Source organism: Caballeronia sp. LjRoot34 (genome assembly GCF_964253815.1).
GTDB lineage: Bacteria > Pseudomonadota > Gammaproteobacteria > Burkholderiales > Burkholderiaceae > Caballeronia.
On the sequence record NZ_CAXUSB020000001.1, the window covers coordinates 634,388 to 749,730 of the forward strand.

Genomic DNA, 115,343 nt, shown 5'->3' on the forward strand with positions numbered 1-115,343 from the left:
AGCCGCAGTTAGGGCCGCTTGGTAAGCAGTATCGATGTGTTGCGCCTAGTCTCTCGCATTATTGGCCTTCGGGGGTGTTGGGGTTTGGTGCGATGGCAGGTGGATCAAGGCAGTTTAGTTCATCTCCTTATACACAACTCGACACCTGCGGCAACGATGACGGAGTAACAAAGTTGTCAGAAGGGGGTTGTTAACAATGCGGATTTGGCGTTTACTCTCAGATTTTCGGCATGAAGATCCGAGACGACGCAGGAGCATGGGTGGACGAGGAATTTGAAACGCTGGATTTGGGTGATCCACGGCGAGACCGGCGCGCGAAGGAGCTGGTCAAACGGTTCGCCAGCCGGCCCACGGCCAGCATTCCGGGCGCGTGCGAAGGCTGGGCCGAGACGATCGCGGCATATCGCTTTCTGGGCAATGAGCACATCGACTGGCGCGACATGATGCAGCCGCATTGGGACCGTACCACGGCACGCATGGGGCAGTTGCCGGTGGTGCTGTGCATAGCCGATACGACAGAGTTGAACTTTAACGGTCAGGATATCGAAGGGGCCGGCCCGCTCTGTTATGAAGCACAGGTGGGCATGTATCTTCACGCGACCTATGCGGTGACACCGGATCGGGAGCCGCTGGGTGTGATGAATGCATGGATGTGGGCGCGCGAGCCGCGCGATGCAAACGGCAGGCGTGGCGGTGTCAAGGAAAGTGTGCGGTGGATCGAAAGCTATGAGATCGTGGCCGAACAGGCACGGGCTGTGCCTGACACGCGACTGGTGTATGTGGCCGATCGTGAAGGCGATATCGCCGCGCTCATGCAGCGTGCGCAGGAACTGGGTGAACCGGCGGACTGGCTGATTCGCTCGCAGCACAATCGCGCGCTCAAGGGCGAAGCAAGTTTGTGGGAAACAGTGCACGCCAGTAAGGTGCTCGGCCACATCAGTTTCGTGCTGCCCGGGCGCAGCGGCCAGAAGGCGCGTGAAGTAAGGCAGGAACTGCGTAGCCAGCGCGTCACGCTGCCCGGGCGTGCCGGTGTCACGCTCACCTGCGTCGAGGCGTATGAAGTGGATGCGCCAGCGGGTGTGAAGCCCGTCATCTGGCGTCTTGTGACCAACCGCGAAGCGGGCGATGCGCATGCCCTCATCGAACTCGTTGACTGGTACCGTGCGAGGTGGGAAATAGAAATGTTCTTCAACGTCCTGAAGAACGCCTGCCGGGTCGAGGCGCTGCAACTCTCACAGATGGAGCGGGTGGAGAAGGCGCTCGTGCTGTACATGGTCGTATCGTGGCGTATTGCGCGGCTCATACGTGTTGGCAGAACCTGTCCGGAGTTGGATGCGTCGCTGTTCTTCGCCGCTGACGAGATACACGGCGCTCACGTGCTCTGTAAGAAGGCGCGTCCGAAAAAACCACCGACGCTCAACCAGATGATACGGATGGTCGGCTCGCTGGGCGGATTTCTTGGGCGCAAGAGCGACGGCGAACCGGGCGCGAAAACGCTGTGGATTGGCATGCAGCGAGTCATGGACGCTGTGATCACCATCCAGATCTTGCGCGACGGCTATGACACTTCTGTATAACGAGATGAGTTTAGTTGGGACGCGCATGTTGATGAGTTGGGAAGGTTTATCGAGCGGCTGGGCGTCGGGGCGGTCCATGTTGTTGGGCACTCGCGGGGTGGGTGTGTTGCGTTTCATCTGGCCGTCAGGTATCCGGAGTTGGTGAAGTCGCTGGTGCTTGCTGATCCGGGTGGGGCGGTGGCTAGGCCCGGTGATGAAGGGAGAGCGCGGACGGTGTTGCCTGCGCCGATTAATGCGCTGCGGGCTAAGGCGGCGGAGTTGATTGGGAGCGGGGATGTGGATGCGGGGTTGGAGCTTTTTGTCGATTCCGTGAGTCGGCCAGGGTTCTGGGCGAGGAGTCCGAAAGAGTTCAAGGCGATGGCGATGGATAACGCAAATACGTTGGCGCTGCAGTTTAGAGATCCGTTGCCTGCCTACGATGCGCATGCTGCGAGGAGGGTGCAATGCCCTACGCTGCTGATTGATGGAGAGAAGAGTCCGAGGATGTTTCGGGATGCGGTGGGGGCGCTGGAAGGCTGGATCGACGGGGCGCAGAGAATGACGATTGAAGGCGCTTCACATGGGATGAATGTTACCCATGCTGGTGCGTTTAATCAGGTGGTCATCCGCCCGTTAGGTATCCAGTGAAACTCTCCGATAATGCAAAAAAAGTGACTACTTCAACTTCGTAAAAATTTGCGGCCCCTTTAAACGGTTTATGTCGGACGCGTCCCAGGAGTCATTTATCCAAGCCCTACGCTCGGCCGTCGACGCTGCCCATGCATCTCCTGAACTGGTTAGATATTCCGCTGCGCGGATCTGAGCGTACTAAAGGTGCTTGTCCGTTAGCGAGCGATCCGTGCGGCGTCGTCGGTTATGAGGCAAGCATTGGCGTTTTCTCCTTCTAGGGAAGGTCTGAACAACTCATTTTGAGCCTGACTGTTCGCCACATTCGAAATTTGGTAGGTCTCGAAAGTCGTTTTAGCGTTGGGAACTGCATGAATACGGACCAAAAATTGAGCTCGATGTTTGTGGATCGCCGCTTTTGCGGCGTCTACCGCTCACATTTTCAGCAGTTTGCGACGCGCCATCCAGAGATTGGACAGCGCGAACAGCGTTGTCAGTCGAGCGGTGTTTTTCTTCAGGCCTCGGTAGCGTGCCTTCGCGAAGCCAAACTGCAGTTTGATCACCCGAAACGGATGTTCTACCTTGGCTCGCACGCTTGCTTTAAGGTATTCGATTTCATTGACGATGCGATCAAGCGCGTCATTCTTGTCCAGCGCCGCGCGCTTGCCAGGGCACATCGCGACCATCCACTCCACTGCCTTTGCGCTCGTACGTTTTTGTATCCCACGATAGCCCGAATCACCGTACACAACAGTCTCCTCGCCGTGCAGCAACGCGTCCGCTTTGACAATGTCGTGCACGTTCGCGGCCGTCCCTGCAACCGTGTGTACCAGCCCGGATTCGGCATCCACGCCGATATGCGCTTTCATCCCGAAGTACCACTGATTACCTTTCTTGGTCGAGATGGGCGCTGGGATCAGCGTAGCGTCGACGACCGTACCCGCTTTGAGCAGCAGCCCTTTGCTGCCAAGCACCACATTGACCGCTGCGAGCATCTGGGCCGCAAGCTCATGCTTCTCAAGCAGATGCCTGAATCGCAAGATCGTGCTCTCGTCAGGCAGACGCGTGTTCCAGTTATCCAGTGCAGCAAACTCTCGAAACAGCGGCACGTCGTGCAACGCTTCCTCCATTGCAGGATCGCTCAAGGTGAACCACTGCTGCATGAAATGGATCCGCAACATCGTCTCCACTGGAAACGGCGGCCGCCCTCGCTTACCTTCGGGTGCGTGCGGCGATATCAGCGCCACCAGTTTGCCCCACGGAACCACACGGTTCATCTCGTCGAGGAACTCCCGCTTACGCGTTCGCTTGGTCGTCAAATCCAATCCCAGATTAGCTTGTCTTATGCCCAAATCGTCGCAGTCGTCGCGCTATTTGGCAACTCAAATATGCTCGATTTGTGCAGACTTTCCCTAGCGGAAGACAACAGCAAAAAAAATGCGACGACGTGAGAAATACGATCGATTTGGTGCCGAGGCGCATAGTCATACGTCGGAAAAGGTCATATCGTTCCATATGGAGACCTTCGGTGCTAAGTGTCCCAAAATTTACCCCATTTTTGTGCCAATTGATAATCCGCAGACACGGCATGTAATTCGAGAGTGCCGCGTCAGGTAGAATCGTAATAATCGTAATTGGACCAGCCGAAGCGGCATTAGAAATCATTGGCACCGTCCAATCGTCCGGACGCTAATGACGGTTCGTCAACTTCGGCAACGCCTAGTTTTATAGCATCGCTTGGCCGTCGAGAATCAATCCCAGTGGACCCGCTGGTGCAAATTTTTCATCGGAGCTACGTCCGATGCCTAGCATTGTCGAGGGGCATCACAGTGTTGAAAAGCGGTTTGGTCAACTGCGAATGCGCTCAAGTGGGCAGGCAATCAAACAAACGCGCGAAAGTGGATCTGCGTAATGTTCGAAACAGTCGTCTAAGCGGCGAAAAAAGAGTCATCTGAGAGAGACGAAGATATGACGTCGTTTTGTGTTGTCAAAGGGTCTGAGTCTGACGGCCTTGCCAAGGTCATTCGTCGATCCGGCAGTGTTTGCACGGTGCAATATTTCGACTCGCCGCGCAGCGTTGGCCGAGTTGAACGCGAGACTAAGATAAGCTCTATAAGCCCCAAAAAATTGGGCAGAAATAGTCGGGTGTACGTGTATAGCCCAAGAGAGGATCTTTGGCGAGTGGGGCGTGTGCTAGAAGATGATGGTGAGGGGATTCTTGTCCGCTTGGCACATAAGCAGGACGTCTACTTGGAATACGAACACGTATTCGTCCGATGGAAACGGGGAATCGATGACCCGAGCGATTTTCTCGGATGCCAGATAACGGAAACCCCGCAATATGCAGAAGCACGCTCCCGGTTTCTGGAAAGTTATATTTCACAGCGCGGCGCGGCGAAAGGGATCTCGGCGCTGCTCTCTTCAGCAGTTGAATTGGAACCTCACCAGATCGACGTCGTGGGTCGTGTACTCAATGATCCGTCGCAACGGTATTTGCTCGCCGATGAGGTTGGCTTAGGCAAGACAATCGAGGCTGGCATCATTATTCGGCAGGCCGTGCTAGATGACTCGGCAAATCATCGGGTAGCAGTGGTCGTCCCCGTTGCGCTTGTTCCACAGTGGCGAAGAGAACTTCTGCTTCGGTTTGGCTTACAGGCCTTCCTTGATATTTCAGTGTTCGTCGTTGCACAAGAGGAGGACGATGACCTGGTAGAGGCGCTCGACGGTGCAACTCTCATAGTTGTTGACGAGGCACACCACGTCGCTGCGGTGGACGCCGATCAAGGTATGTTGCGGCTTTACGAGTTGATTCGACAGGCTGCGCTACGAGCACCTAGATTGCTTCTCCTGTCAGCGACCCCGATTCTTCGCAATGAAGATGGCTTTCTGCGCATGCTTCACCTTTTGGAGCCTGCGGTTTATCCGCTTGATGAACGCGAGTCATTTCGGACAAAGATCAAGCATCGGCAATCGCTCGCAGAAACCGTCGCAATGCTGGAACCATCGCATGCATTGTTTCTTGACGGCGTGCTCGACGATCTACTTGCAAAACTTCCGAATGACATTCGCTTGAGTGACTTGGCGATCGATCTCAGAGCCCAATTGGTAGGCGATCCCGACGAACGCGATCCCGGTTTGGTCGATGCACTGAGAAATCTCCGCGCTCACGTATCCGAAACTTATAGATTGAATCGACGGATCTTGCGAAACCGCCGGCGGCACGTGTCTGGACTGACGCCCGAGCGGAAAGGCCTCGAATCTTGGGTGATTGGCGGATCATCGATTCGAGCGCTGGAGTCATCCATTGAAGCGTGGCGCATCGCCGCGAACGCGTCGCTATCCAAGCCCTTGGATTCAAAGAAAATTTCTGGCTTTCGTAACTTCTATGAAGGTTTGGTAGATGGTGTTCTTGAGGATTTGAGTGTTGCCCGCCAGTGGTGCATTCGTCGGCGGGAACTGCTTCGCAAAGCCGGGAATGTCGCCGAAACAACCTTCGAAGGTGAACCTCAGTACCTGGACGATATCCTCGCAGTTTGCGACGACCGCGAGTGGATGAATTTACGGCTAGTCGCTCTAGCTGAAAATCTTAGGCGTCTCCCAGCAAGCGTTAAAGCGATCGTTTTTTGCTCAAGTAAGCGAGTCGCTGATGAGGTCTTCGAACACCTTCGGCGAGAAAATCTTGGCGCCCTGCGTCATCAGATAGGCTATGAGGGAGATGACGAGTCCGACCTGGACCAAGATCCGGATTGGCGCCGATTCATGACCAGCGACACGGTTGGCGTTTTGATCTGTGATCGCGATGCCGAGGAGGGCATCAATTTGCAGGGCGGTAACAAAGTGATTGTTCACTTCGATCTGCCACTACAGCCAAACCGCATCGAGCAACGCATCGGCCGCGTTGACCGCTATGGGTCAGGGATGCCGGTACGCTCCTACGCTTTGGTCGACGTCGCTTCCACGTTTCAGAGCGAGTGGGTCGAAACCCTCAGAGAGGGTTGGGGTGTGTTCGATCAGTCGCTATCAAGTCTCCAATACGTCGTCGAGGGTGAGAACTCACGCCTACTGGAATCCCTTTTACTCGAGGGAGTTGAGGCAATCTCCGACCTTCTTGGGCGCCTTCGTGGTCCAAACGGTATCGTAAATAGCGAACTGAAGCTTATCGATCAGCAAGACGCGCTAGATGAACTTTCCCCGATGCGCGAGGAAGAGGTGGAAGCCCTGCTGGACTGCGATAGCGAATGGAGATCGATTCGTGACGCCATGCACTGTTGGATCAAGGAGACCCTGCTTTTCTCGGTCGTACCTGAGGAAACAAAGAAGCCGTTGGTCGAGGCGCCGATCCGGTTTCAATATTGTCCTCCTGAAAAGGGCGGCCAAGCGACTTTGATTCCATTGTCAGGCTTTCTTGACGAATTTCTTGGAGCAATCGACTATGAAGCCCCTGGTGGAACCTCGTCGCGTCCACGTTCGTACCCGCACGCGGCGCATCGGGGGACCGCTGTTAAAAGTGGTATCCGGCCGCTTCGCTACGGTGATGAGTTTGTCGACGCAATCAAATCCTTTTCGGATTTTGACGATCGCGGCCGGAGCTTCGCAATGTGGCGGCAGATCTATACGGGCCTCCCGGGACGACGTCTGCAAATGTTCTTTCGGTTTGATTTTCTGATCGAAGCCCGAGTTGACGAAGCGGAAAGCATTCTGGCACAGCAAAAGACCGTTCCGACCTCGTTGTCCGATCAAGCAGTGTTGCGACGAAGGGGCGATGCGTTGTTTCAGCCCTTTACTCTCAGAGTCTGGGTTGATGAAGAGGGCGAGACGCCGTCGCCAGAGTTCACGATTACGTATCTCGAAATGCCATATGCGAAGAACGGAGCCGACGATTACATCGACAAGAACATCGAACCGAACCATTTCGATGCTCTAAGGATTTCGAGGCCTGACTCGTTCGACAACTGGTCACAACGGTGCTCGCGAGTGCGCGACCACGCTTTCGAAATTGTTAAAAGTAGTGCTCGGCTGTTTGATCGCAAACGATTAGCGTTGGAGACGGCAAAGCACGAAGACAGTGGCCGCTACGCACAACTCGCGACCCGAATAAACGCTTTGACCGGTGTTGAGTCTCTCGCAGAGCAGGCTCGTCTAACGTTGGAACAACGTTTGAATGACGCGCTCTATGCAGGTATCGCAACGCCCACCATCAAGGTCGACGTTGCCGGTGTTGTCTTCTTAAGTGGCGAGTCGGTATCGGTTATTGAACATGCTTAATACACCGCTTATAAACTTCAATGTCGGGGAGCTCCAAGAGTTCTTGAGTGCCTGGCCTGTGATCGATTTGCCGAAAAGCAGCGTTCGCGATCCCCTTCTCGACCGCATCTGTCAAGTTCTAAGCGGGGCGATGACGGTACTACCGTCGAGCCTGTGGCACGCAACCTTTCAGCCGTTGATTCGGCATTGTCTCTTGCGAGAATCTGCGCGACGAGAGCAAGATTTCCAACTGCGCGTTCCTCGCGGTGAAGGATGGCCGTCTAAAGTCGATTGGGAAACTCACGGTGTTCGCGCTTTGTCGATCGGCGATAGTGCTCATTACCTTTTGAGTGCTGGAGCATGGTCTCCGGACTGGCTTGATAGCACGGAGGAGGGCGCGTTCCACGATGCGTTTGGAGACCGAGTCGTTCGCTCGCAGAGCGAATGCGCAGCGGACCCTTTCATCCGAGACGCAACAGGATTTAAGAACTATTCGTCCCCAGGTCAGCGCGAGGCAATTCGTGCGTCGTTCCTGATGCCCAGAGGCGAAACGTTAATTGTCAATCTACCGACCGGATCAGGAAAAAGCCTCGTCGGGCAAGTAGGTGCGCTGATAAACAGGGAAGAAGGATATCTAACCGTATTTGTCGTACCGACGGTTGCACTTGCAATTGATCAAGCACGTGCGATGGAAGTGTACTTTCAGAAAGCTGATCCGCTTCACAAGTCGTGGCCTCTTGCCTGGTGGAGTGGATTGTCGAAGGAAGGGCGGGCGGAGATTCGACAGAGACTTCGAAATGGGACACAGCGCATTCTTTTCACTTCACCGGAGGCCCTCAGCACGTCGCTGATCTCGGTGATTACCGACGTCGCCAAAGAAGGCATGCTGAGTTACTTGGTCATCGACGAAGCACATCTTGTGACCCAATGGGGAGACGAGTTTCGTCCAAGCTTCCAGGCGTTGGCCGGCTTGCGAAACAATCTTTTATCGAAATCACCTAACGGATTTCGTACTTTGTTGTTAAGTGCGACGTTGACCGAAGATACTGTTGCGACGTTGGCCCAACTGTTTGGGCCAAAAGATCGTGTTCAAATGATCGCAGCCGTGCATTTACGGCCAGAGCCACAGTATTGGGTTTATAAGGCAGCATCAAAGAAAGAGAAGGAAGAACGCATTCTCGAAGCACTGCGTCATGCACCGCGCCCCTTCATCCTTTACGTAACGAAGCGCGAGGATGTCGAGATGTGGAACTCCACATTGCGGACAAAAGCTGGCTTAGGCCGAATCGCTTGCTTCGATGGCGGCACGCCAGACCAAGAGCGACTGGAAATCATATCTAAGTGGGCATCGAATAAACTTGACGGGATGATTGCTACGTCGGCTTTCGGTGTCGGCATTGACAAGTCAGATGTGAGAACGATCATTCACGCGGCGATTCCCGAGACACTCGACAGGTTTTACCAAGAGGTAGGTCGAGGTGGGCGAGACGGTCACCCATCCGTGAGTCTCTTAGTTTGGACCGATGGTGACTGGGATCTACCCTCCCTTATGGCCCAACCAAAAATCGTCACAGAGGAAATGGGCTTCAACCGGTGGAAGGCAATGTACCAAACTAGACTGTCAACCGACGAGGAAGACCTATACAACATCGATATCGATGCAGTCCGAGACGGCCTCTTGGGTGGTAACGAGCACAACGCCGGTTGGAACATGCGTACGCTGATTTTAATGGCTCGCGCGAACATGATCACACTGGACTTGGAGCCGTCTGTTGCAACGGAATCGGAGTCGGAAGAAGAGGAAAACTCGTCTGTACTAGCAAAGTTCACCAAAGTTCGTGTTCGGATTCTAGACGATGGGCATCACTTGTCTACGGTCTGGGAGAACAGGGTCGCGACATCAAGGGATAAGACGAAAAATGCAGCCCTGAACAATCTGAGATTGATGCGACGCATCGTTGAACAAGAGGATGAGGTTGGTCAGTCGCTCGCTGAACTCTATCGAATTCGATCTCCAGAATGGGAGGCGGGAGTAACGCATGTATGCGGCGGGTGCAGCAAGGACCGATTTTTGAGCGATTTGGCAAGACGCTACCTGGTGCCGGTACCAGTCCCGATTTCACAAGTTGACACGCATCAAATGACGGCTTGGAAACAACGGTTTCCATGGATCGACCCTACCTTTGTGTATGTGTTCTACGACGAAGCGAGTCCTCAACTTTCTAGAACCCTCGTAAAGTTGGCGGATTGGCTCGTGCATGAGTGCTTTGTCCAAGAGATTTTCTTGGATGAGACGCTCGAAATCAAATCGCCACTCGACTGGCACCGACTATATCGACGGTCAGAGACCGGCGTGCTGTTGCACCGAAATATCGATGAAATGGACGGGGAACCTTACACACCCATAGCTCGCTTGACGATCCTCGGTCACGACATTGAACCGACGCTCTTTGATCAAATTCAGTCTCTGCAACGACCCTACCATTTCGTGTTATTGCCCGAAAATTTTTTAGATCCATCGAACACACAACGTCGTCTTATAGACGTCACCCGTTACGGTATCCCTCTTCAAAGTTTGCTTACATCTATTAGCCAATGACCATTCTTAACCAAGCGAGCGATGGCCTACATTCGCAATTGATTGCGCTCGCCCGAGCAGCAGCCAAGAATGGCCCGACACCAAAAGATGAATTGCTGGCAATGTGTGCACTGCCGACTACGGAAGAGGGATCCGACGTTGTGATATCGAGACTCCGTACGACCCTGAATCGGTGGACGCAATTGGGGTTATTTGTTGATGAGGATTCCGGAGTAAAACTTACACTCGAGACCCGTCGTGGTGAGTCAAGCGATGACTTTTCTGACAGGTTGCCGGCTGTATGCAGATCCCTCGTTTTAAGGGCCGAAAACTGCATGCCGACGTGGGCCCCTAGCGATGAAAAAACCGAAGATGGTGCGGGAAGGTCGGCAGACTTTGTGAGAGGGATCGCTTGGTCATTGATGCAAGATATTTATACGCTGCCAAGTGCCACCGACGAGATTGAGGCCTTGGAGGCGTCACAGATCGAAAGCCCTAAATTTGTCTTTTTTAATAAGACTAGGTGGCCAGGCTTCCGCTTTTGGGGCAGATTTTTGGGCTTCGCCACGGGCAATGAAGATACATTTTTGTTAGATCCTACCGAGGCGGTTCGTACGGAACTGATGGAAATCCTAGACGAAAAACAACCTATGCCCGCTGATCTTTTCGTCGACGCACTCGCCAAGCGGTTACCCGTTATCGATCGTGGTGAATATCGACGACAAGTTGAAGGTGCGTTGCGCGCAAGTGCATTACGACGCCTGCCGGACAATCACCTGTCGATGTCTCTATCGTTCGCACTACGACGACTATCATTGGATGGCGTGATCGCGCTCGAAAACAAAGCAGACGCCGGAGCGTCCCTGGCGCTCACTGGACGTGACTATCGTACTTGGGATCGATTTACGCATGTTCGATTGGTTGGAGAATCTCAATGAGTTTGCTGAAATATTGGCCTACAGCCGACGAGGTTGACCGTTGCATTAAGCCAGAGGCCGAATCTGCGCATGAGTCGGTGCTATTGGCAGTGCACCAGCCATCGCCATTGTCCTACAGACTGTTGCCTGAGGGCAGCAAGGTTCCAGCAACTGAGGAAGATCTCTTCGATTATCTTATGAACACCGACGTGCCAACTGGCGCGCACGTGGTTCCAATCACTGGTGCATCGGGAGTTGGTAAATCTCACCTCGTTCGAATATTGGCAGCACGATTAAACAGTTCAAGCAGCGCTAGCCGTTACGTCGTGATTCGCATCCCGAAAAGTGCGAGCTTGCGGGAAGTGGTGCAGTTGATTCTTAAGCCCCTGCCTGATGGACCTTATGCCTCTGTGAAGGCTGACTTTAAGAAAGCTCTCTCTGAAGTCAACCTAGAGGCCGCAGTAATAAATTTTCAGGCACATCTCGAGATTGCGTTGGGCGATTTTTCTAAGCATCTACAGGGACAATTGCAGGGCGATCCGCAAAGTCCGACGATCAAGGAACAATTAGCACATGCTCGGGCATTGCCAAAATTTCTGACGGATGCGGCGGTGGTTGACCATATGCGAACGATGGTTTTCCGCAAGATAGTGCAGCGTGCTATGGCGGGAAACGGAAATGGAAGATTAGATGTACAAGCGGACGATTTCACGGCGGATGATTTTAATCTCCCGGACTCAATCGATCTTGAGAAGGCGTCTTTAGCAGCGAAGCAATATTATCGGTTGCAACTGCTAACACGGAACCGCCAGGGAATGAAAGTGGCCGCTAGTGTGTTGAACGGGCGTGTTGTTGATCAGGCGATCCGCGAGCTGTTTCAATTGCATGAAGCAATCGGCGGGATGACTTTGCAGGACGTCATCCTAGAGATTCGGCGTTTGCTTCTTGCTGATAATCGCGAACTGATCATTCTTGTAGAGGACTTTAAGGCTCTGACCGGTATTCAGGAAACCTTGCTGAATGTTCTGATCCAAGAGGGTGTACGCGACGGGGTCAGGCAACTGGCAACGATGCGTTCAGTGATTGCGGTCACCGAAGGATACCTCGCCGGGAAAGATACGATCGCAACGAGAGCAAAGCGGGAGTGGATGGTTGAGAGTCACCTTAGTAACCCTGAGGAAGTCATTCGACGCACCAAAAGCCTCGTCGCAACTTACCTAAATGCAGCGCGCTTGGGCGAGACTGTGTTGATCGCTTCTTATGAGTCACGGGATCGAGACTCAAAGGACAGACGCTCATGGCTTCCCATCTATAGCGATCAGGACGACGGATCCGCCGCCAACCTAGCCGCTTTCGGATCAGTGCAGGAGATTCCTCTCTTCCCCTTTACCGAGTCCGCGATCGCATGCCTTGCAAAGACGACGTTGACGGAGGGTGATGCGCTCGTTTTTACACCCCGATTCATCATCGATCGCATTCTCCGCGATACGCTGTTATCGGGTCGGCAGGCATTTAAGGATAAGAGATTTCCGCCCACAAGCATATTGGCCCCGGCGTCGACCGCAGACATAGCGCAATGGGTGACTGGGCTGCAACTGTCTTCCGACGAACGAGGTAGGTACGAGCGACTGGTGAATATTTGGGGAGACAATCCGAAAACAAGAAGCGACGTTGGGCAGATTGAACCTGTCATATTCGACACATTTCACCTGCCGAGGCCGGACATTGTCCGCACAGGGACGATGAAGCCAACCGAGTCGTCGATTTCGGTGGAACCAAAGACACCGATCTCACGGCCCGCCGATCCACCTACTACTGAAGAATTGCGGTTGGCGCAAATCCTGGAGAATTGGGTCCAGAAAAATGAGCGCCTACCGCAGGACGTATCGGCAAGCATCCGGAAACACTGTGCTGCGGCGGTTAACGAACGCATAGATTGGGTCGCCGAGCGGTGCATCAAGGTGCCTATTACTGCGGCACAAGTGTCTATACCGAATGCGCAGGGCGAAGGCGGGGTGGCATCACTCAATATCAGCGTATCGAACGACAACCGCGACCCTAACGGGAAATTGCGCGGAGAACTCTTAGCCCTTTTACGTTTATACGCGCTTAATGTCGGTCGTCTAGACTATCCTATGGTCGACGACGACTTAGCTCGCGTCGCAAACTTAGTTACACGATTGTATCCGCAGGTTCTAAGTGTCATTCGCGCAGAAATATCGCGGCGGCTGCGGACGTCGACGAGAATCCTGATGACGAATAGTAGGCTGCTCGGTGTCACTGAAAAGGCCCGGACGGTGAATGGTCTGCCTAAGTTTTTGTTTGGCGAAGCTCAGTTGAAAGCTAAGCCAACAGAGAGTGCTTCCGCTGCTTTCCAAGAATGGCGAACGCTACAAGACGAGGCTCTTTCTATTAGGCACCAGTTATTTGACCTAGTCCTGGCGAATTGTGGCTGTTACCAGGGGGTAGGAAGGACGCCTTATGGAATTGACGTTATTCGACTTGTCGAGCACGTAGGCAAGGATGACGATGCCCTGGAAAACGATCTAATCCCGCAGGAAATACGAGCGAAGATATCCGCGATGAGTGAGACGCGGTTGGCAGTGCGAGCAAAACGGGTCGCCGATGAAGCAAGTCGAATAGCGACATACGTCAAAAGCGAGCTTGGAGAAAACTTTGTGAAGCAAGAGCTTTCTGATGCGATGAAAGACCTTGCCGAAAGGATGAAGAAGATAGGTGTTTGGAATCAAGAGGATATGGGAACGACGAATGTTTTCAATCGAATCTGCGAGGATTTTCGGGCGACCGCTCTTAAAGAGGCGCTTGCGACTCTCGATGCGACACCTTCAGAAGGGCCTCAACTCGATGGGAAGTTAATTAGTCGATCTGCGCAGCTAGATATAAACCCGATCCTCCTCGCGCAAAATTTCGTACTTGCATCGCAGAAGGTACTCGCCAATGCACGGAAGGAGGCGTCCTTTCTGGAGACGAAGACGAAGGGGCTTGATTCTGCGGTCGAGGTCACCAAGATCGCCGGTGCCTTTGATGTGCTTGTTGCGGACATTGAAACGCTTGAATCGGAAGGGAGGATGTAATGCTGTTGCAAGATGCTAAAGAGGTCGCAGAGCGGCTTACTCGAGTACATGAAATGCAAAGTAATGTTGACGAGGCGATCGTTCTTGCCGACTTGCACCGCGAGATTGACGATCGGGTAAAGAGCGTCCAAAAGGCCGTTGGGCGCGTAACCATGTTTCGCGAGCAAGGTATCGGAGTGTCAGTTCCCGACGAGTTGACTGCTACAAAGGAATCTGTTCGAAGGCTCGCAGATCGTTTCAACGAGGCGCCGAAGAGTGTTACGTTAAAGCAAGCGACTCGATGGACCAAACTCACAAATGGACTGGACTCGCTTGTTACCAGTCTTGATACGCTGCAACAGCAAGATTGGAAGCGCTACTTTAGTGACTCGTTATTTGCGGGTCTCTCAGCCGATCGGCGCCGATCGACGCTCAATCAGAATCTCCCTGGCAACAAGGCATCAATGGATCGGTACAGCGTGCTCTACGCGCGCTTCAACAAGTATCGCAACACCATTCCCCCGACTGCAGAACTGATGCAGGAAGTGCATGAATGCTCTGAACAGCTTTCAAAAGTCACGTTTGTCGAAGTTGAGGATATGCCTGCGTCCGTTCGAAGGTTTTTTGACGCCTCGGCCACGAGCGGCGGGGCGAGTTTGTCGCTGATTACAGACGAGGTGAAAACGTGGTTGCAAGACCACGACCTCATTGGAAGCTACGTAGTACGTGCGAAGGCCTAGTGACCAACTATGGAAAATGCTCGAAACACCTTTCTACAGGGCGTCCTTGACGCTGTCGAAGCACGGGAAGCGAAGCTTCTGGGTTGGGGGATCGTTGACGGACATTTCCGTCAAGACGAATTCGTCGATCTGATCGACATGCATATTGAGGCGTCTTTGACGACCGGATTTGATGAGTTTTTGAGCGCTGACGATGTCATCGAGGCCATGTTGCATCTTCAGTGGATAACCGCGGTGGAACTTGACGATGGCACCGTTAACTATCGTTCTCGCATGGCCGAAACAGTGCGGTTGCTATCAAGGCTCCGACAACTATTTCCCAAGCATGCCGGAGATTTTGGTTGGCAACAAGCACCGACATTGGTCGCAGACTTCCGCTTTCTGCGGCGTCAGAGGCAGTATCCACGTCGAGATATTTCCGTTGAAGATGCGCTTGACGTACTGCAGTCAAGCACGGCAAGCGCTACTCTGTTGAAAGCGGCGAGAGTCCTTATAGCCTCGAATCATTCTAAGTTTCAGTTGTCTGGTTTTCAGGTGCGTGCAGCCGAGCGAATTATTCGGGGAATTGAGACTGGAAAGCCACTCGCGACCATCGTTTGTGCGGGTACCGGTAGTGGTAAGACGCTTGCCTTTTATCTTCCTGCACTTGCTTCGATTGCACGGCACTTATTGGCCGAGCAATCGCCGAAACCGTGGGTTAAGACAATAGCTCTTTATCCGAGGGTCGAGTTGCTCAAGGACCAATTACGCGAAGTACTCAAGCGATCGCTGGCGCTCAGCCAGGAATTGACGCTCGAAAGGGGTGTGCCTATCCGTGTGGGTGCCTATTTTGGCGATACCCCGAATTCTGCGCGCGAATGTTATTGGCCCAAAGTGGGCGACGATTACATCTGTACTTCGCTTAGTTGCTTGAATTGCGGCAGCAGTCTCCGCTGGAAGGAGCAAGATCGCAAGGTCGGGCGCGAACACTTAAGCTGTTCGACCTGTGATTTCGAAATTGATGGCGACACATTTCCGCTCACTCGAGACGCGATCGAGAAGCGGCCACCAGATGTCCTGTTTACGACAACGGAGATGTTGAACCAACGGCTTTCCGACAACGCAGCATGTCATCTGTTCGGGGTAGGCCCTAGTGCCCTACATCCCCCGGAGTTAGTGCTTGTTGACGAGGTCCATGCCTATGAAGGTCGGCACGGCGCGCAAGTTTCATATTTGATGCGTCGATGGCAACGCCTTCTAGATCAACGCTTGCGATTTGTCGGACTGTCTGCAACGCTACGTGAAGCGTCATCCTTTTTTGTCTCTTTGACCGGCTGTCAACCGAATTTAATCGAAGAGGTGTCCCCTCTGCCGAAAGAAATTGAATTCGAGGGCGCCGAGTATCTCATTGCCCTCCGCGGTGACCCGGTCTCCCGGGCGGCACTGCTGTCGACGACTATTCAGACGACAATGCTTTTGCAACGATGTCTGGATCCGAAGGCCGCGAGCGCTGCGTTGTCTACCAGCGCAGGGGTATTTGGACAGAAGACGTTTGTGTTCACAGACAATTTGGATGTGATCAATCGTTTGTACTTCGATTTGCTGAGCGCGGAAGGACGCAATAGTGCAGGTAATCCTGATATGAGTCGTTCACCAAACGGCGGTCTGGCTCACTTGCGAAAGCGAGGAACGTCGAACTATCGCTTTGTGAACGGACAAGATTGGCGGGTATGCGAATCGCTCCACGGAGATTTGAAACGAAGATTAGATGTGAAAAGGGTAAGTTCGCAAGATCGTGGCGTCAGTTCCAGCGCGGACGTTATTGTGGCGACGGCTGTCTTGGAAGTCGGATTCGACGACCCAAGTGTTGGGGCGATGGTGCAGCACAAAGCGCCACGTAGCATTGCCAGTTTTTTGCAGAGAAAAGGGCGGGCCGGACGAAGTCGCGGTATGCGACCGTGGACGGCGATTGTTCTGTCGGACTATGGGCGTGACCGTACGGCATATCAATCGTACGATCTGCTCTTTGACCCCGAACTTCCCGTACGTACCCTCCCGGTCGCCAATAGATATCTGATGCGTATGCAAGCTGTTTTTGCAACAATCGACTATCTGGGAACTCGGTTGCAAGACGCACCGTCCGGTAGTGTTTGGCTAGAACTGAGCGGGAAGGCTGGCAATCCGAGTCGGCGTAAGCGCTTGCAACGGGAAATCCAGAGTATTCTGGAATCGGACTCAGGGACTAGACGACTTGCTACGTATTTGGAGCAGGCGCTCAAAGTATCGAGCGACGATGTGTCGGCGTTGCTATGGGAGTTCCCGCGCCCTCTCATGACAACTGTGTTGCCTACTGCGTTGCGGAGATTGAACACGCAATGGACAGCGAACGGCAAGATCGGGGAAGACTACGTCGTTTCCAACAACCCACTTCCTGACTTCATTCCTGCGTCGCTCTTCGCGGATCTCAATCTTGCCGAAGTGGTTATTGATCTCCCAGATGCGAATCTAAAGAACACTTTTGACCGGCCAACGATGTCGATCTTCGCGGCACTTAGGGAATTTGCACCAGGCCGCGTTACCCGTCGTTACGGCATCCGACATAAATCCGAGCGGCATTGGATCGCGCCTTCCTTGGATTTCGAAGGGGACGTCCATATGGGGGGAGCAATCGACTCAGACTTAGACATAACGTCGTTTGGGACACATATCCTTCTAGGACGATATCAGATCCGGAGGAGTGAAAAAGATGAAACCATTGCTGTCTATCGCCCGACGTCGCTCCAACCCAAAGCACCTCCAAAAAATGTAAAGGATTCATCCAACGCGTCTATGCATTGGCATACGCAACTGGTGCCAAATGCAGATCCTGTTTGGATGAGTCCTCCGACAGGCGGCGTATGGCGCGACTTGATTGGGAAGGTGGGTTTTTTTACGCACGCCCAACATGCGCCTGTGGAAGTGAGGCGATTCGCAACCAGTGTCTCCGCAGAGATCGGAGTCGATAAAGACAAGGTTCGCGCTGACGCAAGGTTCACACTAAACGATGATGCGGTGGGAGTTGGGGCAAGCTATGGCGCGGACGGAATCGTATTTCAACTTCGAATTCCAGAAAACTTGGCCGGTCGAAATGGTAACCAGAGCGACGTGAAATGGAGGGCGCTACGGTCAGCACGTTTTACGGATAACGCGTGGCGTGGACATACGTTGCGAATGGTCGATAATCCATTTGCGAGAGAGTGGCTCGTTCAGATTTACCTGTCAGCTGTCACGTATGTAGCCATCAATGAAGGTAAAAGCCTTGAGGAAGCCGACCGGGCCCTGTCGCTCGGCACATCGTCTATCACGCTTGTACAGGTGCTAGACATGCTTTTTCAGTCACAAGTTGTCGAGACCCAAGACGATTCGCACAGTCAAGCGCCGCAGGACAAATTACGCCTGGAACTCGATGCCTATCTCCATCAGACAGCCGTCCTGACCGAGTTACACAGCGGTGCTCGTGTGCTTTGGGAGCCTATCGATGAAGGTTGGGAGCCATGGCTTCGAGGCGTCTATCAAAGCACCGTCGCGGCAGCCATTTTGCGCAGCGTCACCGATTTGTGTCCAACGATTGACCCGAACGATATGAATGTCGATCTAAGTCGGGGTCCCGAAGATGGCGCGAGCGACTACGCCCCCGACAACGAATCAAGCGAAATTTGGCTGACGGAAAAGACACCCGGCGGAAGTGGTCTAGTCGAGCAGATAATGCGCCAATATTCTGAAGACCCCCGTCGGTTTTTCTCGGTGGTTCGCGCCAACCTTCAGATGAGCGAATTTGAGACTATCGATTACCAAATGGTGAATTTATTAACCTTGCTTACCCAAGGTAATGATTCACCGGTAGTCGAACTGATCCGAGAATTTAGGGCGACGACGAGTCATAGCGGAATGACCCGGATCGTCGCGAAACTTCGCCATGCGCTGGTAAACGAAGGATTCTCCCCATTCCACGGTTTTATGGTGTCGATGGGCAATCGAATCTTGCGACAAGGTGCAGGGCCCGCGACTGATCGATATCTCGCTAGTGTACTTGCTAGGTGGAGAGATGAGGAGGGACGTCTGGGCATCGAGATAGATCTGCGTGTTATCAGCCATTTTCTGAGCCAATCCGACGAAATCGACCAAATCGTGCCGGAGGCTGGTGGGGCAATAGGCACTGACCGTGGAGCTTGGCGTACGAGTGCTATCTACGGGCTTCTTTGGGCAAGGGGGAAAGCTGTGCGGCAAACGTCGCTCGAATTGCGCAACCCATTTGCTGAACTACCGTCGATAGAGCGACTGCTGGTAGTTGAAACTATCGCGGACGATCGCATCCACGTATCCGTTGCGACGGAGGACTGGCTCATTATCGCCGCAGAACATTTATCGGCCGGTCGACTTGTGACGTTGACATGCGGGGAATCGCAAAAATCGTTGTTGGGAGATGCGCTTAATACCCTGGTTACAAACCCGATCGACTCTGGATACTTGCGTCCCTACGCGCGCTTGCAGGGCATAAGGCAGTCTGCCGGCAGGCTAGAGGTGGACGTAGAACTCATTGAGGCCCTGCAATGACCTATCTTCACCGGCGAATTTTCAAATCGCAGACGACGGGCGCAATCACTATTCAAGAGTTGCTGCAAACAATGTTTGTGGGTGAAATGCTAAGGGGAGACGGTGACATATGGATCGTGTCTCCATGGATCAGCAACGTTGTCCTGATCGACAATAGATCGGGGAATTTTGATTCAGTGAACCCGGAATGGGGACGACGCGAAGTGCGCCTCGCGGACGTACTGATTGCTCTGATGGCGCGTGGGACGTCAGTGACGGTCGTTACGAGAAGTGACGAGATCAACCGCAACTTTCTGACGAAATTGAATGAGTTGGTCGAACAACAGGCGCTCGAGGATTGTGTCGAATTGCATGTGCGCAAGCAACTGCATACGAAGGGAATTCTGCTGACGAGCAGCTTGTTAATGGGATCGATGAACCTCACATATAACGGCATGGTGATCAATGATGAATGGGTTGAGTTTTCGCTAGACAGCCAAGACCTGGCACGAACAAAGCTCGAATTCATGCAATACATGGAGGTTCGCTGATGCAAGCTATCCCTCCGGTTGAGCATGCTTGGCTCGAAACGTTCTTTTCGGCGCCGAACACCATAGATTGGAATGATGTCAGCCGAGACGAACTCGCTTCGCCCTGGCTCGAGCAAATTCAGCCGTGGATAGGCAATTTCGTAGAAAAGGACGGGGACGCGCCGATCGTTCTTCCAGTTCTCCGCGGTGATGGTGAAACATTCTGGTATGCGGCAGCTTTGAACGATAGCGACGCAGTGGCGCTTTCTGCCGAGCTCCAGGCGGCTGTCGGCGCCAGTTACAGCAATTTCGTCGCGCAGCCATTGGAGATTGACCGCTCCGACCCAATTGAGTCCGCTCTGTACGACCGTTTCGGTAGACGCGTCTTTCGATTTGCAGCAACCTCGCGGGACCGTCAGCCCCAAATATTGATCGCACTTTCTCAATACTTGGGCGCGCTTCGCCGCCGACCGCCAATTCCGGATAGAAATCGCCAACCATTTGGCCAACTACGTGGGGACTTTGACCGCGCATTACTTGCCGGCAACGAAGCAACGGCGACGGTCTTGTTGGAGGCGATGTGCGCGACCGGTCGCGTAAACGCTGAGCAGCGTCAGTTCCTAGAGATACGCTTGCTATCGGGTCTAGGGCGACAAGAAGAAATCGCACGCAATTTTACGCTGCTGCGAGCTATCGCCGAGTTGCCGCTTCCGCCGCAGACGATTGTCGATATCGTAGACGCTCTTTACCGAACTCACATTACCGACATTGAAGATGACGACCCCACTTCAGTGGTTTCAGCATTCAAAGAGCGCATCGCGGATGCGTTTGGGCCGCTTTTCAAGGAGAGAAAAGGGATAAGACATCCCAACGTTCTCAAGGCATTTTTGCTTTTTGAGTTGTGTTCGATGAAGCCAAATGCCGCGCGGTGTGAAGGCATTTTGGTGGCGTATCCGACCTCATCACCGGGAAGTCCACTGCTGCAGCGCTGGTGGCAGCATTTCGCCGCACCCTCGACGCCCCAAACGTCATCCGGCGATACGTTGGAGGCTGCCAGACAGGCTATGGCAGATGAAGATTACGAGGTAGGAATCAAACTGTGCATGCAAGCGCTCCCGAATCCGTGGGCATATAGCGCGCTGCTGCGTTGTGCCGCTGAGTTGGGCGATCCTACAGTTGGTTCCGAGATTTTGACGCTGATCAATGCGGCGGATGAGCAGGTTCGTTCGTTGTTCACCGACCGAGATCGGTCGCGGATTGAGAACCTTAAAAATTTAAAGCCGTCGGAAGCGGTTTCTGCAGGTCAATCCTGGCTTTTCTGGGCAAGAAACGTCTCTTCTGGAGCGTACGAGTCATCCCCGATAGCACTTTTAAAAGACTGCGTTGTTAGGTGGAACATCGAAGACTATTTGTCCGATCTTGCGACGTGTAAGGGGCTCGCTGAAGTTATTAGTAATGCGCCCATTGCGGCCGAGCATATTTTTCGAGATGCGTACCCATATCTCGTGGAGTTTTTCGTCTCTCGGGTCGAGCGCCCAGTCCGAGGGCTCGTTCCACTTTACAGCATCTTGATTAAGCTGATCGCTTGGAATGGCGCTGCCTCTGCAGACGAACTTGCACTGACAGCGGACGTGCTCGAAGCGTTTGTATCTCTTGGCCCGACTCGTGAAGATTATGTCGAAACGGTCTCCGATCTCGGAGAAATATTGCAAGCGAATCGGGCTGCGATGCATGTTGACTGGGCTTTAAATTCCGCCGAAATCCTTGCACTGCAGTCGTCACCGGAAGAGGAGGTGCGATTGCGGTTTTTCACGAGTGTTATCGACCTTGTGCGGGCTAACGTTCATCGGGTCACGGAAGCGCAGCGGCTAGTCCTTCGCATGTTGGCGCAGGATTACGCGTGCTTAGCGGTTTTAGACACCCTTCCGGTACGGGAGGAAGTCGTTGACGGCGAGAACGACTGCAGTAAGTTCGCGGGACTGGTTGGAATATATACGCTGACCGAATCGGCTGGTCAACGTGCCAAGCAGGTGCTCGAGAAGGTATTGCCTCTGGCGCGGATTGAATTAAACGCTGACCACGCCGCGACGGATCGATTGCGCCATCTTGCCGCGAATTCCGACATATTTGTGTTCGCTTGGCGTAGTAGTAAGCATCAGGCCTATTACTGCGCGAAGGAAGCGAGAGGGCAACGCGATATGCAATTGCCGCCCGGCAAGGGTTGCGCAAGCATTTTAGACAGCGTTTTTAAAGAGTTAGCGCACCGACAAAAACGCGGATCACCGGGAGCACAACGTTGAGCGACGTGTGCGTTCCGGGTGTGCGTGCTATTAAGAGCAACGATAAGATACGTTAGAGATGGTTGTCATCGAGCTTTCAATCGGCAGTCACTTCACACCGGTCACCACTTGCTTGACGCTCCACGCGAACCCGCGAGACGTTCGGAAAGATTGGAAAAATCGCCTGATAGATGTAAGCGCACAGCCCTTCGAGAGTGGCAGCGCCAAGACCCGGTACCTCATCGAGGAAGCGGTGGTCTAACTGATCTTTAATTCGCTGAATTTCTTGGTTGAAAAAACCTAAGTCAACGATCATTCCTGTTGTCGCATCAGGCTTGCCACGAAGAAAAATCTGCGCATGATAAGTGTGTCCATGAATTCGTCGACTACCTTCCTGCCCGATTTCCCGGTGAAGGGTATGAGCTGCTTCGAAATAAAAGCGTTGGCTTAGTTCGAATTTCATCGGATACCCAAGGCTTTGTGGGTTTGAAAACTTAGTGACCACCGAGGGTGTGCTTTGCAATAGTCGATTGCTTTTGCGATATTCCGGGCGTGATCAGGCCCATCCATCGGCTGCAAATAGAATCGCTCGAACGCAAGCTGCTCAAAACCCGTCGGGTCGAACGCGATTTGCGGGAACACTAACTTCAGTTCGTTGCCGGCCTTAATTCGAATTTGTGTACCTGCTTTAGGGCTGACACAAATCCAGTCGAGACCAGGAGGCGGGGATACCGTTCCATTGGTTTCGACCGCGATGAAAAATCCTTCCTCGGCCAGCGCCGTGGTTAACGCGCTGTCGACTTGCAGCAAGGGTTCACCACCGGTCAACACAACGAAACGGTGAGCATGGTCTGCTGTAGGCCATTGGCTCGCGATCGCATTTGCCAGATCTCGGGCGTCTTTAAATTTTCCGCCGCCCGTGCCGTCAGTTCCAACAAAATCGGTGTCGCAAAATGAACACTGCGCCGTCGAACGGTCCTCTTCGCGTCCGCTCCACAAGTTGCATCCGGAGAACCGACAGAAGACCGCCGGTCGTCCAGCATTTGCACCTTCACCCTGAAGCGTATAGAAAATCTCTTTGACGCTATATGTCATGGCCGTGCCGTAGCAACGTAAGATTTGTACCCAGTCGCTCGAAGTTCGCACGCGGGGCATTTGCCGCATCCGTATCCCCAATCATGCAAGGCGGATCGGTCACCCAGATAACAAGTGTGGGTCTCGCTGCGAATGAGTTCGACGAACTCCTCCCCTCCAAGCTCATTCGCCATCTGCCAGGTTTGGCGTTTGTTGATCCACATCAATGGTGTTTCGATGATCAAGGGTGCATCCATCCCGAGGCTGATCGCGACTTGGAGTGCTTTAAGTGTGTTGTCCCGACAGTCGGGATAGCCGGAGAAATCTGTTTCACACATTCCTCCGACGAGCGCGTGCAACCCTCTGCGGTAAGCGACGGCAGCAGCTAGAGTAAAGAAGAGCAAGTTGCGGCCCGGGACAAAGGTATTTGGAAGGCCATTCGATTCCATCTCGACAGCTTTGTCCTGCGTAAGCGCGGTGTCGCTAATCTCTCCAAGTACGGAAAGATCTAGCATGTGGTCGTCGCCCAGTTTCGCTGCCCACGTTGGAAACTGCTCCCTCAGTCGTGCCAATACGGAGACCCGACATGTCAATTCAACGGCATGGCGCTGACCGTAGTCGAAGCCGATTGTCTCGACGTACTCATAGCGACTCAGCGCCCATGCCAAGCAAGTGGCGGAGTCTTGGCCACCAGAAAATAAGACTAGCGCGCGTGTTTTCATAGCGACAATCTCCAGATTTAAGCGTTAGCTACTTTTCGGGGCCGACGAAGGGCTTTCTTCAGCGAGCGCACAAGATAGTTGGCGAGCAGATCGATGTCACTGGGCGTGTTTTGAATGCCGTTCCAAGAACGTTCGTCATATTCTGAAAAGCGCCACTGACCGCTTGTCCACGCCGTATAGGGCTTGAGCAACTCCAAACCCGGCTCAAATTCGGCGCGAGTCGTTGCCCCTTCGCTCGAGTACAGCAATTCCATTACGAACCCCATTGCTACCAATCCTGCGCCGTGTCTGAGTCGCGATGTTTTGGGGTTCATTCCGACCCATTCGCTTCCGAATACGTTGGTTATGGCCTGAAAGAACTCATTGACGAATTCATATGCGAGATCCTCAAAGTTTTCTTCTTTGATGAATTCTCGGATAGCACCGTCCGACGCCGAATTCATAATCAGCTTTTGCATGGCGGTGTCGCTGATCACGCCTTGCGGATTGGTATGTTGCCGGATCTCGCCGCGTAGCGATGATTTGCGCGTGAAATTGAGCCGATCGACGATGCGTGCCGAAAATTTTCGAGCGGTGAATCGCGCGGGTAGACCCTCAACGTTAGGCAGCAACTCGTAGATCAGCGTCTTCGGCAGCGGCCGAGTGTTGTTGATCAAAACGAATTGCTGCCGCAGTTCGTTGTAGTCTTTGCAGATTAAAGCAGAGACGAAGACTTGGAAGCCTGGCTTCTTTATTCCGGAAAGGGCTGACAGTCGTTGCTGGCCGTCGACAACGAACCCGGGCTTGCCCTTGGTCGTTGAAATGCTCACCTCGACAATGCCATCACCCAGTTCTTTGAGCTTAACGCTGCCGATGAACGCCACGATGACCGCGTTCGGAAGGAGCGCGTCGTCACGACTCATGTAGTCACGAATTTCTTTGATATGCGACGCGATCTGATGTCGCTGGAACCCCCTTAATTGACCATCTTCTTCGCGGCCGACACGCTCGATTTCAGCGAAACCTAAGATCTGCTCTGGTGTCGCCGCAAAGGAAAATACGTCGTGTTCAGCGGCCTGAGAGGCGCGAATGGCTTTAAATCGGTAGTTGCTCACCGCTGTTTCTCCAGGGTTCTTTGTAAGTGTTGGTGATAGACACCGAGATTATGAAAGCCGCGTCGCTTGTTTCGATTACTCGACCGAAAGATGATGACTTCGACGCCGACGGATTTGCATATCTCACATTGGCAACGCTTCCATGGAGCGTCTTCGAGTGTTCGCTCCACAAGCCCGCGCATTTTCAACAGGTCTTTCTCGTGCTTCTCGATAGGGCTACCATCACCGAGCGTCAGGAACCGTTGATAGTCCATCACGGCATCAAGTGCGGCCCTGACCTTTCCGCCGTTCGTGTCAAGCGCGCGAAGAGCAGCCAACGCCTTAGTCTCACGTCGTTGCAGGTCCTCTGAGCTGAATATTCCACGCTTGATCCCCTGCATCAGGCGGGAGTTCTCAATCGCTTGGGGGATCCGCACGGCCGCATAGTAATCGAGACCACCCTTCGGCGACGGCATGTAGTAATTCGATTTGGCGTCCTTGAACGCGCGGATTAGCGGAGACGTCGAGTCAAAACTCGTGATGCCGTAACCGGTGAATTCGTGAATATCGTCTGCCTTTGCGAAGCCCAAAAGATGGATCTTCGTTTCCGGCTTAATTGCAGCACGAAGCGCGCGAAGGACAAGGTGGATAATTTCGACCTTCAACGGAACAAGTCCCCCAATCGCGAGGTATCGATACCCCATAGCCTCAAGTTGGACTGCAGCCTGAGCGATACTTTTCGGCGACCATCCTTGTACCGCGCCCACTGGTTCGAACGTTTCGCCTTCCTCGCGCGTCAGTTTTAGAAACTCCTCGGCGTTAGCTTGCGTGATCTCAAATCGCGCCGTTACGGCTTCGGGCATCTCACTCGCAGGAGGGTTTGTAATATCGCAATCAAAGATAATGTGGTCGGGAGAGATACCATGCGTAAAGCCTGCATCCGAATAAAATTCGACCACCTCTTGTGGAGCATAAGCGGGCTTCTCATGCTCTACGTACGCAAACGCTCCGCAGTCGCCCAGTAGCATGGCATTCTTATGTTTCGGACCCGTATAGCGTAAGAATTTACGAACACCGTCACGAAGCATGCGATGCTCTTCAGCGGTCGAATAGCGGACTTTTGATTTCGCGACACCGGCGGCTTGGCGCACCGCGCTCATCGAGACTAGCAGCCCGTCATACGGTGCCGGTTTCATCATCTCGTGCGCATAGGTGTCATCCCAGTAACGACGACGTCCCGGTGCATTGCGGTCGGCCATGAAGTCATAGAACGGGTCGACGTAGTCCTGTGTGTCTGAATATAGAAATTTCATGGTCGTACGCTGCTTGTATAAGCGCGCACTAGCGCGTCTTGGAGTCTTTTAATATCCCGCGGAGTGCTTTGAATTTCGTTCCAAGCAACGCCAAGCGTGTCCCATGTACCTTCAGTCCATCGACAAGCGGGCGCCACCTTCTCAAGTTCTTTGCGGACCGTCTTGTAGTCTTCGCCGTGTCCAGAAAGCCGCGCGTAAATTCGATCCATGAGCACACCCATGGATTCGATGCCCGCGGAGTGCATTAAACGACTGTTTCGAGGATCGATGCCCCAGGCGTTCGGGAAAACGTCCCTAACTGCGGTCCAAAAAGTAATCAAAATTCGATACATCGTTTCGACGTCTGCCCCTTCGCGCCCGGTCGATTTGTACGGCGACAATGCACCCAACGGATTGTTCATGCTGTTTCGGATCATCGAAATGATCGCGGTGTCTGTGATAACAGCAGTCGTGGTATTTTTTTCGGAGATACGTTTGATGAGTTTGTAGAACGGGGAGTCGGTATCGCGATTTAAGAGGCCGCAGATTTCGGAAGGAACTTTTCGTGCGCTCAATTCGCGTGGCAACAGAATGCCTCGGGTTTCAGGTAGCAACTCATTAATCAAGCGCGTAGGTAGCGGCTTAGCCTTATTCACCAAGATGAACTGTTCGCGTTGCACTTCAAGGCTGTCCGAAACAAACCCAACGACTGGGACGGATAGAGTCTTGCCGGATACCTGCGCCAAGGCGAGCGATCTTTGCTGACCGTCGACAATCCAAGCGACCCGCTGACCTTCGTCATATACCGGGATAGTCAATGTGCCGGCGATAGCCATGCCGTCGTCGTCGGTGGGTTTTGGTCCACGCGAACCTGAAAAGCGAACGGCCGGCGACATAGCCAAAATTATTGCGTTCGGGAACAAAACGTTGCCTTGGTTCAAATAGTCGGCAATGCCCTTCACGTGGGACCGAATCTCCGGGCGCTGGAAGCCTTTGAGTCCATCTGAGTCGTCTCTCTCGATACGCGAAATATCAGCGACTCTTACGATGTCAGCGCCTTTGATAAAAAACGCGTACACGTCGATGCCATCACCCTGTGTTGACCGCAGAGCCCGAACGACTATTTCTTTCTTCGCGTTTGCCAATTTACTTCCCAATTACCTGATGCTGGCCAACCGTGAGCCATAAATTTCTAAATCGCGATTGTTCGCAAGCGACCAACGCATCGTCACGTAGATAGCGCAGAAGGCGGGCGGAAGACCCGTCGAACTTGCCCCATTTCAGCGTCAACAACTTCATTATTTCTTCGTCCGTCTTTCTTGCGCGGATTGGCACTTGTCTCGGACTCATCGCTGTTAACGCGGTCAACACAGCGTGTTCGGCGTTCTGAAGTGGTAACCGATGGGCCCCAAGGGTTTCTGTGAAATGCCTCAGTGCGCGTTGAGCAAAATCGTTTCGTGTACCCGGAAATTGAGAACCCTCAAGTCGATCGTCATAGGGTAGGACGACGCTTCTCACCCTATCGGACACGACCGACCTACCTTTAGACGAAGAAAAAATCCGAACTCTCTTGAGTTCACTGTCTGACAGTTCTTCCAAGTCCTCTGCAACCATCTCCAGATAGCTAGCCGGAAGAGCAACAAGCACCAGGCAATGGGGGTGGGTTTCTACTAGCGATCGCACCGATCTCTGATTTCCGAAGGCAGCAAGTAGCGCCGCCCACCAATCACTCGCTTTCATCCCAAGGCTTGAGAGCAGGGGCCGCACAGAATTCGATCCGTCGACAACGGTTAAGTCGTAGTGCGGCACTAGTTCATCGGCAGCAACGATGCCAAGGCCGGCAGACAAAACAAATAGCTCTGCTCCTAGGTTTGCAGAGATGTGCCTTGCTTCGGCGAACGATCGTCCCGAATACGTTTCCTCAGCGGTCCTAGTACGAGGGGCCAAACTTGTCCTAAGCCGCCACGATTCCGCGATCGATGGCAAAGAACCTCGAAGCGAGGTTGGAGGAAGTGTGACTGCTTGATTCCCCGTACGTTTGCGTCCGGTGCAGTTCGTCAAAATCAGGACATCTTTGTACATAATTGACATTGTAGCCAACCGCCTCCTGGATGAATACCGGCATCAGCTAGATGATAGCGTCTCGTAGTTATTTTTATAATGTAAAAAATACCGATGTAGTAATTAGTTTTCATATTGAACGAAAAAAATCAATAGCTATCCAATATTTGCCTATTTTTTGGGCGCGATCGTTGGCGTAGTCGTCCCCGTCGCACAAGGATTGACCAACAGATATAGCCCGCTGTGATGATCGCTTCGCCTTTTCTAAACATGGATTGCCTCGATCAAGCAACATCATTCGCAAGGGATCCAGCAAACCCAACCTTCACGGATAGTCGGTGCAGTTGGACGCTTCGTCCCGTGCATTCTGAGACGGTGCGAACATGAAAGCGGGACTGCGGTCCAATCAGCAATGGCTATCCGGAATCGAAAACGCGGGTCGTGCCCAAACATCGACATACACGGTATCGCTTGCTTTGCCGGAACTTGATCGCTTGGAGTGGGTGGAATCCGGAGGTAGAAGTCGAAACCTGCGGCGGCGACTCGCAGTTTGCCGGACTGCCGAGCGATTGGTCCGACCCATGGCGCACGTGCAGTGAGCGAAGGACGCGATCGTATGGGTACATTCCCAACCCAAGGGCGCTGATGCTCATGCTCACCGAAAAGCTAGACACCAATCACCTTTGCGTATTGGGCCTTCACCGGCACGGCCGCAGCAAATGTGCTGACACCGCTATTGACGAAGGTGAGACGGCGGAGGTGATGTCGCAAATTTTTTCTTGAATGAAAAAAGCCGCTGCACGCTGCATCGTTGCCCTTTAATTGAGGAACTGGCGGCGCGGGAACGGTGGGATACACGGCGGTTGAACGATGTGATGCCGCGGGCCGTTGGATAATCTGCTTCCGAACCTACATCGCTTCTGCGCACGATTGGAGGTGCTACGTGCTCAAGATGCGGCGGATGAACTACTGCGACTGCTCACGTGGCGGGTGGGGAATTTCGATGACAGAAGCGTATGACATAGCCAGTCGGAAAAATAAGCAAGCGCGCCGCCATCCAGACTGGATTCTCCGGCGCACTTAAGCCGCTCGACTCGGGTGCAAGTCGGAATGGATAAGGATGAAAAGGGTCATTTTTTGTTGCAGCAAGTACAGCGCCTCAACGCATCCGATTGAAGTCCGCCCGTTCCTGATCATTCTTGACAAATAAGTTTGTGAACGATGGTTATGCGTGAAAAACGCAGCGCGTAGTTGCAGCATCCATTCACATAGGAGTCTTGAATATATCTGAGAAGAACAACGAAACGACCTACCTTTTTGTAACCATCGGTTCGCGCACTAAGGACGGAGGGCATGTCACTCGGGTATCAACGAAGGCGGAATACAAAGGATTGGCATTGGCTCGCGTCAGCGATATCGTCACATACGACGGCGGCACTGAGGCTTCCATTATTGACGGTGCGGGGTTCGCCGCGGCTTGGGAAGACAAGCCGTTCGCGCTGGTCGGCTCTCGGCTGAGCAGCGGTGACACGATAACGGAAACATTGCAGGATGGATTCGGCATCACGGTTCGCGACGGAAAACCGGTTCCCGGCCTGTTCGATCCCGCCTATACGCTGCCGCCAATTGCCGAAACGAGCGGTGGGACCGTCCATGCGTAGGGCGGCGGTTCGGCATGGCGACCCGACTACGACGGGCGGTTTTGTTATGGCTTACTCATCGACCTTTCACGATGACGGGAAGAAGATTGCTCTCAGCGGCGATGAGGCGACCTGCGGTAACTGCAAGGGCGCATTCAAGATATATGGCACCGGCAAAGGAATATCGGAAAAAGGACGGGACGCTGTTCTCGACGGCGATCCTGTGCTGTGCCCGTGCGAAAAGAACAAGGTAATCGTGGGCAAGAATCCGGGAATTTTTCTCACCACGGACGAAGGATCGGCGGTAGCGAGGACCGCGACGGGAGGCTTCAGCATTGCTTCAACTCTGGCCTCGTCAGCACGAGTTGCCGACGATGAGGATTCGGAAGGAATCTATCCGGCCCCTGTATCCGATGCAAAGGCCAGAACAGACTGCGCCTATCTCGATGGTTCGAAAGCTCGTATTGACGCGCCAGCTGACTTATACAAGCACGTAAACGACGTCACGGTAAGCCCTGGCAAACAGACTACCTTCGCCTTTCCCGGCGGTGGGACAGGTGCTGCAACTCAGTATGACGCGACTGTAAAAGGTCGTCCCGTCAGTATTTACGTGCCCGCGCAGACTCCGGCGCAAGGCTACGGCATACCCGGTCAGAAAGCGATCGCGAAGGCGCTTGAAGCCGTTCCGCCGCAGCAGTACAAAGACTTGGACAGGGTTTCGCTTAATACCTTACCTAACCCTCGGGATGTGCTCTGGCAGAAAGAATACGGCGATTCGTCATTCTCATCAGCCGCGACCGCCGATATTAAACAGGGGGTTGCGTTTTTTCCGTGGAAAGGCTGGTCAACTTTTCCACAGCGATACGTCGATAGCACGATGCTGCATGAAACGGGACATCTGTGGAGCGAAGCTTTATGGAGCGATCCGGCAAAGAAACAGGACTGGCAGGACGCTATGACGAGCGATGGGCAGGCACCATCGCAATACGCGCGGAACAACATGACTGAAGACTTTGCGGAGTCTGCCAACATGTATTGGTCGAGCAAAGGAACGCCGTGCGAGACGGAAGGGCGCAAGCGTTATCGTGCTCGATACGAATACTTCGACAAGATCGCACAGTGACGGTCAATGGCCGCATTTCACTTAGAGACTGTTGCAGAATTACAAAAAGGGGCTGTTAACTTTTTGGCTCTGGTGTTAACTTCTGTCTTGTTTTCCCTGACAGGAAGCCATGGCTAAGGAACTTATAGACGACCAATTATGGGCACTCATCGAACCGCTGCTGCCCAAAGCTGCGCCGCGCAATCGCCGGTATGCAGGACGCAAGCCAATACCTGATCGCGCCGTGCTCACAGGCATCGTGTTCGTGCTGCGCGCAGGCCTCGCGTGGAATTTGCTGCCGCAGGAAATGGGCTGCGGGTCGGGCTCCACTTGCTGGAGGCGCCTGGACCAGTGGCATAAAGCGGGCGTATGGCAACGCATGCACGAAACGATGCTGGCCGAACTGCGCCGTCGAGGCCAACTCGATATGGCCAGAGTACTGGTCGACAGCTCCTCCATTCGCGCGTTGTACGCGGGAAAAAAACAGGCCCAAACCCCACGGACCGGCGCAAACTCGGCAGCAAACACCATATCATCGTCGATGCGCAAGGCATCCCGCTCGGCGTCATCCTGACGGGCGCAAACCGCCATGACGTCACTCAGCTTGACCCACTGGTCGAAGCCATTCCGCCAATTCGAGGCAAGCCAGGACGGCCCTTGCGTAAGCCCAAAATTGTTCAGGGCGACCGAGGCTATAGCTCTGAGCCACATCGGCGACGCTTTCGCAAACGCGGCATCACTCCTGAACTCGCGAAACTGCGCTCACCCCATGGCAGTGGTCTAGGCAAAACACGTTGGCCTGTCGAGCGTACGATCGCTTGGCTGCACTCCTATCGCCGCCTGAAGATGCGCTACGAGAAATATGCGCACATACACGAAGCCTTCCTCACGCTCGCGTGTGCTTTAACTTGCTGGACCCGGCTAAAAAATATGCAAACTTAATTCTGCAACAGTCTCTTAGGGACTGTATCGCCGCCATTGCGTGCGGCTGCATTTCTACGTCTGGAGCGACAGAGATGGCAAAGCAATTTCCACGCGGTGCGCAAGAGCCTTCCGCCCCGCACCCCGGGTCAATCGCATTCAAGTATTCGTGGAATCAAAGCACTGAAATTAAGGGCGCGTCGAAGTATCCGGAAGACTTCATTTTCCGTTGCGCTGATTCGAACGGGGAGCGAACAGATCGCGCGCATGCGGCGTGGTGTATCCCACTGGTTGAAGTTGAAACGGTTTCTGTTGACGAGAACGGAAAACCCGTCGCTCCGAAAGAGGCCGATTCCGTGTCGATATCAGAGTACGGCCCGGAGCATACTTTTATCGAACATACGCAATCGGTTCCACACCTGAAGCGTCAGCGTGAACTGGATAGGCAGCAGCGAACTCCTCCGCCGGAGGACGCTATGCCGGCACTATCTCCTCAGTCATCTACTCCTCGTCAGTCGAGCTACACGTTCGCGGACTATCAACAACCGTTGACGGACGTGCAATTGAGTTGGTGGACAAGAGTTAAAGCGTGGCTCGGGCTTGCGTAGTCCGTCAAGGAAATGATCTGAATGCGTTCGTATCCGTTTGGATAGATATGAGTATGTGCGGTTGGGAATCGACGTCATTGCGCGTACCGTTTGATTCTTGTCTCTGCGAAGCAGGCCATTCGAGTAGTTGACCTCGAATGTCCGTAAATGCGGACCGTCGGCAGACAGCGTCGAACTCCAAGCGTCCATTGAGAGTGGGCGTGTACAGAATGAAATCAAGCGGTTCGACTTACGTGTTGCGTTACACGGTATCTACCGGACGCGCAGTCGTTTCGATATCTAACGGTTACGAAAGCCGCTCAATAGGAGCCGACGTATGGCGCTTCAACAAGTGAAACGGTGGGGCAACAGTCTCGCCGTGAGAATTCCTGCAGAGCTCGCAGAAACTCTTTGCCTGCAAGAAGGCACGGACGTGGAGGTGAGCGTAGAAGATGGCGCCCTGATGATTAAACCAGCGGACGTGAAAAAATTCTCGATGACGCGCTTTCTTGAGGAAGACCCGGCGCGCAGGCGCGAGCGGCAGGCCGATCCGTTGCTGGATGACGAGCCGATGGGTTCAGAGGCCGGCGGCCCGGATGATCTTGCCCGCAATGACGCGTGGTGATATATGGACGACGGCATTGCAAAGGCCAGGTGAGGCGGGCAAAGATTGGCGACACCGCCTTACCAGATGGGAAATCTATGAAGAGAAGAGGGTTCGCGGGCCACTGATCCGGCGCTGGAAATTCACTATCCGCCAGGACCTGTATCCGGATCGTGCCTGGTGAGCAGCCAAACAAAAAGCCGCTACTTCTTTCGAAGCAGCGGCTTTCTTTACAACTTGGTGGCGAATCAGGGATTCGAACCCCGGACCTGCGGATTATGATTCCGTCGCTCTAACCGGCTGAGCTAATTCGCCAAGAGATCGAGATTATGAAGAGGGTTGCGAAACCTGTCAACCCCTTCCAGGCTCATTCCTAGAGACAAAATGATCCAGCGGGCGGCCCCTCAATCCGAGTCATAAACCGCCGTCCCCCTTGTCTCCTTAACAAACAGCATCCCGATCACGAACGCGGCCAACGCGATCACAATCGGATACCACAGCCCCGAGAAAATATTCCCCTTCGCGGCCACGATAGCGAACGCCGTCGCCGGCAGGAACCCGCCGAACCAACCATTGCCGATGTGATAAGGCAGCGACATCGACGTATACCGGATCCGCGCCGGGAACATCTCAACCAGCATCGCGGCGATAGGCCCATACACCATCGTCACGTAGATCATCATGATGGTCAGGACGACAATCGCCATCGGCCAGTTGATCAGCGCCGGGTCAGCCTTCGCCGGATAACCCGCCGACTTCAACGTGCCCGCCAGCGTCTTGTCGAACGCCGCGCCCTGGGCCTTCGCATCGGCGGCCTTGCCGTCAAACGTATCCACCACGGTGTCGCCCACCTTGATCTGCGCGATCGTCCCGGCCGGCGCGGCCACGTTCTCGTAGTTCAAACCGGCCTTCGACAACGCACCCTTGGCAATATCGCAGGAGGTCGTGAACTTCGATGTCCCCACCGGGTTGAACTGGAACGAACACTCATCCGGGTTGGCTATCACGCTGATCGGCGCCTTGGCCGTCGCGGCTTCGAGCGTCGGATTCGTGTAATGAGCCAGCGCGTGAAAGAGCGGAAAGTACGTCAGCGCGGCAAGCAGGCAGCCGGCCATGATGATCGGCTTGCGCCCGATCTTGTCCGACAGCGACCCGAAGAACAGGAAGAACGGCGTGCCGATCAACAACGCCACCGCCACCATGATGTTGGCGCTGGTGCCATCAACCTTGAGCGTCTGCGTCAGGAAAAACAGCGTGTAGAACTGGCCCGTGTACCAAACCACGGCCTGTCCCATCGTCAGCCCGAACAGCGCGAGCAGCACGATCTTCAGGTTCTTCCACTGGGTGAACGCTTCGGTCAGCGGCGCTTTCGACGTCTTGCCTTCTGCCTTGATGCGCTCGAACACCGGCGATTCGTGCAGTTTCAACCGAATCCACACGGACACAGCGAGCAGCAGGATCGACACCAGGAACGGTACACGCCAGCCCCACGCACCAAACGTTTCCTCACCGACGGAACTCCGTACAAGCAAGATCACGATCAGCGAGATGAAAAGCCCAAGCGTCGCCGTGGTCTGGATCCACGCCGTCCACGCGCCGCGCTTGTTGGCTGGCGCATGTTCGGCCACGTAAGTCGCCGCGCCCCCGTATTCCCCGCCGAGCGCGAGCCCTTGCAGCAGCCGCATCGCGATGAAGAGCACAGGCGCGGCTATCCCAATCGTGCCGTATCCAGGCAACAGCCCGACCACGAACGTGGAAAGACCCATGATCACAATGGTCACGAGGAAGGTGTACTTGCGCCCGACCATATCGCCGAGACGCCCGAACACAATCGCGCCGAACGGCCGCACGGCAAAACCCGCCGCAAAGCCGAGCAAGGTGAAGATGAAACCGGCCGTCGGATTGACGCCGGAGAAGAACGTCCGGCTTATATAGATAGCAAGCGAGCCCGCCAGATAAAAGTCATACCACTCGAACACCGTGCCTAGCGATGACGCGAAAATCACGCGCCGTTCTTCGCTCGTCATCGGTGCGTGGGAAATGCGCCCCTCGACCGTTGCCATGAAGTCGTCTCCTGTATTGATCTTTGAATGGCATCCGCGGATAGCAGCGCCGTGCAACGATTATTGGAGGGAAAACTTACGGCGTTCTGACGCGGAGCGGGTGGGCGTTAAGACGCGTCGTTATCTTGTTATTGATCTAACGTCTTCAAATATGCGTTCTTCTACCTCAATAAATTATATAACATCGGTCTAAATTGGATCATGCAAAAATACCGAGAGAGCTGTGATCAGGGTTTGTCCCGGGCAGGATAAACCCGCTTTAAGCCCACTCGGACAAGCGTTCCGGCTTGCTGCGGCGCTTCGCTGTACACGTGATCGTCAATATCGAGCGTGCCGCCGTGCATTGTCGCGATCTCCCGGACGATGGCAAGACCGAGTCCGCTGCCATCGCCTTCACGGCCAAGAATGCGATAGAACCTCTCAACCACACGCGTGCGTTCCGCTTCAGGAATGCCCAACCCCGTGTCCTCCACTTCGAGAAAGACGTGCCGCGTGTCGGACTCGTCGGTGCGCACGCGGACCGTGATTCGCCCTCCGGGCGGGGTATAGCGAATGGCGTTATCGATAAGATTCGACAGCATTTCGCGCAACATCACCGCGTTGCCTTCAACCTCGACCGGATGCGGCGGCTCCTCATAACCAATATCCATCCGCTTGGCCAACGCCGCCTGCACCCAGTCGCGCACGGCGAGCCGCGCGAGATCGGTCAACTCCACGCGCGAAAAAATCTGCCCCGACATCCGGTTCTCCGCCCGAGCCAGCGCGAGCAGTTGTGTCACCAGCCGCGCGGCGTGCTCGGAACTCGTCGCTATCTGTTCAAGCGAACGCTGCACTTCTGCCGATACATCCTGCCGCAACGCCAGCTCTGCCTGCGTCCTCAAGCCGGCGAGCGGTGTTTTCATCTGATGCGCGGCATCGGCTATGAACCGCTTCTGCAACTGCATGTTCTGCTCGAGGCGGTTGAGCAGGTCGTTGAACGACGCCACCAACGGCGCGATTTCCGGCGGCGCGCGGCTGGCTTCTAGCGGTGAGAGATCATCGGGACGCCGGGCGCGAATATTCGCTTGCAGCGCATGCAGCGGCGCGAGTCCGCGCGACAACCCGAACCAGACCAGCACGATAGCGAGCGGCAAGATCACGAACTGCGGCAGGATCACGCCCTTGATGATGTCGTTGGCCAACTGGCTGCGTTTATCGAGCGTCTCGGCCACCTGGACCAGCACCGGATGAGCGAGCGTCGGTGCCTCCACCGTCGTATAAGCGACGCGGATGTCGTTGCCGCGCAGCACGTCGTCACGAAATTCCACGATGCCGGGCTGCGGCCGGTCATCGTCGTGAGGCAAGGGCATATCGGCGTCGCCGCCCACCAGTTCACCGCGCGTCCCCAGGACCTGGAAAAACACGCTGTCCACGTTATCCGCGCGCAGGAAGTCCCGCGTGGCGTTCGGCAGCCGCAATTCCGCGACGCCATTCACCGGCGCGATCTGCCGCGCGAGCACGTAGGCATCCGTCTCAAGCGCGCGGTCGAACGGCCCGTTGGCAATCGACTTGGCAACCAGATACGTGACCGCAATACTCATGGGCCACAAGAGCAGCAGTGGCGCGAGCATCCAGTCCAGAATTTCGCCGAACAGAGAACGCGGCGCGGGTTCGCCGTCGGGCTCGAGCTCGTCGGGCGGCGCGAACGGGTTCGCGTAACGCGCGTCGCGAGAAGCGTCGGGGTCGGCTTCGGGCAAATCGGGCGAAAGGGGTGACAGCTCGCGCAACGCCGGAGCGGCGCGCTCGGGGGATGCTGGCGAGCCCATGGCGTGATTACTCGTGGTTACTTGCTACTTGTACTGCGGGCTGGGCGAGGCAGGCTCGTCGGTATTTGCCGGGGCAGAAGGTACAGAAGCGGCCACCGCGGCAACGGCTTTTTCAAGGCTATAGCCTAACCCGCGAACGGTTATGATCCGCGCGCCGCCGGGCTCGATTTTTTTTCTTAGCCGATGGACATAGACTTCGATCGCGTTGTTGCTGACTTCCTCGCCCCACTCGCAAAGGTGGTTGACGAGTTGTTCCTTCGAGACCAGCCGGCCAACCCGTTGCAACAGGACCTCAAGCACGCCGAGTTCGCGTGCCGATAACTCGATCACCTGGTCGTTGATAGACGCAATGCGCCCCACCTGATCGAATGCGAGCGCGCCATGCTTGACGACGGTGGGTCCGCCGCCCGCGCCTCGGCGGGTAAGGGCGCGCACGCGGGCTTCGAGTTCGTTCAGCGCGAACGGTTTGGCCATGTAGTCGTCGGCGCCGAGGTCGAGGCCCTTGACGCGTTCATCGACACTGTCGGCGGCCGTCAGGATGAGCACGGGCATCTGGGAATTGCGTGCTCTGAGGCGTCTCAGGACCTCCAGGCCGGACATCATCGGCAGGCCCAGATCAAGGATCAAAAGGTCGAAAGTCTGGAGCGAAAGCGCGGTGTCGGCTTCCACGCCGTGCCGCACGTGGTCCACGGCATAGCCCGATTGGCGGAGTGATCGAATGAGACCGTCCGCGAGTATGCTGTCGTCTTCGGCAATGAGGATTCGCATCGTAGTGTGCGCAAAAAGCATTGCCGGCACCGCAATTCGCCCGGCGCGGCGGTCTCCAGGTGTAGTGGTGTCCCGCATGGGCCGAACGTGGCGCTGAAACTACGCGCTCCGATCGGACTTGCAAAAACACCTGTTTTTTTATACAGTGTCTGCAGCAGTGCGCCCAGCAGGGGAAAAACTCCCAAGGGCATGCGCCAGACGCCGTTCATCATAGCAAAGGACGATTCATGGAAGATAGCAAGAAAGGCCCGGGCGGGATGTCTGCGGAGAAGAGCAAGGCGCTGGCCGTCGCGCTCGCGCAGATCGAGAAGCAATTCGGCAAGGGGTCGATCATGCGGCTCGGCGCTGGCGAAGCCATTGAAGACATTCAAGTGGTCTCGACCGGTTCGCTCGGACTGGATATTGCATTGGGCGTCGGCGGTTTGCCGCGTGGACGCGTGGTGGAAATCTACGGTCCGGAATCGTCGGGCAAGACCACGCTGGCGCTGCAAGTGATTGCGGAGATGCAGAAGGTCGGTGGCACGGCAGCGTTTATTGACGCGGAACACGCGCTCGACATCGGTTACGCGCAAAAGCTTGGCGTGAGTCCGTCGGACCTGCTGATCTCGCAGCCGGACACGGGCGAACAAGCGCTGGAAATCTGCGACGCGCTCGTGCGTTCGGGTTCCATCGACATGATCGTGATCGACTCGGTTGCGGCGCTGGTGCCGAAGGCTGAAATCGAAGGCGAAATGGGCGATTCGCTGCCTGGTTTGCAAGCACGTTTGATGTCGCAGGCGCTGCGCAAGCTGACCGGCACGATCAAGCGTACGAACTGCCTGGTGATTTTCATCAACCAGATCCGCATGAAGATTGGCGTGATGTTCGGTAATCCGGAAACCACCACGGGTGGTAACGCGCTGAAGTTCTACGCGTCGGTGCGCCTGGATATTCGCCGTATCGGTTCGATCAAGAAGAATGACGAAGTGATCGGCAACGAAACCCGCGTGAAGGTGGTGAAGAACAAGGTTGCGCCGCCGTTCCGCGAAGCCATCTTCGACATCCTCTATGGCGAAGGTATTTCGCGTCAGGGCGAAATCATCGACTTGGGCGTGCAAGCCAAGCTGGTTGATAAAGCGGGTGCCTGGTACAGCTATAACGGCGAACGGATTGGCCAGGGTAAGGACAACGCACGCGAATTCCTGCGTGAGAATCCTGAAATGGCGCGTGAAATCGAAAATCGAATTCGCGAGTCGCTGGGCGTCAATGCAATGGCCGACGCAATCGCTCCGGGTGTTGCCGAAGTGGCGGATGAAGAAGAATGAGTTTTAGGCGGTAAAAGATGATGCGCAGCAAGAGCCGGTTCGGATCGAAGACCGGTCGCGATTCAAATCGTGACGCGGAGCAGGACGTAAAGGAAGATCCGGATGGCTCGAAGTCCATAAGCGACGAAGACGAAAGTCTCAGCGCCGAGGAAGGAGTCGACCGCTACGAACGAAGCAGCGATCGATACCGCGCAGCAGCAGGCGAACGCGTCGGTGTGGAGGGATCTGCTCCGGCGCGTCGTTCGTTTGGAAACAGCTTCTCGAAGGGTGGTGGAGTTTCCGGCGAGAAGAGCGGAAGCGGTGGGTTTAATAAGGGTGGCGGGTTTTCCAGCGGCAAGAGTGCTGGGAGTAGCAGTAGCGGTAACAGTAGCTTCGCCAGGAAAAGCAGCTTTGGACGGCCGGGAGGCTCAAGCTTGTCGTCTGGCAGCAGCAAGGCTGAGGCGATCGCCGCGAGTCTGCAGGAAGCGGGTGAAACCACACAGCAGGACAGCGAGCCGGTGTTCGAACGGTCGAGTGATCGTGCGTATCCGAAGCGTGGATCGTTCGGTGGTGGTGGGGTGTCGGCGCGGTCATCTTTGAAGAGTGCGTCGGCAGAGGCCCCGGCTGAATACGAGCGATCGAGTGATCGCAACAAATTTGGACGTGGCGGGTTGTCGGGGCGCAAAGCAGCCGGTTCGACTACGCGTGGCAAATCTTCGCCTCAGCCTGTTGACGGCGTGGATGTTTTCGAACGGTCCACCGATCGACAAACCAGTCGTCGTAATTCGCCGAAGTCGGCAAAACTCGCTGATGAGAACAGCGCCAAAATCGCCGATATTGCGGTTGCGCCGCAAGTCGACCAGCAACAATTTGAACCCGCGCAGCCTGATTCGGCAACTGGATTGGACGCGGTCGATGCCGAGGAACGCTTAAAGCGCGCTCGGGCGGTCCTGGAGCAGACACAGTCAGTTGTTCAATCACAGGCCGCTCCGGCAAAAGCTGCCCGGAAATCGCAATCGAAACCCCCGGTTATTTCTCCGGGCGTCGAGCGAGAAACAGGCATCGACGTAGCCGATCCATTCGAGTCCTTCGAACAGTGCGTGCCATCGGCAGCGGATGCAGTTAGCGAAAGCCAAAACGCCGAACCGGTTTATTCGCGCGGCTCTACCGGACGCGGAAAGTCATCGGCAACGGGCGATTTCAAGCGAAAGGGGCCGCAATTATCGTTACGCGGTCGTGCGCTGGGTTATTTATCGCGCCGTGAACATAGCCGCACTGAATTGTCGCGCAAGCTGACGCCGCATCTCGGCGAAGGCGATTCCCTCGATACCTTGCTCGACGCGCTTACAGGGGAAGGGTGGTTGTCGAATGAGCGATTTGTGGAGAGCGTTGTTCATCGGCGGGGCACTCGTCTTGGCACGAGCCGGATCGTTCATGAACTGAAGCGCAACGGTATCGACGAAACGTTGATTCAGGACGCTGGCGCCGAGTTGAAGAAAACCGAACTCACTCGTGCTCGCGAGGTCTGGAGCAAGAAATTCGGCGAACCGCCGACGACGCCGGCCGAACGTGCGAAACAAGCGCGCTTTCTCGCCACGCGGGGATTCAACGGCGGGACGATCGTGAAAGTGCTGAAAGCGGGCGACGACGAATTTATCGACGAATAGGCGCCGGCGTTATTTTGGCGCTACGACCCCAACCCCGGCGCTGAGCGAAATCCCCCACCGCCCGCGGTCGTATCGAAACAAACCCGAAACAAACCGCCGCATAAGCCCGTGCATTTCCCCTCAAGCTTCCCGCGGCAACTCGCTCCGGCTGAAAATGCCCAGTATGGTAAAATTTCGGCGTTTTCCCATTCCGGCCTTCCTCTGCACATGCCGCTTTCTCCGCCCGTTTCCCGACAGTTGCGCCATCGCCGCGCGATTCGATTGGAAGCGTTTGAGCGTGAAGATGGCTTGTGGGATATCGAAGCCTGTCTAACCGATGAAAAGCCGCGCGACGTCAAACTCGCGTCGGGCGTCCGGCCTCAAGGCCTGCCGATCCATGAACTCTGGCTGCGCATCACTATCGACCGCACGTTCACTATCGTCGACGCCGAAGCGGCTTCCGAGTGGTCTCCGTATGCTGGGCTGTGCGCCGCATCGAACCCCGCTTACCGCGCGCTCATCGGCCTCAATCTTGTGCAAAATTTCCGTCGGGAATCCAGCCGTTTGCTGGCCGGAACGACCGGTTGCACGCACATCACTGAACTTTGCGCCGTGTTGCCCACAGCCGCCATCCAGGCATTCGCCGGCGAAGTGTGGAATACCGAAAAAGGCGGCGCGCCCGGCAAAGCATCGGATAGTTCAGCAAGCACAGCAGCAAACAAAGCAGCAGAAACCGACAAACCCCCATTCCAGCTTGGCCGTTGCAACGCGTTGCGTTTCGACGGTGAAGCCGTTCAGCAATATTATCCGCGCTGGTTCGGCCACGCGCCCCGTGGCGCGGCAGACCGGATAGTGGATCAGGACAACTCCAAAAAGGCCGGAAGCGAAGTGGAGCCGGCTCAGCGAAATTAATCGGAATTAGTCGAAACTAATCGAAATTAGCAAGAGCGGGTTCCCAGAACTGGCCGACCAGGAAACATCAGCATGACTCCGGACGCGGATACTTTTGACGCCGGAAGCAACGCTCAACGTAATTCAAGCATTCCAAGCAACCCCTTAATCCACGTAATCGAAGTTCAATCCAACTCTCAGACTGAAGGAATCACGCATGAAGATTCACGAGTACCAGGGAAAGGAAATCCTGCGGAAGTTCGGCGTCGCGGTCCCGCGCGGCAAGCCCGTGTTCTCGGTGGACGATGCGGTCAAGGCCGCTGAAGAGCTGGGCGGCCCGGTATGGGTCGTCAAGGCTCAGATTCACGCTGGCGGTCGCGGTAAGGGCGGCGGCGTGAAGGTTGCAAAAACCCTGGAACAGGTTCGCGAATATTCGAACCAGATCCTCGGCATGCAGCTCGTCACGCACCAGACCGGCCCTGAAGGCCAAAAGGTGAACCGCCTGCTGATCGAAGAAGGCGCGGACATCAAGAAGGAACTGTACATCGGCCTCGTGCTCGACCGTATCACGCAAAAAGTCGTGGTGATGGCATCGAGCGAAGGCGGCATGGACATTGAAGAAGTCGCGGAAAAGACGCCGGAACTGCTGCACAAGTTCGCCGTCGAGCCGTCGACGGGTCTGCTCGACAAAGACGCCGACGACCTCTCGCGCAAGATCGGCATTCCGGAAGGCTCGATCCCGCAAGCTCGCACGATCCTGCAAGGCCTGTACAAGGCATTCTGGGAAACGGACGCATCGCTGGCGGAAATCAACCCGCTGATCGTCACTGGCGACGGCAAGGTGATTGCACTGGACGCCAAGTTCAACTTCGACGCCAACGCGCTGTTCCGTCACCCGGACATCGTCGCGTATCGCGATATCGACGAAGAAGATCCGGCTGAAGTGGAAGCGTCGAAGTTCGATCTGGCCTACATCTCGCTCGATGGCAACATCGGTTGCCTGGTGAACGGCGCCGGTCTGGCAATGGCGACCATGGACACGATCAAGCTGTTCGGCGGCGAGCCGGCCAACTTCCTCGACGTGGGCGGTGGTGCTACAACCGAGAAGGTCACGGAAGCCTTCAAGATCATGTTGAAGAACCCGAACCTCAAGGCAATCCTCGTGAATATCTTCGGCGGCATCATGCGCTGCGATGTGATCGCGGAAGGCGTGATCGAAGCGTCGAAGGCCGTGTCGCTGAAGGTGCCTCTGGTCGTGCGCATGAAGGGCACGAACGAAGATCTCGGCAAGAAGATGCTGGCGGATTCAGGCTTGCCGATCATCGCGGCCGACAGCATGGAAGAAGCCGCGCAGAAGGTTGTCGCAGCCGCCGAGGGCAAGTAATCCGGGCTGTTGGTTGTTAAACCAGACACCGGATTACGAGCGTTCCACCAGATACGAAAGGCGGCGCCTTCCCGCCCGCCGCGCCTTGAAACAAGGTGCGCAGGCGAAAGGCGACGTCGACGAACAGAGGTCACACTATGTCGATTCTGATCAACAAAGACACCAAGGTCATTACCCAGGGTATTACCGGCAAGACCGGCCAGTTCCACACCCGCGCTTGCCGCGAGTATGCGAACGGCCGTGAAGCGTACGTGGCGGGCGTGAACCCGAAGCGCGCCGGCGAAGATTTCGAAGGCATCCCAATCTACGCAAGCGTCGCGGAAGCGAAGGCTGAAACGGGTGCAACCGTTTCGGTGATCTACGTGCCGCCGGCTGGCGCCGCTGCTGCAATCTGGGAAGCGGTCGAAGCTGACCTGGATCTCGCCATTTGCATCACGGAAGGCATTCCCGTGCGCGACATGCTCGAGATCAAGGACCGTATGCGTCGCGAAAATCGCAAGACGCTGCTGCTCGGACCGAATTGCCCGGGCACGATCACGCCGGACGAACTGAAGATCGGCATCATGCCGGGTCATATCCACCGTAAGGGCCGTATCGGCGTGGTGTCGCGTTCGGGCACGCTCACGTACGAAGCAGTCGGTCAATTGACGGCTATTGGCCTTGGCCAGTCGTCGGCAGTGGGTATTGGCGGCGATCCGATCAACGGTCTGAAGCACATCGACGTCATGAAGATGTTCAACGACGATCCCGACACGGACGCCGTGATCATGATCGGCGAGATCGGTGGCCCGGACGAAGCGAACGCGGCTTACTGGATCAAGGACAACATGAAGAAGCCGGTGGTTGGCTTCATCGCGGGCGTCACGGCTCCGGCGGGCAAGCGCATGGGTCACGCGGGCGCGCTGATTTCGGGCGGCGCGGACACGGCCGATGCCAAGCTGGAAATCATGGAAGCATGCGGTATCACCGTCACGAAGAACCCGTCGGAAATGGCGCGTCTGTTGAAGGCGATGCTGTAAGGGTTAAGGAACGGCCGATCGACAGAAAACGCAGGGCTGCGGTATGCTTACGTAAGCATTTCGTAAAGCGTCGGTTCTAAAAGCGGGGAGCTAAGGCTTCCCCGCTTTTTTATTGCGCGTACTTTCTGTCGCTGTCGTTCATCGGTTCCTTCATGCTCGAATTCTTCGCCACGCTCCATTGGGGCGCTGTTCTACAGATTATCGTTATCGATATCCTCCTTGGCGGCGACAACGCCGTCGTCATTGCGCTCGCCTGCAGGAATTTGCCGCCGCAGCAACGCACGCGCGGTGTGCTGCTGGGTACGCTCGGGGCGATCGTGCTGCGGGTAGCGCTGATCTCGTTTGCCGTGTTGCTGCTCGATATCCCGTTCCTCAAGTTCGCTGGCGGCCTGATGTTGCTGTGGATCGGCGTGAAGCTGATGATGCCGGATCACAGCGACCCGAATATCAAGCCGACCGACCAGCTTTGGGCCGCCATCAAGACAATCATCGTGGCCGATGCCGTGATGAGTCTCGACAACGTGATCGCCGTGGCGGGCGCGGCCGAAGCTGCCGATCCGCAGCATCGGCTGGCGCTGGTTATCTTCGGCTTGCTGGTGAGCATTCCGCTGATTGTGTGGGGCAGTACGCTGGTGCTGAAGCTGCTCGACAAATTCCCGATCGTGATTGCGCTCGGCGCGGGTTTGCTCGGGTGGATCGCGGGCGGATTGATGATCGACGACCCGTTCTTCGACCGCTGGCCGGCGTTGAACGTGCTGGGCGCCGAGTACACGGCGCACGTGGCGGGCGCAGTTCTGGTGCTGGCCTTCGGCTGGTATTTTCGGCGGCGCGTGCTCGCGGCGGAATCGAAAGCCGCGCATTGATTTTCGGGTTCGACCGTTGGCCGTCTGGCTGACTGTTGAGACCGGCTAGCGCTCAATAAGATCGAAGCGTCTGGATTGCATCACGCAACCAGGCGCTTCGTCTTTTTGGGAGTTCAGCGATGGCAGCAGCAATAACAGCAGCGGTGTGCAGGGTAGATGAAGCAGGTAGTGACGTGAGTAGCCGCAAAGCGTGGTTTCGAAGGCTGATTACGCGCGGCAAGATAAAGCGTTTCGGGATGGGCTTCACGTTGATCGAGTTGATGATCGTGCTCGCGATTGTCGGCGTGGTCGCGGCATACGCCATTCCGGCTTATCAGGATTATCTGGCGCGCAGCCGGGTGGGCGAGGGCTTGTCCCTGGCATCGTCGGCACGGTTGGCGGTGGCGGAAAATGCCGCGAGCGGCTCTGACCTGGGTGGCGGATATTCGTCGCCGCCGGGGACCCGGAACGTGGAGTCGATTCACGTCGACGATACCAATGGGCAAGTCACCATCGCGTTTTCCACGCGTGTGGCGCCGGCAGGATCGAATACGCTCGTGCTTGTGCCGTCAACCCCGGACAACGCCGAAACGCCAACGGCACGTACCGTTCTGACGAAGGGCTCGGTTCAGGCCGGATCGATCACGTGGGAATGTTTCGCCGCCACGAAAACGGCGTCCTCCTTGCCGGCGCCGGGCGCGGGTCCGTCGCCCTCGGAAGCACCCACGTTACCGCCTAATCTCGCACCGCCGGAATGCCGGACGTAGCGAGTCGAAGGGCACTGAGCGAAGCTGAAAGGCTGTCCGCATGAAACCGTAATCGCGGTGCATCGTCGCCATGACGCGTGTGAGCGAGCACGCGGATTGCGGACAGCCTCGATGTTTCGCCTAAACCACCACGGAATTTTCAGGAATGGCGGTGATTTCGGCGCATTTCATGCCAGGTACCGCACAGCAAGGGTAATTTTTTGTATAGTGCGCCGGTTGCCGACGTTCCCGACCCCACATGCCTTCAAACATCGCGCGCTACCTTTCTCTTGCTGTCCTCTGTCTGGCACTGACGATCCCGTTCTCGGTCGTCAACCACACCTATCCCATTCCGACCTTCTATGCCGAGTTCAGCGCGCTTGCACTGTTCCTGATGCTTGGCGGGGGAATGGCGTTGACCGTGCGTTTGTCCGAACCGCGTGTGCCGTTCGCGACGCCGGTCATCGCGTTGATGCCGCTTGTGCTCGGTTTGCTGCTCGTGGCGCAGACGGTGGTTTTGCCGGTGTCGCAGCCGTCGATGAACTGGCTTGGCGGCGGCTATTTGCTGGCATCGTTTATCGCGGTGCATACGGGTTATGGCTTCGTGCGCGCAGGTCTGGGCGAGAAGGCGTTGCGCTGGGGCGCGGCGGCGTTGATAGTCGGTGGCCTGTTCGCCGTGTTCTGTCAGGTCGTGCAGTTGTTCCATATGGAGGCGAAGTTTTCGCCGTTCGTGGTGGCCTACAACGTTGCGATTGAACGGCGGCCGTTCGGCAACATGGCGCAGGCGAATCACCTTGCCACGTACATTGCGTTCGCGACGGCGGGTGCGCTGTATCTGGTGCAAACCCGACGCCTGCCGGTGATCATATGGCTCATCCTCTCCGCAATATTTTCAGCCGGCCTGGCGTTGACCGTGTCGCGGGGACCATGGTTGCAGATGGGCGTGATCGTGCTCGCGGGATTCTGGATGGCCTTTATTCAGGGCCGTTCGACCGTGGCCGACGACCCGGATGGTCCCGACAGCCGCGCCGCTCGCAGCAAAACGCGCGCATGGCTGATTCCGATCGTGCTGCTCGTATTGTTCTTCGCCGTGAACGCAGCCATTCGCTGGGCGAACTTGCGTTTTCAGCTCGAACTTGGCCAATCGGCGGCGGAACGGATGCAGGACGCGAACCAGATCGCGCCGCGGCTTGCGCTCTGGAAGTACGGCTGGACCATGTTCCTGACGCATCCGTTGCTGGGTGTTGGCTGGGGGGAGTTCCCGCTGCATCAGTTCGAGTTCGTGCGTGAGCTTGGCGGGGTGGAGATCGCGAACAATTCGCACGATATCTTTATCGACGTGCTGGCGAAAACCGGTCTGCTCGGCATGGCGATCGTGTTGTTCAGCGTGGTGTGCTGGCTTGTGCGAGTGCTGCGTGCACCGCATACGCCTGCGCGGATCTTCGCGCTGTCGCTGCTGGGCGTGCTGATGATGCATGCGCTGGTCGAGTATCCGCAGCAGTACATGTTCTATCTGATGCCCGCGATGCTGATTTTTGGCTTGCTGGAGACGCGGCCGTTGCGGTGGGTCTCGCGGTCGTTTTCCTATGGGTTGTATGTTGTGCTGGTGGTGCTCGGGCTCGCTTCGCTGTATCCCATCTTGCGCGACTACAACCGCTCGGAAGTGCTCTATTACGGTTCGCAGCCGGCTGAGCAGTATCGGGCGGATCCGTCGTTTTTGTTTGGCGCCTGGGGTGAGTATGGCGCCGCGACGTTGCTGCCGATGAACAGCCAGGACCTCGCCACCAAGCTCGTGATGCATCGTCAGGCGCTGGCGTTGTTGCCGGGGGAAACTGTATTGCGACGCTATGCGGTGTTGCAGGCACTGGCCGGACAGTCGCAGGACGCGCTCGATACCATCGCACGGTTGAAGATATTCTCCACCGAGCTGCACGACTGGCCGCAACAACTGTCGGATGTTTATCAGTTACTTGACGATCAAGGTAAGCCGCTGGCCGGGTTCAAGGCCGAGTTGATGAAGAAGTATGGCGTGCCTACGCCGTCGACTACTGACGATGATAGTGACGACGACGATGATTGAGACAGCGGTTTGATCGCCGGCCTCGCTGCGGCCGAGCGTCTTGAAGTCGAAGAGATCGATTGCGGTTAAAAACAAAGGCAGTTCCGACGTGAAAGTTGGAACTGCCTTTTTCTCAGCTAAGCATTGTCGGTTTCCAATGCGGGTTATCAGGCAGCGACAGCGATTGACCAAGGATCCGTGCACGCGTCGATATTCAGGCGCCCCGTGATCAGCTCCCCGCCACCCAATCCCCCGATTTCCCGCCGTGCTTCTCCAGCACCTTCACATCAGTGATCGTCATCCCACGATCCACCGCTTTGCACATGTCATAAACCGTCAGCAATCCCACCTGAACGGCGGTCAGCGCTTCCATCTCCACGCCTGTGCGCCCGACCGTTTCAACACGTACTTCGCAAAATACGCCGGGCAGGTTTTCATCGATGGAAAAATCCACCGCCACCCGCGTCAATGCCAGCGGATGGCACAACGGAATCAGATCGGAGGTGCGTTTCGCGCCCTGAATCGCTGCGATGCGCGCGACGCCGAGCACATCGCCTTTTTTAGCCTTGCCGTCGCGGATCAACGCAAGCGTGGCCGGCAGCATGACGATCGAGCCGCGCGCGATGGCGACCCGACGCGTCTCGCTTTTGTCGCCGACATCGACCATGTGAGCTTCGCCAGAAGCGTCGAAATGTGTAAGTCCGGACATAACCTCTCCTTGCAACGGGCGCTCATCATAACAGCGGCACGCGGGTGATCCAGGCGCGCACACGCCGCTACGATAAGCCTTTCAAGTCGTTTTCGCTTTCGCTTTACAAGGCCGCCGCTTTCGCTGCCGGGCTGGTGACAAAGCCAAACTTGCCCGGCACATCGGCTCGATCGATACGCCCCAACGTCAGGTCGAGGCCAGCCGCGAAATGGAATACGCCGCCGTTATCATCGAGATCGGCGTGTGTGGAAAACAGATCGAGATCGTGATCGTGCAACGCGGCGACGCGTGGAGTACGGGGAGCGTCCGACGCATCGGCGCCATCTGAAAACAGCACGCCGCCTTCATCGTCGAGCCAAACCGCCGTCGGCTCAAACCGCCCACCCGCGTGATCGGTCAGCCGCAGCGCGCCAGCTGTCGCGCCATCCAGCGCGCCGTCAATTTCACTCAGCCGCACGATCCACGGCGTGTAACCCAATTCCACATACACGCGCTGCGGGCCGTTTTGAAAGAACCACTGACCGTCGGCATCGGCGGCGTAGTTGCGATTGATGAAGCCCAGCAACGCGTCGTGCCGGATGATATCGCCGGGAAGACCGGCCGCCTGCGTGGCGTCGTCGCGCATGCGCCACTGGCCGCGGCGATCAAGCAGCAGCCAGCCGGTGCAATGCGGGACGTTGGGCCATTTGGCCAGCGCCTGTTTGACAATCTCATCCATGCTCGGAATCCGTTTGGTGTGCCACGTGATGAACCTGATCCACGGGACGCACATAGGTTTGCAAATAGCCGAACACCCGCTGCGACAACCAGTCGATCCGCCCCGGAAACGGCCCGGTCATAAACCCGACGTGCCCACCATGCGCGGGTTGATCGAGCGTCACGGCCGCGGAAACTTCTGTCGCCGACGGCAACACCCGCCCAGGCAGGAACGGATCGTTGCGGGCGTTCAGAAGCAGCGTTGGAATCGCGATGCGCGGCAAATAGGGCCGCGTGGTGGCACGGGTCCAATAATCGTCGGTATCGCGGAAACCGTGGACCGGCGCGGTCACGGCGTTATCGAAGGCGTGCATGGTGCGGGCCGCGAGCATGGCGTCGCGGTCGAACAGGCCCGGATACTGGTCGAGTTTCGCCAGTGCCTTGCGCTTGAGCGTCTTGAGAAAGCTGCGCGTGTAGACCATGCCGAAACCCTGCGATATCGCGTGACCGCCGGCGTGGACGTCAAGCGGTGCGGAGATCGCGGCGGCGGCGTCGAGAATGGCGGCCGCATCCTGTTCCTGCTCGCACAACCAGCGCAGCAACACGTTGCCGCCCAGCGATACCCCCGCCGCGATCACCGGCCCGGCATGTTGCGCCTTCAATCGACGCAGGACCCAGTCGACTTCGGCGCTATCGGCGAGATGGTAGAAGCGCGGCAGGAGATTCATCGAGCCGCCGCAACTGCGGAAATGCGGCACGACGCCGAACCAGCCGCGCGCCTTCGCTTCGGCCATCAGCACGCGTGCATAGTGGGAGTCCGAGCTGCCTTCAAGTCCGTGGAACAAGACAAAAAGCGGTGCGGCCGGGTCGGGAGGGGGATTCGTTCCTCGCGCCGCTGCCGTGTCGCGGCCAGCACCATCGTGCAAGGGCGCGGTTTCATCGAACGATGTGGCGACTGCGTTTCGAAGCGCGCGCGGTGCAACAGGGGGCGAGGCGTTCGCGGTGGCAGCACTGGAATGAGCGTGTTTGCCACCTTCACCTTCACCATCGACGTCATAAGCCAGCCAGTCGAGATCGATGAAATCGCCGTCCGGGGTTGTCCATCGTTCCCGCCGGTATTTCACCGCCGGCCGCTGTGCGAACAACGCCGGCACGATAGTCTGCGCGTGCGCGGTGGGCAGCCATCTTGGCGCTCGATACAGCCATTCGGCCAATGGTTCAAGCGTTGTTTGGCTCACTGCGTCGAGAGCGGCCGAAGCGGTCTGCTCAAGCGCAGACGAGGCATCCAGCGCCGGAGCGTTAGGAAGGAGATGAGCGTGATCGCGTTTCATGGCGCGTCTTCAAACAGGATGCAGGATGCGAACGGATGGCGACGGTCTGCCGATCAGTCTGGCCAGGCAATCGTCGAACCGCGGACGCCGGCTACCCTGCCCAGCGTACCCGCAAAACCGATGTCAATGCAGCGGACCTTGTCCATGTCGCATTTTTGCAGCAATTTGTCCTGCGGCTTCGTCTGGCATCGCACTAGCGTGGACATGTGCAATGCGCCATTCGCCACGTTCGTGGACCATCACATAGGTGCTGAACACCATGGTGGGTGAGCTGCCCGGTTCGACGGGCTGATGCGCTTCGGCGATGGCGTAGACCACGGTGCCGAGACTGTCGTATACGCGGATATCGAGCGGCTCGACCGTGACTGGCCGGTTCCCCAATTGTGTGGAAAGGCCCGCGCGAATGCTGTCCAGGCCGCTCAGATGCGAGCCGTCCGCACAAATGAAGGTGGCGAATTCCTCGTCGATCCAGAGCGCCATGATGCTGTCGATATTGCTCTCCGCGACAGCCTGGTAATAGGCGTTGAGGGTATCGGCGGCGGCTTCGAATAGGCGGGCAAAACGTGGCATGGCTAGTGGGTCTCTAACGGTCGATGCATGGCGCCGGATGTTCTCGGACAGTGAGCGCCACGGTTCGGTCAAGTTTCAAAAGCATGCCCCGGCTTAGGGACATTGGCATGTCAGGAACCACGGACACCGCAAACGTTCCACCGATTGGGAATCGGCAGGACGCGGTCACGGCGCCGGTGATCATGACGTGGCAGACGGCTGCCCTGACGAAGTCATGAAGCAGTCTTTGAAGCTGAAGCGGCGGCCCAGGCTTGCTCGATCAGCATGAGCCGTGGCGCCGAAGCCGCTTCAGCCCAACCCGTTTCAATGACGCTGCATCATCAACATGCCGCGTAGATCGCCGAAAACCTGCTCGGCGCCGAGTTCACGCAAACAGTTCAAATGACCCAGCGGACACTCGCGGGCAAAGCACGGACTGCATTCGAGGTGCAGCCATTGTACCTTTGCGAGATCGGAGAGTGGCGGTGTGTGGCGCGGGTCGGTCGAGCCGAACACGGCCACCAGCGGGCGGCGCAGCGCGGCGGCCACGTGCATCAGGCCGGAATCGTTGGTGACCACGGCGCTGGCTCGCGAGATCAGTGCGCAGGCTTCGCCGAGCGACGTTTGCCCGCACAGGTTACGCACGTTCGGCGCACGATCGGCAATGGCCTGTGCGATGGGCGAATCTTTCGGCGACCCGAGCGCGACAATCCGCGCATACGGAAACGACTGGGCGATGAACTGCGCAAGCGCCGCGAAATGCTCCGGCGGCCAGCGTTTTGCCGGACCATATTCCGCGCCCGGACAAAACACGACGAGCGGCGCGCGAGTATCGAGATTAAAGCGGGTGGAGACCCGCGCCGCTTCGTTCAGGTCGGCATCGAGCCGTGGTACCGGCATGGGAACCGTGGCGTTTTCCTGCAGCCACGGCAACTTCGCGCCCGGCGCGTAGGCGAGGGCGGCGTACTGGCCCACCATGGGCGGACGTTGACCCTTGGCCGGATTCGCGTGCCGCACGTTCAGCAGGCCATAACGGCTTTCGCCCGTATAGCCGACCCGCAGATTGACGCCCGCCATCCATGGAATCAGCGCCGACTTGAACGAGTTCGGCAACACGTACGCGGCGTCGTAACCTACGTCGCGCAGATCGCTCGCGAGTTGCCAGCGACGCAGCATTTGCAGCTTGCCGTGGGCGAGATCGGTGGCGTAGACGTCGTGGATCTCGGGCATGCGTTCCAGCACGGGCGCGACCCAGGTGGGCGCGACAGCATCGATGACAATGCGCGGATGCAACTTCTTCAGCAGCGAAAACAGCGGCTGCGCCATCAATGCGTCACCAATCCAGTTCGGTGCGATAACCAACGCGCGACGCATCTATGTAAGTTCCAGTCTCAAAAATAACGCAGCTCACACTATGTGGGCGGGCGCGTTGTGGCAATGGGGGGAGGGCGCCCGGCATCCAGCGTGTCCGGCGTAGGGGCGCGGTGTTGTGCGTTCTTTCAAAACATGGAGTGCGGCCGGAGCGTTGTGTTCAACGGGATCGGCAGCAGCATGGCTGATTGCGGCACAGCATTGCTAGTGGCCGCGGAGACCAGGCGGGCGGCGCGGTTCAAACCGCACGCCGCTTGGTCTTCGCGAAGACGAAGATTCAATGACCCTTGATCGTTTCGCCGTCTTTCAGCTTGTAGCGCGTGCCGCAATACGGGCAACGTGCTTCGCCGTGGGAAATATCGAGGAAAACGCGCGGATGCGTGCTCCAGCGCGGCATGTTGGGGTTCGGGCAAAACGCCGGCACATCTTTCGCCGACAACTGGACCAGCGGCATTTCCTTCAGTTCGCTCATGAGGAATCTCGTTCGTTCTAGTCTGGGGACGCGGTGAATCGGGCCTTTCGAGTCCGGAATTCAAACCCGGAAACCCTGAAAACCCGTCTCACCGCCGCACGTCATGTGTCGGATTGCGCGTTAAGTTACTTCGTTGCGTTACTTAACCTGCGCAAGCCAATCGGCGTACTTTTCGTTCTTGCCGCTCACGATATCGAAGAAAGCGCTTTGCAGCTTTTCCGTGATCGGACCACGTTTGCCTTCGCCGATGGTGCGATTGTCCAACTCGCGGATCGGCGTGACTTCGGCGGCTGTGCCGGTGAAAAACGCTTCGTCGCAGGTGTAGACCTCGTCGCGGGTGATGCGCTTTTCAATCACCTGAATGCCGAAGTCGCGTGCGAGCGTGATGACCGTGTCGCGCGTGATGCCGTCCAGGCACGAAGCCAGGTCCGGCGTGTACAGCTTGCCGTTGTTCACGAGGAAGAAGTTTTCGCCGGAGCCTTCGGAGACATAGCCGTCGACGTCGAGCAGCAGTGCTTCGTCGTAACCGTCGGTGATGGCTTCCTGATTCGCGAGAATCGAATTCACGTACCAGCCTGACGCTTTCGCGCGGACCATGGCGACATTCACATGATGGCGCGTGAACGATGACGTCTTCACGCGGATGCCCTTCGCAATGCCGTCGTCGCCGAGATAGGCGCCCCACGGCCACGCGGCGATTGCCACGTGAATGGTGTTGCCTTTCGCCGATACCCCCAGTTTCTCCGATCCCACCCAGATGATCGGCCGGATGTAGCACGATTCCAGCTTGTTCACGCCGACCACTTCGAGTTGCGCGGCTTCGAGCGTTGCGTGGTCGAACGGCACTTCCATCTGGAAGATCTTGGCGGAGTTGAGCAGGCGCTTGGTGTGGTCTTTCAGGCGGAAGATCGACGTGCCGTTGCCGGTTTTGTAGGCGCGCACGCCTTCAAAAACGCCCATGCCGTAGTGCAGCGTGTGGGTGAGCACGTGGATGTTGGCGTCGCGCCAGTCGATCAGCTTGCCATCCATCCAGATCTTGCCGTCGCGGTCGGCCATTGACATACGATTTCTCCTGGCGAGTAGTGTGCAGATGTTGAATGGGTCGCCCGTCTGCGCCAGCGTATTTCGTCGTCCGATTAACCGGCATGACGATGACGACGAGCCTTCTGCGCCTTGTTCCGGTCCGTGGTGCCTGTTCGGAAACAGCGCGCGCGGCACGGGATTTCAGCGCAAAACCGGCAAGCGGCTGGGCGGCCAAAGACCGTCATTTTAGCGTCTTTTCGATTAAAAAATGGGCGCTGTCGGCCATTTGGCGCCTTTCACGACGCTATAATTTGCCTTTCACCGTCACGCGATGTGCTCAGGGTGCAGTCAATGTTGCGGTTCGAAAGCAAACCGTGAGGAACGCACGAAAGCCCGCCATTCGGATCGGTTGGCTTGATAGAGCGCCAGACTGGGCGTGATTCAAGGCTCGGCGCGGCGGTTTCGGGTCGTGTTTTGGGTTGTGTTTTTGGTTGTTTTAGACAGCGATTCAGGCTCGGTCTGCGGCAATCATCCGGCCGGCTGCCCGTTCTTCACCGCATCCATTGGATCCGCCGCTCAACCGCACAAGTACACCGCGACTCGCACCCATCTCCATGTTCGACCGGCTGTCAGACCTGAACCGACGCGCGTTTCTCGATGGCGTCAAAACCCTCTCCCCGGCAGTTCCGGCCACGTTCTCGTGGGGTCTCGTCACCGGCATTGCGATGGCCAAGTCCGTGCTGACCGTGCCGCAGGCACTCGGGATGTCGCTCGCGGCCTATGCCGGATCGTCGCAACTGGCCGTGCTGCCGTTGTTCGCCGCGAAGCTGCCGCTCTGGACCATCCTGCTGACCGCCGCCATGGTCAACCTGCGGTTCGTCATTTTCAGTGCGGGGCTAGCGCCTCATTTCGCCTATTTGCCGTTGCGCCGCCGACTGGTGCTCGGTTATTTCAATGGCGACATCATTTACCTGATGTTCCAGAAGCGTAATTTCCCAACTGGCTATCAGCCCGGCAAGGAGGCGTTTTTCTGGGGCATGGCGGCGACGAGCTGGTCCTCGTGGCAAGTGTCATCCATAGCGGGAATCCTGCTCGCGAGTCTTTTCCCCGATAACTGGGGCCTCGAACTCGCCGGCACGCTTGCGCTGATTCCGCTGATTGTCTCGGCTATCGCGACGCGCTCGACGCTGGCGGCCGTTGGCGTGGCGAGCGTGATCGCGCTGATTGCGCTGGACCTGCCGTACCGGCTTTCATTACCGCTGGCCGTGGCGGCGGCCCTGCTCGCCGGAACGTTTGTCGATGTCATGGCGGAGAAGCTGGGCCACCAAACCAGCGGCGCGCCAAGGCGTGTGGAAAACTCCGCGCCCCGTCTCACCGACGTCGAGCCACTAAATCCCTCATTCGATCCTTCATTCGATATCCAGCCATCCGATTTCGGCAAATCACCGGTCAGCCCTAAGAGCGCCCGGAGCGTCCGATGAGCGCCGCGCAAGTCTGGCTGGCCATAGCAGGCATGGCGCTGATCACGGGCGTTACGCGCGCGCTGTTCCTGATGGGCGGCGAGCGCATGATCCTGCCGGAGCGCGTGCAGCGCGCGCTGCGCTACGCGCCGGCCGCGGCACTGGTTGCGGTCGTTGTGCCCGACCTTCTGACTACGCCGACCGGCCTGTCGATCTCTTTCTCGAATCACGCGCTCTACGCTTCCCTGTGCGGTCTCGCCTGGTTTCTCTGGCGCCGCGGCATGCTGGGGACGATTGTCGTCGGCATGATTGTCTTCACGGTGTTGCGGCTGTTCGCTTGACGCTGGTTTTGCTGCGGTGCGTCATGCGGCGCGTCATCCAAGCCATCGCAAACTCGCCGATCCCGAATCCTGGGGATTTGCGTTTCCTGCGTCGGACGGGCATGGGTATCGGTTAAAATGGTGATCTCGCTGTCGTATCGAATGAGGTCGAAACGTGTATCCGGCAGTCACCGCACACCAGCTTCACTCGCTCCATTCTCTGCTGCAACGCCTCGTCGCCTGGGTATCCAGGTCGCCGGCGAAAGGCGCGGCACGCCTCGTTTTATTGTCCCTTACCTGTTCGAATCCTCCGCTTGGTGCTGGTCGCCTTGCGATGTTGCGCGCACGCCGGCTTATCGCCGGGACGGTTTTGAGCACTTCAATTTCCCCGTAGCGACCTGTGTGAGCCCGCTGGCATAAATCCACGGCGCGCAGATTCAACTCGCCCGAACCGCTTTCCAATTACTCGCTCACCCGCTGACTCCCATGACGAAAGTATTGCGTTTCACCGATCTGGTCGCCGAAGGCAAAGTGTCCGGCAAACGTGTTTTCATCCGAGCCGACCTCAACGTCCCGCAGGACGATGAGGGCAATATCACCGAAGACACCCGCGTGCGTGCCTCGGTGCCGGCCATTCAGCAAGCGCTGGCAGCGGGCGCCGCCGTGATGGTCACGTCCCATCTCGGCCGCCCGACGGAAGGGCAGTTCAAGCCTGAAGATTCGCTTGCGCCAGTGGCCAAGCGTCTAGGCGAGTTGCTTGGCCGCGATGTGCCGCTGATCGCCGATTGGGTTGACGGCGTGCAGGTGCAGCCGGGTCAGGTCGTGCTGCTTGAAAACTGCCGTTGCAACAAGGGTGAGAAGAAGAACGACGACGCGCTGTCACAGAAGCTCGCCAAACTCTGCGATATCTACGTGAACGACGCGTTCGGCACCGCGCATCGTGCGGAAGCGACCACGCATGGCATGGCGAAATACGCGCCCGTGGCGTGCGCCGGTCCGCTGCTTGCCGCTGAACTCGATGCACTGGGCAAGGCCCTCGGCGAGCCGAAGCGCCCGCTGGTTGCTATTGTCGCGGGGTCGAAGGTATCGACGAAACTCACCATCCTCAAGTCGCTGGCGGAGAAGGTGGATCAACTGATCGTGGGCGGCGGCATTGCCAATACGTTCATGCTCGCGTCGGGATTGAACATCGGCAAGTCGCTGGCGGAGAAGGATCTCGTCGATGAAGCCAAGACCATCATCAGCGAAGCGCGAGCGCGTGGGGCGTCGGTGCCCATTCCTAGCGACGTTGTGACTGCAAAGGAATTCGCCGCGACTGCCAAGGCTGAAACGAAAGCCGTCGATCAGGTGCAGGACGACGACCTGATTCTCGATATCGGCCCGGACACCGCCAAGGCGCTTGCCGCGCAGTTGGAGAAGGCGGGCACGATCGTGTGGAACGGCCCGGTTGGCGTGTTCGAATTCGACCAGTTCGGCAACGGCACGAAGACGTTGGCGGATGCGATTGCGAAGTCATCGGCGTTCTCGATTGCAGGCGGCGGCGACACGCTCGCGGCCATCCAGAAGTACGGCATCCACGACAAAATCAGCTATATATCGACTGGCGGCGGCGCGTTCCTGGAGTTTTTGGAAGGCAAGACGTTGCCGGCGGTGGAAGTACTCGAATCGCGGGCCTGAGCCCATGAAACGAGCCACGTCGAAGAGCAATCGTCCTGAATCCGTAGTTGCTGAAGTTGCTGCAGATAAAGAAGAGTTGGCTGCTGACGCGGGTTTATCAGTGGCGGCCGAAATTGGTTCGAGGGTGGCGGTCGGGGTGAAACCTGACCCCGGCCCCGCTCGCGCACCGGCCAAGTCGAAGCGTTCCGCTGCGGCGCCGGCCCGGCGTGGTTCGAATTTAAAGCGGGAAGTAAGGAAGGAAACCGCGGTCATGATTGGTGGCGCGAGTGCGTCGCTGATTCCGGTCGCCGGACAGATATCGAATAGCTATCACAAAGCGACACCGGCTCGAGCCGGCGCGCGTTCGCAGGCGGAGACATCTTCATCCCCGTCGGCACACCGTACTCGCAGCGCTGTTTCAGGCGATACCACCCAGACGAGGAATTCCATGCATCGCGCTACAAAGATTGTCGCCACTATCGGCCCCGCTTCCAGCACCCCCGAGATCCTGCTGCAAATGATGCAGGCCGGTCTCGACGTGGTCCGTTTCAACTTCTCGCACGGCACGGCCGACGATCATCGCCAGCGCGCGCAATACGTTCGCGACGCCGCCAAGCAATGCGGCCGTGAAGTGGCGTTGATGGCTGATTTGCAAGGCCCGAAGATTCGCGTGGGCAAGTTTGAAAACGGCAAGATCACGTTGATTGCGGGCAATTCGTTCATCCTCGATGCGCGTTGTGAGCTGGGCAATGATGAACGTGTTGGCCTGGATTACCCGGATTTGCCGCGCGACTTGCGGGCGGGCGACATCCTGTTGCTGAACGACGGGCTGATCGTGCTCGACGTGGTCCGTGTGATTGGCGAAGAGATCCATACCACGGTGAAAGTGGGCGGTGATCTTTCGAACAACAAGGGCATCAACCGGCAGGGCGGCGGCCTGACGGCGCCGGCGTTGACCGAGAAGGACATGGAGGACATCAAGACGGCCATGTCGCTTGGTGCGGATTTTGTGGCGGTATCGTTTCCGAAGAACGCTACGGACATGGAGATGGCGCGGCAACTGGCGAACATCGCGGGCGCGCCTTATGGCATCAAGCCGAAGATGATCGCGAAGATCGAGCGTGCGGAAGCCATTCCGGCATTGCAGGGCATTCTTGATGCGTCGGACGGCATCATGGTGGCGCGTGGTGATCTCGCGGTGGAAGTGGGTAATGCGGCTGTGCCGGCGTTGCAGAAGCGGATGATCCGGATGGCGCGCGAGTCGAACAAGTTTGTGATTACGGCTACGCAGATGATGGAGTCGATGATCTATGCGCCCGTGCCTACCCGTGCTGAAGTATCCGACGTGGCGAATGCGGTGCTGGACGGGACGGATGCGGTGATGTTGTCGGCGGAGACGGCGGCGGGTAAGTATCCGGTGACGACCATCGAGACGATGGCGGCCATTTGCCTCGAAGCCGAGAAGTCTGAGCAGAGCGAGCTTGACAAGGATTTCCTTGATCGCACGTTCACGCGGATTGATCAATCCATTGCGATGGGTGCGTTGTTCACGGCTTACCACTTGGGTGCGAAGGCGATTGTTGCTTTGACCGAGTCGGGGGCGACGGCGTTGTGGATGTCGCGGCATTGGTCGCATGTGCCCATTTTTGCGCTGACGCCGCGGATTGGCAGTGAGCGGACGATGGCGCTGTATCGGAATGTGACGTCGTTGCACCTGGATACGAACACCGATCGCGATGTTGCGCTTCAGCAGGCGCTGGAGGTTGTGGTGTCGAAGGGGTATGCCGCTCGCGGCGATATGGTCGTGTTGACTGTTGGTGAGCCGATGGGGCAAGCCGGCGGGACTAACGCGATGAAGATCGTGCGGGTGGGAGATCCGTTTTAATTTCGTTCGCAGTGGTTGGTTTGTTCGCACCGGTGGACGGTTTTGGGGGGGCGGGTTCGGGGTGGATGCTGGCGGGGAGGTTTCGGGGGAGTGGTCGGGGTCTATGCTGGGTTGGTCGGTTCTGGGGTTAGCGGTTGAGGTTATTGCCGGGTTGGTGCTTTCAGTGTTAGTGGTCAGGGGTCTATGCCGGGTTGGTGTCTTTCGGCGTTAGTGGTCTGCGAGAGTCGGATATTCTCTTTATCACTATTAGCCACTGTGCGTGGCGGCACGTCATTTCTTTGTCCAAAGCGACAAAGAAACGAAGCAAAGAAAACGCTTTCAACCACGCTACCCTAAGTGTCCACAGCGTGCAGTTTTCATTCATAGGTGCCCCAAAAGCACGGTGCTCGCCAGAGCCACGGATGGTTGAACCCCTCCTTCTCACGAATCCTGACACGAACACGCTTCGCCCCGTACGCTCTCGGGCAAGCACGTGTGGCCAAGGAACCGGTACGGCCTCACGCGTCTTTTGGGGTGGCTGCTTGGTCGGCTCGCTTTTCTCGCGGGTCACAGCTTGATCCACCGCAGCTCGACGCGACGCGTATTACTGCCTCAGTCTTTGGTGAGTTGGCTACGCGGCCTACACCGTTATTTTCGTCGGTTACGGCCTTACGCATTGTTGGGGCTTTGTTACTTGGTGGGTTGGCGGCGTGGTTCGAGGTGCGTACAAATTCGGCGGGCGGTTGTCCGCGGATAGCGCGGGGTGGTCCTTGGGCAGGTTCAATCACTGGTGGCGAAGCGTGTGGGTATCGGTGTTCGGAGAAGGAGGGTTTCACACATCCGTCGCTCTGGCGAGCACCGTGCTTTTGGGGCACCTATGAATGAAAACTGCACGCTGTGGACACTTAGGGTAGAGCGGTTAAAGCGTTTTCTTTGCTTCGTTTCTTTGTCGCTTTGGACAAAGAAATGACGTGCCGCCACGCACAGTGGCTAATAGTGATAAAGAGAATATCCGACTCTCGCAGACCGCTAACACTGAAAGCAGCAACCCGGCATAGACCCCGACCACTACCGCCGAAACCGACCACCCCGGCATTGACCCCTGACCACTGGCCCACTGGACGACTTTTTTTGAGATAGCCATCCTCAACAGCATAGCGGGCGGTTTCGCCGAAAACCTTACCCTCGATGAACCAAAACCGGGTCGTCCGCCCGACCGGTTTACAATAGCGGTGAGTAGCGCTTGTCGCCCGGTTTTGCGCCGGGCATCAATACGAAGAATGAATGCAAAGGCTGACCCCGGGCGCATGACAGGGCCAGCCGACACGAACCGCCGTTCCCGCAATTCCGGGGAACGGCGTGTTGGTTTTTTCTCTCAGCCTGATTTGCGGCACTTTTCCGGTAGATGACGATGTCCACCTCACATTCCCCGCTGTACGAATCCACGCTGAAATCGTTGCCCCTGCTGGGGCGCGGCAAGGTCCGCGACAACTACGCAGTCGGCAACGACAAGCTCCTGATCGTCACGACCGACCGCCTCTCGGCGTTCGACGTGATCATGGGCGAGCCCATTCCGAACAAGGGCCGTGTCCTGAACCAGATGGCCGATTTCTGGTTCGCGAAGCTCTCGCACATCGTGCCGAACCACAATACCGGTATCGATCCGGCAACGGTCGTCGCCGCCGATGAAGCCGATCAGGTCAAAGGCCGCGCCGTCGTGGTGAAGCGCCTCGAACCAATCCTGGTGGAAGCGGTCGTGCGCGGTTATCTGGCCGGCAGCGGCTGGAAGGACTATCAGGCAACGGGTTCGGTCTGCGGCGTCGCATTGCCGCCGGGCCTGAAGAACGCCGAAAAGCTGCCCGAGCCGATTTTCACGCCGGCAGCGAAGGCGGAAATGGGCCATCACGACGAAAACATCACCTACGATGAGATGGAACGCCGGATCGGCACGGAACTTTCGGCGACCATCCGCGAGATTTCGATCAAGCTGTATAAGGAAGCGGCCGAGTACGCGGCGACGCGCGGCATCATCATCGCGGACACGAAGTTCGAATTCGGGCTGGACACGCGCGGCGAACTGTTCCTGATGGACGAAGTGCTGACGGCCGATTCATCGCGTTTCTGGCCGTCGGACGGGTATCAGGTCGGCACGAACCCGCCATCGTTCGACAAACAATTCGTGCGCGACTGGCTCGAAACGCAATCGTGGGGCAAAACGCCTCCGGCGCCGAAGCTCCCCGACGATGTCATCGCGAAAACGGCCGAGAAGTACGAAGAAGCGCTGCAACGGTTGACCGGGCAGTCGCTGGCGTAATTTTTTAGGCGGGGCCGGCCTGGCGCGCAATTCCGCTCGATTCTGCGGGCGGGTCCGGTGGCTCAAACGTGATAACGGTGACGGCAAAAGCTGTCCGGAATCAGCGCACGAGAGCAACGGACCGAAGCAACGGACCGAAGCAACGGACCGAAGCAACGGATCGAAGCAACGGACCGAAGCAACGGACCGAAGCAACGGATCGAAGCAACGGACCGAAGCAACGGATCGAAGCAACGGACCGAAGCAACGGACCGAAGCAACGGACCGAAGTAACGGACCGAAGTAACGGACCGAAGTAACGGACCGAAGTAACGGACCGAAGCAACGGACCGAAGCAACCGGGCCGAAGCAACGGACCCGATTAACGGACCCCGGCGTCCGGCCCTGCAGCGCCCAGTCCCGAAAGCCGTTCCATGACGACTGAAATGCTTTCTATCCGCATCACCCGAAAAAGGCCGCCAAAGGCCTGTCCACCCCAAAGGAATGCAGCACGATGAGCGAAGTCCAGACCGCCACCGCGGCCCACACGCATGACGCACCGTTGATCGGCGTGTTAATGGGTTCCAGTTCCGACTGGGACGTGATGAAAAACGCGGTCGCGATCCTTCAGGAATTCGGCGTGCCTTACGAAGCCAAGGTGGTGTCGGCTCATCGCATGCCCGACGAAATGTTCGCCTACGCCGAAAGTGCTCGCACGCGCGGGCTGGCCGCGATCATCGCGGGGGCGGGCGGCGCGGCGCATCTGCCGGGCATGCTCGCCGCCAAAACCACGGTGCCGGTGCTGGGCGTGCCGGTATCGAGCAAATATTTGAAGGGCGTGGATTCGTTGCATTCGATCGTGCAGATGCCCAAGGGCGTGCCTGTGGCGACGTTTGCTATCGGCGAGGCGGGCGCGGCGAACGCGGCGTTGTTCGCGGTCTCCATACTCGCTGTCACCCAAACCGCTTACGCGGACAAACTCGCGGCATTCCGCGCGCGCCAGAACGACGCGGCGCACGCCATGGTCCTCCCGCCGCTATAAACGCAGCAGTTTTACGGAACACCTCCGGCACTATTTCCGGCCCGAGACCGACTGACCGACCCCACAAGATGAACGCACACACCCAACCCAGTTCTCCCATCCAGCCGGGCGCATGGCTCGGCATGGTCGGCGGCGGCCAGCTCGGCCGCATGTTCTGTTTCGCCGCACAGTCCATGGGCTATCGCGTGGCGGTCCTCGATCCGGATGAGACGAGTCCGGCCGGGTCCGTCGCCGATAAACACATCCGTGCCGCCTACGACGACCCCGCCGCGCTGACCGAACTCGCGCGCTTGTGCGCAGCGGTATCGACGGAATTCGAGAACGTGCCGTCCGCCAGCCTCGATTTCCTCGCGAAAACGACCTTCGTGAGCCCCGCCGGCCGGTGCGTCGCCATCGCGCAGGATCGCGTGGCGGAGAAGCGGTTTATCGCGAGCACTGGCGTGCCTGTGGCGCCGCATGTGGTGATCGAGTCGCCCGAGGCGCTGGCCGCTTTAAGCGACGAACAGATCGCCGCCGTGCTGCCGGGCATTCTGAAAACGGCGCGTCTCGGCTACGACGGCAAAGGCCAGACGAGCGTGCGCAACGTCGATGAAGTGCGCACCGCGTACGGTTCGCTCGCGGGCGTGCCTTGCGTGCTCGAAAAGCGCATGCCGCTCAAGTTCGAGGTGTCCGTGCTGATCGCGCGTGCCGGCGACGGGAAATCGGTCGTCTTTCCGCTCGCGCAGAACGAACACGTCGGCGGCATCCTGGCGAAGACCGTCGTGCCGGCGCCGGACGCGTCGCCCGCGCTCGTCGCCCAGGCACAGGACGCCGCGCTCACGATCGCCGCAAAGCTGGATTACGTCGGCGTGCTATGCGTGGAGTTTTTCATCCTGGAAGACGGCACGCTGATCGCCAATGAAATGGCGCCGCGTCCGCATAATTCCGGCCATTACACCGTCGATGCCTGCGCTACCAGCCAGTTCGAACAGCAAGTCCGCGCGATGACCGGCATGCCGCTTGGCGACACGCGCCAGCATTCGCCGGCCGCCATGCTGAATATTCTCGGCGACATCTGGTTCGAAGGCACGAAAGCGCGCACGCCCCCGTGGCATGACGTGATCGCGTTGCCGACCGCGCGTCTGCATCTGTACGGCAAGGAGGAAGCGCGGGCCGGCCGGAAGATGGGCCACGTAAATTTCACCGGCGCCACGCTGGAAGAAGTGCGCACGGCGGCGCGCGATTGCGCCCGCATGCTGCACATTGCGCTGGATTGACCTTGATGACTTTCGAAGCTCCCACCGTCGCGCAGATCCAGGAGGCGGCCGCGTTGCTCGACGCCGGGCAACTCGTCGCGTTTCCGACTGAAACTGTCTACGGACTGGGCGGCGATGCCGAGAATCCCGAGGCCATCGCACGGATCTATGCGGCGAAAGGGCGGCCGTCGAATCATCCGGTGATCGTGCATCTCGCGCCCGGCAGCGACCCGGCGTACTGGGTTCAATCCCTTTCCGCCGATGCGCAGAAACTGATCGATGCCTTCTGGCCCGGCCCGCTCACGCTGATCCTGAAGCGCGCGGCGCACGTGCCGGCGGCCGTCAGCGGCGGGCAGGATTCCGTCGCTATCCGTTGTCCGTCGCATCCGGTCGCGCAGGCGCTGCTCACGACCTTCAGCACTCTGCGCGATGGTCATGGCGGTGTGGCGGGGCCGTCGGCGAACCGGTTCGGGCACGTCAGCCCGACCACGGCGCAACATGTCCGCGATGAATTCGGCGCAAGCGTGCATGTGCTCGATGGCGGGGCGGCGAAGGTGGGTATCGAATCGACGATTCTGGATTTATCGCGGGGCTTTCCTGCGTTGCTCCGGCCGGGACATGTGAGTCCGCTCGAGATTGCCGATGTGCTTGGCGTGATGCCACGTCTGCCCGATGGCACCGACGCCAGCGCGCCACGCGCCTCCGGCACACTGAAGGCGCATTACGCGCCGCGCACGCCGCTCAGCTTGTTGCCGTTCGCGGCGCTGGAACCGTTGCTCGCTGCGCATCCGTTCGATGCCGGCAAGAAGCTGGCGCTGGTCGCGCGGGCATCGAGCGCGGGTAAATGGGCGGACGCGCCGAACGTGCATTTCATCGCCGCGCCCGACGATCCGCAGAGCTACGCCCGCGAACTGTACGGTCTGCTGCGCGCGCTCGATTGCGCCGATGTCGAGAGGATTCTGATCGAGACGCTGCCGGTATCGGCGGAATGGAGCGCGGTGAACGACCGGTTGGGGCGTGCGGCGGCGGCGTTTGAGGAGCAGGGGTAGAGGCGCGGCGGGTTGATGTCCTGCAAAGCAGGATTAGCTAAAAAACCTTTCAAATCATCGGTTAAGGCCACCTAGATAGTTTAGATACATAAAAGTATCTAAACTATCTAGGTGGCGTGGCAAAAAAACCTCCGGCTTTCTATCGCTTGAGTTCGCGGTAAAAGTTTTCGTGGGAACCCAAGCTCAAAAGTACCAACTCGGTTGGAGAAAACTGATATGACAGCAAAGCCTCTTGCTTGTTGAGCTTGAATTTGTGAACGAAAACGCCTGCCAAGTCGCCCTTTTTGGCGACGCCGATACTTGGCCCTGCCAAAACTTCACGAATTGCCTCTTCCAAAATCTTCTTGTCGCGGGCGTGCAGTTTCTTTGCGGCCCGATCAAAGGTTGGGGTCGCGAGAATTTTCCGCGTCATCGCGAAGAGAACTGATATTCCGCAAGCTGACCCGCTTTAGCTTCTTCGACCGCGAGGAGCGTATCCTGGATGAACTGGACTGGAAGCTCAGGATTCTCTTCAACCGCTTTCCCGAGTCGCGCCCAATGCTCGATTTGCTTTGGGACCGAGCGATGTTTTGCCGCTGCATGCGGCTTCGCAATCTCGATCAGTTCGTCCGATAGTTTGAGTGCCACGGCCATGATGAATGCCTCCTGAAGATGGGCATACATCATGGGTCATAATGCAACCTTTTGCAACCTATGCGTATCGTAGATTAGGCTTTCCGATCAAACTCGGCCGTCCTCGGAAAGACGGTCGAACCGCGTGTGCCGTCGATTGCTGCGTGCATCGAGGATGCGTCGAAGCCTCGTTCTTCAAGGCTTGCACCCAAGTCCTCAAAGGCCCGTGCCGCTTCCCGCACCGATTGAGCCACTGCTGGATCGAGCGGCCGTAATCCGTTGAAGTCCGGGCAGTATGCGATGCCCCCCAAAAAACAAAACGCCCGGTCTTCCGACCGGGCGTTTCAACTTCATCGGCTCATCCAGCCGCGCTTATTTCCCCAGCCCGCTCGCAGCAATCTGCTGCTCCACGTACGTGGAGAACAGCGCATGCAGATGCGTCGTCGGGTGGACCGTATCGGCGTACATATACGTCTGGTCCGCGCCGGCCACCGTGTAGGTTTGCGGCGAGCAGAACAGCGACGTAGCGAATGCCGAGGGGTCCGGCTCGCCCAGCTTGGTCGCGGCGGCGGTCATCGCGGCGAGATTACAGGCGGTGTCCGTATTCGATACCGTGAAGCCGTTCGCCTGAAAGTTCGCCTGGATGCCGTCGACCCAGGTGTAGGCATCGACATAGACCACCTTCGACAACAAGCCCGACTGCTGCAGCGCGCCTTTCAGCGTGCCGTTGAACAACTGCGTTACTTGCGACAAAGTCACGCCTTTATCGGCGCTGGCCAAGCCCTCAGGCGATCCGCCGATGTCAGGAATCGCCGATACCACCACGTGTGTCGCGCCGGCTTGGACCACCCGGCCAACGACCGTCGCCAGGTCGATTGCCGCCTGGCTGATGGCGGTCGTCGCGGCGGTCGTCGCAGCAGTGCCCGCTGCCGTAGCCTGCGCCGGCGTGATGGTTCCCGCGGCGAGCTGGGCCTCGATGTCGGCGGCAGTCGCTTGCTCCACGGTCAGGTTGTAGAAGATGTCGTTGGCGCCGCCGTTCACCAGCACGAGCTGGTTCGCGTTGAACGTGCCATAGGTCCCAATGTATTGGGTCACCTGGTCGTTGATCGGGACAGTCGTGGCCTGCGCGAAGTCGGCGTTCGCCGTGCCCGGCGTGGCGTGGCCAACGCCCGGCTGCGACGTTACGCGTGAGCCGCCTTGTGCATAGCCCAAACCGCCGGCCGGCGAAAGCGGGATGCCAAAGCCGCCGGTGTTCGCCGCCGTCAACGTGCTGCCGTAATACTGCGCCACGTTCTGGGTCCAGATCTGGCCGGGGTTCGTCGTGAAGCGGCCGCCGCCGAAGCTTGCCGTTGCGACCGGTGCATACGTGCCGACGTCCGAGAGACTGTCGCCGAACGACACCGCTTGCAGTTTCACGCCGCCCGCGGGCGTGTTGTTATTGTTGTTATCGCTGCCACCGCCGCACGCGGCCAGCATGGCGAACGCGGCGCACGCAGTGGCCGTCTGGATAGCGAGCAGCCAGCGCGTTTGACGCGCGGCGGGTTTCGTCAGGGCGGGTTTCATTGACTTCATCTCCTCGTTCCTCGTTTATCTGGTCATGTGGTCTGCACGCCGCTTCGAGGTTGCTGTCGGCTGGCTTTCCGCTTGAGCGTTGGCTTCGAATCTTCGAACAACATGCACTGCGAACAATGCGTGTCGTCGGCCAAGCGTGGCGATAGCTTACCGAATCTTTAAGAGGATTTGAGATTGTTTCCTACGAGGGTTTGCCTGTGCTTGCAGACCGCGCGCCCTCGGGTTCTAAGCCGGCCAGGAAGCGGCTCATTCAGCCGATCCCGTGCGGCGCGCGCCCTCATAAACCCACTCGAGCAGCGCGTCATGCGCCGCCCGGGCCGCTTCGGCACGAGGGTCGTTGATAAAACTCACCACCACGTAGCTCTCGCCGTTCTCCGCGCCCACGTAACCGGCGATAGCCCGCACGTCCCGCAGCGTGCCCGTCTTGATGTGGGCGTTGCCGCCCGCGCCCGCGTTGGTGAGCCGGTTGCGCATGGTGCCGTCCACGCCCGCGATAGGCAACGACTCCACGAAGACCTGCGCCACCGGGCTCGAATTCGCCGCCGTGAGCAGGTCGGCGAGCGATTGCGCCGTGATGTGTTCTTCGCGCGACAGGCCCGAGCCGTTATCGAGGTAAAGGTCGGTCATGGGGAGCGCGTTGTGATGCAGGAACGCCGTGATCGCCGCCGATGATTTCTGCGTGGTCGCGGGCGGTTTGCCCATCGCCGCGCCGATGGTCAGGAACAGGTTGCGCGCCATCACGTTGTTGCTGAACTTGTTGATGTCGCGAACGATGTCCGACAGCACCGGGCTGCGGTGCGTGCCGACGAGTCGCGCGCTGACCGGCGTCGGGCCTTCGCGGGTCGTGCCGTTGAAGGTGCCGCCCGCCTGTTTCCAGAGCGCGAGGAAGCCGCCGGCAAAGAAGGTGGAGTGGTCGAGCGCGGCGACGTTGATGGTGCGCGGGCCGCAGCGCAGCGGATAGTCGCCGATAAACGACGCCTGCACAAAACCGCCCGTGGTTTGCGCCACGCTCGGCGATGCCGCCGGCAGTGAGCCCGCGCAAGCGCCGCGCGTGACCTTGAGTTCGTTGTCGATCTGCAACTGCGCGAGTTGCGGCAGCACATCGATTGCAACCTGGCCGTCGGGGCTCGGCGTCAACGTGAACGACAGCGACTTGAACGCATACAGCAGCGGGTCCGGGCCGACGTTGTAGGGTGCGCTTTCGTCGGCGTCGAAGGCTGGGAGATCGCGCGTGGAGGCATCGAAGTAACGTTTGTCCAGGACCAGCGCACCGTCAATGCCCGTGATGCCGTTGCGGCGGATCTGGTCCACCAGGTCGATGAGTTCTTCCGGCACGAGTTTCGGGTCGCCGGTGCCCTGGATGTACAGGTTGCCGTGAAGGACGCCGTTTGCATCGACTTCACCGTCGGCGTAGGCCGTGGTTTTCCAGCGGTAATCCGGACCCAATAACGACAAGCCCGAGTACGTGGTGACCAGCTTCATCGTGGAGGCGGGCATCATCGGCTGGTTGGCGTTGATCGCGACGAGCGGCACGCCGCCGCTGCCAATTCGTTCGACCACGACGCTCATCGACGAAAGCGGCACGTGGGCGCGTGCAAGCGCCGCCATGACGGTGGCCGGCAGCGGACCGGCCGGGACCGCGACGCGCTGGAACTTCGTCTTCTTCGCCGTTGCGCGTTTCGGCGTTGGTTTCTGCGTTTCCGCCTTTGAGCCGCCACCACCGCGGGCCTCGACGGGCGTGTTCATCGCGAAGGTGAAAGTGGCTGCGGCTATAACCAGGGTCGCGGCTGCGCGCCAACGTTTGGCAAGTGGATTCGTCCTGTGCAAAAAGGGTGCTCTATACATGTGGTTGGATCGTGATGTGGTGCGGTTTTGCAGATTGCAGGGCGAGGGTGCCCCAAGCGGTGCGGCTATTGTATGGGGGTTCTGCTTACGGTTTAAGGTTTGCGGGCTTTCAACCGGCAGCGGGTGTAAAGCCTTGGCACTTGGGCCTCAGCGCGGGGCGAGCCGTTCGGGCAGTGAATAACGCTGCATCGTGCGCTCCATGCCATCGAGGAACGCCTGCTCCGCCGCGTTCATCTTGCGTCCGCGATGCCACAGCAGATCGACGTCGACATCGACCAGACCCTCTTCCGGCGGCAAACGCCACAGGCGCTGCTGCGTGAGGTCGTCACGGACAATGTGCTCGGGCAGGCAGCCGATGCCATACCCCGCGAAGATCAGCCGCCGCACTTCGTCCAGACTGGGCGACGCCGCCACGATCCGTCCCGTGAACCCACGCTGGTCGCGAAAGACGGTCAGCGGCGACAGGCTGTCGCCAATCTGGTCGCTCGTGAATGACACGAAGTTCTCCGCGAGCAAATCTTCCATGGTCAGCCCATGCCGCCCGAACAGGCGATGGTACCGGCCACAAAAAATGGCATATCGCTGGCGCAGGAAACAACGCTGCTCAAGTTTATCGATGGGCGTACGGCACAAGCTTAAGCCCGCCGTCGCGGTTTTTTGCAGCAGCGACGAAATGATGTCCGAAGAGCGCATTACCTCGATATGCAAGTCGATACGCGGATAAGTCCGATGGAATTCGCCAAGAAACTCGTCGTACACGCCTGAATCGATGCGGCTCACCGTGAGCAGGCGGATCGAACCGGTGATGTCTTCGCTGCGGTCATCGAGCTCGGTTTCGAGCCTCGACATATGGCCGTAAATATCGCTTGCGATCCGGTACACCTCCTCTCCCGCGTGCGTTGGCTCGAAGTGCGGGCCACGGCGCTGGATCAGATTGCGCCCGAGCGTGTCTTCCAGACGCTTGAGCGCCTGGCTCACCGCCGGTTGCGTGAGATGCAGGCGCGCGGCGGCGCGGCTCACGCTGCGCTCCTGCATGATGACGAGGAAGGTCCGCAGCAGGTTCCAGTCGAGCCGGTCGTTCAGGAACCGCGCGATATCTACACGCCGTTGAGCCATGGGGAAATGTCCTGGGTATTAGCCAAACTTATACGGCGAATAATAAATCGAAATTGGACTAATGTTTTATGGCTGGCGATAAAACGCCCTGACCATCTGCATTAAAACAAGCGAATCAGGAGCCACCGTGACCCCAACACCCAGTCCGACTCGCCAGCCCGTGCGCGCGGCGGCCGCCGCTTTCATCGGTACGATGATCGAGTGGTACGACTTTTATATCTACGCCACCGCCGCCGCGCTTGTGTTCGGCGAGCTGTATTTTCCGTCGCATGATCCGTTCATCAGCACGATGGCGTCATTCGCCACGTTCGCCGTCGGGTTCTTCGCGCGGCCCTTGGGCGGCCTGATCTTCGGTCATCTCGGCGACAAGATCGGGCGCAAGAAAGCGCTGATGACCACGCTGATGATGATGGGTGTGGCGACCGTATGCGTCGGCTTGCTGCCGGCTTACGCGAAGGTCGGTCTGCTCGCGCCGGTGCTGCTCGTGTTGCTGCGCGTGGTGCAGGGCATTGCAGTGGGCGGCGAATGGGGCGGGGCGGTGCTGATGGCGGCCGAACATGCGCCTAAAGGAAGGCGGACGTTTTTCGCATCGTTCGCGCAACTCGGCAGCCCCGCCGGACTAATCCTGTCGCTGGTCGCGTTTCGCGCGGTGACGTCGATGCCGCATGAGGCGTTCATCGCGTGGGGCTGGCGCCTGCCGTTTCTGGTGAGCGCGGTGTTGCTTGTGGTCGGCATCTTGATTCGAATGGGCGTGAACGAGTCGCCGGAATTCGAGCGCGAGAAGCTGTCCAGGCGCACGGTGGAATTGCCGATTGCCGAAGTGTTCCGCTCGTCGGGCGCGCTGGTCGCGTTTTGCATCGGCGCAAATACGATTGGCATCGCCGGCGTGTATTTCACCAATACCTTCATGATTTCGTACACGACGCAGTATGTGGGCGTGACGAAATCGCTGATCCTCGATTGCCTGTTTGCGGTTGCGATCATCCAGTTCTTCACACAGCCGCTGGCCGCGTTGCTCGCCGAAAAGATCGGCAGTGCGCGCTTCCTGAAGCTCACGGCCCTGTGCGCGATGATCTCGCCGTACCCCATGTTTATCCTCGTGCAAAGCGGCAACATGGTGTCGATGATTATCGGCATCGCGATTGCCGTGGTCTGCATGGCGAGCTTTTATTCGGTCATCGCGGGTTTTGTCAGCGGCGTGTTCCCGGTGCGTGTGCGGTACTCGGCGATCTCGATTTCGTATCAGGTCTGCGGCGCGATTGCGGGCGGCTTGACGCCGCTCGTGGGCACCTGGCTTGCACATAAATTCACCGGGCAATGGTGGCCGCTGGCGGTGTTTTATACGTGTCTCGCCGGGATTTCGCTGCTGTCGATCGTCGCGCTTGATGCGCTGAAACATCGTCGCGCCGATGCCCCGGAAGCACTGGCTACTCGTTGAATCTAGAGGATAACGAAGCATGTTGAAAATCGACGGCCCACGCCTGTGGGCGACCCTGACGGAGATGGCGAAAATCGGCGCGACGCCCAAGGGCGGCGTGCGTCGTCTTGCGCTGACGGAAGAAGACCGGCGTGGCCGCGAGTTGTTCGCCACGTGGTGCAGCGAAGCGGGAATGACCGTGCGTACCGATGAAGTCGGCAACCTGTTCGCGCGTCGCGAAGGCTCGGATGCGAAAGCGAAATCCGTGGTGATTGGCAGTCATCTGGATACGCAGCCTGAAGGCGGTCGCTTCGATGGCGTCTACGGCGTTCTGGCCGCGCTCGAAGTCGTGCGCACGTTGAACGATCACGGCGTGTTGACGGAGAAGCCCATCGAGATTGTCTCGTGGACGAACGAAGAGGGCGCGCGCTTCACACCGGCCATGCTCGGCTCGGCGGTGTTTGTCGGCGCGACGCCGCTGGAAACAGCATTGCAGACCAAGGACGCAGACGGCGTGACGTTGCGCGAGGCTTTGAACGAAATCGGTTGCGCCGGAGCGCGCGGACTTGGCGTTGAGAACGTCGATTCGTATTTCGAAGCGCATATCGAACAAGGGCCCATTCTGGAGAGCCACGGCAATCCTATCGGCGTTGTTACAGGCGGTCAGGCGATCCGCTGGCTTGATGTCGAAGTGACGGGCGTGGCCGCCCACGCTGGCACGACGCCGATGCCGTATCGGAAGGACGCGTTGTTTGCGAGCGCGGCGATGGCGCTTGAACTTGAAGCTATCGCGCAACGTTTCGCGCCGCTCGGCTTGGTCACGATTGGTCAGGTGGACGTGCCGAATTCATCGCGTAACACCATTGCCGGGCGCGTTGCGTTCACCGTCGATCTGCGTCATCCGGATGACAAGAAAATCGACGCGATGGAACACGAAGTCCGCACGGCCTTCGGCAAGATCGCCGGGGATCGTGGGCTTGAAGCCGCCATCGCAACATACTGGAAAAGCCCTGCCACGCCGTTTGATTCCGCGTGCGTAGATCTCGTGGAAGAAGCCGCGGAAGGCTTCGGCTACGCATACGAGCGTATTGTCAGCGGAGCGGGGCACGATGCAATCCACCTCGCGCGGCACGTGCCCACGGCCATGGTTTTTATCCCGTGTGTAGATGGTCTTTCGCATAACGAAGCCGAGGATGCACTCCCTGAAGACGTCACCTGCGGCGCGAATGTTTTGATCAATGCGGTACTGGCGCGTGCGGTGATCGGCGCGACGGTTGACGCGTAACAAGGACCGGACAATGCTGACTTATTTCCATCCCTCCCAGCTGAAACATCATCCGCGCACGTATCTTTCTCGTGGCCAGATGCGCACGCCGCAGGAGATTGCCGAGCGCGCGTTGCGGCTGGTCGAGGCGTCGAAGGCCATGGGATTCGACGTCCGCGAACCCGCCGACTTTGGCGCCGCGCCGCTCGCTGCCGTGCATGGCATGAACTACTTGCGCTTCCTTGAGGAAGCGCATCGCGAGTGGAAGAAGGTGCCGGCCGAATGGGGCGATGAAGTGATGTCGAACGTGTACATCCGCGAGAACAATCCGCTGCGTGGCGTGCTTGGACAAGCAGCACGTTATCTCGCCGATGGCAGCTGCCCGGTCGGCTCCGACACGTACGAATCCGCGTACTGGTCAGCGCAAAGCGCGCTGGCGGGGGCGAACGCGATCATCGAAGGCGCGCGCGAGGCGTATGCGTTGTGCCGGCCGCCGGGGCATCATGCGCGCGCCGAAGCGGCGGGCGGTTTCTGCTACCTGAACAACGCAGCAATCGCGGCACAGGCGCTGCGTGGGAAATACGGCCGCGTCGCCATCCTCGATACCGACATGCACCATGGCCAAGGAATACAGGAAATCTTCTACGATCGCAGCGACGTGCTGTACGTCTCCATCCACGGCGACCCGACGAACTTCTACCCGGTCGTGGCCGGCTTTGACGACGAGCGTGGCGAGGCAGCCGGCGACGGTTACAACGTGAATTTGCCGATGCCGCATGGGTCATCGGAGGACGTGTTTTTTGATTCCCTCGATACCGCCACGCGTGTGCTTGAGCGCTTCCAGCCGGACGTTCTGGTGCTGGCGCTGGGCTTCGACATCTACAAGGACGATCCCCAGTCGATGGTCGCGGTGACAACCGAAGGTTTCGGCAAGCTGGGCGCTCAGATTGGCGCACTGAAATTGCCGACGCTAATCGTGCAGGAGGGCGGGTATCACATCGATACGCTGGAGCTGAATGCGCGCGCATTCTTCGATGGGTTTGGCGCGGGACGTTGATGGGTAGTTCTGAGTAGACTCCATCAATCATGCTCACGAATGCACCAGCCCGGTGTCGGATTGAATACGGAGCGATGATGCAGGGTAGAGATGCGAGCAGACAGTTAGTGCGGAAGATCGAGTAGCGTTGATGCGATTGAGCCGATCCTCGGACAGGCGGGAGGCCGATAGGGCGCGTGCAAATCTTGGAGTCCGGACGGGCAGTCCGGCGAGTGATCGGCACGCGAGCCGAAGGAGTGCACCATCCCACGCGGCGATTAGCTCGGGCGGAGTGGATGCATTTCAAGCCCTGCCAAGAACCGGTCGGCCGGGCAGCGCGGACGAAGCAACCGTGGGCTGCGCGAGAGTGATCCTCTGCGAACCAGGACCGACTTTGTGGACCTTGCCGTGCCTGGAGGCGGAAATCGACCGCCGATGCGCCGTCGCTATCGCGCACGGCTAGTATTATGCTGCCCCAAAGAAGGGGGCCGGCGTCGGCTATGGCACACCCTGAGCGGGCGTAGCACCAAGAGGCGGCAGAGCGCTCGGGCGTACGGTTGCAGCTTTTGTGCCAGCAGGCGCGCGGTGAGATTCGACCGTTCTCGCAGGACGAATCCGACGCGCTCTCGCATGCTAACCTCGCTCATATATGGGCAGAGCGCAGAGCTGATCTTCGCGGTGAGACACCGGCCAAAGTCGCAAGCGCTGCAAGTTGGCTTGCCGGATGCAACAGTCGGGAACTGACGCTTCTCACCAGCGCTGCTGCGCGCCGTACCCTCTCCGTTTGCCTGCCGGAGGACCTGAACCGGCGATGCGCACGTCACTCCCGTGTACCTGGCAATCCGATCGTGATGGTGCTCTATAACGGCCCATCCGCACCAGCAAACTCACGACAAAGCGCTCGACTAGCGGGCATGGCTGACTGTCGGATGATTGCCAAAATATGCGCCGGGACCCAACGTCATCGAACGCACTTGGCGTGACCTCAAACAGCGGTGTCTTGCCAATCGCACTTTCCGGTATGTTGAATATCTCGGTTCTCAATGTACCAGCGCAATCGCGTGAAACGTTAGGAATATTGAGATGCTGTTTGTGAGGATTGTAAATTCGAATGCGATGGCAGTTATCCCAAAAACATGAGCATCCAGCAATCTGCTAGATTTAGCCCATCGTTATCAACAATCTGATATATCAAAATAGAAAAGGGCACTTTCGTACTTGCCCGTCTCCGACGATGTTTTTGCTCAACGCTTTAAAGTGGTTCCTTCCCTGACTATCGGGTTAGGCTTCCTCGGCTATGCAATCATTTCAGTTTTGTATACACGAGTCTTCATCCAGTACTGCTAAATTTAAAGGTTGCGAGATTTTCATGGCACAGGATATTTTCCTTAAAATAAATGGCATTGACGGCGAATCGCAGGATGCCTCGCACCTGAACGAGATCGATGTGATCGGTTGGCGTTGGAAGGTCTCGCAGCAATCCGCCATGATGTCGGGTTCCGGCGGCGGCGCGGGTAAGGCCACGGTTTCCGATCTGGCATTCACGCACCAGCTAGACCGCGCCAGCCCGAACCTGGCCAAATATTGTTTCACGGGTAAGCATATCGACCAGATGCAATTGACTATGCGAAAGGCGGGAGGGCTACCATTCGAGTACCTCAAGATCACCATGTATGACGTGGTCATCACCCAAGTTGAGCTTGTCGGCGGCGGCGATGTTTGTCACGAAGACGTACACCTTTCTTTTTCAACGATGAAGCATGAATACTTCGTACAGAACCAGTTAGGGGGAAGTGGCGGCGCTGTAACCGCTACGTTGTACATCAAGGACAACACGACAAAGTGACCTGAGGTAAAACAAATGCCGGTCAAATGCACTTTTGTTCTTAACAAGCTCACGACTTCGCCCCTTACCTGCGAGGGAACCTCACCAATTGCGGCCTTTTCGGGAACCGATCAAGGCCTGGACAATCCCGATGAAACGGCTATGGAAAACGTCGGACCGCTTCCGAAAGGGACGTACTACCTCGTAGACCGCCAGTCGGGGGGCTACTTGGGTTTCCTATACGATTGGTGGGAGGCGCACGGCTACGGTTCAACCGACAGACGTACTTGGTTCATGCTCTGGAATCCGACATCGGGCGACACGACAAACATTAATGGTATCAAGCGAGGTAATTTCAGGTTGCACCCCAAAGGCCCCTTGGGATTAAGTCACGGTTGCATTACGGTCGTAACCCCCTATGAGTTCGACCGCCTTCAAAAATTCATCCGTTCGCAAGGACAGACCCTGCCAGTACCGGGCACAACGTTGCGAGCCTATGGAACAGTCGAGGTCAAGTGAGAAATGTCATTGTGAAACGGGTATTGCGATACGTTGCTTGGGGCATGGCGTCATCTATCGGAGGATGGCAACTAACGTATGTTATCGCCGCGCTCCCGTTCAATATGCCGATGTTTGTGGAGACATTTATTCGATTCTGCCTGTCCGTAACCGGAGCCGAATATCTGGGAAACCCAGAGGATATGGCAACACTCGCGTTGGCGCTCTATTGGGCAATAGCTACGCTACTAGTCGGCGCTCTTCTCTTCCTCTGTTATTTCGCACTATGCGGCTATCGAGTCAGAAAAATCCGCAGCCAGTGAGACATGATCAAGTCGCACTTTCACGGCACAGCTTCACAACAAAGTGCTAAGGGGGCCGTGGGACTATCGAGCATCTGGCATTGGCTAATTTTGATGACAACAGCCATCATTTTTATGTTCCCCTATTTTAGCGCCACCAAGCGGGCGGCCTTTTCCGGCAGGGGGATACTTAACTTGCCATTTTGGTGTCCATCGTGAACTTGATCATGATCTGGGTGTTCGTGCTCGCGAAGTGGCCGACTGTCGATCGGGTCTATTTAGGAAAACCGCTTCTCTTGGTCTTAAGGCCCCTTTAAGCCCGCCTTAACCCGTCCCGGCTAGAATGATCGTCCGGGCTGCAAAGCCGAGACAAGCCGTGACCCAAATCGATGCGAATCCTACTGGTAGAAGACGACCGAATGATTGCGGAAGGCGTCCGCAAGGCGCTGCGCAACGACGGATTCGCGGTGGACTGGGTGCAGGACGGTGAAGCGGCCCTGACGGCGGTAGGCGGCGAACCTTACGATCTCATGTTGCTGGACCTGGGATTGCCGAAACGCGACGGTCTCGATGTCCTCAAAAGCCTGAGAGCAAAAGGCAACGCATTGCCCGTGCTGATCGTCACCGCTCGGGACGCCATTGCCGACCGGGTAAAAGGCCTGGACGCCGGCGCCGACGACTATCTGGTCAAGCCCTTTGACCTCGACGAACTGGGCGCCCGCATGCGCGCCCTGATCCGCCGCCACGCCGGCCGCGGCGACTCCCTGATCCGCCACGGCGCATTAACGCTGGACCCCGTGGGCCACCAGGTCACGCTGGAAGGCAACCCCATTGCCCTTTCGGCACGCGAATTCGCGCTGCTCGAAGCCCTGATGGCACGCCCGGGCGCGGTTTTATCGAAGAGCCAGCTCGAAGAAAAAATCTACGGCTGGGGTGAGGAAATCGGCAGTAACACGGTCGAGGTCTACATCCATTCGCTGCGCAAAAAGCTCGGGCCTGACCTCATCCGCAATGTCCGTGGACTCGGTTACATGGTGTCGAAGGAAGCCTGATGCATTCCATTCGCCGCCAATTGCTGGTCTGGCTGCTGGCACTGGTGATCGTCGGCGTGGGGTTTGCGGGCTGGCTGATCTATCGTCAGGCGCTGGCCGAAGCGAACGAACTGTTTGATTATCAACTGGAACAGATTGCGGCCGCGCTGCCGTCGGAACCGTTTTCGTCCGTGCTGCAATCGCGCAGCGACAGCGACGAGGGCGTCGTGATCCAGATCTGGAACCGCAACGGCGTGCTCATGTATTACTCGCACCCGCGCGTACCGCTTGCGCCCCACGCGGAACTGGGCTTTTCCACCGAATCCACGCCGCGCGGCGTATGGCGCGTCTACAGCGCGATTGTCGGCGATAACGTCGTCCAGCTCGCGCAGCCGGTGTCCATCCGCAATCGGCTGGCGGCCGGTGTGGCATGGCGAACCTTGTGGCCGCTCGTGGTGCTGCTGCCGCTGCTCGGCCTGGCAATATGGATCATCGTCGGACGGGGTTTGAAGCCGCTGCAACGCGTCACCCGCGCGCTCGACACGCGCCATCCCGAAGCGCTGGAGCCTTTACCCGACAACCGTTTGCCGGAAGAAGTCGTGCCTGTCGTGCGCGCGTTGAACGCGTTGCTCGTCCGCCTCGCGACCGCGCTGGATACGCAAAAGGCTTTCGTCGCCGACGCCGCCCACGAGCTTCGCACGCCGCTCGCCGCCGTGCAGATCCAGTCGCAACTGGTGGCGCGCGCGAAGGACGACGAGTCGCGCAAGGAAGCGCTCGACGACCTGCAAGCGGGTATCACGCGCGCCACGCGTCTGGCCGAGCAACTGCTTGCACTTGCGCGCTCCGAACCCGACGGCAAGCGTGAAACCAAGCCCGTGGACCTGCACGCGCTGCTGGATGAATGCGTTGGCGCGTCCGTGCTGGTGGCGCAACAGCGCGGTGTCGACCTGGGCATTGAAGCGAACGAACCGGCAACCATTTCCGGCGATGCCAACGCGTTGCGCGTGATGTTCAACAATCTCATCGACAACGCCACGAAATACACGCCCGATGGCGGACGGGTGGACGTCTGCCTGCAGGTGGACAACGGCACTCCCACGGTGGAAATCGCCGATACGGGCCCGGGCATTCCCGCCGATGAGCGCGAGCGGGTGTTCGACCGGTTTTATCGAGCGGGAATGGGCGCCAGCCGGGCGCGCACCGACGTGGCGGGCAGCGGCCTGGGCCTCGCGATCGTGCGCCGGATCGCGATGCAGCATGACGCGAAAGTTTCGCTCGCCGAATCGAAAAGCGGCGGTTTGCTGGTCTCCATTCAATTCAAATCTGCTTTAAATACCCCGCTTTAAGTGCCCTTTAAGCGGCGCCTCGTAATCTTCGTTTCATTCTGAAGCGCATCCCCGAGGAGCACACGATGAATTCGAAGATCATTTCCCGCAGCGCCATTGCGGTAGCCGTTGCCGCCGCCCTGTCGGCGGGTTACGTCGCAGGAAACCGGAACGTCCCGGCACCGCAGGTCATCACGCCGGCACAAGCCGCCATGATGCCGGCCGAAGCCGCTGCAAAGACCGGTATTCCGGATTTCTCCGGCCTGGTCGAAACCTACGGCCCGGCGGTCGTCAACATCAGCGCGAAGCACGTGGTCAAGACCGCGTCGCGCCGCAACGGCATGAATGGCGGCGGGAATGGCGGCAATCCGCAATTGCCGATCGATCCGAGCGATCCGTTCTACCAGTTCTTCAAGCACTTCTACGGTAATGGCGTGCCGGGCATGGGCGGCAACGACGGCCAGAACGCCGCCGATACCCCCAGCGAAAGCCTGGGTTCGGGCTTTATCGTGAGTAGCGATGGTTATATCCTGACCAATGCGCACGTGGTGGATGGCGCGAACGTCGTCACGGTCAAGACCACCGACAAACGCGAATACCGCGCGAAAGTAATCGGCTCGGACAAGCAGTCGGATGTCGCCGTGCTGAAGATCGATGCGAAGAACCTGCCGACCGTCAAGATTGGCGATCCGAACGGCAGCAAGGTCGGCCAGTGGGTGGTCGCGATCGGCTCGCCTTACGGGTTCGATAACACCGTGACGTCCGGCATCATCAGCGCGAAATCGCGCTCGTTGCCGAACGAGAACTACACGCCGTTCATCCAGACTGACGTGCCGGTGAATCCGGGTAATTCCGGCGGCCCGCTTTTCAACCTGCAAGGCGAAGTGATCGGCATCAACTCGATGATCTATTCGCAGACCGGTGGCTTCCAGGGGCTTTCGTTCGCAATCCCGATCAATGAAGCCATGAAGGTGAAAGACGCGCTGGTGAAGACGGGCCACGTGGATCGCGGCCGTCTTGGCGTGACCGTGCAGGGCATGGACCAGACGCTCGCGAAGTCGTTCGGCCTGCAAAGCCCGAATGGCGCGCTCGTGAGTTCGGTTGAAGCGGGCGGTCCGGCGGCGAAGGCCGGCCTGCAGCCCGGCGACGTGATCCTCTCAGTCGATGGCCAGCCGGTTGCGGATTCGAACGCGTTGCCGTCGCAGGTGGCGGCGCTCGCGCCGGGCACCACGACGAAGGTGCAGGTCTGGCGTGACAAGGCTACGAAGGACCTGAGCGTGACCGTGGGGACGTTGTCCGATGCCAAGACCGCAAGCGCGGGGCAGGGTGCCGACAAGGCCGATTCGGCATCGCAGGATGCGCGGCTGGGCGTCGCGGTCCGGCCACTGACGCCTGAAGAGAAGCAGAGTGCATCGCTGTCGCGTGGTCTGCTCGTGCAACAGGCGGGCGGCGCGGCGGAAAGCGCAGGCATCCAGGCGGGCGACGTGATCCTGGCGGTCAACGGCCAGCCTGTCACGACTGTGCAGCAATTGAAGACGATGGTGGCTCACGCTGGCGACAGCATCGCGTTGCTGATCCAGCGCGACGATGCGCAAATCTTCGTGCCGGTGGATCTCGGCTGATTGGGGATGATTGCCGGGTGATTTATTTAAATGCGGACTGAACGTCGGCCGATGCGGGAACAGGGCGGCGCCGGGTAGGCAACGGCGCCGCCCTGAAAATAGGGTAGATGCAGGTACGAACCGTGCTCATAGCTTCTCTCCCGAACCGCTTCGGCCCGACTGCCTGAAACATCGTGTGCTGGACGGCGGGAGACAAGCGGAACGCCGATGAAGGCGTCTGAAGTCCATAAGGAGCCGATCACGATGACCAAGACGACTAAAGCAGCGATTGAAGCAACTACCGAGTCAAACACTGAAGCAAACACCGGCGCGTTGACTAAACACCACAGGTCCGCCGTGAGAAAGGCGTCCATTGCCCTGCTAGCGGCCGTGACGACGTTCGGGATGGCTGGCGGTGCATTCGCGCAGACCGTGGGCGGGGGAACGAGCGACACGAGCAGCGCCGGCAACACGAACGGCGGCGGGCTGCCGCAGATCCAGACACAGGGCGACGTTTCGTTCACGTCCGGCGGCGTGGGGTTGGACGAATCGCACGCGCTGATTCGCGAGCAGGCGCATTGGCCGCTTTCGTTGCGTTTCACGGGGCCGACGTCGGACTATCTCTCTGACGTCCACGTGCGGATTGCCGATGCAAAGAACGCCGAGGTGCTCAAGACCGACGCCATGGGTCCGTACATGCTGGTGAAGCTGCCTCCAGGCCGCTACACGGTCTATGCCCGCTACAAGGATTCAGAAAAGAAGCAAGGGGTGACGGTGGCCGGTAACGGTGGAGCGAAGGCTGATTTCCATTGGTCCATGCAATAAACGTTTAAACACCATCAGACGCACCATGCGCCGCAGTGGGAAACCGTACGCAAAACCGCATATGAAACAAACGACTGCGGCGATGCTTTAAATATGGCCCAGGGTGTGGCGCAGGTACCAAAGACGTTGGCGGGGCTTGCACAGGCACCCCAAAGTTGTCTCATAATGAAAGCCACGGGTCCCGGAAAACCCGTGGTTTTTTTATGTCGCTGCTGCAAACGCGGCGGTGGCGGTTTAGTTTTTTTGTACCGGGAGCGCGCGATGAGCACCGACACCCATCACATTGAAATCTCGCTGAATACGCGACGCCATCGCGTGATTCATCAGGGCGTGACATTCGCCGACACCCGCGCAGCCTTGACGCTGATCGAAACGGGCAACGATCCGGTGCATTATTTCCCGCGCGCCGACGTCAACCTGGCACGGCTCTCAAAATCCACGCATACCTCGCATTGCCCCTACAAGGGCGATGCTACGTACTACCATCTGCTGACGGAGGACGGTCCGGTCGAAAACGCCGTCTGGAGTTACGAGCAGCCGAAAGAAGGCGTCGCGCAAATTAAAAATTATCTGGCGTTTTATCCGTCGCGGATCGATCGTATCGACGAGACGGCGGGTACCTGAAACGCCAGGTCGAAATCAAAACAGTCGACTGGCATGGGACCAGAGCAAGCGCTATGGGACCAGAGTAGGCGCTGAAGCGCCAACTCTGGTCGACCGCAGATACCTGCATGGGACCAGAGTAAGCGCTGAAGCGCCAACTCTGGTCGACACAACGGGAGGGCCCGATGGAAGTAGCCGATGCCTTATGCATTCCGCTCGAACCCGCTCAGGTGCGCGAGGCTTTGGGAGATCTTGCGCTGGTGCGCGCGAGTATCGATAACTGCGAATCGCTGGTGCGTCTTGCCGGTGGCGAATACACGTTGAGGCTGACGGTGCCGCTTGGCGCGTTGCGGGCGCACTACGCGATCCGGGCACATGTTGCCGACGCAACCCGTTTGCCGCGCCATGATGGCCAATCCGGCGATGTCGACGCGCAAACCCTCAGTTTCAAGGCGCGTGGCGAAGGCGTGGGATCGTTGCGCGGACAAATCGCGGTGGCGCTGATTCCGGACGCGAACAGCGCATCGACGTGGATTGAATACACCGTCTGGGCGACGCTCACCGGGCCGCTGGCAGGTTTGCCGGCACGCCAGATCGAAAACTCGCTGCGCGAAGTTGCCGACGATTTTTTTATCGAATTCTGCGAAGTCGTACGCGCGAAGCATGGTCAGCCGCCGGCGGTTGTGCCCGGCCCCGCTGTTTCGCGCCGGCACGTATTCTTGCGACCGATCTCCATGTCGGCGGCGTTCGCGCGTCACGGCACGCCGGCCGCGCAAAAATCCCGCACGGCGGCAACCGCCGATGCTATTGGCGGTGTATTGCGCCACCGGTTGCCCGGTCACGCGCCTCGCCATCCTCATCCGCACAGCCTGCCCGCATGGGCGTGGGTCGCGATGATCTGCTGTGTCGCCGTGTTCCTGTTTCTCGCGCAGCGCTACGGCCTGCGATAGCAGCGCCGGCATTTTCGGCTAGCCCGCGGTTACAGAGGTCCGGCGGGACGCAGCAGCATGTGGGGGCTGTAGCGCATGACGTCGAAACAGGAATCGATCAGGCGCTCTGCATCATTCTTGAGGTCGATGCTCTCGGGCCACATCAGTGAGTCGTACAGAATGCCGGTGAAGAGCGCGTGCAGGATGGTGGTGGCGTGATGTGTATCGAGCAACGCCGGCAACTGGCCTTTATCAACCGCATTGCGCAGTCCGCGCTCGATCTTCTCTTTCCCCTCGCGCATGTTCGTCTGATGCCGCTCGCGCACCGGCCCCATGTCTTCCACGAACTCACATTTCAGAAACAGGATGTCGAATACGCGCCGGCGCTGCTCGTCGAGCGCGATATTGCGCATGCACCAGATGAAGATGTCGCGGATCCGGCCAAGCGGATCGGCCTCTTTGGTGTCGAGCGTTGCTTCGACCAGTTCATCCAGCGGCAACAGGCTGCGGTCGAACATGGCGGTGAACAGGTCGCCCTTGTTTGCAAAATGCCAATAGATTGCGCCGCGCGTAACGCCGGCTTCCAGCGCGATGTCGGCTAGTGTGGTGCGCGAAACGCCTTTCTCGAAAAAAACCCGTTCTGCCGCATCGAGAATACTATTGCGCGTCTCCGCCGCTTCTTCCTTGGTTCGTCTGACCATTGTTTCGTGGGTCCCAGCTAGCTCGCCTCGGCGCGATAAATGAGCGCCGTCTTACATTTGTACAGCAGCGACGTCAACCATTTGTTCATCGCTCGCCAGCCCTTCGAGACGATTCCCCTCGCACTGCTCTTGTTCACGTACGATCGTCTCTTTTACGTTCATTCATGAATGTATATACAATACCATCCGTCCAACGATAGCCCAAGTAGCACTGACCGGTTAATATCCGACACAGCTTTCATTCCGCCGTCCGTCCGCGTGGTCCATCCCTAAGGTCGTTGTCAGCGGCAGCCGTACATAGAGACGGCTCCCGGCGCGGAGGAACAATGATGGTCGGGGCACTGGTTTTTGCGCCCAATGGCTACTGGTAAGCGTCTTCAGACGCTCGTAGCGGCCCGCCCGTAGAAGGCGGCCGCGCACTTATTTCAATCTCAGTCTTTGACAGAGGTCGCTCCATGCGCGTCGAACGGGTTCCATTCCGCTTAATCAGTGCCGCGACGGCTGCCGTGATTCTTGCAGCCTGCGGACAAAAACAATCAGCACCGCCGCCCCAGACGCCCGAAGTCGGGGTCGTCACGATTCAACCCACCACCGTTCCTGTCGTGAGCGAACTGCCCGGCCGCACGAGCGCGTTTCTTGTCGCCCAGGTTCGTGCACGGGTCGACGGCATTGTGTTGCGCCGTGATTTCACGGAAGGCGCGGACGTGAAGGCTGGCGAGCGACTCTACAAGATTGATCCGGCGCCGTACATCGCGGCGCTGAATACCGCCAAGGCGACGCTCGCCAAGGCGCAGGCCAACGTGATCACGCAGAACGCCCTGGCGGCGCGCTACAAGATCCTCGTCGCGGCAAACGCGGTCAGCAAGCAGGACTACGACAACGCCGTGGCGACTCAAGGGCAGGCCGTGGCCGACGTCGCGTCAGGCAAGGCCGCAGTAGACACCGCGCAGATCAACCTCGGTTATACGGACGTAGTCTCGCCTATCACGGGCCGCACGGGTTTGTCGCAGGTCACGCCGGGTGCTTACGTGCAGGCTAGCGCCGCGACGCTGCTGACCACCGTGCAACAACTCGATCCGGTCTATGTCGACCTGACGCAATCGAGCGTGGACGGTCTCAAGCTGCGCCGCGATATCCAGGAAGGCCGCTTGCAAACCAGCGGCGTCAACGCCGCCAAGGTCACGCTGACCCTGGAAGATGGCCGCACGTATCCGGAACCGGGCAAGTTGCAGTTCTCCGACGTGAGCGTGGACCAGGGCACCGGTTCGGTCACGGTGCGCGCGATTTTCCCGAACAAGGACCGCGTGCTGCTGCCGGGCATGTTCGTGCGCGCCAGTATTGACGAGGGTGTGAACGACAAGGCGCTGGTGGTCCCGCAAGTCGGCGTGACGCATGACCAGAAGGGCCAGCCGACGGCGCTGGTGGTCGGCCCGGACAACAAGGTCGTGTTGCGTCAACTGGTGACGTCGGGTACCTACGGCGACAAGTGGGTCGTGGATAGCGGCCTGAATCCCGGCGATCGCGTGATCGTGCAGGGAACGGAAAAAGCGCGGCCCGGTGCAACCGTGAAGGCTGTCGATGCGCAACTGCCGGCTCAGGCGGCGTCAGACGCTGACGCGGGCGCGGCTCCGGCTGCTGCCGTCGCTGGCGCAAGCGGCGCGGCGGCTTCGAGCAATCCGGCACCCGCATCCGCGGCATCAGGCGCGTAATCAGGCGCAATAAAAGGGAGCCTGTTTCATGGCAAAGTTCTTTATCGATCGCCCGATTTTTGCGTGGGTGATCGCCATTATTCTGATGCTGGCGGGGATCGCTTCGATCTTCACCTTGCCGGTCGCGCAGTATCCGACCATCGCACCGCCGGCCATTCAGATCAGTGCTACGTACCCGGGTGCGTCCGCCAGCACGGTGGAAAACACGGTAACGCAGGTGATCGAGCAGCAGATGAGCGGCCTCGATCACTTGCTCTACCTGTCTTCCACCAGTGATGACTCCGGCACGGCCACCATTACGCTGACCTTCGCGGCCGGTACGAATCCGGACATCGCGCAGGTGCAGGTGCAGAACAAGCTGCAACTCGCGACGCCGCTCTTGCCGCAAGCCGTTCAGCAGCTCGGCTCCAAGGTGACGAAGTCGAGCAGCAGCTTCTTGATGGTGATGGCATTCGTTTCCACAGACGGCAGCATGGGCCGTTACGACCTCGCTAACTACGTGGCGTCGAAGGTGGAAGATCCGGTCAGCCGTATCGACGGGGTGGGGACGGTGACGTTGTTCGGCTCGCAATTCGCCATGCGGATCTGGCTGGATGCGACCAAGCTGAACAACTTCGCGTTGACGCCGCTCGACGTGACGAACGCTGTCGCCGCGCAGAACGTGCAGGTGGCAGGCGGCGGCCTGGGCGGTACGCCGGCGGTGCCGGGCCAGATGCTGCAGGCGACCATTACGGAAGCCACGTTGCTGCAAACGCCTGAGCAGTTCGGCAACATCCTGCTGAAGGTGAATCAGGATGGCTCGCAAGTGCGCCTGAAGGACGTGTCGCGCATCGAGCTGGGCGGTGAAAACTACAACTTCGACACGAAGTACAACGGTCAGCCGACCGCCGGCTTCGGTATCCAGCTCGCCACGGGCGCCAACGCGCTGAACACGGCGAAACTGGTGCGCGCGAAGATCGACGACCTGTCGAAGTATTTCCCGCCAGGCCTGGTCGTGAAGTATCCGTACGACACCACGCCGTTCGTGAAGCTGTCTATTGAGGAAGTGGTCAAGACGCTGATCGAAGGGATCGTGCTGGTGTTCCTGGTCATGTATCTGTTCCTGCAGAACCTGCGGGCCACGCTGATCCCGACCATCGCCGTGCCGGTCGTGCTGCTGGGTACCTTCGCGGTCATGGGGCTGGTGGGTTTCTCCATCAATACGCTCTCCATGTTCGGGCTGGTGCTGGCCATCGGCTTGCTGGTGGACGATGCGATCGTGGTGGTGGAAAACGTCGAGCGGGTGATGGCCGAGGAGGGCTTGTCTCCAAGGGATGCCACCCGCAAGGCGATGGACCAGATTACCGGCGCGCTGGTGGGCGTCGCGCTCGTGCTGTCGGCCGTGTTCGTGCCGGTGGCGTTCTCGGGCGGGTCGGTGGGCGCGATCTACCGGCAGTTTTCGCTGACTATTGTCGCGGCCATGATCTTGTCCGTGCTGACCGCGTTGATCTTGACGCCGGCATTGTGCGCGACCCTCCTGAAGCCAATCGAGAAGGGTCATCACGACGAGAAGAAGGGGTTCTTCGGCTGGTTCAACCGCACTTTCGCCAAGAGCCAGGACAAGTATCACAGCGGCGTGCAGCACGTTATCCGCCGCTCGGGCCGCTGGCTGATCATCTATCTGGTCGTGATCGTCGCGGTGGGTTTCCTGTTCGTTCGCCTGCCGAAGTCGTTCTTGCCTGACGAAGACCAGGGCACGATGTTCGTGCTCGTCCAGGCGCCGGCGGGTTCGACGCAGGAGCGTACGGCCAAGGTGCTCGCCGACGTAACCAACTGGCTGCTGACGGACCAGAAAGACATCGTCGAAGCGGTCTTTACGGTGAACGGCTTCAGCTTCGCGGGCCGCGGCCAGAACGCGGGCCTGGTGTTCGTGCGGATGAAGGACTACGGCGAACGGCAGCGCGCGGACCAGAAGGTGGGCGCGCTGGTCGGGCGCATGTTCGGGCACTTCGCGGGCTATAAGGACGCGATGATCATCCCGGTCAATCCGCCGTCCATTCCGGAACTGGGCACGGCGTCGGGCTTCGACTTCGAGTTGGAGGATCGCTCGGGTGTTGGTCACGCAAAGCTGATGGAAGCGCGCAACATGCTGCTCGGCATGGCGGCGAAAGATCCCACGCTCGCGCAGGTTCGTCCTAACGGCCTGAACGATACGCCGCAGTTCAAGGTGAACGTGGATCGCGAGAAGGCGAACGCGCTGGGTCTGTCGCCTGCGACCATCGACAACGTGTTCTCGATCGCGTGGGCTTCGTCGTACGTGAACAACTTCCTGGACGTCGATAACCGGATCAAGAAGGTCTACGTACAGGGCGACGCGCAGTTCCGCATGAGCCCGGAAGACCTGAACAAGTGGTACGTGCGCAATAGTGCCGGCGCGATGGTTCCGTTCGGTGCATTCGGTACGGGCGAATGGATCTACGGTTCGCCGAAGCTCGAACGCTACAACGGTATTTCCGCAGTGGAAATCCAGGGTGCGGCAGCGCCGGGTAAATCGACGGGTCAGGCCATGCAGGCCATCGAGGCGATCGCGGCGAAGTTGCCGGCCGGTATTGGTTACGAATGGACGGGCTTGTCGTTGCAGGAACGCCAGTCGGGTTCGCAGGCGCCAATTCTTTACGGCATCTCGATTCTCGTCGTGTTCCTGTGTCTCGCGGCGTTGTATGAAAGCTGGTCGATTCCGTTCTCGGTGATCATGGTCGTGCCGCTCGGTATTTTGGGCGCGTTGCTCGCGGCCACCTTGCGCGGGCTCGAAAACGACGTGTTCTTCCAGGTCGGCTTGCTGACTACGGTGGGGTTGTCGGCGAAAAACGCGATTTTGATCGTGGAATTCGCACGCGATTTGCGCAGTCAGGGCAGGACCACGGTCGAAGCGGCAATGGAAGCGGCGCGCTTGCGGTTGCGCCCGATTCTGATGACGTCGCTGGCGTTCATTCTCGGCGTGCTGCCGCTTGCAATCAGTAACGGCGCGGGTTCAGCCAGCCAGCACGCAATTGGTACAGGCGTGATCGGCGGGATGTTGACCGCAACCTTCCTGGCAATTTTCATGATCCCGATGTTCTTTGTGGTGATCAGCAAAATCAGCCACGACAAGGGTACGCCGCACCACGAACACGACGGCGATGGCAACGGCGGCAATGGTGACCACGGCGGCACGCCTGCTCCGGCCAAGGAAGGACATTGAGATGCTAAAACACTCCTTGATAGCGGCAGCGGTCGCGCTTTTTGCGGCTGGCTGCACGATGGCGCCGAAGTACGAGCGCCCGGCGGCGCCCGTCGACCAGACGTTCCCGACGGGCGGCATCTATGACAGGCAGCCGGACGCGGCTTCGCCAGGCGGCGCGGCGCAGGTAAAGCCGGCGGTGGACATCGGCTGGCGCGATTTCTTCGTCGACGCGCGCTTGCAGCAGATCGTTGCAATCGCGCTGAAGAACAACCGCGATCTGCGCGTGTCCATGCTCAACGTGGCCGCGGCGCGCTCGCAGTATCAGATCACGCGTTCCGAGTTGCTGCCCACGCTTGACGCAGTCGGGTCGCAGACCAAGACGCGAACACCGAGGGATCTGTCGTTGTTTAATCAGACGCTCTCTACCGACTATTCGGTCGGGGTGAACGCGTCCTGGGAAATCGACTTCTTCGGGCGGATTCAGAGCTTGAAGGATCAGGCGCTCGAGCAGTATTTCGCGCTCGCGGAAACACGCAAGGCGGCGGAAATCTCGCTGGTGTCGCAAGTCGCCGACCAGTACCTGACCATGCTTTCGGACGACGACCAGCTCACCGTCACGCGCAATACGCTGAAGACGGCGCAGGAGTCGTATCGGATCACGAAGCTGCAATTCGATAACGGCGTGGGCACCGAGCTCGACGTGACTCAGTCCGAGGGCATCCTGCAGCAGGCTGCCGCCAACCTGCAGTCGCAATTGCGTCTGCGGGCGCAGGCCGAGAATGCGCTGGTGCTGCTGATCGGTGAGCCGTTGCCGGCAGATTTGCCGCCGGGCCTGCCGCTCGACAGCCAGAATCTGCTCGCCGATATCCCCGCCGGGCTGCCTTCGGACCTGCTTGTGCGGCGCCCGGATATTGCGTCGGCGGAGCATTCGCTGCTCGCGGCGAACGCGAACATCGGTGCGGCGCGTGCGGCGTTTTTCCCGAAGATTTCACTGACGGGTAACTTCGGGACGCTGGCGCCTTCGCTTGGCACGTTGTTCAAGCCGGGTTCGGCGGCGTGGTCGTTCGCACCGCAAATCTCGATTCCGATTTTCGAGGGCGGCGCTAACCTGGCCAACCTGGATCTGGCTCAGATCCAGAAGCGCATCGAGATCGCGAATTACGAGAAGGCGATCCAGACGGCGTTCCGCGAAGTAGCGGACGGCCTGGCCGCGCGCGGCACGTACGACGAGCAGATCAAGGCGCTGGAGTTGTATGTGAAGTCGCAGGCTCGCGGGCTGGAGCTGTCGGATATGCGGTATCGCAACGGCGTGGACAACTATCTGAGCGTGCTGACGGCCCAGACGAACCTGTACACCGCGCAGCAGTTGCTGATTACGGCGCGGCTGAACCGGGTGACGAATCTCGTCGATTTGTATCGTGAGCTGGGCGGCGGCTGGGTCGAGCATGCGGGCGATCAGCCACGTCCTTCGGATGCAATGCCGAATTACCGTGATATCGGCACGCCGACGGCAGCTGTTGCGCCTGCGGCTTCCGGTACGACGGTCAGCTCGGCTTCGGCTTCGGCGGGTTCTGCGAAGCTGGTACCGGTACAACATCTGGTGCCGGCGGCGAAGCCGCAGGTTGATGCCGAGGGGAAAACAGTGGGATCGGCAGGGTAAATTTGTAGGTGGTTCAGATGTTGAAAAACCGCAGCCTTTTGGGGCTGCGGTTTTTTTATTGGTCTCTCAGGTTTGCACTGACATCGATTCGCGCAAGGAATTTTATGAATGGTCTTGATGCGTTTCCTCAGTGCTTCACCTTCGCCGTCCCATCGAAATCCCTTCCGGCATGACGGATCGCGCAGGTCGCGTCGCGTTCCTTCTTCACCCCGTTAAACACAATATTCAGCAGCACCGCCGACACCGACGCCAGCAAGATTCCGCTATGAAGAATGGGTTCCAGCGCGTGCGGTAACTGCGAGAAGAACTTCGGCGCGACCACCGGCACGAGTCCCAGGCCAATACTCACCGCGACGATAAACAAGTTGTGGTGGTTCTTGACGAAGTCGACCTTCGACAGCACCTTGATCCCGTTCGCCGCGACCATGCCGAACATGACGATGCCCGCGCCGCCGAGCACGAACGGCGGTACCGATGCCACCACCTGCGCCATCTTCGGAAACAGCCCGAGCGCCACGAGGATCACGCCGCCGGTCGCACAGACGAAGCGGCTCTTCACACCCGTGACGCCGATCAGCCCGACGTTCTGCGAGAACGACGTATGCGGAAACGAGTTGAAGATCCCGCCAATCAGCGTGCCCAATCCATCCACTCTCAGTCCGCGCACCAGCGCATCCTGATCGACGGGACGCTCGACCATGTCACCGACGGCCAGGAACATGCCCGTCGATTCGATGAAGGTCACGAACATGACGATGACCATCGTTGCAATGGAAAGCGGGTCGAAGTGCGGCAAGCCGAAGTGAAACGGCAACACGATGCCGACCCACGGCGCGTTCGTCACGCCGTTGAGATCGACGCGCCCAAGCGACATGGCAATCCCGAACCCCGCCACGATCCCGAGCAACACCGAAATATTCGCGACAAACCCGCGTGCAAATTTGTTGATCATCAGGATCAAGGTGAGCACGACAAGCGCCAGCAGCAGATAAACCGGATTGCCGTACTCCGGGTTCCCGACACCGCCGGCCGCCCAGTTGATACCCACGCCCATCAGCGACAAACCGATCACCGCGATCACCGTGCCGACCACCACGGGCGGGAAAAAGCGCAGCAGCTTGCCGATCATCGGCGCGAGAAAAATCCCCACCACGCCCGCTGCGATCGTCGCGCCGAATATGTCGAGAATGCCGAGCCCCGGATTCGTGCCGATAGCGACCATCGGGCCGACGGCGGCAAACGTGCAGCCCATGATGACCGGCAAGCGGATGCCGAAGATCCACAGGCCCAACGTCTGGATAAGAGTCGCGACGCCGCACGAGAACAGATCGGCGCTGATGAGGAACGCGATCTGGTCTTTCGGCAGCTTGAGCGCCGCGCCGAGAATCAGCGGGACCGCGACGGCGCCTGCGTACATCACGAGTACATGCTGAATGCCTAGCGTAAGCAGCTGGGCGGCGGGTAACCGTTCGTCGCACGGGTGAACCGGGATTGATGCCATGTCGTTTCTGTCTCCAATGTCGACCGGAGTTGGCGCTTTAGCGCCTTACTTCGGTCCCATGCAAGTTGTTTGCGTTGATCCGAGCGTGTCCCTCGAATTAGTGATTCAAGGTAAGCGGCGCAAAAAATGAGAACAAGTCGACGTTGGCGTATGGCCCCCTTAGCCGCGCTGATATGCCGCGAGTGCCTTAATATCGCGTCTGGCGCAGTGAAGCCACGGCTGGCGGGCGAAGGACGATTTGCGTCGCACTTGGCAAGGCGTCCAGATACGAGGCGTGGTTATGATGGTTATCCGCCGCACCGCATAGTCTGTTTTCCAGAGGCGCGGCGTGGGCAGCGGGTAAACCCGTCGCAACCCGTTTTTCAGCTTATTTTTCTACGAATCTCCATGCGATTTCTTGGCATCGATCTGGGCACGGCATCGCTGAAACTCGCTATCGTCGATGAAAACGGTCACGAACGTGCCTTCGCGAGCGCCGCATACACAGTCACGACGCCGTTTCCCGGCTGGGCCGAAACGCCCGTCGAATCCTGGTGGAATGCACTACGCGATGCAGCCGCACGCCTGCCCGCCCATGAGCGCGAGCAGGTGAATGCAATCGGTTTCTCCGGGCAGATGCATGGCGTCGTAGTCACCGACGAGAACAACCACGCGCTGCGTCCCGCTATGTTATGGCCCGATACCCGCGCGCTCGATTTGCTCGACGCGTGGGGCCCGCCGCAACCGAATCCCGTCGCGCCCGGCATGGCGGGGCCGCTGCTGCGCTGGCTCGCGGTGAACGAGCCCGCAGTGATGAGCAAGACACGCTGGGCCTTGCAGCCGAAAGACTGGCTGCGCACGGCGTTGGGCGGCGAAGTCTGCACTGATCCGTCGGACGCGTGCGCCACCGCGCTCGCCGCACCTTCGGGCGTGTGGGACGACGCGCTTATCGCGGAAATCGGGCTGCGGCGCGAGTGGTTCGCGCCGCTCGCGCCATCGTATGCAGCGGCCGGCACGTTGAACGCGGAGGGCGCGAAACTGCTCGGGCTGCGCGCCGGAATAGTGCTGGCCGTGGGCGCGGGTGACACTGCTTGCGCCGCGCTCGGCAGTGGTCTTTTTGCCGATGGCGACGCGTTGCTGACCACCGGCAGCGGCGGGCAGGTCGTGGTGATGTCGACGGATGCGCCGGCCTCTGTCATCGGCCTGCACGCGTATCGCGCGGCGACTGACCAGTGGTATCGGATGGCGGCGATGCAGAACGTGGGCGTGGCGCTCGAAGCGGTGCGCGGCTGGCTCGGCTACCAGGACTGGCCAAGCGCTTATGAAGACGCGTTCAGTGCGCTGGCATCCACGCGCGTGACGTTCTTGCCGTACGTGAGCGGCGAACGTTCGCCGTGGATGAATCCATCGGCGAGGGGCGGGTGGCTCGGCTTGGGTCTTGGCGACACACGCGGCACGATGATGCGCGCGGCTTTCGAAGGCGTAGCGTTTGCCTTGCGTGCCGGCCTCGATGCCATTCGTCTGAACGCGGGACCCTCGGCCGCGGTACGAACCCTGCGGCTTGCCGGCGGCGGCTCGATCGATCCGCGCTGGCGTCAGCTTCTTGCCGACGCGCTGGACGCCGACCTGCAAGCCGTCGATTGCCCGAACGCGGCGACGCGCGGCGCGGCGATCCTTGGCGGCATCGCGCTCGGGTCCTGGCACGCGGCGGATCTGGCGGCGCTGGCGCCGTCGGCGACGCTGGTTGCATCGCCGGGTGGTGCAGATAGCGACGGGGCTTTGGCGCTCCGTCATACACGTTTCATCGATTTATACCAGCGTAACGCGAGCTGGTTTTAGCGCACGTTTCGACCTCCGCTTACACTAACGCTCGCCCAAGCGAATCCAAAGACAGCACGAACAGCCTCATACGAATATGTCCGATACAACCACGTCCCCGGCTACACATCCCGACCATCCCGACTTTCGCTCGCGTGAGTTCCTGCTCGATCACGCACTGCGGACCATGACGTTTTATCACCCGCACTGCATGGACCCGGCGGGCGGTTTCTATCATTTCTACAAGGATGACGGCACGATTTATGACCGCAAGTCGCGGCATCTGGTGTCGAGCACGCGCTTCGTTTTCAACTATGCAATGGCGTACAAGCACTTTGGCCTCGATGAGTATCGCGGCGGCGTGCGTCATGGCATTGAATACTTGCGTGAGTTTCATCGTAACCCGCAGACCGGTGGTTATGCGTGGACGCTCAGCGGCCGCGATGTCACCGATGCCACCAATCATTGCTACGGCCTCGCGTTCGTCGTGCTGGCGTATGCGAAGGCGCTGGAAGCAGGGTTTGAAGAAGCGCGCGGGTACCTGGAAGAAACCTGGGACCTGATGGAAACGCACTTCTGGGACGCGGCTCACGGCCTGTACAAAGACGAAGCGAGCGCGGACTGGGTGGTGTCGGACTATCGCGGACAAAACGCCAACATGCATGCCTGCGAAGCGATGCTCGCTGCGTTCGAGGCGTCGCAGGATGTGCGTTACCTGGACCGTGCCGCGCTGCTTGCGGACAACATGGTGAATCGTCAGGCTGAGCTTGCCGGCGGCCTGGTCTGGGAGCACTACAAGCCGGACTGGTCGGTCGACTGGGAATACAACAAGGGCGACAAGACCAACATCTTCCGGCCGTGGGGATTCCAGCCGGGCCATCAGACCGAATGGGCGAAGCTGCTGCTGATTCTCGACCGGCATCGTCCGGACCCGTGGCACGTCACGCGCGCACGAGAACTGTTTGATCGTGCGCTGGAATTTTCCTGGGACCACGAACACGGCGGGATGGTTTACGGTTTCGATATCAAGGGCGAGTTCTACGACGAAGACAAGTATTTCTGGGTCCAGGCAGAGTCATTGGCCGCCGCCGCGTTGCTCGCCGCGCAAGCCGGTGATTCGGCTACGGCAGCGCGTTACTGGACCGATTACGACCGTTTGTGGACCTACAGCTGGGACCATTTCGTCGATCACAAATGGGGTGCGTGGTACCGGATACTCGCGCGCGACAACACGAAATACAGCAACGAAAAAAGTCCGGCCGGCAAGGTCGACTATCACACCATGGGTGCATGCTACGAAGTACTAAATGTTGTGTCATGACATGGTACGACGCACTGCCTGCCCACTCTGAATCAACGATCAACGAAAGGAGCCAGACATGAAGACCAAAGCCGCCATTGCATGGGAAGCCGGAAAGCCGCTCACCATCGAGGAAGTCGATCTCGAAGGGCCGCGCGCCGGTGAAGTGCTGATTGAACTGAAAGCGACCGGCATTTGCCATACCGACTACTACACGCTCTCGGGCGCCGATCCGGAAGGCATCTTCCCGGCAATTCTCGGGCATGAAGGCGCGGGTATCGTGGTCGATGTCGGCCCGGGCGTGGGCACGTTGAGGAAGGGCGATCACGTCATTCCGCTCTATACGCCCGAGTGCCGGCAGTGCAAGTTCTGTCTGTCGCGCAAGACTAATTTGTGCCAGGCCATTCGTTCCACGCAAGGCCGCGGCTTGATGCCGGATGCCACGTCGCGCTTTTCCATCGGCGGGAAGCCGCTGTTCCATTACATGGGCACATCGACGTTTTCGAACTACATCGTCGTGCCGGAAATCGCAGTGGCGAAGGTGCGTGAAGATGCGCCTTTCGACAAGATCTGCTACATCGGTTGCGGTGTGACGACGGGTGTGGGCGCGGTCGTGTATTCGGCGAAAGTCGAAGCCGGCGCGAACGTGGTGGTGTTTGGGCTGGGCGGTATCGGCTTGAATGTGATCCAGGGCGCGAAGATGGTCGGGGCGGACAAGATCATCGGCGTTGACCTGAACCCGCGCCGTGTGGAACTCGCGAAGAAGTTCGGCATGACGCACTTCATCAACCCGAACGAAGTGCCGAATGTCGTCGATCACATCGTGCAGTTGACCGATGGCGGCGCGGACTATTCGTTCGAATGTATCGGCAACACGAAGGTGATGCGTCAGGCGCTGGAATGCACGCACAAGGGCTGGGGCCAGTCGTTCATCATCGGCGTGGCGGCGGCGGGCGAGGAGATCAGCACCCGGCCGTTCCAGCTGGTCACGGGCCGTGAGTGGAAGGGCTCGGCGTTCGGCGGCGCACGCGGGCGTACCGACGTGCCGAAGATCGTGGACTGGTACATGGAAGGCAAGATCAATATCGATGACCTGATCACGCACACACTGCCGCTCGAGCGCATCAATGAAGGTTTCGACCTGATGAAGAAGGGCGAATCGATCCGTTCGGTGGTGTTGTATTAAGCGAAGAGCGAGCCGGGGCGGCGCGCCAAAAACGGTGCGCTGTCCCGGCGAAAAAAAGAAGGGGTGAAGCAATGCTGGAACTTGTGGAAGAACATCGGTGCTACGGCGGCGTGCAGCGAACCTATAAACACGACTCGCAATCGATCGGCTTGCCGATGCGGTTCTCGGTGTTTTTGCCAGCCGAGGCATCGACCGGCAAAGTGCCCGCGTTGTTCTATCTCGCTGGCCTCACTTGCACGGAAGAGACCTTTCCGATCAAGGCCGGCGCGCAGCGTTATGCCTCTGAGCATGGCATCGCGTTGATCGCGCCGGATACGAGCCCGCGCGGTGCGGGCGTACCGAACGAAAGCGCTGCGTGGGACTTCGGCGTAGGTGCGGGATTTTACGTCGATGCAACGCAGGAACCGTGGGCGCGCAATTATCGGATGTACTCGTATGTGACGCAGGATCTGCGCGCGGCGGTGCTTGCTGAATTGCCGGTGCGTGAGGATCGGCTGGGTATTTTCGGGCACTCGATGGGCGGTCACGGCGCGCTGGTTCTCGCGTTGAAGAACCCGGACATTTATAAGTCGGTGTCCGCGTTCGCGCCGATTGCTGCGCCTTCGCAATGTCCTTGGGGCGTGAAGGCGTTTTCCGGCTATCTCGGCGAGGATCGGGAAACGTGGAAGCAGTATGACGCGAGCGAACTGGTGAAGAACGCGACGTCGAAATTTGCAGCAGGGATCCTGATCGACCAGGGTCTCGCCGATAACTTCCTCGCAGCGCAGTTACATCCGGAGTTATTCGAAGCGGCGGCGCAGGCGGCAGGGCAGACGGTGACCGTGCGCCGGCATGATGGCTATGACCACGGGTATTACTTCATTTCGACGTTTATCGGCGAGCATATTGCGTTTCATGCACGCACGCTGTGTGCTTGAGAGTGGCGACGCTTTAACGTGTCCAGTCCTCGAGTTTCAGGTTGGGCACTTGATTGAAAACCCGGTCGTTTGTTACCAGTACGGCGTCCACGCACCGGGCATGCGCCCCGATCATCAGGTCCATTGGGGCTAGCGTCTGTCCCTGGTGCTCTAGTTCGGCGCGAAGGCTGCCATACTCTTCCGCCACGAGACTGTCCCAAGGTAAGACGTCTGCGCGGAGCAAGAACTCGTGAACGATACGACGCAGCTGCGTCGAGTCGGGTCGCTTCGCCAATCCGAAGAGGAGCTCCCCTTCGGTGATGGCCGAAACACAGATACTCGACATGGGTATGGCCTCAAGCCGCGGCATCACGGCTGCATGTTTCTTGATCAAGTGGCTCACCATGTTTGTGTCGAGCATGTATCGCTTCACTCGGTCCATCCTTCAAATGGGTCACCGCGGTGGGTTCCCTGATTGCGCTCATCAGCGTCGAGGAAATCTTCCGGAACGTCCGGACTTACGAGTGCCGCAACGAAACCATCCCAGTTTTCTGGTTTACGCGACAAAATGACGTCGCCGGTATCGGGGTCTCGTCGAACGAAAACTTCGTCGCCGTCGAATCGATATGCGGCAGGCAAACGGACTGCCTGGCTGCGCCCGTTGATAAAAAGTTTCGCTACTTGCCTCATCGCGCCCCCTTTCCAGATTTGGTAGATACCACAGTATAGTCCAAATTGATGGGGTGCGACGACTACCTTCGTCCCAACAAACTCAACCCATACACCCCTGCCGCGAGGATCGTGATCCAGAAGCTTGTCGGCCAGTCGGTGTAATACGCCAGCGTCAATCCCAACCACGCCTGCACCAGCGCGAAAACCGCCGCGAGCAGTACGCCGGTCGACAGCCGCGTCGCCAGGTTTTGCGCCGCCGCGGCCGGTCCCACCATCAGCGCGAAGACGAGCAAAACGCCCACTATCTGCGTCGATGCCGCCACCGCGAGCGCCGTGATCGCGAGGAACAGGATGGACACGAGGCGCAGCGATACCCCTTTGGCTTCGGCCAATTCGGGTTGGAGCGAAGCGAACAACAACGGCCGCATGATGATCGCGAGCGCGCCGAGACTGACCACCGCGAGCCCGGCCAGCACCACGAGCGTGTCATGGTTCACGCCGAGCACGTTGCCGAACAGCAGCGCCGTTGCCTGACTCGCATACGCGGTGAAGAAGTGCAGGAACAGCAAGCCGAAGCCGAGCGACAACGTGAGGATCACGCCGATAGCGACATCGCGTCCGGTCAGCTTTTCGCCGAGCGCGCCCATGCCGATACCCGCCGCGAGCGTGAAGCCGATCATGCCCCAGAGCGGCGACATGCCGACCAGCACGGCGCCGGTCGCGCCGGTGAAACCCACGTGCGATAACGCGTGACCCGCAAAGGTCTGGCCGCGCAGCACGAGGAAGTAGCCGACCACGCCCGCGAGCACCGCGACAATCCCCGACGCCGCGAAGGCGTTTTGCATGAACTCGTATTCAAACATCGTGGGAATGCGTTCCGGTGTGGTGGTGAGCGTGACTGTGATCGTGGTCGTGGTCGTGGGAATGTCCGTTCGGACCGTCCTCGTGCGCGTGGTCGAGCTTGTCGACTTCCACGTCGCCGGCCATCACGAAGATGCGGCCGTTCACGCGCATCACGTCAATCGGCGATCCATATAGCTGCGATAAAACCGGCTTCGTGATGACTTCATCGATCGTACCGAGCGCCGCGCGCCCATTGCCGAGATACAGCACCCGGTCGATGGAGTTCAGCAGCGGGTTGAGCTCGTGCGCCGAGAACAGCACGGTAATGCCGAGTTCACGCTGCACGCTCCGCACGAGATCGACCACGCCGGTTTGATGCCGCGGATCGAGGCTGATCAGGGGTTCATCGAGAAGCAGGAGTTTGGGGTCGCCGAGCAGGCATTGTGCGAGCAGCAAACGCTGCCGTTCGCCGCCCGACAACTCGGACAATGGCCGCGCGGCGAGCGAGCGTCCACCGACCAGATCGAGTACGCGATCGACATCGGCACGCGCTGCGGCGCTCGCGCGCGGCAGGCCCCAGCGATGACCATCGGCGGCCATGGCGACGAAGTCGCGGCCGCGCAGATGCCGGCCGGCAAGACCGCTGCGCGTTTGCGGCATGTAGCCAACGGACGGATTACCCCGCACGACCGCCGCGCCATTCACGCGTATCGTTCCCTTCGATAACGGCAGCAACCCCAGCATTGCGCGCATCAGCGTGGTCTTGCCGGCGCCGTTCGGACCCAGCACGCCGATAAACTCGCCCGCCGCCACGCTGAAACTGGCGTCCTTCAGGATCGACCGTCCGCCAAGCTCAAGCGCGACGTGCTCGACTTCCAGCGCACCGGCTTTACCCCGTGTGGAACCCGTCATTGCAACGCGCCTGCAAGCGCGAACGTCCTATTGCCACATCCCGTCATTGTGTCTTTCCCTGCAGCGCAACCGACAACGCGTCGAGCTGCGACGTCATCCATGTCTGGAAGGTCTTGCCGGCGGGCAGCGTCTCGGTGACGCTGATGCTCGGCACGTGTGAATCGTGGGCCACTTTCAACATGCGCTTCGTGAGTGCTTCCGTCGCCTGACTGTTATAGATCAGCACGTGCACGCGACGCTCGCGCAGATCTTTTTCGAACGCGGCGATATCCGTTGCGCTCGGTTCCGTGTCGTTCATCGCGGCCAACTGGAAGCGGTTATTGCGCATGTCGAGGCCGATCGCGTCCGACATATAACCGAACACCGGTTCCGTCGCTGTCACGGGTACGCCCTTGTACTGGCTTTTGAGCGCGGCAACCTTGTCGTCGATGGGTTTCACCGATGCCAGGAACGTCGCCAGACGCGCGTCGTAGTCAGCCTTGTGCGCCGGGTCCGCCTGGACCAGATAGTCGCTCACCGCTTTCGCCACCGTCGGCATGGTCGCCGGGTCGTACCAGAGATGCGGATTATCGCCGGATTTCCTGCCCATCAGTTGCGCCGCGACGATAGTCGTGCGCCCCTTGCCCTTCGATGCCGACAGCAGCTTGTCCATCCACGGATCGTAGTCGGCGCCGTTATACACGACAAGCGCCGCATTCTGCAACGCGCGCGCGGTCTTCGGGCTGGCTTCGAACAGATGCGGATCTTCGTCGGGGTTGCTCAGGATGCTCGTCACCTGGACATGATTGCCGCCGAGCTGGCGCACGACATCGCCGTAGAAATTCTCGGCCGCGACCACCGGCACCACGCCTGTGGACGCCGTTTGCGCCGTGGCTGGGCCGCACAAGCTGGCAGATAAAAGGGCGGCGCAGCTCAGGATGACGGCGGCAAGTTTGCTCATGGTGTTTCCTGGAATAAGGGTGGATAGAGGCTGACGGTGTGCGTAGCGTCCGCGTTCTGCATGCCCACTGTGCAGGCGTGACTGCCGGCGTGACCCTCTCGGCTAAGTCCGTTCGAATCGGTCGTGATGATATAACGTATCACTGTATTTTGCATCCACTGACGTATTACGAAAGCCTATCCGGGCCTTGTTCCAGACACTCGCCCATAACCCGCAAACCCGCGCCGGTTGGGGTTTTCCCGCAGTTTTGAGGTGCTTTGCGCGCCGCAGCATCGAAACATGGCGGCGTGCCTTGACACCGCCTCACACCTCACCGATCATTCGACCAAACAGAGAGCAATTGATCGCGCATAGAGCGTTCGCTCACTATCGCGTGTTTCAAGTGTGCAATTTCAAGTAGCCGAATCAGAGACGAACCAACCGGAGACAGCCGTGAGACTGCAGGACAAGGTAGCAATCGTGACGGGTGCGGCAAGCGGGATTGGCGAAGCGGTCACGAAGCGATTTCTGGACGAAGGCGCGAAGGTCGTCGTCGTCGATCTGAAGGACGAAACCGAGTTGGCGCAGCGTTTTGCGGACCACGCTGACCGCGTACTGGCCATCAAGGCCGATGTCACGAAGCGCGAGGACCTGGAGCGCATTGTCGCGACCTCCGTCGATAAATTCGGCGGTATCGACATCCTGTTCAACAACGCGGCGCTCTTCGACATGCGCCCGATCCTCGACGAATCCTGGGACATCTTCGACCGCCTCTTCTCGGTCAACGTGAAGGGCATGTTCTTCCTGATGCAACTCGTCGCGCAACGCATGGTGGAGCAGGGCCGTGGCGGCAAGATCGTGAACATGTCGTCGCAGGCCGGGCGTCGCGGCGAGGCGCTAGTTTCCCACTATTGCGCAACCAAAGCCGCCGTGATCAGCTACACGCAATCGGCCGCACTCGGGCTCGCCCAGCATGGGATCAACGTGAACAGCATCGCACCAGGCGTTGTCGATACCCCGATGTGGGAGACGGTCGACGCGCTCTTCGCGAAGTACGAAAACCGCCCGCTGGGTGAGAAAAAACGGCTGGTTGGCGAGGCCGTGCCGCTCGGCCGCATGGGCCTGCCGAACGATTTGACGGGCGCGGCGCTGTTCCTCGTATCGGCGGATTCGGACTACATCACGGCACAAACGCTGAACGTTGACGGCGGCAACTGGATGAGTTGACGGCGCGCGTTGCATGCGCGCATCAGGACGCCGTCGCAGGGAAGATCGCCAGTGAAGATCAATTAACGCAACACCTGTACTACCCGAGTATCGACTGCTTCAAGCAACGCCACGCAAGACCAGCGCCCGTGCTAACGATAAAGGAGACGAAACAACATGAAACGCGCCAACTTCACCCTCAAGACCCTACCGATGCGCTCGCTCGCATTCGCCGCATTCGCCGTCGCCGCGATTGCACCAATTGCCACGAAGGCCGCGACCGTGACGATCGCGACGCTCAACAACCCGGACATGATCGAGTTGAAGAAGCTGTCGCCGGCGTTCGAAAAAGCGAATCCGGACATTCAACTGAAGTGGGTCATCCTCGAAGAAAACGTGCTGCGCCAGCGCGCCACCACCGACATCACCACGAACAGCGGCCAGTTCGACGTGATGGCGATCGGCACCTATGAAGCGCCGCAGTGGGGCAAGCGCGGCTGGCTCGCACCGATGACGAACCTGCCGGCCAATTACGATATTGACGACGTGGTGAAGACCGCGCGCGACGGCCTCTCGTATAACGGCCAGTTGTATGCGTTGCCGTTTTACGTCGAAAGCTCGATGACGTATTACCGCAAGGACCTGTTCGATGCCGCCGGCCTGAAGATGCCCGACCAGCCGACCTACGACCAGATCAAGCAATTCGCCGACAAGCTCACCGACAAATCCAAAGGCCAGTACGGCATCTGCTTGCGCGGCAAAGCGGGTTGGGGCGAGAACATGGCGTTTTTCTCAACCGTCGTGAATACGTTCGGCGGCCGCTGGTTCGACGAGAAATGGCAAGCACAGCTCAATACCCCGGAATGGCACAAGGCCCTCACGTTCTACTCGGACCTGCTGAAGAACGACGGCCCGCCGGGAGCCAGCTCGAACGGTTTCAACGAGAACCTGACGCTGATGTCGTCGGGCAAGTGCGCAATGTGGATCGACGCGACGGTGGCGGCGGGTATGTTGTACAACAAGGCACAGTCGCAAGTGGCTGACAAGATCGGCTTCGCGGCAGCGCCGGTCGCGGTCACGCCGAAGGGCTCGCACTGGTTGTGGTCGTGGTCGCTCGCGATTCCGAAGACCTCGAAGTCGCAGGACGCCGCGAAGAAGTTCGCGACGTGGGCTACGTCGAAGGAGTACATCGAACTGGTTGCGAAGGACGAAGGCTGGGCCTCGGTTCCCCCGGGCACGCGCAAGTCGACCTATGCCAATCCGGAGTACAAGAAGGCGGCACCGTTCGGCGACTTCGTGCTGAGCGCTATTGAATCGGCGAACCCGAACGATGCAACGCTGCAAAAGGTGCCGTACACCGGTGTCCAGTTCGTCGGGATTCCTGAATTCCAGTCGTTCGGAACCGTGGTTGGCCAGTCGATCGCCGGTGTGGTCGCCGGACAGACGACGGTTGATGCCGCGCTGACAGCCGGCAACGCCGCAGCGAATCGTGCCGTGAAGCAAGCCGGGTACCAGAAATAAGGGCTCAAAGCAGCAACTTGTTGCGCCTAACGTAGGACAGCGGGCCGCGCCGCTTCTGTGAAGAAGCCTGGCGCGCGGCCTGCGCATCATCGAGAGGTGACACGATCATGAGTCAACTTAATCCCCCCCTCACAGACGGTTACGCGGAATCCGCCGCAGCGCGCGACAAGAAGCGCGCGAAGTCGGTCCGCTGGCTCATCATGCCGTCGACCGCTGTACTGTTCCTGTGGATGGCCATCCCGCTCGCGATGACCATCTGGTATTCGTTCTCGCGATACAACCTGCTCAACCCCGATGTCAAAGGGTTTGCCGGGCTCGATAACTATGAATTCCTGGCCACCGATCCGGCCTTCCTGCCGTCGATTGTTCATACGCTGACGCTGATCGGATCGGTGTTGCTGATTACCGTAATTGGCGGCGTGCTGCTTGCCGTGCTGTTCGACCGCAAGTTCTATGGTCAGGGCATTGCGCGGCTGCTGGTCATTGCACCGTTCTTTGTCATGCCTACGGTCAGCGCGCTGATCTGGAAGAACATGATCTTGCATCCGGTGTATGGCCTGATCGCGGCGTTGATGCGGTCGTTGGGGCTTCAGCCGATCGATTGGTTTGGCGACTATCCACTCTTTGCTGTGATCGTGATTGTTGCGTGGCAGTGGCTGCCGTTCGCGTTCCTGATTCTCTTCACGGCGATCCAGTCGCTGGATCAGGAGCAAAAGGAAGCGGCGCGCATCGACGGTGCCGGCGCGTTCTCCATGTTCTTCTACATCACGCTGCCGCACTTGAAGCGCGCGATTGCCGTGGTGGTGATGATGGAAACCATTTTCCTGCTCTCCATCTTCGCTGAAATCTATACGACGACCGGCGGCGGCCCGGGCACCGCGACCACCATCCTGTCGTACCTGATCTACGCGCTCGGCCTGCAGCAATTCGACGTCGGCCTGGCTTCCGCCGGCGGCATTCTGGCGGTCGTGCTGGCGAACGTCGTTGCGTTCTTCCTGGTGCGCATGCTCTCGAAGAACCTGAAAGGGGAGTACGAATCATGAGCCATCCCGTTACCGCAACAACGTCCGTGCCGATCCTCGACACGCTCAAGCGCGGCGTGCTCGGTGTGATCGCGTGGCTGTTCGCGCTGCTGCTGTTTTTCCCGATCTTCTGGATGACCATCACGGCGTTCAAGACCGAGCAGCAGGCGTATTCGTCATCGCTGATTTTCACGCCCACGCTCGACAGTTTCCGCGAGGTGTTCGCGCGCAGTAATTACTTTGCGTTCGCGTGGAACTCCATCCTGATCTCGGTCGGCGTCACGGTGATCTGCTTGCTGTTCGCCGTGCCGTGCGCCTACGCAATGGCGTTTTTCCCGACCAAGAAAACGCAGAAAGTGCTGCTGTGGATGCTCTCGACCAAGATGATGCCGTCGGTCGGCGTGCTCGTGCCGATCTACCTGCTGTGGAAAAACACCGGCATGCTCGACACGGTGTGGGGTTTGATCGTCGTCTATACGCTGATCAACTTGCCGATCGCGGTCTGGATGTCCTACACGTACTTCAACGAAATCCCGCGTGACATCCTGGAAGCCGGGCGTATAGACGGCGCGGCGACGTGGCAGGAAATCGTCTATCTGCTGATGCCGATGTCGCTACCCGGGCTCGCGTCCACCGCGTTGCTGCTCGTGATCCTTTCGTGGAACGAGGCGTTCTGGAGCATCAACTTGTCGAGTTCGAACGCGGCGCCGCTAACGGTATTCATTGCGTCGTATTCGAGTCCGGAAGGTTTGTTCTGGGCCAAGCTCTCGGCGGCTTCACTGCTGGCCGTGGCGCCGATCCTGATTGTCGGCTGGTTATCGCAGAAGCAACTGGTGCGCGGCCTGACCTTCGGCGCGGTGAAATGAAGCTTAACCCGAGGTCGATCCAGTGAACCTGAACTTGTCCCAAGCCGGCGTACCGGACGCGCTCGCTCCAGCCGATGCCCTCGACGGGCATCTGCTGATCTGCGACTGCGACGGCGTATTGATCGACAGCGAAGCGATTGCGGGACGTGTGCTCGTGCAGCAGATGGAGGCGCTCTGGCCCGGCGTGGATGCCGAGCCGATCGTCACGCCGCTGCTCGGGCTGCGGATCGAAACGGTGCTGCTGCGCACGGCCGAAGCGCTCGGCCGGACGCTCGATTCAGCCCAGATCGATGCAATCCGGGTGGTCGTGGAAGCCGCGGCCGTGGAAGGGCCGGCAGTCGATGGAATCGAGGCCGCGCTGGCCGCGATTTCCTTGCGCAAGGCCTGCGCGAGCAACAGCTTTACGTCGTATGTGGAAGCCGTGCTGAGCCGCACGGGCCTCGTGCGGTTTTTCGGCGAGCGTCTGTTTTGCGCCGATAAAGTAGCAAACCCGAAACCCGCGCCCGACGTGTACCTCGCGGCGGCGCGAACTCTGAGGGTGGCGCCCGAACGCTGCGTGGTGGTAGAAGACAGCGTAACCGGCGTCACGGCGGCAGCGGCGGCGGGCATGACCGTGCTCGGTTTCGTGGGCGCCGGTCATGCAACTGAAGGACAAATTGATGCGCTGAAACGTGCTGGCGCAAGTGTCGTGTTCGACGAGATGGGACAACTCCCCGCGCTCGTTGGGCAGTGGCTGCAAAACGCAAGCTTCGAACTGCCGTGAGCCTCTTGCTCGCAGAAAACGAAGCCAAGTTAAAGACGGAGACTCCATCATGGCAAGCCTGAATCTGCGTAACATCAACAAGCGCTACGAAGAAACCGAAGTGATTCGTAGCGTGAACCTCGATATCGCCGATGGCGAATTCGTCGTGTTCGTGGGCCCAAGCGGTTGCGGCAAATCCACGCTGATGCGGATGATCGCCGGTCTGGAAGATATCAGCGGCGGCGACCTGATGATCGACGGCGTGCGCGTGAACGACGTGCAGCCGGCCAAGCGCGGGATTGCGATGGTGTTCCAGTCGTACGCGCTGTATCCGCACATGACGCTGTACGATAACATGGCGTTTGGCCTGAAGCTTGCCGGCACGAAGAAGCCGGAGATTGATGCAGCGGTCAAGCAGGCAGCGAAGATCCTGCATATCGATCATTTGCTCGATAGGAAACCTAAGCAATTATCAGGTGGCCAGCGTCAGCGGGTGGCGATCGGCCGCGCGATCACGCGCAAGCCGAAGGTGTTCCTCTTCGACGAGCCGCTGTCCAACCTGGACGCCGCGTTGCGCGTGAAGATGCGTCTGGAGTTTGCGCGACTGCACGACGAGTTGAAGACTACGATGATTTACGTGACGCATGATCAGGTGGAGGCCATGACGCTGGCTGACAAGATCGTGGTGTTGTCGGCGGGGAATGTGGAGCAGGTCGGAACGCCTAACCAGCTTTATCACGCGCCGCAGAACAAGTTCGTGGCGGGTTTTATCGGCTCGCCGAAGATGAATTTCTTTAACGCCGAAATTACGCAGGTGTTAAGCGATGGCGTGCTGGTGAAGTATGCGACAGGTGAGACCCAACTGACGGCGGTCGAGCCGGGTAGTGCGAAGGTCGGCGATTCGGTGACGGTCGGGATTCGTCCGGAGCATCTGCATGCAGGGACGGCGGCGACGGTGGAGCACGGGGTATCGGCGAAGACGATGGCCGTGGAGTCGCTTGGCGATGCCGCTTATCTGTACTCGGAGTCGACGGTGGCGCCGGAGGGGATCATCGCCAGGATTCCGCCGCTTGAGCGCCATTCGCGTGGGGAGGTGCTGAAGCTTGGCGCTTTGCCTGAGCATTGCCATTTGTTTAATGCTGATGGGATTGCTTATCAGCGGAAGATTGTTGAGGTGTTGTCGGCGGCGTAGGGGGGGCTCGCGCCGGTGGACGGGGGGGGCTTTGGCGAGTGGCGGGGATTTCGGCGTTAGTGGTCGGGGTTAATGCCGGGTTGCTGCTTTCGGTGTTAGTGGTCTGCGAGAGTCGGATTTTCTCTTTATCACTGTTAGCCACTGTGCGTGGCGGCACGTCATTTCTTTGTCCAAAGCGACAAAGAAACGAAGCAAAGAAAACGCTTTCAAACACGCTACCCTAAGTGTCCACAGCGTGCAGTTTCTATTCATAGGTGCCCCAAAAGCACGGTGCTCGCCAGAGCGAAGGATGTGTGAACCCCTCCTTCTCGCGAATTCTGACACGAACACGCTTCGCCCCGTACGCTCTCGGGCAAGCACCCTTGCCAAGGAACCCGCACGGCCTCACGCGTCTTTACTGCTTCATGTCTTCGTGGTTGACTGCTTGGTCTGTGCAGCTATTTTTGTGGGCGACGCAGCCTGATACGTATTAACAACTTCGTTTTGGTAAGTTGATCAGGCTGCTTCTACGGTTTTCTTCGTGGGTATGGCCCCACGCATTCTGCGGCTTCGTTTCTGGTGGGTTGGCCGTGTGATTCGTTATGCGTACAAATTCGGTGGTTGGTCGTCCGCGGATAGCGCGGGGTGCCCTTGGGCAGGTTCAATCACTGGTGGCGAAGCGTGTGGGTATCGGTGTTCGGAGAAGGAGGGGTTCACACATCCGTGGCTCTGGCGAGCACCGTGCTTTTGGGGCACCTATGAATGAAAACTGCACGCTGTGGACACTTAGGGTAGCGTGGTTGAAAGCGCTTTCTTTGCTTCGTTTCTTTGTCGCTTTGGACAAAGAAATGACGTGCCGCCACGCACAGTGGCTAATAGTGATAAAGAGAAAATCCGACTCTCGCAGACCACCACGGCCGAAAGCAGCAACCCGGCACTGACCCCGACCGCTAACCCCGAACCCGACCCAAACCCCGACCCCACCAGAATCCCGACCCCACCAGAATCCCGACCACCCTCAAGCGTCCAGCGCCGCCTGCGCACACAACTCATCCGTCACCAGCCCGGAAAGCCATTTCCCCTGCAACGCGGCGATCACCGCGTCACGCTTTCTCAACCCGCCCGCAAACCCTATAGTCGGCCGCTTCGGCGGGGCATCCAGCCGCAAACTCGTCACACGCTCGCCAGTCGTCGATTGCACCCGCACGCCTTGCGCATCAATCGGCAGCCCGAGCAACTCCGCCACCGCGCCGGCCTGCATCATCTCCTCCACCTCGGCGGTCGTGATAAACCCATCCTCATGCAACGGACAATTAATCCCAATATTACCAATCCCAATAAACGCGACATCCGCGTTCCCGGACAACGCATCAACAATCCGATACAACCGGTGATTACACCATTGCTCACGCTCGGCCCGGCTGTCAGCCATCAACGGCGCGGGCAACATGAAATGCTTGCCACCGGTCTTCTCGGAGAGGTGCTGCGCGACGTCATAGCGGTTCGAGGAGCCGTCCTGGGCAATAGCCCCGACCATCGACACCAGGCGGTGCTGCGGACGCTCCAGTTGCCCGATCTGCGCGACCACGGCCTTCAGGGTCCGGCCGGTGCTGATCGAAATCACCAGCGGTTTTTCATCGGTGAGATAACGCTCCATCACCTGTGCGCCCGCGACCGCCAGCTTGCGATCCACTTGCTCGGGCGAATCGCCGTCTATAGGCACGACTTCACACATCGACAAACCGTATCGCTTCGATAACTTCGCCGCCAGCGCAAGGCAATCCGCAATCCGATGGTCCACGCGTACACGAATCAGGTTCTTTTCCACCGCGAACGCGACCAGCCGCTGGGCGACGGGCCGTGAGATCTGCAGCTTCTCCGCTATTTCATTCTGCGTATTGCCCGCGACGTAATACAGCCACGCGGCGCGGGTGGCGAGATCGAGTTTTTCGTTGGACTTGGGCACGGTGGCTCGATGTCTGGTCGTTCGTGTCGAATATAAAGAGAATCGCGCGCCATAAAGGCATGCGAAAGATCGACATTGTGCACGCTCGGCGGCCGAGGGCAGAAACTCCCCCGGCCGCCTTTTAAACCATCACGCGAGCCGCGGACGCGCCGGATCGAACAACGGGCGCACGTGCCGATACAACTCGCGGAAACCCTTCAGCCGCTGCCGCAGAATCGCATGGCGTTCCGCGTTCGGGATGAACTCATCCTTCACGGGTGGCTTGGCAAGCACCACGGCCGGATCGCCGCCCGCCGCCAGCCAGCCAAGCCGTGCCGCGCCAAGCGCCGCGCCGGTCTCGCCGCCGCCGTGCGTGCGCGTGCGGGTGTTGAGGGCGTCGGCTAATAACTGGCCCCAGTACTTGCTGCGCGCACCGCCGCCCAGCAGCGACAGCGCGTGGACTTCCGTGCCGGCAGCCTGCAACGCGTCGAGGCCATCGGTCAGCGCGAGCGTCACGCCTTCAAGCACTGCATAACCGAGCAACGCGCGGTCGGTTGCGTGCGTCATGCCGAAGAACACGCCTTGCGCGTACGGGTCGTTATGCGGCGTACGCTCACCACTGAGATACGGCAGGAAGAGCGGCGCGATCTCAAGCGCAGCGGGATCGAGCGCGGCGATTTCAGCGAGCAACGTGGGTTCGTCGGTCGAGGTGAGCTTGCAGACCCAGCGAAGGCAACTCGCGGCCGATAACACCACGCTCATCTGATGCCACCGATCAGGAATGGCGTGACAGAACGCATGCACCGCCGACGATGGATTCGGCCGGAAGCGGTCGCCGACCACGCACAGCACGCCCGATGTTCCGAGTGACAGGAAACCATCGCCCGGTTCCGTCGCTCCGATACCCACTGCGCTTGCCGCGTTGTCGCCACCACCGGCCGCGACGATCACGCCATCGGGCAATCCGAGTTCGCGAGCGAGCGCGGGCAGCAGCGTGCCCGACGGCTCGCTGCCTTCGGCCAGTGCCGGCATTTGGGCGCGCGTCATGTTGCAGGCGGCGAGCAGTTCATCGGACCAGTCGCGGCGCGCGACATCGAGCCACAAGGTGCCGGCGGCGTCCGACGGATCGGATACTTTCGTGCCCGTCAGATGCAGCCGCAGATAATCCTTCGGCAGCAACACGCATGCCGTCCGATTGAAAATCTCCGGCTCGTTGTGCTGCACCCATAGCAACTTCGGCGCGGTGAAACCGGGCATCGCGAGATTGCCGGCGATTTCATGCAACTGCGACGCGCGCTCGGTCAACTCGTCGCATTCCTTGTCGCTGCGCATGTCGTTCCAAAGGATCGCCGGCCGCAGCACGCGATCTTCGGAATCGAGCAGCACTGCACCGTGCATCTGTCCCGACAAACCGATGCCGCGCACTTGCGCGAACTCCTGCGGGAATTTATCGCGTAAAGCGAAGAGCGCGGCGCGCGTGCCGTTCCACCAGTCGAGCGGATTTTGCTCGGACCAGCGGGGTTTCGGACGCGAAACGGTGAAGGGCGTGCCCGCCGTGCCGACGACATTGCCGTCGCTCGCCAGCAGGAGAACTTTTACTTCGGAGGTGCCGAGATCGATGCCTAAATACATGGACGAACCCTTGATGAAGGCTTAAAGCCACGGGAAACCGGAGGCGCTAATGTAGCGCCGCTGCCAGTGTTACGCCATTGGCAATAACACCGGACAGGCATGAAGATGAGTAAGCTGCTCAGGCCCGCGTGGCGAGCCAGGCATCGACACGGCCAAGCGCCGCGCGCAGCACGCGTTCCAGATCGGCGCTTTGCGCGAGGCTGCCCCAGAGCAGTTTATCGGCGACGAAAGCCTTCACCGGATCGTCCGCTTCGAAGAAAGCGTGCGCGGTGGCGGGGTCCATCACGCCGTCCTGGTACGCGTACGGCAGCTTGCCTTCGTGCCAGCGTTCGAGGAAGCGGAAGAACAGCGCGGGCAACATGGCAGTCGCGTTCGGATCGACGTGACGCGCAAAACATTCACGCAGAGTCGGCGCGATAAAACCGGGGATCTTGGAGAAGCCATCGGCGGCCACGCGTTGATTCGTATCCTGGATATACGGATTGACGAAGCGGTCGAGCACCACATCGCGGTACTTGGCCAGGTCGATCGGACTCGGCGACAGGCAAGGAATCACGTCTTCGGTGACGTAGGTTTCGGCGAGCGCGCGGATATCGGCGTCCTGCGTGCCTTCGTGAATGTATTGATGGCCAACCAGAGTCCCCGCCCATGCAATACAACTATGTGTTGCGTTGAGAATGCGGATTTTGGCTTCCTCGTACGGCAGTACCGAGTGAACCATTTCCGCGCCGACTTTTTCCCATGCCGGCCGCCCTGCAATAAATTCGTCTTCGATCACCCACTGGATAAACGCTTCGCCCATGACGGGGGCTTTATCGTCGAAACCGGTGGCGGCTAGCACGCGCTCGCGGACATCGGGCGTGGGGCGTGGCGTGATGCGATCGACCATCGCGTTCGGGCATGACGTATTCGCGATCATCCATTCGCGCAGCGCAGTTTCGCCGCGCAATTGGAGGAATTCGAGCATGCCGGCTTTAAATCGATCACCGTTGCTGCGCAGGTTGTCGCAGTTCTGCAGCGTCACCTTGCCCGCGTTCTGCTTCATGCGGGCGTCGAGAATAGCGGCGAGTGCGCCGTAGATCGTCGTGCGGGCGCCTTTCCGGTCGGCGGCCAGATCCGGATTCGCCGTATCCAGCTTATGGTGTTCATCGAGGTAATAACCGCCCTCGGTCACCGTGAACGACACGATCTTGCATTCGGGCGCAGCGCCCGCCGCCACAAGCGCGTTCAGGTCCGCCGCCCATGGCACGACCTTCGTGATCGAGCGGATGGTTTCATACGCGCGCTTGCCGTGCGGCGTGACGGTTTCCAGCGTATAGGTACCGTTCTGTGCGGCCAGCGCTTCCAGCACGGCATTCATGTCGCCGCGAATATTGCCGACCGTCAGCGACCAGCGCGTATCGCCGGATTCAATCAGCTTGTGCAGATACCACGCCTGATGCGCACGATGAAAAGAACCCGCGCCGATGTGCAGGATCACGTCGGCGGCTGCGTGGCTTTCGGTAGTCATGTCGTCCTTCCTTTGAACTGGATGCGCCTCATGCGGTGCCGGGCGCTGTGCTGTGTCTCGTTGTCGTCGAACGCGAAGTGGGCGCAGGGCCAAATCCGTGTTGCGTCGATCATTTGCTCGTTCTGTGAGCGAATGATCGTATTCGATTCGATGAAAGTCAAGGCACTACGCAGCATTTCGGTTTGCGTTTTTGCGTGGATTTTGGGGCTGTGGTTTGGATGGTTCGGCGTGACATGAAGGCTATTGCGGTGCACAAAATCTGACGCCTTGGTATCTATGGCATCGATTTGCGCTGCAGATTTCGATCGGCTTATGGCGGCGGATGCCAGTGGCGTGGTGTTGTTGATATATCGAGTCAGGCGGCGGTGGGGATTGAAGATCGGTCTGCGTATTGCGCGTCGAAGCGGCCGCACCGATTTTGTATTTGTTGAGTGAAGCTGCCGCGACGATTCCAGGCATCGTCATGCCTATTGAGGACAGGTTCACCGCCCGGTGAATTTTCGCTCGTAACGGTGGACGGATCTGGAGGGCCGTGGGGTCAGGAAGTGCGAACGCTCCTACCGTCCCCCCGGCCCAATCGCATGCGCCTCAAACGCGGGCCCTTGTACAAAACTCACATCGAATTGCTGCAGCGCTTCGAATTGCGCTTCGTCTCCGACGTGGCTAAATATGAGCGGAATCTTTAGCCGGTGCGCATACCCCACCAACGGCTTCACCACGGAATCCCTCAACGCCAAACCCGCATCCATCTTGATGAAATCCAGTCGAGCCATATCCGACACCGACATGATCTGCCCGGCATTGGGCAAATTCCCCGCGACCTTGAATCCATACTTCTGATAACTCTTCACGAGATACCCGAGGAACGTCCGATGCGCAACCGCCGCCGGCGGCAACTCAATCACGATCCGCGCCGGATTCAACCCAAACTCGATCAATACCGAAGAGAAGTGCTTGCCATGATCGTATTTCACGCTCTTCAGCAGACGCTCATGGACACGCAGGAACAGCAAACCCGGCCGCTGTGCGCCAAAAAAATTAAACGCGTGCAATGCGCGTGAGAGCCGGTCGAGTTCGACCAGCCTCGGGTCGTCGTCGAGTTGCGCGAACGGATCGAACGACGCGCCATCGGCAGTGAGGGTAAGCGCCTGGAAGCCGAGTTCATCGCCGAAACGCTCCGCACTTTCCACCGATGCCGTCAGCGATTGCGGCAAGCCTCGCGTGGTGACATCGAAGATAGGCTCATACGCGCTCGCCAGACAAAACCCTTCGTAAAACGCGATGGCCGTACTCGCGCTCGCTCCCTCGCCCATGACGATGCGCGCGCCGGGAAACGGATAGTCCGCTGCGCGAGAAACAAGTTGCTGGACGGTTGGGGCAATCATGAAGGGAAGGTGTGAGAGGTGTAGCGTCGATGGTAGCAGTGCCGCGCGTGACGCCTTGCACAAAATCCACATATTCATATGACCCGAAACCAACTCGACGCATATGACTAGGGTTAACAATAATTTCACTTATCGTAATTAATTTTACTATGCGTAATTGAGGCGACAAACCATCAGGAGGCTTTCATGGCGGCCGAGAAGAAATTTGCATCGCAGGCGGACTTGGCGGAAAAGAAGGTGACATTCGAGCGTCTGTCCGAGCACGCCTACGCGTACACGGCGGAAGGCGATCCGAATACGGGCATTGTGATTGGCGACGACGCGGTGCTCGTCGCCGACACGCAAGCCACGCCCGTCATGGCGCAAGACGTGATTCGCCGGATCCGCGAAGTCACCGACAAACCCATTAAATACATCCTGCTCACGCACTATCACGCGGTGCGGGTGCTCGGCGCGTCGGCGTATGGCGCGCAGCAGATCATCGCCAGCCAGGACACGTACGACCTGATCGTCGAGCGCGGTGAGCAGGACATGAAGAGCGAGATCGAGCGTTTTCCGCGCCTGTTCAATGCAGTGGAATCAGTGCCGGGGCTGACGTGGCCAACGCTTACCTTCAAAGGCGAGATGACGCTCTGGCTAGGCAAGCTCGAAGTGAAGATCATGCAGCTCGGCCGAGGTCACACCAAAGGCGACACCGTGCTGTGGTTGCCGCAGGACAAGGTGATGCTGTCCGGCGATCTGGTCGAATACGGCGCGACGCCTTATTGTGGCGATGCCTATTACCAGGACTGGCCGGCAACGCTCGACGCGCTCGCGGCGTTCAATCCCGAGAAGCTGGTACCCGGCCGCGGTGCTGCGCTGAAGACGCCGAGCCAAGTGGCGGACGGTATCGCGGGAACGCGGGCTTTCGTTAGCGAACTGTTCAATCAAGTGAAGTTGGGCGCCGCAGCCGGCAAGGATCTCAACGAGATCTACAAGCTCACGTATGCTGCGCTCAAGCCGAAGTTTGGCGACTGGGTCATCTTCGATCACTGCATGCCGTTCGATGTCACGCGCGCCTTCGACGAAGCCACGCAATATCGCGATCCGCGCATCTGGACGGCGCAGCGCGACAAGGAAATGTGGGAAACGCTCGAAAGCTGATTGGCGACGAACAATGACCATGGCTATCGATTTTCAGGCGCTGACGTTCGAGTATCGCCGCTCATCGGATCAAGATGGCGATGCGCCGCTGCATCCGGTCGTCGTGATCGGCGCGGGGCCGGTGGGTCTCGCGACCGCGATCGACCTCGTGCAGCAAGGCACCCCGGTCGTACTGCTCGACGATGACCACACGTTATCGTCGGGATCGCGCGCTATCTGCTTTGCGAAACGTACGCTCGAGATCTTCGATCGGCTCGGCTGCGGCGAACCAATGGTCGCGAAGGGCGTGAGCTGGAACGTGGGCAAGGTGTTCCTGCAAAACGAACTGCTCTACGCGTTCGATTTGTTGCCCGAAGCGGATCATGCGCGGCCCGCGTTTATCAATCTGCAGCAGTATTACGTCGAAGGGTATCTGGCTGAGCGGGCGCGCGAGTTGCCCTTGCTCGATGTCCGCTGGCGCAACAAGGTCATGGGTATTACGCAGTCCGACGAATGCGTTTCGCTGCAGATCGACACGCCTGACGGTCCGTACACGTTGCACGCCAGTTACGTGGTCGCCGCCGATGGCGCGCGTAGCCCGGTGCGTGCACTCATGCATCTCGATACCCACGGCCGCACGTTCAAGGATCGCTTCCTGATCGCCGATGTGCGGATGAAAGCCGACTTCCCGACCGAACGCTGGTTCTGGTTCGATCCGCCGTTTCATCCGAATCAATCGGTGTTGCTGCATCGGCAGCCGGACAATGTGTGGCGCATCGATTTCCAGTTGGGCTGGGACGCCGACCCCATCGCGGAGAAAGCGCCGGAGCGTGTGATTCCGCGCGTGCGCGCGTTGCTCGGACCGGATGTTGAATTTGAACTGGAATGGGTGAGCGTCTATACGTTCCGATGCCAGCGCATGGACAAGTTTCGTCACGGGCGAGTGCTGTTTGCGGGCGATTCGGCGCATGGCGTATCGCCGTTCGGCGCGCGCGGCGCGAACAGCGGTGTGCAGGACGCGGACAATCTTGGCTGGAAATTAAAGTTGGTGATCGACGGCGATGCACCCGATGCCTTGCTCGACACCTACGCCAGCGAGCGCGAAGCCGCCGCCGATGAAAACATCCGCCACTCCACGCGTTCAACCGATTTCATCACGCCGAAGAGCGACGTGTCCCGCGTGTTCCGCGACGCCGCTTTGCGGCTCGCGAAAGATTGCGCGTTTGCGCGGCGGATAGTGAATAGCGGACGGTTATCGACGGCTTCGGTGCTGCATGATTCGCCGTTAAACACGCCGGACCGCGATGCCTTCCATTGCGCGCTCGTGCCGGGTGCAGTGGTGGCGGATGCGCCTGTGTTTTTTGCTGGCCGCAA

The 115,343-nt window shown here is 58.7% G+C and carries 91 protein-coding genes, 1 tRNA gene and 1 pseudogene (2 of these 93 running past the window's edge); 59 read left to right on the forward strand and 34 right to left on the reverse strand.

Going from position 1 to position 115,343, the window contains the following annotated elements:
* The 3 genes and pseudogenes from ACSQ36_RS02770 to ACSQ36_RS02780 form a co-directional block, all read left to right on the forward strand.
* Positions 1-194, forward strand: partial view of an alpha/beta fold hydrolase gene (locus ACSQ36_RS02770; RefSeq protein WP_436180824.1) — the 3' portion only. Its footprint begins 166 nt before the window's first position; 194 of the gene's 360 nt are visible here — the last part of the coding sequence; the start codon falls outside the window, past its left edge; it ends in the stop codon at positions 192-194.
* A gap of 36 nt (positions 195-230) precedes the next feature.
* Positions 231-1,577, forward strand: coding sequence for an IS4 family transposase (locus ACSQ36_RS02775; RefSeq protein WP_436180825.1), 1,347 nt, complete (start codon positions 231-233; stop codon positions 1,575-1,577).
* 6 nt (positions 1,578-1,583) lie between these two features.
* Positions 1,584-2,204: pseudogene (locus ACSQ36_RS02780) on the forward strand (alpha/beta fold hydrolase); the annotation flags it as partial.
* Between the two features lie 413 nt (positions 2,205-2,617).
* Here the strand turns inward: ACSQ36_RS02780 and ACSQ36_RS02785 are convergent.
* The gene (locus tag ACSQ36_RS02785) at positions 2,618-3,529 is read right to left on the reverse strand and encodes an IS5 family transposase (protein ID WP_436183072.1); all 912 of its coding nucleotides are present in this window, start codon (positions 3,527-3,529) and stop codon (positions 2,618-2,620) included.
* Between the two features lie 622 nt (positions 3,530-4,151).
* On the opposite strand from ACSQ36_RS02785, the gene dpdE reads away from it, so the two are divergent.
* Genes dpdE through dpdD form a run of 8 tightly spaced genes read left to right on the forward strand, consistent with a single transcriptional unit; the run spans position 4,152 to position 22,117 of the window.
* Positions 4,152-7,448 (forward strand): protein DpdE, encoded by a 3,297-nt coding sequence (gene dpdE / locus ACSQ36_RS02790; protein ID WP_436180826.1) that lies wholly within the window; start codon positions 4,152-4,154, stop codon positions 7,446-7,448.
* Positions 7,441-10,026, forward strand: a complete 2,586-nt coding sequence (gene dpdF / locus ACSQ36_RS02795) for a protein DpdF (protein WP_436180827.1) — start codon at positions 7,441-7,443, stop codon at positions 10,024-10,026. Before dpdE ends, dpdF begins: the two co-directional genes overlap by 8 nt.
* Positions 10,023-10,943, forward strand: coding sequence for a protein DpdG (dpdG, locus tag ACSQ36_RS02800; protein WP_436180828.1), 921 nt, complete (start codon positions 10,023-10,025; stop codon positions 10,941-10,943). Before dpdF ends, dpdG begins: the two co-directional genes overlap by 4 nt.
* Positions 10,940-14,017 (forward strand): protein DpdH, encoded by a 3,078-nt coding sequence (gene dpdH, locus ACSQ36_RS02805; RefSeq protein WP_436180829.1) that lies wholly within the window; start codon positions 10,940-10,942, stop codon positions 14,015-14,017. Before dpdG ends, dpdH begins: the two co-directional genes overlap by 4 nt.
* The gene (locus tag ACSQ36_RS02810) at positions 14,017-14,736 is read left to right on the forward strand and encodes a hypothetical protein (RefSeq protein WP_436180830.1); all 720 of its coding nucleotides are present in this window, start codon (positions 14,017-14,019) and stop codon (positions 14,734-14,736) included. Before dpdH ends, ACSQ36_RS02810 begins: the two co-directional genes overlap by 1 nt.
* A gap of 9 nt (positions 14,737-14,745) precedes the next feature.
* Positions 14,746-19,308, forward strand: coding sequence for a protein DpdJ (gene dpdJ / locus ACSQ36_RS02815; protein ID WP_436180831.1), 4,563 nt, complete (start codon positions 14,746-14,748; stop codon positions 19,306-19,308).
* On the forward strand, positions 19,305-19,838 hold the full coding sequence (dpdK, locus tag ACSQ36_RS02820; RefSeq protein WP_436180832.1) for a phospholipase D-like domain-containing protein DpdK: 534 nt from the start codon (positions 19,305-19,307) through the stop codon (positions 19,836-19,838). The genes dpdJ and dpdK overlap by 4 nt, the downstream gene beginning before the upstream one ends.
* A complete protein-coding gene (gene dpdD / locus ACSQ36_RS02825) occupies positions 19,838-22,117 on the forward strand; it encodes a protein DpdD (protein WP_436180833.1) in 2,280 nt (759 codons plus the stop codon). The genes dpdK and dpdD overlap by 1 nt, the downstream gene beginning before the upstream one ends.
* Positions 22,118-22,193: 76 nt before the next feature.
* Here the strand turns inward: dpdD and ACSQ36_RS02830 are convergent, their stop codons facing one another.
* The 6 genes from ACSQ36_RS02830 to dbpB (ACSQ36_RS02855) are packed head-to-tail and all read right to left on the reverse strand — an operon-like array spanning position 22,194 to position 27,402.
* On the reverse strand, positions 22,194-22,559 hold the full coding sequence (locus tag ACSQ36_RS02830) for a 6-pyruvoyl trahydropterin synthase family protein (protein ID WP_031358668.1): 366 nt from the start codon (positions 22,557-22,559) through the stop codon (positions 22,194-22,196).
* Entirely contained in the window at positions 22,556-23,191 is a 636-nt protein-coding gene (gene queE / locus ACSQ36_RS02835) for a 7-carboxy-7-deazaguanine synthase (RefSeq protein WP_031358667.1), read from the reverse strand. The genes ACSQ36_RS02830 and queE overlap by 4 nt, the downstream gene beginning before the upstream one ends.
* Positions 23,188-23,892, reverse strand: coding sequence for a 7-cyano-7-deazaguanine synthase QueC (gene queC, locus ACSQ36_RS02840; RefSeq protein WP_436180834.1), 705 nt, complete (start codon positions 23,890-23,892; stop codon positions 23,188-23,190). The genes queE and queC overlap by 4 nt, the downstream gene beginning before the upstream one ends.
* A 17-nt stretch (positions 23,893-23,909) precedes the next feature.
* Positions 23,910-24,986 (reverse strand): DGQHR domain-containing protein DpdB, encoded by a 1,077-nt coding sequence (gene dbpB, locus ACSQ36_RS02845; protein WP_436180835.1) that lies wholly within the window; start codon positions 24,984-24,986, stop codon positions 23,910-23,912.
* Positions 24,983-26,278, reverse strand: coding sequence for a tRNA-guanine transglycosylase DpdA (gene dpdA / locus ACSQ36_RS02850; RefSeq protein ID WP_436180836.1), 1,296 nt, complete (start codon positions 26,276-26,278; stop codon positions 24,983-24,985). The genes dbpB (ACSQ36_RS02845) and dpdA overlap by 4 nt, the downstream gene beginning before the upstream one ends.
* Complete coding sequence (gene dbpB, locus ACSQ36_RS02855; protein WP_436180837.1) at positions 26,275-27,402, reverse strand: DGQHR domain-containing protein DpdB; 1,128 nt, start codon at positions 27,400-27,402, stop codon at positions 26,275-26,277. Before dbpB (ACSQ36_RS02855) ends, dpdA begins: the two co-directional genes overlap by 4 nt.
* A gap of 2,193 nt (positions 27,403-29,595) precedes the next feature.
* Here dbpB (ACSQ36_RS02855) and ACSQ36_RS02860 point away from each other — a divergent pair.
* From ACSQ36_RS02860 to ACSQ36_RS02880, 5 genes are all read left to right on the forward strand, one after another.
* Positions 29,596-29,979 (forward strand): PAAR domain-containing protein, encoded by a 384-nt coding sequence (locus ACSQ36_RS02860; RefSeq protein WP_436180838.1) that lies wholly within the window; start codon positions 29,596-29,598, stop codon positions 29,977-29,979.
* Entirely contained in the window at positions 29,972-31,081 is a 1,110-nt protein-coding gene (locus ACSQ36_RS02865) for a PAAR domain-containing protein (protein WP_436180839.1), read from the forward strand. The genes ACSQ36_RS02860 and ACSQ36_RS02865 overlap by 8 nt, the downstream gene beginning before the upstream one ends.
* A 109-nt stretch (positions 31,082-31,190) precedes the next feature.
* A protein-coding gene (locus ACSQ36_RS02870) for an IS5 family transposase (protein WP_436180705.1) occupies positions 31,191-32,002 on the forward strand; the annotation gives its coding sequence in 2 pieces (ribosomal slippage) (positions 31,191-31,539 and positions 31,539-32,002; 813 coding nt in all).
* Between the two features lie 74 nt (positions 32,003-32,076).
* Positions 32,077-32,589 (forward strand): hypothetical protein, encoded by a 513-nt coding sequence (locus ACSQ36_RS02875; protein ID WP_436180840.1) that lies wholly within the window; start codon positions 32,077-32,079, stop codon positions 32,587-32,589.
* Between the two features lie 316 nt (positions 32,590-32,905).
* Entirely contained in the window at positions 32,906-33,193 is a 288-nt protein-coding gene (locus tag ACSQ36_RS02880; protein ID WP_436180841.1) for an AbrB/MazE/SpoVT family DNA-binding domain-containing protein, read from the forward strand.
* Between the two features lie 217 nt (positions 33,194-33,410).
* Here the strand turns inward: ACSQ36_RS02880 and ACSQ36_RS02885 are convergent.
* From ACSQ36_RS02885 to ACSQ36_RS02900, 4 genes are all read right to left on the reverse strand, one after another.
* Positions 33,411-33,487: transfer RNA gene (locus tag ACSQ36_RS02885), tRNA-Met, on the reverse strand.
* An 89-nt stretch (positions 33,488-33,576) separates the two neighbouring features.
* Positions 33,577-35,235, reverse strand: a complete 1,659-nt coding sequence (locus ACSQ36_RS02890; RefSeq protein WP_213767623.1) for an MFS transporter — start codon at positions 35,233-35,235, stop codon at positions 33,577-33,579.
* Between the two features lie 227 nt (positions 35,236-35,462).
* Complete coding sequence (locus ACSQ36_RS02895; protein ID WP_436180842.1) at positions 35,463-37,040, reverse strand: sensor histidine kinase N-terminal domain-containing protein; 1,578 nt, start codon at positions 37,038-37,040, stop codon at positions 35,463-35,465.
* A 24-nt stretch (positions 37,041-37,064) separates the two neighbouring features.
* Positions 37,065-37,808 (reverse strand): response regulator, encoded by a 744-nt coding sequence (locus ACSQ36_RS02900; protein WP_436180843.1) that lies wholly within the window; start codon positions 37,806-37,808, stop codon positions 37,065-37,067.
* A 227-nt stretch (positions 37,809-38,035) separates the two neighbouring features.
* Between ACSQ36_RS02900 and recA the strand changes: the two genes are divergently transcribed.
* The 8 genes from recA (at position 38,036) to ACSQ36_RS02940 (ending at position 47,699) form a co-directional block, all read left to right on the forward strand.
* Positions 38,036-39,112 carry a recombinase RecA gene (gene recA / locus ACSQ36_RS02905; RefSeq protein WP_213767626.1) on the forward strand — a complete coding sequence of 359 codons (1,077 nt, stop codon included), beginning with the start codon at positions 38,036-38,038 and terminating at the stop codon, positions 39,110-39,112.
* A gap of 17 nt (positions 39,113-39,129) precedes the next feature.
* Positions 39,130-40,758: a recombination regulator RecX gene (gene recX / locus ACSQ36_RS02910; protein WP_436180844.1), complete on the forward strand. Its 1,629-nt coding sequence runs from the start codon at positions 39,130-39,132 to the stop codon at positions 40,756-40,758.
* 207 nt (positions 40,759-40,965) lie between these two features.
* Positions 40,966-41,649 (forward strand): DUF2889 domain-containing protein, encoded by a 684-nt coding sequence (locus ACSQ36_RS02915; RefSeq protein WP_436180845.1) that lies wholly within the window; start codon positions 40,966-40,968, stop codon positions 41,647-41,649.
* Positions 41,650-41,830: 181 nt separating this feature from the next.
* Positions 41,831-43,012, forward strand: coding sequence for an ADP-forming succinate--CoA ligase subunit beta (gene sucC, locus ACSQ36_RS02920; RefSeq protein WP_346730616.1), 1,182 nt, complete (start codon positions 41,831-41,833; stop codon positions 43,010-43,012).
* Between the two features lie 137 nt (positions 43,013-43,149).
* Positions 43,150-44,031, forward strand: coding sequence for a succinate--CoA ligase subunit alpha (sucD, locus tag ACSQ36_RS02925; protein WP_031359567.1), 882 nt, complete (start codon positions 43,150-43,152; stop codon positions 44,029-44,031).
* 152 nt (positions 44,032-44,183) lie between these two features.
* Entirely contained in the window at positions 44,184-44,894 is a 711-nt protein-coding gene (locus ACSQ36_RS02930) for a TerC family protein (protein WP_213767629.1), read from the forward strand.
* A gap of 236 nt (positions 44,895-45,130) precedes the next feature.
* Positions 45,131-45,640 (forward strand): pilin, encoded by a 510-nt coding sequence (locus ACSQ36_RS02935; protein ID WP_213767645.1) that lies wholly within the window; start codon positions 45,131-45,133, stop codon positions 45,638-45,640.
* A 238-nt stretch (positions 45,641-45,878) separates the two neighbouring features.
* The gene (locus tag ACSQ36_RS02940) at positions 45,879-47,699 is read left to right on the forward strand and encodes a PglL family O-oligosaccharyltransferase (RefSeq protein WP_436180846.1); all 1,821 of its coding nucleotides are present in this window, start codon (positions 45,879-45,881) and stop codon (positions 47,697-47,699) included.
* 208 nt (positions 47,700-47,907) lie between these two features.
* Here the strand turns inward: ACSQ36_RS02940 and moaC are convergent, their stop codons facing one another.
* The 7 genes from moaC to ACSQ36_RS02975 form a co-directional block, all read right to left on the reverse strand.
* Complete coding sequence (gene moaC, locus ACSQ36_RS02945) at positions 47,908-48,387, reverse strand: cyclic pyranopterin monophosphate synthase MoaC (RefSeq protein WP_213767631.1); 480 nt, start codon at positions 48,385-48,387, stop codon at positions 47,908-47,910.
* 103 nt (positions 48,388-48,490) lie between these two features.
* Positions 48,491-49,105 carry a DUF2946 family protein gene (locus ACSQ36_RS02950; protein WP_436180847.1) on the reverse strand — a complete coding sequence of 205 codons (615 nt, stop codon included), beginning with the start codon at positions 49,103-49,105 and terminating at the stop codon, positions 48,491-48,493.
* Positions 49,098-50,414, reverse strand: a complete 1,317-nt coding sequence (locus tag ACSQ36_RS02955) for a YheT family hydrolase (RefSeq protein ID WP_436180848.1) — start codon at positions 50,412-50,414, stop codon at positions 49,098-49,100. Before ACSQ36_RS02955 ends, ACSQ36_RS02950 begins: the two co-directional genes overlap by 8 nt.
* 123 nt (positions 50,415-50,537) lie before the next feature.
* A complete protein-coding gene (locus ACSQ36_RS02960; protein WP_436180849.1) occupies positions 50,538-50,984 on the reverse strand; it encodes a nuclear transport factor 2 family protein in 447 nt (148 codons plus the stop codon).
* Positions 50,985-51,287: 303 nt separating this feature from the next.
* The gene (gene waaF / locus ACSQ36_RS02965) at positions 51,288-52,337 is read right to left on the reverse strand and encodes a lipopolysaccharide heptosyltransferase II (RefSeq protein WP_213767634.1); all 1,050 of its coding nucleotides are present in this window, start codon (positions 52,335-52,337) and stop codon (positions 51,288-51,290) included.
* Positions 52,338-52,611: 274 nt separating this feature from the next.
* A complete protein-coding gene (locus tag ACSQ36_RS02970; RefSeq protein ID WP_047895834.1) occupies positions 52,612-52,806 on the reverse strand; it encodes a zinc-finger domain-containing protein in 195 nt (64 codons plus the stop codon).
* A 138-nt stretch (positions 52,807-52,944) separates the two neighbouring features.
* Positions 52,945-53,868 (reverse strand): branched-chain amino acid transaminase, encoded by a 924-nt coding sequence (locus ACSQ36_RS02975; protein WP_213767635.1) that lies wholly within the window; start codon positions 53,866-53,868, stop codon positions 52,945-52,947.
* Between the two features lie 575 nt (positions 53,869-54,443).
* On the opposite strand from ACSQ36_RS02975, the gene ACSQ36_RS02980 reads away from it, so the two are divergent.
* The 8 genes from ACSQ36_RS02980 (at position 54,444) to ACSQ36_RS03015 (ending at position 64,748) form a co-directional block, all read left to right on the forward strand.
* Positions 54,444-55,310 (forward strand): AzlC family ABC transporter permease, encoded by an 867-nt coding sequence (locus ACSQ36_RS02980; protein WP_436180850.1) that lies wholly within the window; start codon positions 54,444-54,446, stop codon positions 55,308-55,310.
* Positions 55,307-55,630 (forward strand): AzlD domain-containing protein, encoded by a 324-nt coding sequence (locus tag ACSQ36_RS02985; protein ID WP_436180851.1) that lies wholly within the window; start codon positions 55,307-55,309, stop codon positions 55,628-55,630. The genes ACSQ36_RS02980 and ACSQ36_RS02985 overlap by 4 nt, the downstream gene beginning before the upstream one ends.
* A 465-nt stretch (positions 55,631-56,095) precedes the next feature.
* On the forward strand, positions 56,096-57,286 hold the full coding sequence (locus tag ACSQ36_RS02990; RefSeq protein ID WP_436180852.1) for a phosphoglycerate kinase: 1,191 nt from the start codon (positions 56,096-56,098) through the stop codon (positions 57,284-57,286).
* Between the two features lie 427 nt (positions 57,287-57,713).
* The gene (pyk, locus tag ACSQ36_RS02995; RefSeq protein ID WP_213767647.1) at positions 57,714-59,150 is read left to right on the forward strand and encodes a pyruvate kinase; all 1,437 of its coding nucleotides are present in this window, start codon (positions 57,714-57,716) and stop codon (positions 59,148-59,150) included.
* 1,390 nt (positions 59,151-60,540) lie between these two features.
* The gene (locus ACSQ36_RS03000) at positions 60,541-61,443 is read left to right on the forward strand and encodes a phosphoribosylaminoimidazolesuccinocarboxamide synthase (protein WP_436180853.1); all 903 of its coding nucleotides are present in this window, start codon (positions 60,541-60,543) and stop codon (positions 61,441-61,443) included.
* Between the two features lie 493 nt (positions 61,444-61,936).
* Positions 61,937-62,464 (forward strand): 5-(carboxyamino)imidazole ribonucleotide mutase, encoded by a 528-nt coding sequence (gene purE / locus ACSQ36_RS03005; protein WP_097265832.1) that lies wholly within the window; start codon positions 61,937-61,939, stop codon positions 62,462-62,464.
* A 68-nt stretch (positions 62,465-62,532) separates the two neighbouring features.
* Positions 62,533-63,720: a 5-(carboxyamino)imidazole ribonucleotide synthase gene (locus tag ACSQ36_RS03010; RefSeq protein WP_436180854.1), complete on the forward strand. Its 1,188-nt coding sequence runs from the start codon at positions 62,533-62,535 to the stop codon at positions 63,718-63,720.
* 5 nt (positions 63,721-63,725) lie between these two features.
* Positions 63,726-64,748, forward strand: coding sequence for an L-threonylcarbamoyladenylate synthase (locus ACSQ36_RS03015; protein WP_436180855.1), 1,023 nt, complete (start codon positions 63,726-63,728; stop codon positions 64,746-64,748).
* 139 nt (positions 64,749-64,887) lie between these two features.
* Here the strand turns inward: ACSQ36_RS03015 and ACSQ36_RS03020 are convergent, their stop codons facing one another.
* The 5 genes from ACSQ36_RS03020 to ACSQ36_RS03040 all read right to left on the reverse strand — a co-directional run bounded on the left by ACSQ36_RS03020 (position 64,888) and on the right by ACSQ36_RS03040 (position 69,893).
* On the reverse strand, positions 64,888-65,160 hold the full coding sequence (locus tag ACSQ36_RS03020) for a type II toxin-antitoxin system RelE/ParE family toxin (protein WP_436180856.1): 273 nt from the start codon (positions 65,158-65,160) through the stop codon (positions 64,888-64,890).
* Positions 65,157-65,381, reverse strand: a complete 225-nt coding sequence (locus ACSQ36_RS03025; RefSeq protein ID WP_436180857.1) for a TA system antitoxin ParD family protein — start codon at positions 65,379-65,381, stop codon at positions 65,157-65,159. Before ACSQ36_RS03025 ends, ACSQ36_RS03020 begins: the two co-directional genes overlap by 4 nt.
* 351 nt (positions 65,382-65,732) lie before the next feature.
* A complete protein-coding gene (locus ACSQ36_RS03030; protein ID WP_436180858.1) occupies positions 65,733-66,923 on the reverse strand; it encodes an SGNH/GDSL hydrolase family protein in 1,191 nt (396 codons plus the stop codon).
* 255 nt (positions 66,924-67,178) lie between these two features.
* A complete protein-coding gene (gene dacB, locus ACSQ36_RS03035; RefSeq protein ID WP_436180859.1) occupies positions 67,179-68,777 on the reverse strand; it encodes a D-alanyl-D-alanine carboxypeptidase/D-alanyl-D-alanine endopeptidase in 1,599 nt (532 codons plus the stop codon).
* A gap of 147 nt (positions 68,778-68,924) precedes the next feature.
* The gene (locus tag ACSQ36_RS03040) at positions 68,925-69,893 is read right to left on the reverse strand and encodes a LysR family transcriptional regulator (protein ID WP_031359589.1); all 969 of its coding nucleotides are present in this window, start codon (positions 69,891-69,893) and stop codon (positions 68,925-68,927) included.
* Between the two features lie 127 nt (positions 69,894-70,020).
* Between ACSQ36_RS03040 and ACSQ36_RS03045 the strand changes: the two genes are divergently transcribed.
* The 12 genes from ACSQ36_RS03045 to ACSQ36_RS03100 all read left to right on the forward strand — a co-directional run bounded on the left by ACSQ36_RS03045 (position 70,021) and on the right by ACSQ36_RS03100 (position 82,570).
* A complete protein-coding gene (locus ACSQ36_RS03045) occupies positions 70,021-71,331 on the forward strand; it encodes an MFS transporter (protein ID WP_436180860.1) in 1,311 nt (436 codons plus the stop codon).
* A gap of 19 nt (positions 71,332-71,350) precedes the next feature.
* Positions 71,351-72,595 carry a Zn-dependent hydrolase gene (locus ACSQ36_RS03050; RefSeq protein WP_436180861.1) on the forward strand — a complete coding sequence of 415 codons (1,245 nt, stop codon included), beginning with the start codon at positions 71,351-71,353 and terminating at the stop codon, positions 72,593-72,595.
* 13 nt (positions 72,596-72,608) lie between these two features.
* Positions 72,609-73,631 (forward strand): histone deacetylase family protein, encoded by a 1,023-nt coding sequence (locus ACSQ36_RS03055; RefSeq protein ID WP_436180862.1) that lies wholly within the window; start codon positions 72,609-72,611, stop codon positions 73,629-73,631.
* A 912-nt stretch (positions 73,632-74,543) separates the two neighbouring features.
* Positions 74,544-74,675, forward strand: coding sequence for a hypothetical protein (locus tag ACSQ36_RS03060; protein WP_436180863.1), 132 nt, complete (start codon positions 74,544-74,546; stop codon positions 74,673-74,675).
* Positions 74,676-74,979: 304 nt separating this feature from the next.
* Positions 74,980-75,456, forward strand: coding sequence for an Hcp family type VI secretion system effector (locus ACSQ36_RS03065; protein ID WP_436180864.1), 477 nt, complete (start codon positions 74,980-74,982; stop codon positions 75,454-75,456).
* Positions 75,457-75,471: 15 nt separating this feature from the next.
* Positions 75,472-75,954, forward strand: coding sequence for a DUF2778 domain-containing protein (locus ACSQ36_RS03070; protein ID WP_436180865.1), 483 nt, complete (start codon positions 75,472-75,474; stop codon positions 75,952-75,954).
* A 670-nt stretch (positions 75,955-76,624) separates the two neighbouring features.
* Positions 76,625-77,287: a response regulator gene (locus tag ACSQ36_RS03075; protein WP_213768659.1), complete on the forward strand. Its 663-nt coding sequence runs from the start codon at positions 76,625-76,627 to the stop codon at positions 77,285-77,287.
* Entirely contained in the window at positions 77,287-78,612 is a 1,326-nt protein-coding gene (locus ACSQ36_RS03080; RefSeq protein WP_213768660.1) for an ATP-binding protein, read from the forward strand. The genes ACSQ36_RS03075 and ACSQ36_RS03080 overlap by 1 nt, the downstream gene beginning before the upstream one ends.
* Before the next feature lie 65 nt (positions 78,613-78,677).
* Complete coding sequence (locus ACSQ36_RS03085) at positions 78,678-80,213, forward strand: DegQ family serine endoprotease (protein ID WP_213768661.1); 1,536 nt, start codon at positions 78,678-78,680, stop codon at positions 80,211-80,213.
* 243 nt (positions 80,214-80,456) lie between these two features.
* A complete protein-coding gene (locus tag ACSQ36_RS03090; RefSeq protein WP_436180866.1) occupies positions 80,457-81,017 on the forward strand; it encodes a carboxypeptidase regulatory-like domain-containing protein in 561 nt (186 codons plus the stop codon).
* 261 nt (positions 81,018-81,278) lie between these two features.
* The gene (locus ACSQ36_RS03095) at positions 81,279-81,641 is read left to right on the forward strand and encodes a DUF427 domain-containing protein (protein WP_213768662.1); all 363 of its coding nucleotides are present in this window, start codon (positions 81,279-81,281) and stop codon (positions 81,639-81,641) included.
* 164 nt (positions 81,642-81,805) lie between these two features.
* Positions 81,806-82,570, forward strand: a complete 765-nt coding sequence (locus tag ACSQ36_RS03100; protein WP_213768663.1) for a CoxG family protein — start codon at positions 81,806-81,808, stop codon at positions 82,568-82,570.
* A gap of 29 nt (positions 82,571-82,599) precedes the next feature.
* Here the strand turns inward: ACSQ36_RS03100 and ACSQ36_RS03105 are convergent, their stop codons facing one another.
* A complete protein-coding gene (locus ACSQ36_RS03105) occupies positions 82,600-83,250 on the reverse strand; it encodes a TetR family transcriptional regulator (RefSeq protein WP_213768664.1) in 651 nt (216 codons plus the stop codon).
* A 455-nt stretch (positions 83,251-83,705) separates the two neighbouring features.
* Between ACSQ36_RS03105 and ACSQ36_RS03110 the strand changes: the two genes are divergently transcribed.
* From ACSQ36_RS03110 to ACSQ36_RS03120, 3 genes are read left to right on the forward strand one after another with little or no spacing between them, the layout of a single operon-like run.
* Positions 83,706-84,959 carry an efflux RND transporter periplasmic adaptor subunit gene (locus tag ACSQ36_RS03110; RefSeq protein WP_436180867.1) on the forward strand — a complete coding sequence of 418 codons (1,254 nt, stop codon included), beginning with the start codon at positions 83,706-83,708 and terminating at the stop codon, positions 84,957-84,959.
* 28 nt (positions 84,960-84,987) lie between these two features.
* Positions 84,988-88,179 (forward strand): efflux RND transporter permease subunit, encoded by a 3,192-nt coding sequence (locus ACSQ36_RS03115; protein ID WP_213768666.1) that lies wholly within the window; start codon positions 84,988-84,990, stop codon positions 88,177-88,179.
* Position 88,180: 1 nt separating this feature from the next.
* Positions 88,181-89,821, forward strand: a complete 1,641-nt coding sequence (locus tag ACSQ36_RS03120) for an efflux transporter outer membrane subunit (protein WP_436180868.1) — start codon at positions 88,181-88,183, stop codon at positions 89,819-89,821.
* A 127-nt stretch (positions 89,822-89,948) separates the two neighbouring features.
* On the opposite strand, the gene ACSQ36_RS03125 is transcribed toward ACSQ36_RS03120, so the two are convergent.
* Complete coding sequence (locus ACSQ36_RS03125) at positions 89,949-91,322, reverse strand: nucleobase:cation symporter-2 family protein (RefSeq protein ID WP_213768668.1); 1,374 nt, start codon at positions 91,320-91,322, stop codon at positions 89,949-89,951.
* Positions 91,323-91,709: 387 nt separating this feature from the next.
* Here ACSQ36_RS03125 and ACSQ36_RS03130 point away from each other — a divergent pair, with 387 nt between their 5' ends.
* The 4 genes from ACSQ36_RS03130 (at position 91,710) to fghA (ending at position 96,522) form a co-directional block, all read left to right on the forward strand.
* Positions 91,710-93,140 (forward strand): xylulokinase, encoded by a 1,431-nt coding sequence (locus ACSQ36_RS03130; RefSeq protein ID WP_436180869.1) that lies wholly within the window; start codon positions 91,710-91,712, stop codon positions 93,138-93,140.
* 76 nt (positions 93,141-93,216) lie between these two features.
* Positions 93,217-94,440 carry an AGE family epimerase/isomerase gene (locus ACSQ36_RS03135; RefSeq protein WP_436180870.1) on the forward strand — a complete coding sequence of 408 codons (1,224 nt, stop codon included), beginning with the start codon at positions 93,217-93,219 and terminating at the stop codon, positions 94,438-94,440.
* Positions 94,441-94,498: 58 nt separating this feature from the next.
* Positions 94,499-95,605, forward strand: a complete 1,107-nt coding sequence (locus tag ACSQ36_RS03140; RefSeq protein ID WP_436180871.1) for an S-(hydroxymethyl)glutathione dehydrogenase/class III alcohol dehydrogenase — start codon at positions 94,499-94,501, stop codon at positions 95,603-95,605.
* A 71-nt stretch (positions 95,606-95,676) separates the two neighbouring features.
* Positions 95,677-96,522, forward strand: a complete 846-nt coding sequence (gene fghA / locus ACSQ36_RS03145; RefSeq protein ID WP_436180872.1) for an S-formylglutathione hydrolase — start codon at positions 95,677-95,679, stop codon at positions 96,520-96,522.
* 13 nt (positions 96,523-96,535) lie between these two features.
* Here fghA and ACSQ36_RS03150 read toward each other — a convergent pair whose 3' ends face one another.
* The 5 genes from ACSQ36_RS03150 to ACSQ36_RS03170 form a co-directional block, all read right to left on the reverse strand.
* A complete protein-coding gene (locus tag ACSQ36_RS03150) occupies positions 96,536-96,922 on the reverse strand; it encodes a type II toxin-antitoxin system VapC family toxin (RefSeq protein WP_436180873.1) in 387 nt (128 codons plus the stop codon).
* Positions 96,923-96,930: 8 nt separating this feature from the next.
* Positions 96,931-97,191 carry an antitoxin gene (locus ACSQ36_RS03155; RefSeq protein ID WP_436180874.1) on the reverse strand — a complete coding sequence of 87 codons (261 nt, stop codon included), beginning with the start codon at positions 97,189-97,191 and terminating at the stop codon, positions 96,931-96,933.
* A gap of 62 nt (positions 97,192-97,253) precedes the next feature.
* Complete coding sequence (locus ACSQ36_RS03160) at positions 97,254-98,036, reverse strand: metal ABC transporter permease (protein WP_436180875.1); 783 nt, start codon at positions 98,034-98,036, stop codon at positions 97,254-97,256.
* On the reverse strand, positions 98,029-98,928 hold the full coding sequence (locus tag ACSQ36_RS03165) for an ABC transporter ATP-binding protein (protein WP_436180876.1): 900 nt from the start codon (positions 98,926-98,928) through the stop codon (positions 98,029-98,031). Before ACSQ36_RS03165 ends, ACSQ36_RS03160 begins: the two co-directional genes overlap by 8 nt.
* A 43-nt stretch (positions 98,929-98,971) precedes the next feature.
* Complete coding sequence (locus ACSQ36_RS03170; protein WP_436180877.1) at positions 98,972-99,868, reverse strand: metal ABC transporter solute-binding protein; 897 nt, start codon at positions 99,866-99,868, stop codon at positions 98,972-98,974.
* A gap of 432 nt (positions 99,869-100,300) precedes the next feature.
* On the opposite strand from ACSQ36_RS03170, the gene ACSQ36_RS03175 reads away from it, so the two are divergent.
* The 6 genes from ACSQ36_RS03175 to ACSQ36_RS03200 all read left to right on the forward strand — a co-directional run bounded on the left by ACSQ36_RS03175 (position 100,301) and on the right by ACSQ36_RS03200 (position 106,396).
* Positions 100,301-101,074 (forward strand): L-iditol 2-dehydrogenase, encoded by a 774-nt coding sequence (locus ACSQ36_RS03175; RefSeq protein ID WP_213768677.1) that lies wholly within the window; start codon positions 100,301-100,303, stop codon positions 101,072-101,074.
* A 156-nt stretch (positions 101,075-101,230) separates the two neighbouring features.
* Positions 101,231-102,574: an ABC transporter substrate-binding protein gene (locus ACSQ36_RS03180; RefSeq protein ID WP_436180878.1), complete on the forward strand. Its 1,344-nt coding sequence runs from the start codon at positions 101,231-101,233 to the stop codon at positions 102,572-102,574.
* Between the two features lie 107 nt (positions 102,575-102,681).
* Positions 102,682-103,617: a carbohydrate ABC transporter permease gene (locus tag ACSQ36_RS03185; RefSeq protein WP_213768679.1), complete on the forward strand. Its 936-nt coding sequence runs from the start codon at positions 102,682-102,684 to the stop codon at positions 103,615-103,617.
* The gene (locus ACSQ36_RS03190; RefSeq protein ID WP_213768680.1) at positions 103,614-104,462 is read left to right on the forward strand and encodes a carbohydrate ABC transporter permease; all 849 of its coding nucleotides are present in this window, start codon (positions 103,614-103,616) and stop codon (positions 104,460-104,462) included. Before ACSQ36_RS03185 ends, ACSQ36_RS03190 begins: the two co-directional genes overlap by 4 nt.
* Before the next feature lie 34 nt (positions 104,463-104,496).
* A complete protein-coding gene (locus ACSQ36_RS03195; protein ID WP_436183073.1) occupies positions 104,497-105,225 on the forward strand; it encodes an HAD family hydrolase in 729 nt (242 codons plus the stop codon).
* Between the two features lie 49 nt (positions 105,226-105,274).
* Positions 105,275-106,396, forward strand: a complete 1,122-nt coding sequence (locus ACSQ36_RS03200) for an ABC transporter ATP-binding protein (protein WP_213768681.1) — start codon at positions 105,275-105,277, stop codon at positions 106,394-106,396.
* Between the two features lie 997 nt (positions 106,397-107,393).
* Here the strand turns inward: ACSQ36_RS03200 and ACSQ36_RS03205 are convergent.
* The 4 genes from ACSQ36_RS03205 to ACSQ36_RS03220 form a co-directional block, all read right to left on the reverse strand.
* Positions 107,394-108,341, reverse strand: coding sequence for a sugar-binding transcriptional regulator (locus tag ACSQ36_RS03205; RefSeq protein WP_213762306.1), 948 nt, complete (start codon positions 108,339-108,341; stop codon positions 107,394-107,396).
* A gap of 129 nt (positions 108,342-108,470) precedes the next feature.
* A complete protein-coding gene (xylB, locus tag ACSQ36_RS03210; RefSeq protein ID WP_213762307.1) occupies positions 108,471-109,952 on the reverse strand; it encodes a xylulokinase in 1,482 nt (493 codons plus the stop codon).
* A 118-nt stretch (positions 109,953-110,070) separates the two neighbouring features.
* Complete coding sequence (gene dalD / locus ACSQ36_RS03215) at positions 110,071-111,462, reverse strand: D-arabinitol 4-dehydrogenase (protein ID WP_436180879.1); 1,392 nt, start codon at positions 111,460-111,462, stop codon at positions 110,071-110,073.
* A 557-nt stretch (positions 111,463-112,019) separates the two neighbouring features.
* Positions 112,020-112,847 carry an EAL domain-containing protein gene (locus ACSQ36_RS03220; RefSeq protein WP_436180880.1) on the reverse strand — a complete coding sequence of 276 codons (828 nt, stop codon included), beginning with the start codon at positions 112,845-112,847 and terminating at the stop codon, positions 112,020-112,022.
* A gap of 186 nt (positions 112,848-113,033) precedes the next feature.
* On the opposite strand from ACSQ36_RS03220, the gene ACSQ36_RS03225 reads away from it, so the two are divergent.
* Positions 113,034-113,990: an MBL fold metallo-hydrolase gene (locus ACSQ36_RS03225; RefSeq protein ID WP_436180881.1), complete on the forward strand. Its 957-nt coding sequence runs from the start codon at positions 113,034-113,036 to the stop codon at positions 113,988-113,990.
* 19 nt (positions 113,991-114,009) lie between these two features.
* Positions 114,010-115,343 carry the 5' portion of an FAD-dependent oxidoreductase gene (locus ACSQ36_RS03230; protein ID WP_436180882.1) on the forward strand. 334 nt of this gene lie beyond the right edge of the window, so the window shows 1,334 of its 1,668 coding nt (coding positions 1-1,334); its start codon is at positions 114,010-114,012; its stop codon lies beyond the right edge, outside the window.

Excerpts from the sequence above, each read along its gene's own strand:
- ACSQ36_RS03070 (WP_436180865.1), top strand. The coding sequence starts at position 75,472 with ATGCCGGTCAAATGCACTTTTGTTCTTAACAAGCTCACGACTTCGCCC.
- ACSQ36_RS03165 (WP_436180876.1), bottom strand. The coding sequence starts at position 98,928 with ATGACGGGTTCCACACGGGGTAAAGCCGGTGCGCTGGAAGTCGAGCAC.
- dacB (WP_436180859.1), bottom strand. The coding sequence starts at position 68,777 with ATGTATAGAGCACCCTTTTTGCACAGGACGAATCCACTTGCCAAACGT.
- ACSQ36_RS02960 (WP_436180849.1), bottom strand. The coding sequence starts at position 50,984 with ATGCCACGTTTTGCCCGCCTATTCGAAGCCGCCGCCGATACCCTCAAC.
- ACSQ36_RS03075 (WP_213768659.1), top strand. The coding sequence starts at position 76,625 with ATGCGAATCCTACTGGTAGAAGACGACCGAATGATTGCGGAAGGCGTC.
- ACSQ36_RS03010 (WP_436180854.1), top strand. The coding sequence starts at position 62,533 with ATGAACGCACACACCCAACCCAGTTCTCCCATCCAGCCGGGCGCATGG.
- ACSQ36_RS02880 (WP_436180841.1), top strand. The coding sequence starts at position 32,906 with ATGGCGCTTCAACAAGTGAAACGGTGGGGCAACAGTCTCGCCGTGAGA.
- dpdH (WP_436180829.1), top strand. The coding sequence starts at position 10,940 with ATGAGTTTGCTGAAATATTGGCCTACAGCCGACGAGGTTGACCGTTGC.
- sucD (WP_031359567.1), top strand. The coding sequence starts at position 43,150 with ATGTCGATTCTGATCAACAAAGACACCAAGGTCATTACCCAGGGTATT.
- ACSQ36_RS03080 (WP_213768660.1), top strand. The coding sequence starts at position 77,287 with ATGCATTCCATTCGCCGCCAATTGCTGGTCTGGCTGCTGGCACTGGTG.
- dpdG (WP_436180828.1), top strand. The coding sequence starts at position 10,023 with ATGACCATTCTTAACCAAGCGAGCGATGGCCTACATTCGCAATTGATT.
- ACSQ36_RS02915 (WP_436180845.1), top strand. The coding sequence starts at position 40,966 with ATGCCGCTTTCTCCGCCCGTTTCCCGACAGTTGCGCCATCGCCGCGCG.
- ACSQ36_RS03140 (WP_436180871.1), top strand. The coding sequence starts at position 94,499 with ATGAAGACCAAAGCCGCCATTGCATGGGAAGCCGGAAAGCCGCTCACC.
- dpdJ (WP_436180831.1), top strand. The coding sequence starts at position 14,746 with ATGGAAAATGCTCGAAACACCTTTCTACAGGGCGTCCTTGACGCTGTC.
- waaF (WP_213767634.1), bottom strand. The coding sequence starts at position 52,337 with ATGCGTCGCGCGTTGGTTATCGCACCGAACTGGATTGGTGACGCATTG.
- ACSQ36_RS03000 (WP_436180853.1), top strand. The coding sequence starts at position 60,541 with ATGTCCACCTCACATTCCCCGCTGTACGAATCCACGCTGAAATCGTTG.
- ACSQ36_RS03125 (WP_213768668.1), bottom strand. The coding sequence starts at position 91,322 with ATGGCATCAATCCCGGTTCACCCGTGCGACGAACGGTTACCCGCCGCC.
- ACSQ36_RS02775 (WP_436180825.1), top strand. The coding sequence starts at position 231 with ATGAAGATCCGAGACGACGCAGGAGCATGGGTGGACGAGGAATTTGAA.
- ACSQ36_RS03090 (WP_436180866.1), top strand. The coding sequence starts at position 80,457 with ATGACCAAGACGACTAAAGCAGCGATTGAAGCAACTACCGAGTCAAAC.
- ACSQ36_RS03170 (WP_436180877.1), bottom strand. The coding sequence starts at position 99,868 with ATGAGCAAACTTGCCGCCGTCATCCTGAGCTGCGCCGCCCTTTTATCT.
- ACSQ36_RS03110 (WP_436180867.1), top strand. The coding sequence starts at position 83,706 with ATGCGCGTCGAACGGGTTCCATTCCGCTTAATCAGTGCCGCGACGGCT.
- ACSQ36_RS03050 (WP_436180861.1), top strand. The coding sequence starts at position 71,351 with ATGTTGAAAATCGACGGCCCACGCCTGTGGGCGACCCTGACGGAGATG.
- ACSQ36_RS02875 (WP_436180840.1), top strand. The coding sequence starts at position 32,077 with ATGGCAAAGCAATTTCCACGCGGTGCGCAAGAGCCTTCCGCCCCGCAC.
- ACSQ36_RS03120 (WP_436180868.1), top strand. The coding sequence starts at position 88,181 with ATGCTAAAACACTCCTTGATAGCGGCAGCGGTCGCGCTTTTTGCGGCT.
- dalD (WP_436180879.1), bottom strand. The coding sequence starts at position 111,462 with ATGACTACCGAAAGCCACGCAGCCGCCGACGTGATCCTGCACATCGGC.
- ACSQ36_RS02970 (WP_047895834.1), bottom strand. The coding sequence starts at position 52,806 with ATGAGCGAACTGAAGGAAATGCCGCTGGTCCAGTTGTCGGCGAAAGAT.
- queC (WP_436180834.1), bottom strand. The coding sequence starts at position 23,892 with ATGAAAACACGCGCGCTAGTCTTATTTTCTGGTGGCCAAGACTCCGCC.
- ACSQ36_RS03095 (WP_213768662.1), top strand. The coding sequence starts at position 81,279 with ATGAGCACCGACACCCATCACATTGAAATCTCGCTGAATACGCGACGC.
- ACSQ36_RS02865 (WP_436180839.1), top strand. The coding sequence starts at position 29,972 with ATGCGTAGGGCGGCGGTTCGGCATGGCGACCCGACTACGACGGGCGGT.
- ACSQ36_RS03065 (WP_436180864.1), top strand. The coding sequence starts at position 74,980 with ATGGCACAGGATATTTTCCTTAAAATAAATGGCATTGACGGCGAATCG.
- ACSQ36_RS03030 (WP_436180858.1), bottom strand. The coding sequence starts at position 66,923 with ATGAAACCCGCCCTGACGAAACCCGCCGCGCGTCAAACGCGCTGGCTG.
- ACSQ36_RS02990 (WP_436180852.1), top strand. The coding sequence starts at position 56,096 with ATGACGAAAGTATTGCGTTTCACCGATCTGGTCGCCGAAGGCAAAGTG.
- ACSQ36_RS03155 (WP_436180874.1), bottom strand. The coding sequence starts at position 97,191 with ATGAGGCAAGTAGCGAAACTTTTTATCAACGGGCGCAGCCAGGCAGTC.
- ACSQ36_RS02810 (WP_436180830.1), top strand. The coding sequence starts at position 14,017 with ATGCTGTTGCAAGATGCTAAAGAGGTCGCAGAGCGGCTTACTCGAGTA.
- ACSQ36_RS02830 (WP_031358668.1), bottom strand. The coding sequence starts at position 22,559 with ATGAAATTCGAACTAAGCCAACGCTTTTATTTCGAAGCAGCTCATACC.
- ACSQ36_RS03015 (WP_436180855.1), top strand. The coding sequence starts at position 63,726 with ATGACTTTCGAAGCTCCCACCGTCGCGCAGATCCAGGAGGCGGCCGCG.
- purE (WP_097265832.1), top strand. The coding sequence starts at position 61,937 with ATGAGCGAAGTCCAGACCGCCACCGCGGCCCACACGCATGACGCACCG.
- ACSQ36_RS03225 (WP_436180881.1), top strand. The coding sequence starts at position 113,034 with ATGGCGGCCGAGAAGAAATTTGCATCGCAGGCGGACTTGGCGGAAAAG.
- ACSQ36_RS03025 (WP_436180857.1), bottom strand. The coding sequence starts at position 65,381 with ATGGCCGTGGCACTCAAACTATCGGACGAACTGATCGAGATTGCGAAG.
- ACSQ36_RS03100 (WP_213768663.1), top strand. The coding sequence starts at position 81,806 with ATGGAAGTAGCCGATGCCTTATGCATTCCGCTCGAACCCGCTCAGGTG.
- ACSQ36_RS03115 (WP_213768666.1), top strand. The coding sequence starts at position 84,988 with ATGGCAAAGTTCTTTATCGATCGCCCGATTTTTGCGTGGGTGATCGCC.
- ACSQ36_RS03200 (WP_213768681.1), top strand. The coding sequence starts at position 105,275 with ATGGCAAGCCTGAATCTGCGTAACATCAACAAGCGCTACGAAGAAACC.
- ACSQ36_RS03055 (WP_436180862.1), top strand. The coding sequence starts at position 72,609 with ATGCTGACTTATTTCCATCCCTCCCAGCTGAAACATCATCCGCGCACG.
- ACSQ36_RS02975 (WP_213767635.1), bottom strand. The coding sequence starts at position 53,868 with ATGTCAATGGCCGACCGCGACGGCAAGATCTGGATGGATGGCAAGCTG.
- ACSQ36_RS03020 (WP_436180856.1), bottom strand. The coding sequence starts at position 65,160 with ATGACGCGGAAAATTCTCGCGACCCCAACCTTTGATCGGGCCGCAAAG.
- ACSQ36_RS02900 (WP_436180843.1), bottom strand. The coding sequence starts at position 37,808 with ATGCGAATCCTCATTGCCGAAGACGACAGCATACTCGCGGACGGTCTC.
- fghA (WP_436180872.1), top strand. The coding sequence starts at position 95,677 with ATGCTGGAACTTGTGGAAGAACATCGGTGCTACGGCGGCGTGCAGCGA.
- dpdE (WP_436180826.1), top strand. The coding sequence starts at position 4,152 with ATGACGTCGTTTTGTGTTGTCAAAGGGTCTGAGTCTGACGGCCTTGCC.
- ACSQ36_RS02930 (WP_213767629.1), top strand. The coding sequence starts at position 44,184 with ATGCTCGAATTCTTCGCCACGCTCCATTGGGGCGCTGTTCTACAGATT.
- ACSQ36_RS02955 (WP_436180848.1), bottom strand. The coding sequence starts at position 50,414 with ATGAAACGCGATCACGCTCATCTCCTTCCTAACGCTCCGGCGCTGGAT.
- recA (WP_213767626.1), top strand. The coding sequence starts at position 38,036 with ATGGAAGATAGCAAGAAAGGCCCGGGCGGGATGTCTGCGGAGAAGAGC.
- dpdF (WP_436180827.1), top strand. The coding sequence starts at position 7,441 with ATGCTTAATACACCGCTTATAAACTTCAATGTCGGGGAGCTCCAAGAG.
- pyk (WP_213767647.1), top strand. The coding sequence starts at position 57,714 with ATGCATCGCGCTACAAAGATTGTCGCCACTATCGGCCCCGCTTCCAGC.
- ACSQ36_RS02940 (WP_436180846.1), top strand. The coding sequence starts at position 45,879 with ATGCCTTCAAACATCGCGCGCTACCTTTCTCTTGCTGTCCTCTGTCTG.
- dpdK (WP_436180832.1), top strand. The coding sequence starts at position 19,305 with ATGACCTATCTTCACCGGCGAATTTTCAAATCGCAGACGACGGGCGCA.
- ACSQ36_RS03105 (WP_213768664.1), bottom strand. The coding sequence starts at position 83,250 with ATGGTCAGACGAACCAAGGAAGAAGCGGCGGAGACGCGCAATAGTATT.
- queE (WP_031358667.1), bottom strand. The coding sequence starts at position 23,191 with ATGACATATAGCGTCAAAGAGATTTTCTATACGCTTCAGGGTGAAGGT.
- dpdA (WP_436180836.1), bottom strand. The coding sequence starts at position 26,278 with ATGAAATTTCTATATTCAGACACACAGGACTACGTCGACCCGTTCTAT.
- ACSQ36_RS03040 (WP_031359589.1), bottom strand. The coding sequence starts at position 69,893 with ATGGCTCAACGGCGTGTAGATATCGCGCGGTTCCTGAACGACCGGCTC.
- dpdD (WP_436180833.1), top strand. The coding sequence starts at position 19,838 with ATGCAAGCTATCCCTCCGGTTGAGCATGCTTGGCTCGAAACGTTCTTT.
- ACSQ36_RS03135 (WP_436180870.1), top strand. The coding sequence starts at position 93,217 with ATGTCCGATACAACCACGTCCCCGGCTACACATCCCGACCATCCCGAC.
- ACSQ36_RS02980 (WP_436180850.1), top strand. The coding sequence starts at position 54,444 with ATGTTCGACCGGCTGTCAGACCTGAACCGACGCGCGTTTCTCGATGGC.
- moaC (WP_213767631.1), bottom strand. The coding sequence starts at position 48,387 with ATGTCCGGACTTACACATTTCGACGCTTCTGGCGAAGCTCACATGGTC.
- ACSQ36_RS03160 (WP_436180875.1), bottom strand. The coding sequence starts at position 98,036 with ATGTTTGAATACGAGTTCATGCAAAACGCCTTCGCGGCGTCGGGGATT.
- ACSQ36_RS03150 (WP_436180873.1), bottom strand. The coding sequence starts at position 96,922 with ATGCTCGACACAAACATGGTGAGCCACTTGATCAAGAAACATGCAGCC.
- ACSQ36_RS02890 (WP_213767623.1), bottom strand. The coding sequence starts at position 35,235 with ATGGCAACGGTCGAGGGGCGCATTTCCCACGCACCGATGACGAGCGAA.
- ACSQ36_RS02895 (WP_436180842.1), bottom strand. The coding sequence starts at position 37,040 with ATGGGCTCGCCAGCATCCCCCGAGCGCGCCGCTCCGGCGTTGCGCGAG.
- ACSQ36_RS03185 (WP_213768679.1), top strand. The coding sequence starts at position 102,682 with ATGAGTCAACTTAATCCCCCCCTCACAGACGGTTACGCGGAATCCGCC.
- ACSQ36_RS03180 (WP_436180878.1), top strand. The coding sequence starts at position 101,231 with ATGAAACGCGCCAACTTCACCCTCAAGACCCTACCGATGCGCTCGCTC.
- ACSQ36_RS02935 (WP_213767645.1), top strand. The coding sequence starts at position 45,131 with ATGGGCTTCACGTTGATCGAGTTGATGATCGTGCTCGCGATTGTCGGC.
- ACSQ36_RS02985 (WP_436180851.1), top strand. The coding sequence starts at position 55,307 with ATGAGCGCCGCGCAAGTCTGGCTGGCCATAGCAGGCATGGCGCTGATC.
- ACSQ36_RS02950 (WP_436180847.1), bottom strand. The coding sequence starts at position 49,105 with ATGGATGAGATTGTCAAACAGGCGCTGGCCAAATGGCCCAACGTCCCG.
- ACSQ36_RS03220 (WP_436180880.1), bottom strand. The coding sequence starts at position 112,847 with ATGATTGCCCCAACCGTCCAGCAACTTGTTTCTCGCGCAGCGGACTAT.
- recX (WP_436180844.1), top strand. The coding sequence starts at position 39,130 with ATGATGCGCAGCAAGAGCCGGTTCGGATCGAAGACCGGTCGCGATTCA.
- ACSQ36_RS03130 (WP_436180869.1), top strand. The coding sequence starts at position 91,710 with ATGCGATTTCTTGGCATCGATCTGGGCACGGCATCGCTGAAACTCGCT.
- ACSQ36_RS03190 (WP_213768680.1), top strand. The coding sequence starts at position 103,614 with ATGAGCCATCCCGTTACCGCAACAACGTCCGTGCCGATCCTCGACACG.
- xylB (WP_213762307.1), bottom strand. The coding sequence starts at position 109,952 with ATGTATTTAGGCATCGATCTCGGCACCTCCGAAGTAAAAGTTCTCCTG.
- ACSQ36_RS03085 (WP_213768661.1), top strand. The coding sequence starts at position 78,678 with ATGAATTCGAAGATCATTTCCCGCAGCGCCATTGCGGTAGCCGTTGCC.